The sequence below is a fragment of the Deinococcus apachensis DSM 19763 genome (genome assembly GCF_000381345.1).
Classification (GTDB): domain Bacteria; phylum Deinococcota; class Deinococci; order Deinococcales; family Deinococcaceae; genus Deinococcus; species Deinococcus apachensis.
In genome coordinates this window covers 218585-332051 of record NZ_KB906398.1, presented here as the reverse complement: position 1 = coordinate 332051, position 113467 = coordinate 218585, and the positions used below count along the sequence as shown (strand labels likewise).

Here is a 113467-nt window from a genome sequence, read left to right as displayed (position 1 = left end):
GATGTGGGACGAGGCTTCGGTCATGCCTGTGCCCCTAGCAGGACGGCTTCACCGGAGTTCAGCGTGGTGTCCTCCCGGCCCTCGGAGTGAAGCAGGACGTCCGTCGGGAGGGGGAAGGGGAGGTGCAGTGCTCCGGCGTCCACCGCCTCCTGCCCCACGTTCCAGAGCAGGGTGCGCTCGCCATCTGCCGTCTTGTGATGGACCCACAGCACGTTCCCCTCGTTCCCGGCCTGGAGGTTGCGGCGGCTGCGGTCGCGCAGCACCGGGTCCTCCCGGCGCAGCCTCAGCAACTCGCGGTACAGCGCCAGGGTGCGCCCGTGTTCCCCCGTCTCGCGCTCGGCCCAGTCGAGCCTGGCCGCCCGGAAGGTCGCCTCGTCCTGCGGGTCGAGCACCTCCTGGGTCGAGAAGGACTTGAAATAGCCGAACTCCTTCTTGCGCCCCTCGGTGACCGCCCGGCCCAGGTCGCCCGCGTGGTCGCTGAAGAAGGGGAAGAGGGCCGAAGCTGCCCACTCCTGCCCCTGGAACAGCAGCGGCGTCATCGGCAGCGTGAGGAGCAGCGCGGAGGCGCCCCGGAACGTCGTGGGGCTGACCCCGCCCGGATGGTGCAGCCGGTCCCCGCGGGGCCGGTTGCCGATCTGGTCGTGGTTCTGGATGCAGTAGACGAACGAAGGAGCTTCCAGCGCGTCGGCGGGTTTGCCGCGCGGGTGGTCGCCGAAGGGGGTGACCTGCCCCTCGTACACCCAGCCGCGGTTGATCACGTGGGCGAGCGCCGCCGCGCCCCCCTGGAAGGGCGAGAAGTACCCCTCGCGTTCCCCGGTCAGCGTGACGCGCACCTCGTGGTGAAAGTCGTCCGCCCACACCCCGTCGAGGTGGTCTTCCGTCATCAGCTCGGGCAGGTTGCGGTGATCCTCCGCGACGAGGAGGTGAGTGCCGCCGAGCGCGTGAACCTCATCCGCCAGTTCGCGCAGGATGTGCACCGGGCTGTCGTCGGAGATCACATTGGTGGCGTCCAGCCGCAGGCCGTCGAACCGGTAGTCGCGCAGCCACATCCGGGCATTTCCCGTGATCAGTCGGCGCATATGGGGCTCGGCGTAGTCCAGCCCGGCGCCCCAGGGGGTGTGGAAGCGGTCGGTGAAATACTGCGGGCTGTACACCCCCAGGTAGTTCCCGTCCGGCCCGAAGTGGTTGTACACCACGTCCAGAAAGACGGCGAGTCCCAGCCCGTGCGCGGCGTCCACGAACGTCATCAGGTCCTCGGGCCGCCCGTATTCGGCGTAGGGGGCGTACAGGGCCACCCCGTCGTACCCCCAGCCCCGCTTGCCGGGAAACGACGCGAGCGGCATCAGCTCGACGGCCGTGACCCCCAGCTCCACGAGTTCGGGCAGCTTCTCCAGAGCCGCGCGGTAGGTGCCCTCCGGGGTAAAGGTGCCCACGTGCAGCTCGTAGAACACACACTCGGAGAGGGGGAGGCCGCGCCACCCGGTGTTCTTCCACCCGTAGGCGTCCAGGTCCACAACCTCCGCGTCGCCGTGAACGCCGTCCGGCAGGAAGCGGGCGTAGGGGTCGGGCCAGGCCTGGCCGCCGAGTAGGAACTTATACCGGGCGCCGACACCCACGGGCAGGATCACCTCGAAGGTGCCCTCGCCGAGGGCTGACATGGGGTGGTCGGTGCCGTTGACACGCACACTCACCTCGCTCGCCGTGGTGGTCCAGACGCGAAAACGGGTGCCACTGCGATCCGGCAGGAGGTGGGCGCCCAGGCGGGTGGAGAGGGCGTCAGGGGCTGCGTCGGGGGTCAGAATGTACTTCGAAGGATTGGGCATGCAATGCTCCTTGCAAACCGAACCTCCTCAACCGGAGGGCGGCGAACGGATCAGCGTAGGGGGAGTGGGGCGGATGAGGGTGAGGACGAGTTCAAGGGACCTGAGAATCCGCTTCCAGTGGCACGAGAAGAGGGTGAAGGAAGCCACAACCCCCTTCACCCCCTGGCCCCACGCGTGGGCCGCCCCAGCAGGAGCTGACCTCAGTCGTGCGCGGGCTCGTGTTCGCTGTGGCGGGCGCAGCGGTACAGCTTGACACTGCGGCCCCGCAGGGTCGTCTCCTTCCCGGCTGGCACGATCTCCCGCGCGCCGTCGTCCGCCGTGTCCACCAGCAGCTCCCAGGTGCCGCAACTGTCCAGGTCGGGCAGCCGGAAGGGCAGGTCAACGTGCGAGGCCGAGAGCAGCAGCAGCAGGTCGTCGTCGCGCAGGGGGCGGCCCTCGGCGTCCACGTCGTCCAGCCCGTCGCCGTCGAGGAACATGCCCAGCGACTGGGTCTGGGGGTTGTTCCAGTCCTCGTCGCTCATCTCCTGGCCGTCGTAGCGCAGCCACACGATGTCGCGCACGTCCTCGCCGCGAATGGTGCGGCCCGAGAAGAACTTGCGGCGGTGCAGCGCGGGATGGGCCTTCCGCAGCCGGATCAGCCGCCGGGTAAACGACAGCAGATCGGCGTCGAGGTTCGCCCAGTCGTACCAGCTGATCTCGTTGTCCTGGCAGTAGGCGTTGTTGTTACCCTTCTGGGTGCGCCCGATCTCGTCGCCGCCCAGCAGCATCGGCGTGCCCTGCCCCAGCAGCAGCGTCGCCAGGAAATTGCGTTGCTGGCGGGCGCGCAGGGCGTTGATCTCGGGGTCGTCGGTCTCGCCCTCCACCCCGCAGTTCCAGGTCAGGTTGTGGTTGTGGCCGTCCTGGTTGCCCTCGCCGTTCGCCTCGTTGTGCTTCTGTTCATACGTGACCGAGTCGCGCAGGGTGAAGCCGTCGTGGGCGGTCACGAAGTTGATGGAGGCGTAGGGCTTGCGCCCGTCGTTCTGGTACAGGTCGGAGGACCCCGTCAGCCGGTAGCCGATCTCGGAGGCCAGGCCGCCCTTGCCCATCCAGAAGGCGCGCATGTCGTCCCGGTAGATGCCGTTCCACTCGGCCCAGTTCACCGGAAAGTTCCCGACCTGGTAGCCGCCCTCGCCCACGTCCCACGGCTCGGCGATCAGCTTGACGCGGGAAATCACCGGGTCCTGGTGGATGATCGTGAAGAAGCCCGAGAGCTGGTCCACCTCGTGCAGGCCGCGCGCCAGCGTCGAGGCGAGGTCGAAGCGGAAGCCGTCCACGTGCATCTCGGTGACCCAGTAGCGCAGCGAGTCCATGATGAGCTGGAGGGTCTGCGGGTGCCGGACGTTGAGGCTGTTCCCGGTCCCGGTGTAGTCGAAGTAGAAGCGCGGGTTGTCGGCCACCAGCCGGTAATAGGTGGGGTTGTCGATTCCCTTGAAGGACATCGTGGGTCCCAGGTGGTTCCCCTCCGCCGTGTGGTTGTACACCACGTCGAGGATGACCTCGATTCCGGCGTCGTGTAGGGCCCGTACCATGTTCTTGAACTCGGGCACCGCACCTGCCGGGTCCCCGCGCCGCGCCGCCGCCGAGTAGCGCACGTCGGGGGCGAAATAGTTCAGCGTCGAGTAGCCCCAGTAGTTCGTCAGCCCCTTGGCGAGCAGGAAGGGGTCGTCCACATGCTGGTGCACCGGCAGGAACTCGATGGCGGTGATCCCCAGTTGCTGGAGGTAGCGCAGGATGGGCTCGGTCGCGATGCCCGCGTAGGTCCCGCGCAGCGCCTCGGGCACGTCGGGGTGCGTCATCGTCAGCCCCTTGACGTGCGCCTCGTAGATCACCGACTGGTGAAAGGGAACGTTGGGCTTCTGATCGCCCACCCAGTTGAACACCGGGTCTATCACGATGCCCAGCGGGGCGCCGCGCTGCTCCCCCGTCTGCATCACAGTATCGTCGCCGCCAGGCACGTAGCCGAAGACGCCCGCCTCGAAGCGCTCGGTGCCGTCCAGCGCCTTGGCGTAGGGGTCCAGCAGCACCACGTTTGGGTTGAAGCGCAGGCCCTTTTCGGGCGCGTACTCGCCGTGGACCCGGTAGCCGTAACGCTGCCCGGGGCTGATGTTGGGCAGGTAGCCGTGCCACACGAAGGCGGTGTGCTCCGTGATGGGATAGCGGGTTTCATGCCCCTGCTCGTCGAACAGACACAGCTCAACGCCGGTCGCGTTCTCGGAATACAGGGCGAAGTTCGTGCCCTTGCCGTCCCAGGTTGCGCCCAGGGGATAGGAACGGCCCGGGCGTACATGAACCCTGGGGGACGGCGGGGTCCCTGGGGTGGGGGAAGTGTGGTCAGTGGTCGTCATGCGTTCTCCACGGGCTCTCGGCCCGATGTGTTCTGGAAATTCAACAAGCGCGGGAAGGCGGCGGCTCCCGGGTCAACCCGTGAAGTCGCCGCCCATCTCTGGAAACGTTACCAGATGCTTCTCATCACACACAGGAAATGTCTTACAGAGCGTCCCGCTTCCGGAATGTCTCAAGAGAGTTGCAAGGCCGAGCTGTTGTCAGAAGTCCAGGCGACCCCGCGGCCCGCCAAGCTGGGCCAGCCTCTCCGGCGTCCACAGCTCGTAAGCGTACATCGGGTACTGCCGTTTGAAGCGCCCCACCCGGTCCCACACCTCGCGCGACTCGAAGGGCACGACCAGGATCAGCCGGATCACCGAGTCTTCCGCGTCGTAGATGTAGAAGTCGAAGTGAAAGGCCTGCTCGTTGCCCTTATCCGTGAAGAGCGGGAAAGAGAAGGGCCGGTAGCGCCACGCCTTGTTCTTCTGAGTCAGGATGCGCGCGGCCACCCGCTTGAGGGCGGAATCGGGGAAGGTGATGGTCTCGCCGTCGCGGTCCCGGAACGTCGCGTCGGGGGGGGGCGCGTCGAGCTGCACCCGCTTGAGTTCCGGCAGGGGCTTTTTCTTCGCCACCTTGGGCGGGGCCTGCCGCGCGGGGCCGGGCTTGAAGGGGCGCTCAGGACTGCTGTCGCGCTCGCCGGGTTTGCGCCGGGCGGGGTTGGTGGCGCCTGTACGCGCTCCCGTGCGGCTCTCCTCCCGCCTCGGCCTGGACTCCGCTGGCCGTCCCTCCTCCCGTCCCGGGCTGCGCTCCCGCGCGGGCCGGGTGCTGTCCCGCGTGATCCCGCCGCGCCCCTGGGCCGTGTTGCGCTTGGGCGCGCGGCCTCTCGATCCTCTCTTCGGTCCGGTCATGGGGGAAGGATAGCGGTCAGCGGTCAGCTGTCAGCGGTCAGAAAGACAAAAGCCCCAGCGGGAAGCCGGGGCTGCCGGTGGCGGAGGGCTCCCTACTTCGCCAGGCCGCGCACCACACCCAGATTCACAAAACGGTTCAGGTCCGGCACGTCCCGCGCGAAGCCCGCCTCCTTGTTCAGCTCGGCGTACTCGGCCAGCGTCTTGAGGTTAATGTCCCAGGTGACCTTTGTGCGCGCGAGCGCCTTGAACAGTTCCGCCGCGTTGGGGCGCTTACCGGTAAACGCCTGAATCTGGTCCGCGATGGCCTTTTGCGCGCCCGCGTTGCTCTTCCCAATAAAGTTGATGGCAGCGAGGTGCCCGCGCAGCAGGTCCTTCACGGCTTCCGGGTTCTGAGCGGCGAACTTCGTGTTCACCACGAGGACGGTGGTGGTGTAGTTGCCGCCCTCCCAGATCGCCTTTTCATTGGCAATCAGCCGCGCGCCCTGCGTCTCCATCACGGCGCCCCAGGGCTCCTGCACCAGCGCGGCATCCACCTGCTTGGAAGCGAACGCGGCGGGCATGTTCGCGGGATCAATGGGCACGATGGTCACGGTGCCGCCCTCGTCGGTGGTCTTCAGCCCGTTTTCGTGCAGCAGGTGGCGCAGGCTGATGTCCTGGGTCGAGCCGCGCGTGGGCACGGCGACCTTCTTGCCGCTGAGGCCCTTCACGTTGCGAATCCCGCTGTCCTTGCGCCCGACCAGCACCGCCCCCGCGTTCGCCGCGCCCGCGTAGACCTGAATGGGCACGCCGCGCATGAAGGCGTTCATCGCCGGGCCGGGGCCGACGTACGCCGCGTCAATGGCGCCCGCCGCGAAGGCCTCGTTGACCTGCGAGCCGTTGGCGAACTCCTTGACGACGAGCTTGACGCCCCCCAGTTCCTTCTGGAACAGGCCGCGCTGAATGCCGACCAGCCCCGCTGCGTGCGTGATGTTGGGAAAGACACCGAGCCGAAGTTCTTTAACCTGCTGCGCGTCAGCCGCACCCATCAGGAGGGCCAGGGTGGTGAGGGAGAGGAAGGTCTGCTTCATAAAACAAAGCATAGCAGAGCAGTTGAGGAGTTTTGTCAACTAAGGCGGAATGGTGGCTCCAGTCGCCTCCCAGTTCGCCCTGCAGAGCCGTCATAGCGCTCTTTCCAGAGGCCCATAGCCCGTCTGGACTGGTCACGCGGCGGTCCTATGGCCCCTCCTACCGTGGGTCCAGAGCGGGCAGGAACGTGGAGGAGCCGGGATCGGCCCGGCGCTGCCCACTCGGCTGACCCATCTGGGCGGAAGGAAGGGAGACGGGGATGCACAACTGGAAGAGGCTGGCGCTGATGGTTCCTGTGGGATTGCTGCTGTTCGGGGGTGCGGTGCGGGCGGATACCGTGCCATCGGGGATGTATGGCGATTACAGCACGGAGCGGAACCGGACTGAGAGGCTTGGTTACCGCGAGATCTTCGATCCGGACGTCTATACCTTGGACGAGTGGGAGACGACGGCGGAGGACCTGAGCCTCTCAGGCGGCACCTACCGCTTCAGGCCATCTGCGACAGCGACCGTGAAGGCCTGGATATGGAGGTCCTGGACAGCACTGGGCGGGTGATCGGCTCGGATTACCTGTCCGACGCGGTGCCCATCGTGACCGTGACGGTTCCCCGCGGGGACTACCGGGTGCGCGTGAGCATGGAATCCTGCTCCTGGGACCCCTGCGGAACCGTGCTGATGTTCTTCAAGCGCAACTGAGCACTGTGGGCGGGGACCCTGGGAAGAGGGAACCAGGGTCCCCGCCCATCGTTCCTTCCCTCGCCCTCCTATTTGCCAACCCCGCGTACAATCTGCGGGTGACGGTCGCCGCCCCCAACCTCTCCAAACTCCTGCCGACCGCGCCGGTCGGGAATGTGCTGCTGCTGCCACAGGTGGCCCGTGCTGCGCTCTTCGCCGCCCACTCCGGCCCCGCCGTGCTCCTCACCACGCCCGACCGGGTCGGCGTTTACGCCTCCGCTGGCGTCCTCGGGTCGCCCGTTAGCGTGAACCCTGGCCTGCGCGACTGGGACGCCCGGCACGAGCATGTCGTTCTCGATGTCAATACGGCCCTTGACCTGTTCCCCGCCCAGCCCGAGGACCACGCCCTCAGCCTGCGCGTCGGCGCGAGCTACCCACGCGAGGAGTTGCTCAGCCGCCTGGAACGCCTGGGCTACGAGCGCGGCGAGGAACCCGGCTTCGAGCTGCGCGGCGACACCCTGGAACTGCGGCTGGAGCCGGGCGCGGGCGTGCCGCAGGACGGCGACTCCACCTGGATTCGCGCGGAGTTCTTCGGCGACGAGCTCGACACCCTGCGTCTTCTGGCCCCCGGCGACCTGGTCGGCGAGAAGATCAAAACCTTTACCCTGGAACCCACCGCCGACTACCTGACCGAAGTGAAGTGGGACGCCACCCGCCTCGACCTCCTGCCGGGCCGCGTGTTTCTCGACGCGCCGGAGTTCTACGCCTCGGCGCTGGGGCCGCTGGCCGACACCCTGTGGCCCCGGCTGCGGGAGCGGGAGGTCACGAGCTTTGGCCGCGCGCCCCTCGACCTGCCCGATTTCGACCTCGACCTCAAGGTGCTGCCCTTCTACCGCGCCCGCCTCTCCGACCTGGAGCGCGACGTGGACGAGTGGCGGGGGGCGGGTTACCGGGTCCTCATCCTCGTGCGGCATGACCGTACCGCAACCTATCTGGCCGACAAGCTGCTGGACACGCGCGAGGTGCCCTGGCTCAGCGTGCCGCGCCTGGAGGAGGGTCACCTCGGCTTCCTGCGGGCGGGCGGCGAGGGCGGTTTTGCCATTCCCGAACACCGCACCGTCGTCCTGACCGAGGACCTGATCTACGGCTTCCAGGGTGGCTCGGCCCTGCGCGGCAAGCGGCTGGGGGGCAAACCCGTCACGGACGCACTGGGGCTGCACGTCGGTGACTACCTCATCCACCCCGAGCACGGCATCGGCCAGTTTCAGGGGCTGGAGACCCGCACGGTCCTGGGCGTCACGCGCGACTACCTCAACCTCGAATACCGGGGCGGTGCCCGCCTGAGCGTGCCCATCGAGCAACTGCCCGTGCTGCGCCGCCACCCCGGCACGACGGACGACCCGCCGGTCCTGTCGAGCTTCGACAAGAAGGACTGGGCGAAGGCCAAGGAAAAGGCCCGCAAGAACGCTGAGGAAGTGGCGGCCAAACTCCTCGTGCAGTACGCCGCGCGGCAGGTCACGCCCGGCAACGCCTTCCCGCCGCAGCCCGAGTGGGACACGCAGGTCGAGCAGAACTTCGCGTTCGAGCTGACCGCCGACCAGAAGACCGCGCTGAAAGAGACTATGGCCGACCTGGAAAAGCCCAACCCCGCCGACCGCCTGATCTCCGGCGACGTGGGCTTCGGAAAGACCGAGGTGGCCCTGCGCGCCGCCCACCGCGTCGTCGGGCAAGGAAAACAGGTCGCCATGCTGGTGCCCACGACCCTCCTCGCCGAGCAGCACACCTCCACCTTCGTCGAGCGGTTCAAGAACCTGCCGGTGCGGGTGGAGGGCTTATCCCGCTTCACCGGGGACAAGCAGGCGAAGGCGATTCTGGCCGACCTCGCCCAGGGCAAGGTGGACATCATCATCGGGACGCACCGCCTCCTTTCGGGCGACATCGAGTTCAAGGACCTCGGCCTGATCATCGTGGACGAGGAGCACCGCTTCGGGGTGGGGCAGAAGGAGAAGCTGCGGGCGCTGCGCGGTCTGCCCCCCATCTCCAAGGACGGCAAGATCGAGATTCCCGAGGGCGTGAAGGCGGTCGATACCCTGGCCCTCTCCGCCACGCCCATTCCACGCACCCTCTACATGAGCATGGTCGGCCTGCGCGACATGAGTTCCATCCAGACGCCGCCCAAGGGCCGCAAGCCCATTCAGACGGTGCTGGCCCCCTTCGACCCCGTGACTGTGCGCGACGCGGTCCTCTCCGAGATCGAGCGCGGCGGCAAGGTCTTTTACATCCACGACCGCATCGCCTCCATAGGGGCGCGCAGCCTGTACCTGCGAAACCTGATCCCCGAGGCGCGCATCGGCGTGGCGCACGGCCGCATGAACGAGGAGGAGCTGGAGGAGATCATGCTCGGCTTCGCGGAGGGCGCCTTCGACGTGCTGCTCTCCACGACCATCGTCGAGACGGGGCTGGACATTCCCGAGGCGAACACCATCCTGATCGAGCGGGCGGACCGTTTGGGCCTGGCGCAGCTCTACCAGCTTCGCGGGCGGGTCGGTAGACGGCAGCAGACCGCCTACGCCTATCTCTTCTACCCGCCGCGCATGACCGAGAACGCACAGCGCCGCCTGTGGGCCATCGCCGACCTGCAAGACCTGGGCTCCGGCCACCTCCTCGCCGAGAAGGACATGGAGATTCGCGGCGTAGGCAACATCCTGGGCGAGGAGCAGCACGGGCACGTCCAGGCCGTCTCCATCGACGTGTACACCGAGATGCTCGCGCAGGCCGTCGCGAGGCTGAAAGGCGAGAAGATGGACACGCCCGCCAGCGTGTCCATCGACCTGCCCATCAACGCCCGCCTCACGCCCGAGTATTTCGACGGCAACGAGGAGGAGCGCATCGCCACCTACGGTCGGCTGTCGGACGCGCGCACGCTCCAGGCGGTCAGCCGGGTCGAGCGCGACCTTCGCAAGAAGTACGGCCCGCCCACGCCCGAGGTCCAGAATTTCATCGACCTCGCCAAGCTGCGTCTCACCGCCGTCGCTAAGCGCGTCCTGAGCATCGGCGAGACGATGACGCACCTCCAGGTGACGTTTGCCTACAAGGGGCTCGACTACGACGCGCCCGGCCTGAAACGCTTCCCCCACAAGACGGAAGTGACCACCTTCCCGCCCGCCGTACGGCTCGAAAAGCGCGGGCTGAGGCCGGACGACTACGCGCGGACGCTGATCGATCTGCTGGGGTACTTCGGGTGAGGGGAGGCGTTGGCGGGGTCTCCCCTTGGAGGGAGGCTTCTGTGGGCAACGCCCACCCAGTTTCGTGCGCTTGGGAGCACCCTTTTGATGGAAGCTGATTGAGGGGTTATCGTCGCGTGACGCTTGCCCCAAGAGGCTGTTTCCCAGCGCTCTCGCATTGGGGAACAACCAGACGGCCGCCGGGCGCAAACTCTGGTTCGAGTTCCTCCGCGCGCATCCGGTCAAGTTCCGGCGTCAGGGGCCGATTCGTAGCCACATTTTGAACTTCTACGTGCCTTCCCTGAAGCTGTGTATTGAACTGGACGGCCGCAGTCACGACGAGCAGGCTGTGGCTGAATCCGATGCTGAGCGGACGCGGCAGTTCGCGGCGTTAGGCGTGCAGGTGGTGCGGTTCAGCAATGCGGAAGGGTCTGGGCAATTCGGAGGCGTATGTGCGGCGATTGCGGCGCCGGGCCGGGGAGAAGCGCCTTTCTGAACTGGAAGTTTGCCCCCTTCCCGCCTCCCAGGCAGTAGAACAAGGGCACCGATGAGCGACGAACAGGAGAGGCAGGCGGCGGAGCAGGGCACCGAGGTGAAGGTCAAGGTCCGAACAGGCGAGAAGGACCGCCCCGAGGACGAGCAACCCCGGGACGAGGTTCGCGTCACCCATCACCGCATGACGGTCAATGGACGCGAACTCCACTACACCGTCACGGCGGGTACGCTGGTCCTGGCCGAGGAGAAGCACGCCAAGGAGGGCGAATCGGAGGGGTTCAAGCCCCGTGCCCGTGTCTTCTTCGTGGCCTACGCGCTCGACGGGGACCACGACCCCCGCTCCCGGCCCCTGACATTCAGCTTCAACGGCGGCCCGGGGAGCAGTTCCGTGTGGCTCCACCTGGGCCTCCTTGGACCCCGCCGCGTCGTGATGGGCGACGCTGGAGCCCTGACCGGCCCACCCTACGACCTCACCGACAACGAGTTCACGCTGCTGACCCACTCGGATCTGGTGTTTATCGACCCGGTCAGCACGGGGTACTCCCGCGTGACGGAAGGGGAGAAGCCCGGCGACTTCCACGGCTTTCAAAAGGACATCGAGTCGGTGGGCGACTTCATCCGGTTGTGGACCAGTCGGGCGGGGCGCTGGCTCAGCCCCAAGTTCCTGATCGGGGAGAGTTACGGCACGACCCGTGCAGCGGGCCTCAGTGGCTACCTCCAGGAACGGCACGGCCTGTTCCTGAATGGAATCATGCTCGTCAGCTCCATCCTGGACTTCTCGACGGTGGACTTCACGCCGGGGCATGACCTGCCGTACATAGTCCATCTGCCGACTGCAGCGGCAACCGCCTGGTATCACGGGAGGCTCGGGGGGGAGCGGTCCCTGGCGGAGGTGCTGCGCGAGGCGGAGGAATTCGCGGACGGCGAGTACGCCCGTGCCCTCCACGCCGGGCCCCGCCTGGGCGCCGAGGAACAGCAGCGGGTGGCCGGACGGTACGCCGAACTCACCGGTGTGAGCGTGGACTTCGTGCTGCGGAACGATCTGCGCGTGACCCTCGACCGCTTCCGCAAAGAGCTGTTGCGCGACCGGGACCGAACCGTGGGCCGCCTGGACAGCCGCTTCACCGGCATCGACCGGAACTCGGGTGGAGAGAGCTCCGAGTACGACCCCAGCATGAGTGCCATCTTCGGCCCGTACACCGCCGCCATGAACCACTACGTCCGGGTGGAACTCGGCTTCGAGTCCGACCTGCCCTACGAGATTCTGACGGGCCGGGTGCGCCCCTGGAGCTACAAGGAGTTCGAGAACAGGCACGTCCGGGTATCAGACACCCTTCGCAAGGCCATCCACCAGAACCCGCACCTGAAGGTGTATGTGGCCTCCGGCTACTTCGACTTCGCCACGCCGTACCACGCGACCCGGCACACCCTCGACCACCTGGGGCTTGACCCCAGCCTGCGCGGCAACGTCCGCGAGGCGTTCTACGAGGCGGGGCACATGATGTACGTCCACCTGCCCAGCCTGGAGCGGCAGCACGGGGATTTGGTGGCGTTTATGGAATGGGCGGACGGGCGAGGCTAAGCCTTATTGTCCGGGACTGCTCCAATCAGAAAGCCCCTCTCCACAGACAAGGAGAGGGGCTTTCTTCGTTCTGCTTTCCTTACACGCTAATCTCCGCGAACCGCGCGTTCTCTTGGATGAACCTTTTGCGCGGCGCCACTTCGTTCCCCATCAGGTTCTCGAAGACCTCGTTGGCGATGATCAGGTCCTCGACCCGCACCTGCTTCAACGCCCGCGTCTCGGGGTTCATGGTGGTGTCCCAGAGCTGGTCGGCGTTCATCTCGCCCAGCCCCTTGAAGCGCTGGATCTCGTACTTCTTGCCTTCCTTGTTCGCGCGGGCGACGTGCGTCTTGAGTTCTTCCTCGGTGTAGAGGTACGTGCCCCGCTTCTCGCGGCCCACCATGATGCGGTACAGCGGCGGCTGCGCGATGTAGAGGTAGCCCGCCTCGACGACTGGGCGCATGTAGCGGTAGAAGAACGTCAGCAGCAGCGTGGCGATGTGCCCGCCGTCCATGTCCGCGTCCGTCATGATGATGATCTTGTGGTAGCGGAGGTTCGAGAGGTCGAAGTGCATCCGGTCCCCGGTGCCCTCCACACCCGCGCCGATGGCCCCGATGAGCGCCCGGATCTCGGCGTTCTTCAGGATCTTGTTCAGCTCGGCCTTCTCGACGTTGAGAATCTTGCCGCGCAGGGGGAGGATCGCCTGGAAGCGGCGCTCCCGCCCACCCTTCGCCGAGCCACCGGCCGAGATGCCCTCCACGATGAAGAGTTCGGACTCGGCGGGGTCCTGGCTGGAGCAGTCGGCGAGCTTGCCGGGCAGGTCGTCGTTCTCCAGCGGGTTGGAGCGGCGCACGATATCGCGAGCCTTGCGCGCGGCCTCGCGGGCACGGGCGGCCTCGGCAGCCTTTTCCACGATGGTGCGGCCGATCTTGGGGTTCTCCTCCAGAAACTCCGCGAACTTCTCGCCCACGATGGCGTTGACGGCGGTCTGCGCCTCGGAGTTCAGCAGCTTGACCTTCGCCTGCGACTCGAACTGCGGGTCGCCCAGCTTGACCGACACGACGCAGTAGATGCCCTCCAGCAGGTCGTCGCCGCTGGGCACCGGGTTGCCGGACTTGATCAGGTTCTTGTCCTTGGCGTACTTGTTCAGGATGCGCGTGTAAGCGGTCTTGAAGCCGGTCAGCGGCGTGCCGCCGTCGCGCGTGCGGATCATGTTCGCGTACGTCAGGATGTTGTCGCTGGAGTATGTGTTCGCGTGGATGAACGCGACCTCGACCTCCACGTCCGCGTGGGTGCCGCGCATCACGATGGGCTGGTCGTACAGTAGCTTGCCATCGTCGAGGACGAGCGCGCGGGCGAAGTTTGCGATGCCGCCCTTCTCGTGGAAGATTTCCTCGCGGATCTCCCCGGCGTGCAGGTTGGTGCGCTCGTCGCGGACGACGATCTTCAGGCCGGTCAGGTAGGCGAGTTCCCGCAGGCGGCCCCGGATGCGGTCGTAGTTGAAGAGGTTCTCGAACTCGCTGAACACGGCCGGGTCGGGGTGGAAGGTGACCTTCGTGGCCCACTTCACGTCCTTCGGCGTCGGGCCAGCCACTTCCAGCGGCGTGGTCACCGCGCCCTTCTCGAAGCGGATGTGGTGCAGCTTGCCGCCCTTGTTGACCGTCACGTCCAGGTAGGTGGACAGCGCGTTCACCACGCTGGAGCCCACACCGTGCAGTCCGCCGGATACTTTGTAGGCGCCACCGCCGAACTTGCCGCCCGCGTGCAGCTCGGTGAAGATCACCTCGATGGCGGGGCGGTTCTCGCTCTTCATGATGTCGACGGGGATGCCGCGCCCGTTGTCGGTGACGGTGGCCGAACCGTCGGCGTGCATGATGACGTGGACCTCGGTGGCGAAGCCGCCCAGGCCCTCGTCGATGGCGTTGTCGATAATTTCGGTGAGGAGCTGGTGGTAGCCGTCCACGCCCGTGCCGCCCTGCACGTACATGCCGGGCCGCTTGCGAACCGCTTCCAGCCCCTTGAGGATCGAGATCGAGCTGGCGTCGTATTCGTGAGTCTGCGTCATGGTCCTCCTGCGGGGCACCGATGGGGGTGCCGATGGTCGTGATTTCGGAAAAATGGGCGCCACGCGCGCCTCCGAAGTCCCTCAAGTATACAGTCAAAGTTGAAACGGGTCAAATGGATTACGTAACAGACGTAATAAGGACCGGGAACTTGTCCTTTCCGCCCTTCCGGTGAAAAGCCGTCTGACACGCCTTCGGCTTTCCGGAGAAGGGGGTGCTGAGTTGGGGACGGCGGGTGGTCGGGCTCGACCTTCGGGTGGGGGGACGGCCGGTGCCCTTCACGGAGGCGCGCCGCGCGGGCAGAATGGGAGCCGAATGTGCCGCGCCGTCCTCCTGCTCGCCGCCCTGATCGTCAGCGGTCCGCCCACCCGCGCCCAGACCGGGGAGGCCGCGTCCGGCACGGCTCCCAGCGTCACCCTGCGGCGGCTGCCGGGTGCGCCCACCAGTCAGGCCTGCGTGGTTCCTGCCGGGCCGCTGCCCACCGCCACGCGCGCCGTGTTCATCCTGGACACCAGCGGCTCCATGCGCGGCATCGGGGACGGGCGGGCGAACATCTTCGGGCGCGTCAAGGCGGCGGTGAACGCCTACGTTCGTGCCCGCAACCCCGACCGGGTGGACCTGGTGACCTTTGACAGCGGGCCGCGCTTCAGCCAGAGTTATGCCCTGCCGGGAGACCGTGGGCGCTGGAACACGGACCTCGCCGCGCTGCGGGCGAATGGGCAGAACACCTACCTGTACCGCAGCGTGGCGCAGGCGCTCGCGCCGCTGGGGGGGGACCGGCGCTACGCCACGACCGTGTTCATCCTGACGGACGGCATCGACAACGACCCCGATCCTGCCTACACGGCCCGGCGGGCACTGGCCGCCTTCCGCACCCCCGGCCCGCTGGACACGCTGTATTACGTGGCGCTGGGCACCGGGATTCCTGCCGACGCCCGCGCCGCCCTGCGGGAGAATGCCGCCACGCAGGGGCTCACCGTGCCCGTCAGTCAGGTGCCGACCCTGGCATCCTTTGGAAACAGTCTCGCCACCGTCACCGACCCCGGGCGGGTGGGCGTTCCCTTTCCCGACGGCACGGCACTGACGTTGGGGGCGGGGGACGCGGCGGGGCAGGTCCGCCTGGTGGACGGGGTGGTGCGGGATGGGGCCGTGCGTCTGGGGGTGACTGGGCGCCTGCCGTCCGGCACCCCCGTCCTGCTGTGCGCCCCCCCCGCCACGCCGGGGGGGCACCCGCGCCGCGTGCTGCTGCGGCTGAACGTGGCCCCTGCCCCCCGCCTGACCTGGCTGAACCCCGGCGCCGACCGCACCCTGCGGGCGGGCGAGACCGTCACTCTCCGCTACCGCCTGGGGACCGATACGCCACCGGGAGGGCTGATCCTGCGGCTCCCGGCGGGCCTGCAGGGAACCCTATTGCGCCTTCCCGGCGAGCGCGAGGTCGGGGTGCGGCTGGAGAACACGGGCCTGACGGGGGGCCGCGCCGTCCAGCCGGTCCTGACGTTGGGGGACGGCCGCCGCCTGGCGTTGCCGGGGATCACGGGGGGTGTGGGCATCGGGACCGTCCCACTTCCCGCCGGGGAGGCCCGTTTCCGCCCCGACCCCCGTCTGCTGGCGGGGCTGGGCGGGCTGCTCGCACTCGGCCTGCTCGGGGCGCTCCTGCGGGGGTGGCGGCGTCGGCGTCCCCGGCCTATTCGCCGGGTGGTTCAGGCGGCGCCGGTCCCCACCGTCGAGGGCATCCGCTACAGCGAGGACCGCACCCTGGCGCTGGTGGGGGGAGACGGGCGGGTGACTGCAGTGCCCATGCCGCTGGGTGGCCCCTTTGATCTGGGACAGGTCGGGCGGGTGCCGCACCTCAGCGGCTTGAGGCTGGAACAGGACCGCGAGGGCCTGCGCGTGCGCCGCCTGCCCCCCGACCTGGAGGTGAGCCAGGGCGCCCGGTTGGTGCGCGAGGAGGACGTGGTGCGCCCCGGAACCCTGCTCGGTGTGGCCGTCGCCCGGCCCGCCCGCTCGCCCCACCCGCCGCTGGGCACCCTGGTCGGGTTGGGGTTGCCGCTGCGGTTGCGTGCCGAAGGGGTCACCCTCCACGTCACCGGCCCCTACGGCGACCACGCCCTTACCCTCAACCCGGGGATTACCGACCTGGGGGAAGCTTTCCGCGCCCCCACGCTGGACGGGCTGAAGGTCGCCCCCAGCGGCCCCCACGTCCTCCTCGCCGCCCTGCCCGAGGAGATCACCGTTCGCCGCGCCGCCGACGGGGCCGAGCTGCGTCCGGGAACGTACCTGCCGCCCGACGCACACCTCGGGCTGCCGGAAGGGGACTGAGGACGCGGAACCCGGCTCCTGCACGTTACGCTGACGCGCATGGACCTCCTGCGGCTCATCCACGGGTATCAGTTCGGCACAGCGCTCGCGCTGCTGTTTCCCACCCCCTACGCGCTCGCCACGCTGGTCCTGTTCCTGTGGAGCCTCGGCCCGGCCATCGGCAGGCAGGTTCGCACGGGCTTCCTCGTCTGGCTGCGCCTGACCTGGGCGCTCACGCTGATTCCCGTCGTGACGGGCATCATCCTGGCGGTGGGCGGCGCGAAGGTGCCCAGCGCCGTCAATGTCGGCGGCGGCCTGACCCGGTACGGGCTGCCCTACGACCCCAGCCGCGACTGGGAACACTGGATGTACTCGGCCCTCTGCCTGCTCAGCCTGTACGTGATCGAGGTGCTGGTGAAAGGCCGCCTGATCCGGCACCAGACCGGCCTGCGGTATCTGCCCGTCGCCACCCTGTTCCTGTACGGCTGCGCCTACATGGTCGGGCGCGTGGCCGTCTTTCCCGGCAGCACGCCGGGCACCTGAAGGCCGGGCCGGGGGGGCAGGCTCTATCCTCTCTCCCATGATCGACATCTCGCGCCAGCTCACGCCGGGGCACCCCAACTGGCCGGGTGACGCCCCCTTCCGGGTCGAGCCGGGTATGCGGATCGCCCAGGGCGACAGCGTGAATACGGGCGAACTCCACACGAGTACTCACACGGGCACCCATGTGGACGCCCCCTGGCACTACGACGACGCAGGACAGAAGCTGGAGGAGGTCGGCCTGGAGCCGTACCTGGGCCGCTGCCGGGTCGTGACGGTGCGGGCGGAGGAGGGGCTGGTCCGGCCCGGTGTGCTCGGGGACCTGCCCGGCGCCCTGCCGCCCCGGCTGCTGCTGCACACCGGAGAGCCCGCCCGCTGGGCCGATTTCCCGACCGACTTCGCCGCCCTCGACCCCGAATTGGTGCGGGAAGCTGCCCGCCGGGGAGTCCAACTCATCGGCACCGACAGCCCCAGCGTGGACCCGCTGACAAGCAAGACGCTGGACGCGCACCATGCTTGCCGGGAGACGGGCGTGCTGATCCTGGAGGGCCTGAACCTTGAAGGGGTGCCCGACGGCGAGTACGACCTCGTGTGTCTGCCGCTGCCGCTGGCCGGAGTGGACGGGGCCCCTGCCCGCGCGGTGCTCCTGCCTGCCGGAACCTTGCCGGGAGGTGGGGCATGAGGCGCGACCTCTTCGCCATGCCCCCCGGCATCTACCTGGACGGCAACAGCCTGGGCCTGATGCCACACGCCGCCCGGGAGGCCGTCCTGCGCCGTCTGACCGAGTGGGAGACGCTGGCCGTGAGCGGCTGGGACGCCTGGTTCGGCCTCGCCGAGTCGCTCTCGCCATCCGTCGCGCGGCTGGTCGGGGCGCTCCCACACGAGGTCATCGCCACGGGCAGCATCACCGCCAACCTGCACGCCCTCCTCGCCACGCTGTACCGGCCGCAGGGGGAGCGGCGCCACCTCGTCGCCACCTCGCTCGACTTTCCCTCCGACGTGTACGCGCTTCAGAGCTGGGCCGAGCGGCACGGGGCCGAGGTGCGCCTGATCCCCAGCCGTGACGGGCACTCTCTGCACGAGGAGGACATCCTCGCTGCGCTGACAGACGACGTCGCCGTGGCGCTGCTGCCCACCGTGCTGTACCGCTCGGGGCAACTCCTCGACGTGGAGGGGCTGACGCGGGAGGCGAGGAAACGGGGCGTCCTGATCGGGTGGGATGCGGCGCACAGTGTCGGAACTGTTCCGCACGACCTGCATGAGGTGGGCGCTGACTTCGCCGTCTGGTGCCACTACAAGTACGTGAACGCGGGTCCCGGCGCGCCCGGTGGCCTGTTCCTGCACGAGCGGCACCACGGCCTGCTGCCCGGCCTGCGCGGCTGGTGGGGCCACCACAAGGGCACCCAGTTCGAGATGGCGCACGCCTTCCGCCCGGCGTCTGGCGCTGGGGCGCACCAGCTCGGCACGCCGCCCATCCTCGCCCTCGCCGCGCTGGAGGGGGCGCTGACGGTCTTCGACACCGTGAGCATGGCGGAGGTGCGGGGCCGCAGCCTGGCCCTCACCGGGCACCTGATGACCCTGGTGGACGCCCACCTGCCCGAGCTGCGGGTCGTCACCCCGCGCGAGCCCGAGCGGCGCGGCGGCCACGTCGCCCTCGCGCACCCGGAGGCGCACGCCCTCAGCCTGGCCCTGCGTTCACGGGGGATCATCCCCGACTTCCGCCAGCCCGACATCCTGCGCCTGGCCCCCGTGGCCCTCTACAACACTGAGGCCGAGATGGAGGAGACGGTGCGGGTGCTGCGCGAGCTGCTGGACACCGCGGCGCACCGGGCGGTGGAGGCGGCGGGGCTGGTCACCTAGACCTGCCCCCGCCCCTCCCGCTGCCGCCGCACGAACGCCAGGAAGTCCTCCTGCCCCAGCGTGTTGACGACCCGCTCGGGTGTCAGTCCGGCCTTGCGGGCGATGGCTACGCCGTAACGGGTGTCGCTCAGCCCGCTCGGGACGTGCGCGTCGGTGTTGATGGCGAACGTTAGCCGTTCACGCCAGCGCAGGGCGTCGCGCCAGTCGAGGTCCAGTCGGTAGGCGTTGGCGTTGATCTCCACGACCGTGCCGCTCCGCTCGCAGGTGTCGAGCACCGCGTCGAGGTCGAGCGCGTAGCTCGGTCGGCGCAGCAGCAGGCGGCCCGTCGGGTGCCCCAGGATGGTGACCAGCGGGTGCGAGGCGGCCCGTACCAGCCGCTCGGTCTGCCGCTCGCGGTCCAGGGTAAAGAGGCTGTGGACGCTGGTCACCACGTAGTCGAGCCCCAGCAGTTCCTCGTCGGGGTAGTCGAGCGAGCCGTCCTCCAGAATGTCCACCTCGGCGCCTGCCAGGATGGGGAGGCCCGCGCGCTGGAGTTCGCGAATTTCGCGGATGTAGGCCCGCAAGCGCTCAATACTCAGGCCGTTGGCGTAGTGGGCAGCCCGGGAGTGATCGCCAGTCCCGAGGTAAGCATGCCCCAGCCGCATGGTTTCTTCCACCATCTCGGGGAGGGTGGCCGCCCCGTCGGACCAGACGGAGTGGGTGTGCAGCATCCCCCTCAGGTCGGCCACCGTGACGAGGTCTTCGGGGGCGGGCAGCGTCTCCCAGACCTCGTCATGCTCCGGCTCGCGGTACTCGGCGGGGCGCAGGGGGAGGCTCAGGGCGCGGGTCACGTCCTCCTCGGTGGGGGTGGGCAGGAGGGTGCCGTCCCGTTTCAACCCCCGCCCGCCGAGGTCGAAGCCCTGCGTTTTCGCCGCCTCCCGCAACTCCTCGCGGTACACGGTACTCCCGCCCATCATCAGGTCGAGGGCACCGCGGACCTCGGCGGGGGCGTAGGCGATCTCGACGGGTACGCCGTCCACCCGGCCGGAGAGCAGCGGCTTGGGGTCCACCGGGTTCAGGTCTTCCACCCGGCCCGCCAGCCGCGCCGTCACGTCCTCCGCCGTTCCCGTGACGGTCACGCGGGCGGCCCGCACCGTTTCCAGGCCGCGCCGGGCATCCCCGGCCACACGGGGCTCCAGCCCGTCCAGCCACGCGGCGAGCCCCTCCGACACGTCCAGCCCGGTGGAGAGGAACTGGCGTTCCTGGGCGCTCAGGGCAAACTCGACGGCCTCAAGAATGGTCCCTGCGCTCCTCGGCCCGAAGCCCTTCAGGGCCGCCACGCGCCCGTCCCTCGCACCCTCCCGCAGCGTCTCCAGTGAGTCGATCCCCGCGTCCCACAGGGCGCGAATCTTCTTCGGTCCCAGTCCGCGCACCCGGAAGAGGCCCAGCACGCCGGGCGGGACCTGGCTGGCGGCGTCCTCCAGCGGCTCGAAGGTGCCGGTGCGAGCGTAGACAGCGAGTTCGGCGGCGATACTTTTTCCGACCTTGGACACGCCCGCGAAGCCCGACTCGACGAGCAACCCCACGTCCGTATCCAGGGCCTCCAGACTGCGGGCTGCTCCCCGGTAGGCGTTGGCGCGGAAGGCCTCCTGGCCCAGCAGGTCGAGGAGGTCAGCGGTAGTCTTCAGGACACCGCTCAGGGCCTTGCGGGTCACTTCAGCCATGCCGAATCCTCCCCGCGTAAGTGACCACCCGGGCGCCCAGATCGTGAAGCTCCTTCAGCGCCTCGGTGAAGTGGAAGCCGACCTCCTCCGGGCGGTGCGCGTCGCTGCCCAGCACGAAGGGAATGCCCCGCTCGGCGGCGGCGCGGGTGAGGTCGGGAGCGGGGTAAGCCTCGGCGACGGGTTTGCGCCAGCCCGCCGTGTTGAAGTCGAGGCTGAGCCCATTCTCGGCCACCACATCGAGGGCGTGCAGCGCGGCGTAGCCCTCCGTGTCCCGGTGCCCGAATTTCTTGGGCAGGTCGAGGTGGCCGATGCTGTCGAAAAGGCCCGTTCGGGCCGCCCCCTCCACCAGCGCGTAGTAGTCATGGTACAACCCGCCCAGGTCGCGTCCATCGTACTCGGCGGCAAACTCCGGGTTGTCGAAGCCCCAGGCGCCAAGGTAGTGGACGCTCCCGATCACGTAGTCCCATTCGTGGCTGTTCAGCACCCGCTCCACGAAGCGCTCGGTGCCGGGGTGGAAGTCGGCCTCCAGGCCCAGCTGGACCGTGAGGCGCCCGGCGTACTCGGCCTGCACCCCCCGCACGGTGTCCACGTACTCCCCGAGCTGATCCAGACGCATCCGCCACGGCGCGTCGTACCACGCGGGCATGGGCATGTGGTCGGTAAAGCACAGGCCCGCGAGGCCCGCGTCCAGCGCCGCCTGCGCGTACTCGCGCGGGTGCCCGGTCGCGTGTCCGCACAGCGGCGTGTGCAGGTGGGAGTCGAACAGCGGTGGGGTCATGGAGGACAGGGTACGCGAGGGCCTGGGCGAGTGCCGTCACCCACCCGCATACTGGCCCCATGCCCCGCCCTCCTTCGAGGCCATGCGCCCGGGTCTGCTGACCGTCCCCCTGGGGCTCCTCGCCCTGCACCTCGCCTTGATGCTGGGGCTGGAGCGCCGCCTGGCGTGGGGTGAGCGCCTGGCGAGCTACCCGGCGGCGCTGGCGGGCGTGCTCAATCCCGAGGTTCTCACCCAGGTGCTTCCCCTGGCCGGGTTGACCGCCGCGTACCTGGCGGGCGGGCTGGCGCTGGCCTGGGGCCTCGCCGCGCTGCTCTCCCGCGCGCCGCGCCCGCTGCTGTGGCTGCTCGAAAGCCTGCCGCCCTACCTGCTGCTCGTGGGCGGGGTGGGCGCCGGGCTGGCGCTTACGCTGGCGCGAGGCTGGAATTTCCCGCTGGAGGTGTGGTCCCCCGTCATGCTCGCCCTGATCGCCGCCTCTCTTGCCCTGCCGCTCGCGGCCCGCTCGGCGCTCCTCACCCGGCAGGCGCGGGAGGAGGCCCTGGCCGCCGACCATACCCGCGTGGCCCGCGCGACTGGGTTGCCCGAGCGCACCGTGCGTCGACGGGCGGCCCGCCTGGCCCTGCCCGAGCGCGCCGCCGGGCTGGCGGGGGACGCGCTGGGCCTCACGCTCTCGCTGGCGATCATCGAGGGGTTGCTCCAGTTTCCGGGTGTGGGCAACGAGGCGTATCTGGCGTGGCAGGGAACACTTGCTCCACTGATCGGGCCTGGGGCCGAGGCCCCGCTGGCGGACGCGGCCTTCCGCCTCCAGATCACCTCCGCGTCGTTGCTGCTGCTGCTGGGGCTGGGGCTGTTCGCCGCCGCGGGGCTGCACGCCCTAGCCCGCCGCCTCGACCCGCGCCCCCGGGCAGGCGAGGCGGCCCGGTGAGGTGGCTGCTGCTGCCCCTCCTCCTGCTGGCCTTCCTCTCGCCCCGCCAGGAGTGCCCCACCCGCGTGATCGTCGAGGTGCCCGCCCGCGTGGCCGGGGAGGCGCCCAGCCCCCAGGTGCCGCCCCTGCGGGTCGGCAATTCCGCCGCGCCGCTGGGCACCGACCGGGCGGGCCGCGACGCCCGCTGCCTGCTCTCGCGCGGCCTGGCCCGCTCGCTGACATTGGCCCTGACCGTCCTCGCGCTGGGCGTCCTGCCCGGCCTCGTGCTGGGGCTGTGGCTGGGATGGCGGGGCCGCCTCATGGCCCTGCCCGGCGAGGTGATCGTGCTCCTGGCGCTCGTGCTGCTGCTGGGCCGCGACTCGTTCCGCCTGGTGCTGGCCCTCGGCGTGATGGCGGTGACGGCCCGCCTCATCGCGGTGAGGGTGGACGCGGTGCTGCGCGAACCCTTTGTGGAAGGGGCGCTCGCCCTGGGCGGCGGAACGGGGCACCTGCTGCGCCGCCACGTCCTGCCTCACCTCCTGCCGGGACTGCCCGTTGTGGTGGCGACGGTACTCAGCGCGGTGTTCGTGTGGCTGATGGAACTCGGCGCGCTGGGCTTCTACGACCGGGGCACAGTCATCATCGCCTTCACCGACAGTCTCGACCTCGTGCAGGACGTGCAGGCTTTTCCGCTGGGGGCCGATTTGGGCCAGCTCATCAGCTTCTTCCGCTGGTCGTGGCTGGACACGCCCGAACAGCTCGTCTGGCCGGTGCTGCTCCTTGTCGTCCTGACGGCGGCCCTCAAAGACCTGGCGCGTCGGGGCTGGGCGCGGCGCAGATTGCGCCTTCCCCGAGTCCCACAGGAGTGACCTTCTGCATCTTTTTTCAAATGCTGCGTATACTCATGCCCTATGACGAAGGCGGCCCGCCCTCCTAAAAAGCCCAGGAAGTCGGCGGTAGAGCCGGACTGGCTGCATGCCCAGTCCCTCCCGCTCACGAATAATCCTGCGCTCCTGACTTCCGATACCCTGCCAGCCCCAGCGCTGGCGGGACGTGACTTCCTCAGCAACCTCGACATGACCCCGGCCGAATTGCGGACGGTGCTGGACACGGCCCATTCCATGCGGCGGGGCGAGTGGCGGGGGGTCAAGCCTCTGACGGGCCTCAGCCTGGCGCTGGTGTTCGAGAAGGCGTCCCTGCGCACCCGCACCACGTTCGACGTGGGGATGTACCAGCTCGGCGGGCACGCGATCACCCTCTCCAACACCGAGATCGGTCTGGGCACCCGCGAGCGCATCAGCGACGTGGCCCGCAACCTCGAACGCTGGGTGGACGGGGTGATGGGCCGGGTCTACCTCCAGCAGACGCTGCATGAACTCGCCAACCACGCGGGCATCCCCGTCATCAACGGTCTGAGCGACATGCTGCACCCCGCGCAACTCCTGGCCGACTACCAGACCATCGAGCAGGAATTCGGCCCGGACCTGCGCGGGCGGCGGGTCGTGTACATCGGCGACGGCAACAACCTCGCCAACAGCCACATTCACATGGGCATCCTGACGGGGACGGACGTGACGGTCGTCACCCCGGTCGGGTACGAGCCCAACGCGGGCGTGCTGATGGACGCGGTGAAGGCGGGCACCCAGATCACCCTCACCCACGACCTCGCCGCCGTCGAGGGCGCTGACGTGCTGTACACCGACGTCTGGATCAGCATGGGCCAGGAGGCCGAGGCCGACATCCGCCGCCGTGCCTTCCGGGGCTATCAGGTCACCCCCGCCATGCTGGAGACCATCGCCCCGCACGGCATCTTCCTGCACTGCCTGCCCGCCCACTACGGCGAGGAGACGGTGCCCGAGGCGACCGAACACCCCAAGTCGCGCGTCTTCGACCAGGCCGAGAACCGCCTGCACGCGCAAAAGGCGCTGCTGTATCACCTGATGGGAGAGATGCGGCCGCGGTGGTGAGAGACTGGAGAGCAGGAGCTTCTGTTCCCAGCAGCGTGCATCTAGATCAACCAGGCAGACCACAGATATGACCAATCCTAGAATCTTTATCGACGGTGAGGCCGGAACCACCGGCCTGCAAATCCGCGCCCGCCTGGAAGGCCGGGACGACCTCGAACTCCTGAGCATCGATCCCGCCCGCCGCAAGGACCCGGGGGCTCGGTACGAGCTGCTCAACGCTGCCGACGTGGCTGTGCTGTGCCTCCACGACGACGTGGCGCGGGAGGCCGTGGCGATGATCGAGAGCCCCCGGACGCGCGTGCTGGACGCGAGCAGTGCCCACCGCACCGCCGATGGTTGGGCCTACGGCTTCCCCGAACTCACACTGTGCAGCCGGGATGAAATTCGCGCCGCCCGCTTTGTTAGTAATCCCGGCTGCTACGCGACCGGGGCGATTGCCCTCCTGCGCCCCCTGACGGATGCGGGGCTGCTGCCACACGACTTTCCCGTCAGCGTGCAGGGTTTTTCCGGCTACTCGGGCGGGGGCCGCGCCCTGGTGGACGCGAACGAGGGCCGGGGCGAGCATCCGATGGCGGGACCGTTCAAGAGCTACGCGCTCTCGCTCGCCCACAAGCATCAGCCAGAGATGGCGCGGCATGGCGGGCTGAATGACCCGCCGCTGTTCACCCCCCACGTCGGTGGCTGGCGACAGGGAATGTTGGTGCAGATTCCGCTCCACCTCGGGCCGCTGGGGGTGGGGGCGGAAGAGCTGCACGCCGCCCTGACCACCCATTACGACGGGGAACGCTTCGTGCGCGTGATGCCCTTCGAGGGGGGCAGGCCCGCCGACCCCATCCTCGATCCCCAGACGTTGAACGGCACGAACGAGCTGGAACTCTTCGTGTACGCGAGCCCGGGCGGCGAGCACGCCCTCCTCGTCTCGCGCCTCGACAACCTGGGCAAGGGGGCGAGTGGGGCCGCCGTGCAGAACCTCGACGTGATGCTGGGGCTGGAGGGAGCGCGGCACGACTACCGGGTGCCGGAAGGGGTGTAGGAGCCCGGATGGTGGGTCGTCGATTTAGATAAAGGGCGGTCAGGATGACGAACCCCCCTCCCCCTTGAGGGGGGAGGCTGGGAGGGGGTGAGCGGGCATGACCCCCGAGCGGCGGGAAGTTTGGGCAGGCCACCTGGCGGGGGCTGAAGCGGGTCACACGCCCCTCGCTCCAGCCCTCTCGCTGCCGTGTTTTCTCAGTCTGGAAAGGGGCTGCCTACAGGGAGTCTCGCCTCTCCCTCACTCCTCCAACCCCTGCGCCGTCACCTGAATCTCCCCGTACACGTCCGCCTGCTCCACCCGGAACGTCCCCTCCTTCACGCCTTCGAGGAGCGCGGCGAAGTAGGTCGTGCGCTCGCCCCAGTCCTGGGCCGGGATGCCCCGGAAGGTGAAGGTCCGCAGGCGGCTCCCAAAGGCGCGCAGGGCGTGGAGTGCGTCGGCGAGGGTCAGGCGTTCGCGGGCGAGCAGGGGCACCTCGACCTGCCGGACGGCATTCCGCGCGGCCCGGACGAGTTTGGCAAGGCTCCCCTGCGGGGTGCTTTTGCGTTCGCGGCGGGGCAGGTCGACGGGGACCGGGCGGCCCGGAATCAACCCCTCACGCTCGCGGCGGCGGGCGGCAAGGAAGTCCACCAGCGTCCCCAGTTCGGCCAGCGCCTCCACGCCCTCCACCACGTCGCCCAACAGGTCGTCGCCGAAATCGTCGGGGCCGGGCTCGTCCGCCTCCGGCTGTGGCAGCAGCAGCCGGGCCTTCAGGGCGATCACGTTCGCCAGGGCGGGCAGGGCCTCGGGGTGCGCGTCGAAAGCCCCACTTCCGGTCAGCGCCTCGGCCCAGGCCAGCACCTCCCGTGTCAGGGCGAGCAGGGGCACTTCGGCGGGCAGCACGCGCCCCATCCTCAACGCGGAGGCGAGGTCGGCCAGCGTCCCCTCGAAAGCGGGTAGCCTCACCGTGAAGCCCTGAGCCGGAACGGTGGGAGGAGGCGTGGCCAGAACGGTCAAGCGCCCCTTCCACGACCCACAGCCCACACCGCCATCAGAGTTTCAGGAACCCCACCCGCTCCCGCGCCTCCTCCATCACCGGCACGGCGATCTGGCGGGCCTCCTTCGCGCCCTCGACCAGCACGTCGCGCACCCGGTCGGGGTCGGCCCGCAACTCGGCGGCCCGCTCCTGAATGGGCGTCAGCTCCCGCGTGATGCCCTGCATCAGCATCTTCTTGCAGTCCACGCAGCCAATCCCGGCGGTGCGGCAGCCCTCGTACACGAGTTCGATGGTCGGCAGATCGGAAAAGAGCTTGTGGTAGTCCCCGATCAGGCACTTGTCGGGATCGCCGGGGTCCGAGCGGCGCACGCGGGCGGGGTCGGTGGGCGCGGGCCGCAGTTTCTGCCAGATGGAATCGAGCGGTTCCAGGATACCGATGGTGTTCCCCTTGCTCTTGCTCATTTTGCCCTGGCCGTCCACCCCGGGAATCCGCAGCGCATCCTTCGCCAGCACGGCCTTCGGTTCCGGGAACATCTCGCCGAAGGAGTGGTTGAACTTGCGGGCGATCTCGCGCGTCAGCTCGATGTGCTGCACCTGATCCTCGCCGACCGGCACGGTGTCCGCCTTGTACAGCAGGATGTCGGCGGCCTGGAGGACCGGGTACATCAGCAGGCCCGCCGGGGTGCTCTCCAGCTTCTGCGCCTTGTCCTTGTACTGGGTCATGCGCTCCAGCTCGCCCACCGGGGTGATCAGCGTGAAGAGCCAGCCCAGCTCGGTGTGCTCGGGCACGTGCGACTGGGCGAAGAAGATGACCTTCTCGGGGTCGAGCCCGGCCGCCATGTTCGCCACGGCCATCTCCACTGTTCGGGCGGCGAGGAGCCTGGGCTCATAGGCGTTCGGATTGGTCGGCGCGTGGAGGTCCACCACGCAGTAGATGGAGTTCTTCCCGTACTCCTCGCCCAGCCTCACGTAGTTCTTCATCGCCCCGAAGTAATTCCCGATGTGCGGATCGCCCGTCGGCTGGATTCCTGAAAACACGCGCGGCATACGCGGGAGATTCTAGCGGGCGGGGATGGACTGGGCGCTATGCGGGATAACGGAACCGACGTTTGCATGGGCAAGGGTAGGGCGGTGCGTTGCTCCGTCCTGTGACAGGGCTGGCCGCGCTTAACCCCTCAGTCCGCTTCGCTGACCGCTTTCCTCTCGAAGGAGCCAAGTCCACCCCTTGCCCGCCAGGAACCCGGGGATGGGCCACCCTGGGCCTGGTCCTGTCAGACCGAGCGGCGCGAAGCGTCCCCCAGGTGCTGAGGGTAAGCCCTTCACTTCGCTCAGGATGACACTTCGCCGTGGGCTCCTCGCCAGGCCCCGGAGCCCAAACGGAAGAAGCGACCCCGAAAGGCCGCTTCTGGAGAGATGGAAGAGAATCAGGGGTTGCTGGCGTTGCCGGAAGTCGTGCCCCCCGACGCCGCGTTGCCACTGTCAGTGGAACCATTAGAGCTGCCCGGGGTGGACCCGCTCGCGGAGGAGCCTGCCGAGGTGTTCCCCGTGCCCTGGTCCGTGCTGCCCTGGGCCTTGCCCGCCCCGGGTGTGGCCGGGGTCTGCGCCGCCGGAGTCTTGGGCTCGGCCGCCGCCACCCGCTTCTGCTGGGCAGCGAGCACCTTCTGGAGGTTGTTGACGGGTTTGAGCGCCAGGGCCTGCGAGGTCAGGTAGGCCTGCCCGGCCTCCTGCTTCTTCTGGGCGAGCACCTGGTCGCGGATCTGGTCACGCACCTGGGCGAGGGGCTGCACGGCGGCGCGCTTGAGGTCGGTTACGTAGGCGACGACGTAGCGGTTGCCGACCTTCACCACGTCGCTCAGGCTGCCCTCGCCCGCCGAACGCAGGGTCTTGGCGGTGAAGACGGCGGCCTCCAGCTCGGTGCCCAGGGTGCCGGGGGCCTCCGCGGTGCCGGGTGAGACCTGGCCGCGCTCGCTGACCGTGCCGCCCGCCTTGCTCGCGGCGGTGATGAAGCTGCCCTGCCCGTTCCAGCCCTGCCGGAAGGCAAGGGCCTTCGCGCGGTCTGCAAAGCTGGCCTCGTTGACGGTGGCGCTGGCCGGGGTCTCGAACTGGGTGCGGTTCTCGGCGTAGAACTTCTGGATGTCCGCGTCGGTGACCTTCACGTCCCGCGCCCCGTAGGCGGCGAGCCCGGCGGCGAGTTCCTGGCGGGTGCCCGCCAGCGGAATGTTCTTCCGCTGCACGATGAGGGGCGCGGCGTAGCCCTGAATCAGGCTCTCGACGACCTGCGGCTTGAGAATGCCGTTGACGAGCTGCCCCGCCTGATCCGCCGGAACCTGCCCGAGCAGGCTGGCGAACTGCTGGTTTTGCACGACCTGCGCCACCACGTCCGAGTACGGGATCTTCTGCCCGCCCACCGAGGCGACCGTCGGGTTCTCGGTCTTCCAGTTGGGGTCCAGCACCTCAATCTGGACGTTCTTTTCCAGGCCGTCTAGCCAGCGCTCGACCACGGTGTTCTTCTTCTGGTCATTCACGGCGCTCACAGCGTCCGCCTTGGCCTCCTCGAAGGGCTTGACGGCGGGCGGCAGGTACTTCTCAACCTTCACGATGTAGAACTTGCCGCCGCTGGCAATCACGTCGGTCACGCCACCGTTCTTGAGCGCGAAGGCGGCGGTGCCCACCTCGCTGGGAAGCGCGACCTGCGCGACCGGGCGGGGGCTGCCGTTCTCGATGGGCCCCAGGGCGCCGCCCCGGTCCTTGAACTCGCTGCTGTTCTGGCTGGCGAGCCCCGCGAAGTCGGCCCCACTCTTGACCTGCGCCAGGAGTTGCTGCGCCTTCGCCTTGTCGTTCACCACGATCTCGCGGCCCACGATGCGGGCGTCGGACTGGAAGCTCTGGGGGTTGAGCTGGTAGTACAGCCGGGCCTCAGCGTCCGTCGCCGGGGCCGCCGTCTTCTGGATTTCCTCGACCTTGCGCTGCACCGCGAGCTGGTCACGGGTCTGCTGGCGGAAGGCGGCGTCCGTGAGGCCCACCCCTTGCAGGGCGTCCGTCCAGGCCTTGTTGTCGGTGAGGTTGTTCGCCTCGCGGACCTTCTGCACCTCGGCGTTCACGTCCGAGCGGCTCACGTCGATGTCCTTCGCGCCCTGGGTCAGCACGGCCTGCCGGACCTTCTGGGCCACGATGTAGGTCTTGAAGTCGTCGGCCAGGATGCCGGACTCGGCGCTGCCCAGCACGGGGTTGCTGCGGCGCACGGCCTCCAGTTCCTCGGCGGTGACGGTCTGGCCGTTCACCTTCAGGGCGGGCGTGCCCTGCTGGCGGTTCCCGAACAGCGAACCGACGTTGGGGGTGAGCTGGTAGGCCATGCCGACCACCAGCAGCAGTGCGAGAACGCCCAGCAGGACGTTCACGACCTTTTTTCTTCTCACTTGATCTCCTCCCGGGTGCGTGCTACATTCCCTGAGCCCTGCGCTCGTAGCTCAGGTGGATAGAGCGTTGGCCTCCGGAGCCAAAGGCCACAGGTTCGAGTCCTGTCGAGCGCGCCACAGCAGGTCAAAATGCCACCCGCCCGGGTGGTGTTTTGCTTTGGGGTCCCTTCCCGTAGGAAGAGGCCGTGGGGCCAAGGTTCCGAAGACGCACGCGGGCGATTCTAGCACGCTCCCTCAAGACCACATGAAGCCGGAAAAGACGTCCTGGGCGTCGTTTCCCGGCCCCCTCTCATGTGACCGCGCTGAGGCTCAGCCCGCGACCTCCCGCACCGACTGTCCCCCGGGCCGCTGCCCCCAAAGGAGGGCAAGGGCAGCGAGGACCAGGACCGCACCTGTACCGAAGGTGGGCGTGGGACCCAGGCGCGAGTAGAGCTGACCGCCACTGAGGGGGCCGACCACCTGGGCGAGCGAGCTGAATGCCTGAGCCCCGCCCTGCACGCGGCCCTGCGAGTCCTGGGGGGCCGCGATGGAGACGAGCGCCCCTAGCGAGGCGCTGAAGATGCCCTCGCCTATGGCGAAGATCGCCACGCTGAGGTACAGCAAAGTGGCGATAGGGAAGACGGGCAGCAGGGCCAGGCCGGTCATGCCCACCACGCCCATGCCCAGCCCCAGCCGCGCCACGCCGCGCTCGCCCAGATGCCGCAGCAGGTGCGGCAGCACAAATCCCTGCGCCACGATGTCGCAGCAGCCCACGATGATGAAGGCGGTGCTGGTCTGCGCGGGCCCCCAGCCCAGCGTGTCGCGGGTGAGCAGCGCCAGCGCGATCTGCATCAGCGAGAAGGGGAGCAGGAACAGGACGCTCACCGACACCAGCCGCCGCACCGCCGGGTACGCCAGCGCGCCCGAGAGCTGCCGCAGCGGGTTGAGGTGCGCGGCGTCAAAATGCCGCTGGCGCCTCTCGGGCCTCAGGCTTTCCGGCAGCACGAAGGCACCCCACAGCAGGTTCAGCAGGGCCACCCCCGCCGCCAGGAACATGGGCGCGCCGAGGCCCAGGTGCGAAGTGAGGCCCCCAATGGCCGGGCCGATGATGAAGCCCGCCCCGACCGTCGCGCCGATCTGCCCGAAGACCTTGCCGCGCTCCTCCTCGGGGGTGGTGTCGGCCACGTAGCCGAAGATGGCGCTCAGGCCCCCGGCGCACAGCCCGTCGATCATGCGGCCCAGAAAGAGCATCCAGAGGCTGCCGCCGATCCCGAAGATCAGGTACCCGATGCCGGAGCCCAGCAGGCTGAGCATCAGCACGGGTCGCCGCCCGTAGGCATCGCTCAGCGCTCCCAGCACCGGTGAGGCGAAAAAGGAACACAGCGCGTAAGCCGCGCCCAGCAGGCCGATGGTGGCCGCCTGGCGGGAGACGTCCGGCACCTGCGCCGCCACGATGTACGGCAGGACCGGAAAGACCAGCCCGATCCCGACGGCGAACAGGAAGGCCGTGACGAGCATGAACAGCAGCGGCGTGCGGGGCGAAACGGGGGAGGGGAAGGTCTCGTTCATGCGCCCACGCTAGGCGGCTGGGGGCGGACGGGTCTTGAACAAACGCGACACGGACCGCTAGGAGGCCAGGGTGGACGAGGACCCACTGGCGGCCCCCGCCTCTGGACGCAGTTCCAGCTCGGACAGAGCTGGACCCAGGGCGTACGAGGACACGCGGCCGGGCGCGCGGAGCCGGGCTTCCAGTTCGGTCTGCGGCACGGGGCCGCGCACGCGCAGACGGCTGAACCCGGCGAACGCTCCCGGCGTCATGTGCGACAGCGCCCGGAACTCGCGGGTGAGGTGCGCCTGGTCCGAGAAACCCAGCTCGTAGGCGAGTGGGGCGAGCGGTGTGTCCGGCCGGAGCCACAGCCGATTGTGTACCTCCTCGAAGCGGATCAGTCGGGCGAGCGTCTTGGCGGGCACGCCCACCTCCTCCCGGAAGGCGCGCTCCAGTTGCCGGGGGCTGAGGCCCTGTTCCTCGGCCAGCGTCCCGATTCGTGCGGTGCCCAGCGAGCCGTAGAGCTGGGCGGCGGCCCGCACGCCCGCCCCCGCCTCGCGGGCCCGTTCCGCCAGCAGCCCCAGCAGCCAGGCCTCCAGACACGCCCGCGCCGCCTCCCACTCGCCCAGGGTCAGCAGCGCGCAGATCTCGCGGGCAGCCCCGCCGTAGCCGGGCAGCAGGTCCAGCGACGCTGTCCCGATGGCCCAGCCGAACAGTTGCCGGGCGCCCCAGGGGTACAGCTCCACCCCCAGCGCGTGGGTCGGGCCGCGCGAGACGACCCGCAGCGGCTCCAGGGTCATGCCGAAGAGGGACGCGGCGGGCATCCGCTCCAGCTCGCCCGTGACCGGTGAGCCGTGCCAGGAGTCGCCCGCGTAGAAGGTCAGGCGCACCGAGCGCTCGGGCAGGAAGCGGTGTTCCTCCTCGCCCGGCCCGTGGTTTTCCTCGACCTGCCAGTACAGCCGCACGCAGTCCCGCAAGTGGGGATCGGGAAGGAACTCCCGGTAGGCCATAGGGGGCAGCATGCCACGCCCCGCATTCGGGCGGTATCCGTGAAATGGCGGGGCGGGCGAAACAGATGTGGTACACCGGGGCCATGGACCTCCTCTCCCTTCTGGAACGTCTGCCCGGCAGCTACGCCGGACCCACCCAGCCTGAGCCCGGCCCCTACGGCCTGATCGGTGTGGGGGAGGGGGCCCTCGCCGCCCACCTCGCCGCCACGCTCGTGCCCTTCACCCGGACCCGGGGCGGCACCCAATTCGTCGTGTCGAGCGCCGACGCGGGGGACGCCGCCCGCGACTACGCCGACCTCGCCGAGGTGTCGGGCGCCGCCGCGCGCCGGGTGAGCACCGGGGGCAGCCCCGACGACGTGGACGTACTCGTGCCCGGCGGGGTGGTGACGACCTACCACTCTGCGCAGTACCTCGCGCACGCCACGGGGCATGCCGATCAGGCGGAGGACGCCGAACTCCTGCTCTCCAACCTGCGCGACCGCTGCGCCCCGCACGTGGAGGAGGGCAACCCGGCCCGCGACCTCGCCTGGACGCTGTGGGGCCGCACGCCGCTTCTGCTCGCAGCGCCCGAGGCCGACGCGCTCCCGCACGCCTGGCAGTCGCTCCTCGCGCGGGCCAGCAAGACGCTCGCCGTGCCCGTCCTGGGTGATCCCCTGATCCTGGCGACCGGGGCCTTCGAGGCGCAGCACGAGAAGGGGGACGCCAAGGTCGCCTTGCTGCTGGGTGACCCCGACCCCGCGCTAGACGTGGCTCGCGAGGTGCTGGAATCACGGGTGGACGAGGTGCTGCACGTCCCCTACCCGGAAGGGGTCAGCCCCGACCAGGTCGGCGGGTACGCCGCGCAACTCGCCCTGTGGTACTTCGGCGCCTGGGTGGCCGCCTACCTCGCCGAGCGTTACGGGGTGGACGCCGCCGACCCGCCCATGCTCGCCCGTGCGCAAGCCGTCCTGGCGGGCGAGGGGGACCCTGCCACTCTTTCGGCCCCCCACGACGCCGAGGACGTGCGCCGCACCAACCTCGTCCGCGACTGGCGCGAGGACGACGAGGGTGGAGAGGATTACGACGAGGACCTAGACGAGGACGAGGGGGACGGCGAGGAGGATTGAGCCGGGAACCCCGGTTCAAGGGACAAGCGGGGTGGGCGCGGGAAGCCCGCCCCGCCGCCCGAACACCCCTGCGGCGTCTACCCGCGCCCTGCCTCCCGGGTCTCCGGCCGCACGCTGAGCTGGAGGGCGAAGCCCGGCAGGAACTTCTGGATGTACGAGAGAAGCGCGGAGATAAAGATCACCACGCCGCACATCTCCATCGTCTCCTCAATGATGACGCTCCACACGGGAATCACGCCGGTCGTGATGTGGCGCGAGTTGGAGTCGGCCTCCAGGAGTTCCATCCCTAGGGCGCCCCCGATGTAGACGGCGCCCGCCAGGAGAAAGAGGCGCCGGGTCGGGGCGGGCAGGTGGAGCAGAAACCGGATGGACCCCAGCAGCAAGGCCAGCGCCGCCAGCCCGTAGGGCACCACCCATAGGTAGAGAAGGGCGCCACTCGTGTGATGCAGCCGACTCAGGGGAGCACTGATGTTGTCGTGGATGCTGACGAGTTCGTCGAGGGAGAGATAGAGAAACGCGGCCGACAGCACGCTCCAGTGCAGCGAGAACGGCCCGCCCGATCGCCGCCTCTCCAAGGCGATGGCGCCCAGCAGGAGGCCGCTGAGCAGCAGCAGGCCGCCGGAGAACGTGGCCGGGAGATTGGCCTCACCACCCAGGCCGAACATTATGGTCAGCCAGTCCCGTCCTACAAAGTCCGGAAAGCGCAGCGTCACCAGCCGGGTCAGCACATTGATGACGACCAGAACCGCTGTGATCCAGGTCAGGAGCCGGATGATCCGGCGAGGAGGCAGGGCAAACGGTTGAACGCCTGCGGGGGACGGGTGGGTGGCGTTTCTGGTGACTGGAACCACACTTCTCACTTCGGCTTGACCTGGTGCGGACATGCTGTGCCCCCTCTTCGGGTAGGTCAACTCCTGCCCGGGTCGAACTTCGGGCCGGGCAGGGTTGTCGAGCGCGGAATGTTCGAGTCACGGCAAGACGCAGCTTGCCCAGGGACTCCTGTCCAGGCACCAGCAGGGTCAGAGGGAGAGCGGGAGTTGTTGCGGGAATGCCTGACCAAAGCCTGACATCAGGGGCGTTAATAGAAAGTAAATGAGATTTCGGCCATGAATTCTGAGGTAGAGGACGCCGCTTCCACCTCAGGGCCGCCGACCACGGTCTTGCCACAGAACCCTTCCCAGCAGCCACTACCCGGGGTGGAAAGAGGATGGCGCCCCCGCTGAAACCAGGTCAGAACAGTCGGGTGGCGGTCTTCACAATCTCGTGAGGGCACGCCGGGTCACTCTTCTCAATGGCGTTCCCCTCAGTCGTCGGCTGCCACGAGTTCCAATGGCTGCGCGGCAGGAGCGTGTTCCAGCCCCAGCAGGTGCCGCACCGCCGCGTTCCAGCCCTCGTCGTCGAGTATGCGGTACAGGTGCGCCCACTGCCAGCGGCGGTAGGCGTCCACAGCGGCCTCCAGCCCGGCCTCGCGGCTCCCTTGCAGGGGGTTGGGGGGCGGCGCGCTGAGGTGGTGGCGCGAGAGGCTGCCCTCCAGCTCCGCCAGCGTTTTCGGCCCCAGGGCGAAGGCGACCCGGCCCTGCGCCAGCCAGCGGGCCAGGTCATCCTCGGGAGGCAGCGCATACAGGATGAGTTCGCCGCCGGGGTGGGGGGTGCCGGGGGAGACCAGCGTCAGGCCGGGCACCTGATCGCCCAGGTATGCGGCGACCGGGCCGTCGGCATAGGCACTCGCCCCGGCGCGCAGGTGGCTCATCGCCTCCCTGGGGTCCAGGCGGGGCAGGGGTGGGGCGCCTTCCAGCGGGCTGTCCAGCCCCAGCCGGGCGGGGACGCGCAGGGCCTGCCCGTGCAGCTCCAACCGGGTGCGCCCCTGCCACTCGCTGCTGACCAGGTGGGCCGCGAGGTCCCGCTCGCCGGGCGCCGCGTCCCGTTCGCCGTGCTTGATGCCGCGCAACTTCCCGACCTGGAATTGCAGGCTGTCGCCGCGTTTCCCGACGAGCCGTGTCCCGGTCAGCGGCTCGCGCACGTGCCACAGTGGCGGCGCGTGCCCCGTGCCGAAGGGCTCGAAGTCCGCCGCCTGGGTGACGAGGTCGGGGGTGGCCCCCAGGGTCGGGAGCGGCGCGTCCAGGCGCCACACGGGCACCGGGCGGGGAAACTGCCGGACATAGGCGTGCAGCCGCTCGCGCAGGGCAGGGATGTTGCCCTCCTCGACCGCGAAGCCCGCCGCGCCCGGGTGCCCGCCGTAGCGTTTGAGCAGGTCGTGGCTATAGCGCAACCCCTCCACAGCGCTGATGCCAGGGGTGCTGCGGACCGATCCCTTGCCCTGCGCGACGATGTACACCGGCTTGTGAAAGGTCTCGACCAGCTTGCTCGCCACGATACCCATCACGCCCGCGTGCCAGCCCTCCTTGGTCACCACGATGGCGGGGTCGGAGGGGTCGGCCAGCCCCAGCGCCTCCTCGAACATGCGGTCTTGTAGCACCCGGCGATCCTGGTTGCGCGACTCCAGGTAAGTCGCCAGGGTGCGGGCCTCGTGCAGGCTGTCGGTCGTGAGGAGTTGCAGCGCTACGTCGGCCTCGCCCAGCCGCCCGGCCGCGTTCACCAGCGGCGCGAGCAGAAAGGCCACGTCCCGCGCGGAGGGCCGCCCCACCCGCTTGGCGCTCAGCAGGGCCTGAATTCCGGGAAGGGGGGACTCCGCCAGTGCCGCCAACCCCGCCCGCACGAGCGCCCGGTTCTCGCCGATCAGCGGCGCGACGTCCGCGACTGTGCCCACCGTCGCCAGGGCGGCCAGCTCACGTGGCTCGGGTAATCCCAGCTCCTCCCGCACGGCCCACAACAGGTGGTAGGCGACACCCGCGCCAGTGAGGTTGTGCAGCTCCGGGTCGTAGCCCGCCGTCCGGTGGGGGTGAACGACCAGGCCGTCCGGGTAGTCCGGGCCGGGCGCGTGGTGGTCGGTCACGATCACTTCCGTGCCACGGGCGAGGAGGGACCGCACCTCCTCCAGGTTGGTCACCCCGCAGTCCACCGTCACGAGCAGGTCGCAGGCGGCGGCGTGTTCCTCCACCCGGTCAGGGTGGATGCCGTACCCCTCGTTCAGCCGGTGGGGGATGAACCCGTGAATGTCCGCGCCGATCTCACGCAAGCCCAGGACCAGGATGGCCGTGGCGGTCACCCCGTCGGCGTCATAGTCGCCGTGGACGCGGATGCGTTTTCCCGCCCGAATCGCCCCCACGATCCGCCGCGCCGCCTCCCGCAGCGCCGGGTTGGGCGTGAGAACCAGCGGCGGGTCGAGGAGGGCCGGGGTCAGGCCACGCCCGTGCAGCACCTGGGCGAGCGGCGGCGAGACGCGCCACGTCCGCATGCTCTTCAGCAGCGCCTCACGACTGGCGGGCGGGGCGAGGAGCCAGCGCGCGTCGGGCAGCTCGGGCTGGGGCCGCCTCATGCGCTGACCGGGGACGGGGGAGTGGTGGGTTCGGGCGCTGGGGACACGCTCCCCAGCCGGGCCTGGAGGGTGGCGGTCAGGCGGCTTTCGAGGGCCACGCGCTCGCGGGCCTCCCGGCGGCGGCGCCAGCGGGCCTGCCACAGCGGCGGCAGCAGCAGCAGCGCCGCGTACAGGGCGCCCAGAACGGCGAAGAGCGCGACCGCCGTGCCCACCGGAAGCAGCAGCTCGCCCCGCCCCAGCGGCAGGGGCAGCCTCACCGGGACCGGGTTTTCCAGCGCGACCAGCAGCAGGTACGCGCCCAGTACGAGCAGCAGCACCACCTGAACGAACCCCACGAGTCGCATGGGGGCAGTCTAGCGCCCTCCAGGCGCGTCTGCCAAAGAAAAATGGCCCCACCAGGGGGCCTTCCGGAGCGGAACTGGATTTAGAAGTAGAACTTCAGACCGGCCTTGATCGCGGGCACGAAGCCGCGGGCCGCCGGGTCGGTGCTGTTCTGGAGGGCGCCCGCGCCCTTGTTGCTGAGGTAGTACTTGCCGTCCACCTCGGCGAACGCGGCGAGGGAGTTGGTGATCTGGAAGTCGGCGCCGATCACGCCCTTCACGAAGGTGTCGGTCGTGTTGGTGTTGCCGGTGGCGCGGCTGGTGCTGCTCGTCAGACCCAGGCCCACCCCGACGTAGGGCTGGATGTTGCTGCCGGTGTTGAGGTTGTAGGTGGCGGCCACATCGGCCGAGAGCGCGTTGAAGGCGGGCTTGTAGTCGGCCGAGACGCGGGCGCCGAACGGCCCGATGATCTGGGTGCTGCCCACCATGCCGCCGAAGCTGGTGCAGAAGTTCACCTGGCGGCCGCCCGCGTTGGGGATGAAGCAGGTGCCGCTGCTCGCGCTGACGCTCACCCCGGCGAACAGGTTGCCGCGCGTGGCTCCGTCGGTCGCGGGCGTGGTGTCGCCGATCACGACGGTGGTGCCGGTGTCGGGGGTCGTGGTGGTCGTCCCGGTCGCCGTGGTGTCGGTCGTCGTGGTCGTGCCCGTGGTGGTATCGGTGGTCGTGGTGCCTGTCGTCGTCGTGCCGGTCGTCGTGGTCCCGGTGGCCGCACGCTGCTCCAGGGCCGCGATGCGGGCCTCCAGCGCGCTGGTGTCGGCGGCGGGACCGGCCGGACCCGCGGGGATGTTCCGGACGGCAGCTTCCAGCGCGTCGATGCGGGCGGTCAGGGCCGCCGTGTCAGTGCCCGCCGTCGCCGTGCCAGTCCCGGTACCCAGGGCGGCGATGCGGGTCTCCAGCGCGGTGATGCGGGCCTGCTGCTCGGCGCTCAGGCGCTCCAGGTCAGTCACGCGGGTGCTGATGGCGGCCAGCTCGGTGCTGACCTCCTGCATGCCGCGCGTGATCGTCGCCAGATCGCTCTGGCTGAGGCTGCCGCTGCTCAGGGTGCCCGCCTGAAGGAGACGGTAGAAGATCAGGGCGGCCTCGTAGCGGGTCAGGTTCTGGTTGCCGCGGAAGGTACCGTCGGGGAAGCCCTGAATCAGGCCGCGCTGCGTGATCAGGTCCACGGCGTCCTTGGCCCAGTGCCCGGCGGGCACGTCGCTGAAGGTCGGGACCTGGGTCGTGGTCGCCGCGCTCGTCGTCGCGGGGGCCGTAGTCGCGGGCGTGGTCTGCGCCGGAGCGGTGGTCGCCGGGGTCTGGGTGGTCTGAGTCGTGGTGTCGGTGGACGTCTGCGCGCTGGCGACGCCGAGGCTCAGGGCCAGGGTTGAGGCGATCATCAGGGACTTGTGCATAGGTTCTCCTTTGTCTCGCACGGGTACGGCGGGCCGCCCCCGGTGCATGGGCATACCGTAGGCAGCCCAAGTGAGTGGCCTGTGAAACGTAACACGAGAACGTTCGCAGGACCAACCGATTTTCCCCCAACCTGACGACCTCTGCTTGAAAATAGGAGGAAAATGAAAGAAGTTACCCGGATTATGAGTGGGCCTAATTCCCTCCATAAAGCTGTTTTTTCGCCCCAGGTGAGAACCCTCTTGAACGGTTCAGCCTTCCTCTTCATGAGGAATCCCTCATGGGGGCTCAGAAGCGCGACCGTGATGAGCGGTGGCTATGTGAAGAACCGCACCGAAAATACCCTGTGGAAAGCGGTCGGTATGGCTTTGGACGAGCGGACGGATGGATTTAAGATTTCTTCATCCGCCGGGCCCAGGTGAGGGGCCACTCCTGAAGTGCCCGTCCAGCGGCGAAAACGGCCCCTCTATACTCGCCCCCATGAGTCAGATTCACGTCCGCGCGCAGCCGGGAGACGTCGCCGAGTACGTCCTGCTGCCCGGCGATCCCAACCGGGCCCGGCACATCGCCGGGACGTACCTGGAGGGCGCCACGCTCTACACCGAGCACCGGCAGTTGCTGGGCTTCACGGGCACGTACCGGGGGGTACGGGTCAGCGTGCAGACGACCGGGATGGGCTGCCCGAGTGCCGCCATCGTGACGGAGGAACTCGCCCGGCTGGGGGCCAGGACCCTGATTCGCGTCGGCACGCTGGGGGGCGCCACGCCGGACGTGCATCCCGCCGACCTCGTGATTGCCACCGCCGCCGTTCCGGGGGACGGCACGACCCGGCAACTGCTGGGCGGGGCCCCCTACGCCCCCGCCGCGAGCTTCGAGGTGGTCGAGGCCGCGGTTCAGGCCGCCCGTGCCGCAGGTGTGGCTCACCACGTCGGCCTGGTCATGACCGAGGACGCCTTCTACGCCAGCACGCCCGAACATGCCCGGCTGTGGGCCTCGCGCGGGGTGCTGGGCTTCGAGATGGAGGCGAGCGCAATCTTCCTGGTCGCGGTGCAGCATGGCATCCGGGCGGGCTGCCTGACGACCTGTAGCAACGACATCGGCGACCCCCAGCTCGTTCCCGACGATGTGCTGGCGGGGGGCGTGGACCGGATGGTCCGGGTGGCGCTCGACGCCATCGTGACGCTCGCCGGGGAACGGGGAGGAGCCTGAACCCCCCCGCTACTGCGTTCCGCCTCCCTCTTCCTCCCGCCGCCGCGTGTCAGGATTGAACCCATGACGATGCTCGACGAGATCGAATTCCGCAACCTGCAACTCGACCAGCACGGTCCCCTGGCGGTGCTCACCGTCAACCGCCCGGGGGCGCTGAACGCCCTGAACGCGGACACCCTGAGCGAGATTTCCCAGGCCCTGGAGGCCGTGATCGAGAACCCCGAGGTCGGGGCGCTCATCATCACCGGGGGTGGGGACCGGGCCTTTGTCGCGGGGGCGGATATCAGCGAGCTGGCGCAGCTCGGGGACGTGTACGCCGGGCGCGAACTCGCGCTCGCCGGGCAGGACGTGATGCACACTGTCTCCACCCTGCCGATTCCGGTGATCGCCGCCGTGAACGGCTTCGCGCTCGGCGGTGGCCTGGAACTCGCGCTCGCCTGCGACGTGCGGGTGGCCTCGCCGCGCACCAAACTCGGGCTGCCGGAGGTCACGCTGGGCCTGATTCCCGGCTTCGGGGGCACCCAGCGTCTCGCGCGGCTGATCGGGGCGGGCCGGGCGCTCGACCTGATGCTCACCGCCCGCCAGGTGCCCGCCGAGGAGGCGCTCGGCATGGGTCTGGTCAATTACGTCGCCGACGACCCCCTCGCCAAGGCGCGCGAGGTGGCCGAGCAGATGATGAGGAACGCGCCCATCGCCCTCTCGCTGGTGAAGGAGGCGGTGCGACGCGGCCTGGACACCACGCTGGAGGCCGGGCTGGAGGTCGAGGCGGACCTCTTCGGCCTGACGGTGGCGACGAAGGATTTCCGCGAGGGGACCGCGGCCTTCCTTGCCAAGCGCCGCCCGGAGTTCCAGGGTGAGTGAGCAGGGGCGCGGGGAGGAGATGACGGGCATGGCCGAGGAACCCAAGTTCACCCTGAGTGTCGCCGACGGCAACGTGCAGGACGTGGAGGGCCGCCGTCCCGAGGCGGAGCCGGTGGACGTGCCTGGCGTGGCCCCCGCCTCCCGCCGGGTGGTGGAGTTCACCACGCCGCGCGCCAAGCTGATCGAGGAGGCGCACCGGGCCATCCACATGGATCTCGCCGACTACCCCCGGGCGCGGGCCGCGTACGAGGCGCTGCGCGGGGACCCCGAGGCGCTGGCGCATTGGGACATGGCGAACTACGTGACCATGCGGAAGCTCGGGTACAACGACCACGGCCGCGTCCACGCCTTCATCACGGGCGCGGCGAGCATGGCGATCACCGAGCTGCTGCTGGAGGCCGGGGTGCGCCCCGACATCATGGAGAGCGGCGTGGGCGACGCCGACGACGTATTCCTGGCCGTGATCCTGGGCACCATGCTGCACGACATCGGCAACCAGATTCACCGGGTGGGGCATGAGGGGCACGGGGTCACGCTGGCGCTGCCCATCCTCGACCGGATCATGGGGCCGATCTACCCCGACCCCTTCAAGCGCACCAAGGTCCGGGCCTTCATCCTGGGGGCCATCGACTCCCACGACCTCAACCCCCCGCCGCTCACGCTGGAGGGCGGCATCACGGCGGTCGCGGACGGCACGGACATCACCAAGGGGCGGGGGCGCAAGGCCTTCGCGCTGGGCAGCGTCGACATTCACTCCATCAGCGCGCTCGCGGTGGACCAAGTGGTGATCGAGCGCGGGCGCGACCGGCCCGTCCTCATCAACGTGACCATGAACAACTCCGGCGGCATCTTCCAGGTCGAGGAGGTGCTGGCCCCCAAGGTGATCCGCACGCCCATGAGCCGCTACGTGGAGCTGCGCGCGACCACCCGCCCGGAGGGCGACGAGCAGATCCTCTCGCGGGTGCGGCTGGACGGCGACCACTTCGTGATGGACCTGGAGAGCGGCGAGCGCGTCGCCGTGGAGGTGCAGGACACCCAGAAGCAACTCGCCGAGGCCGTCGTGGAGAACCTGGGCCTGGGTGCCGAGCGGCGGTAGGTCCCCGTAGTCCCCTGGCTCAACTGTGCCCTGCCTTCACCCACCGTCCCCCCGCGTTCTCTAGACTCGGGGGGATGAAGGTCTGGGGAATTGGTCTGTCGGCCGCCGTGCTTCTGGGCGGCGCTCTTGCGGTGGGGGTCGCCGCCCAGGACAACGGGCGCCTCGCCCCCGGTCTGCGGGTGGCGGGGGTGAACGTGGGCGGCCTGACTCGGGGGGAGGCCCTGGCCGCCGTCACGGGTCACGCCCCGGCCCCCCGCCCGGTGACGGTCGTGGCGGGCGGGCAGTCGTGGACCGCCCCCGCCGACACGCTGGGCTGGCACGCCGACCCGGAGGCGAGCGTGAACGCGGCCGTGCGCGCGACTGCCGAGCGTACTCTGCTCCAGCGCGCCGAGGGTCTGCTTGGCTGGGCCGAGGAGCGGGACCTTCCCCTGGTTGAGCGGGTGAATGTGGGCACGACGCTCACCGCCCTGAAGACCCTGACCCGGGACGTGCAGGCCGAGCCCCGGGATGCGGCCGTCGTCTTCGACAAGACCCTCAAGGCGTACACCGTCCGCCCGGACTCCCCCGGCCGCCGCCCCAACGCTGCCGCCGCCGCCAATGCATTCGCCGCGAATCCGGCCCTGACCACCCTGACCGTACCCGTGACTGAGTGGCGACCCGCCCGCACCGCTGAATCCCTCCGGCCCCAGGTCGAGCAGGGCAACCGGCTGATGCGGCCCCTGACGGTGAAGCTCGCGGGCACCGGGCGCACCGGGACCCTCACGCCCCTCCAGGTCGCCAACCTGTACTGGGTACGTCCGGAGGGGATCGTGCCCGACGACAAGACCCTCCAGACCGCGTTCCAGAAGCTGACCGCCGCCGTGGACCGGCCCGCGCGCAATGCCCGCTACGCCGTTCAGGGGGGCAAGTTCGTGCGGGTGAAGGAACAGGCCGGGCGCGTGACCGACCGGGCGGCGGCCTTCGCCGCGTTCCGCAAGGCGGTGTTCAATCCCGCCGCCGATACGGTCGTCTTTCCGGCCAAGGTTAGCCAGCCCGCCCTGACGGTGGCAGCGCTCCCCGACCCCAACAAACTGGAACTTATCACCACCGGCACGAGCACCTATTACCACAGCAGCCCCGAGCGGCGCACGAACGTGGCGAACGCCGCCGCCAAGATCAGCGGCATGGTCGTGCCCGCGGGCGAGACCTTCAGCTTCCTGGGGGCGCTGGGCGGGATCACCCCGGACAACGGCTTTGTCGGCGGCCTGATCATCAGCGGCGGGCGCACAGTGGACGGACTTGGCGGCGGCGTGTGCCAGGTATCCACGACCACCTTCCGGGCGCTGTACCAGGCGGGGCTCCCGGTCGTCGAGCGCAACCAGCACTCCTACCGGGTGGGCTACTACGAGCCGCAGGTCGGCTTCGAGGCCGCGGTGTACGACCCCGGCCTGGACCTGAAGATGAAGAACGACACCGGGGCGCCCATCCTGATCAAGACGGTCAACAACGACGCCCGCAGCACCCTCAAGGTTGAGGTCTGGGGCGTCAAGCCCGCTCGCCGCGTCACCGTCAGCCCCGCCGTGATCCTCTCGCGCACGCCGCACCCGCCCGCCGAGTATGTGGTGAACCCGGGCCTCCGTGCCGGGGCGGTGCGGCAGGTGGACTGGGCGCAGGACGGCTACGACCTCTACATCACCCGCACGATCAAGGATGCCGGCGGCGTCCGCACCGACAAGGTCAGCACGACCTACAAGCCCTGGCGCGCCGTGTATGAGGTCGGTCCGCGCGGCTGAGAAGGCCGTCAGCCCCGCTCAGCTCCCCGTCAGGCCCGGCCCGTACAACGGAGGCGTATGCGGAGCCTTCCTCCCCTGGCCGTGCTGACCGCCCTCGCCCTCGCCGGGGGGGCGGCGGCCCAGTCCCCCACCCTCATGGGGACAACCTGGACATTGACTAAGCTGACGGAGGCGGGAAACCCCGTCGCGCCCGGTTCGGCCGCGCCACGTCCCGCCCTGCGCCTGGACGGCAACACGGCCTCGGGAAGTACGGGCTGCAACACGTACCGGGCAAGTTACGTCGCGCGGGGCGGGGTGTTGCGCTTCGGGCCGCTCGCTACCACACGCCGCGCCTGCCCCGACCGTCTGGACGGGTTAGAGGAGCGCTTCCTCAACCTGATGGGCCGGGTGACCCGCTTCCAGCTCGGCGGCGGCGCTCTCACCCTCTTCGCCGGGAGCCGTGACCGGCTGGTGTTCACGGCGGAACAGACCTCTTCTCCCCAACAGCCGGAGGCGAGCGTGAACCTGGACGGCACCTGGACCCTGATCGGCGGCACGGCCCTGCGGGTGGTTCCGGGCGGGGTGCCCAGCCTGACCTTCGCGGGGGACCGGGTGAGCGGTACGGGGGGGTGTAATCGCCTGACTGGTTCCTTCCAGCTGGAGGGAAAAGCGCTGACTCTCGGCCCGCTCGCTTCCACCCGGATGGCCTGCTCGCCCGAGGTAAATGCACAGGAGACGGCGTTCCTCGCATTCCTGGGGAGGCCGCTCACCGCCTCCCGGCAGGCCGTGACGCTGACCCTGACGAGCGCCGATAGGCAGACGCTGGTGTTCCGGCGGGGTGGAGTGCAGGGCGGCGCGGGACTGATCGAAGGTGGGGTGGGGGTGGCCCGGTCCCAGACCTCAGGCGCCGACGGCAGCTATGCGCTCGCCGCAGTGGACGGCCAACCTGCTCCGCGCACTTCCCGTCCGATCACGCTGACGTTGGAGGGCGGCCGTATCGGTGGGAATGACGGGTGCAACAGCTTTGGCGGGGGGTACCGCCTGGAGGATGGGCACCTGGTCCTGACCGGTCCCCTCGTCAGTACGCGGATGGCCTGTCCCAACTCGGCGGGCGAGGTGAACTTTCCGGGTGTGCTGAGGAACCGGCCCACCCTGACTGTGACGCCCGAGGGCCTGACCCTTGCGGCGGGTGGGACGAGGCTGGAGTTTAACCGGGTCTCTGCCACGGGCAAGCCATAGAGCGGTGTCGGGGTCAAGACGGAGGGGGCCAAGCATCTTGATACGGTTTGCCCCACCCCCCCTGCCCCCACCGGGGGCAGGGGGGAGTTTTCTGCTGCGCTCGGCTAGGGGCTCGCCCGTCGGGCCCGTGGTCGCCTTCCTCCGCCCGTAAGGTTTGATCTTGCTGTGTGCCAAGTCGCGGGCCACCGTCTCGCTGCGCGAGCAAGGCGGGGTGAAGGCCGTGCGAGAGCAAGTCACGTGCAGGGATCGGCCATTCACAAGAGACGGTTTTCAAAAGCAGGAGCTTTGGCGCTTTTCGCTCCTCCCCCCTTGTGGGGGAGGCTGGGTGGGGGGTGGCAGGCAACGCCTGCCCTCAGCATGCGCCGCACCCCTGAACGCGACCTACCACTCCGGCTATTCCTGAAAGATAATCTCCGCCGTCTGTTCTGGGTGCCGACGAAGAGAACGCGCAGCGGGCCTCATGGCCGCTCAGGGTGCCCGTCCTTCCAGAAGCCACTGCGCCTCGTCCTCGCCCATGTTGCCTGGGGCGTTTGCCCGTGCCCAGGACGCCGCAGCCTCTACGTCGTACGCGGTGCGGCGGAACTCGGCGGCCCAGTTCCCGTTCCGGCGGGTCAGGAGCACCCAGCGGGCAAGCGGCAGGCCGTCCTTCTGGCGGCTGACTGGCCCGGCGTTCACGACCGTTACCCCGTTCACCACGGCCAGCATCTCGTGGTGGGTGTGCCCGACGACGCACATGCGGCCACCGGCCTCATAGGTGAAGTCGCCTAGCCTCTCCCGTAGTTCCCCAAAGTGCGCGGGCCGGGTGTGTTCTCCCTCCCCGGTGAGCAGCAGGTCCTCCCAGGGGCTGCGGGGGCTGCCGTGGGTCACACGCACCTCCCCGTCCGCCGTGTCCACGAAAATGGGCAGCGCGGCGAGCGCTCCGGGCACGCCCGCCGGGAGCTGGGCGAGCAGCCACGACCGCATCCTCTCCTTGCCCGGCCGCATCCCCGCCACCCGCTCGTCGGTATTGCCGCGAACGGTCACCGGGGCTCGCTCGGCCTGGAGCGCCCAGGCCCCCTCCGGGTCGGCGGCACCCCAGACGCTGTCTCCCAAATTGAGCACCCCGTCCGGTGCAGTCTGGCGGATGTCCTCCAACACGGCCTCCAGCGCGAAGCGGTTGCCGTGAACGTCCCCGAAGATGGCGAGTCTCATCCTGTCCTCCTCACCGGGGGCGGCGCAGGGCGGCGAAGATCAGGCCGAACAGCAGGCAGGTCAGCACCACCGCGAAGAGGGAGGCGTTCGCGTTGAAATCTGGCCGCAGCGCGTCGCCCGTGAACTTGTAGACGGCATAGGGGGCCAGCCAGCCCAGCGCGTAGAGCCCGGCGCGGCGGGGGTAGGCCCGGGTGGCCGCCGCCTCCGGGAACATGCGGGCGGGCACCAGCATGGCGGGGATCAGGAGGAGCTGCGTCAGCCAGAACCACAGGGGCAATCGCCCGAAGCCGTATTCCACCCCGGCGAAGACCACGTTCAGGGCGGCGATCAGCAGGCCCGTCACGACCAGCGAGCGAAGGAGGAGCGGATTCACCCCGGCATGTTCGCACAGGTGGTGGGGAGGGCCGTCTCTTTCCCCGTGAAGTTCGCCCCAGACTTGCCGGGTCGCATTGCCGCGCGGGTGGCGGTTGGGCCATCCTCCGTCAGACGGTGGTTTTCGGGAGAGCGGGCCCGGGCCGCGCCAGTCGCCCGAGGCCGGGTTCGGCGAAGCCCTGCCCGTCCCACACCGTGCGGCCGCGGACCAGGGTGCGGCGAATCTCGCCCCGCCAGACTCGACCCGCGTAGGGGCTAAGTTTGTGGCGGTCATACAGGTTTTCCCGCGTGAGGAGGGGAGAGCGGCCCGGGTCCACCAGCGTCAGGTCCGCGTCGAACCCGGGCGCGAGGTCGCCCTTCCCGGGGAGGTGCAGTACGCGGGCGGGGGCGGTCCCCAGCACCTCCGCCACACGCGGGAGGGGGAGGTCATGCACCTCGGCCCCCGTGAGCAGCGCGGCCAGAGTACTCTGCACACCCGCGATGCCGCCCCAGACCTCGAAGAAGTCCGCCCGGTCCTTGAGGTCCGCCGGGCTGGGCGAGTGGTCGGAGCCGACGGTGTCCACCCGGCCCTCCCGCAGCGCGGTCCACAGCGCCCCCAGGTCTGCCCCGGCACGTAGCGGCGGCGCGCATTTCAGTGTGGCCCCGACGCGCTCCACATCCTCCTCGGTGAAGGTGAGGTAGTGAGGGCAGGTCTCCACGGTGACCCGGGTGCCCCGCGCCCGCCAGGCCACCGCCTCGGCCACGCCCGCCCCGCTGCTGACGTGAACGATGTGGAGCCGGGCGCCCGCCCCATGCGCGAGGGCGCAGGCCCGGGTGATGGCCTCGACCTCCGCCGCGACCGGGCGGCTGTCCAGATAGGCGCGGATGTCGGTTCGCCCGGCGGAGCGCAATGCCGCCGCGAGCCGGGCCGTCAGCTCGTCCGACTCGGCGTGGACGGCCACGGGCAGGTCGAGGGCTGCCGCCGCGCGCAGGCCCGCCTCCAGGGTCCCGTCGTCCACCGAGCTGAAGTCGGCGATGCCCGAGTGGCTCATAAAGGCCTTGAAGCCCACGGCCCCGGCCTGGGCCAGGTCGGGGAGGTGGTCCACCATCCCCGGCACCAGCCCGCCCCACAGCGCGAAATCGGTCACCGACTTTGCTTCGGCCAGCGCGCGTTTCTCCTCGAACGCCGCGCGGGTCACCGTGGGCGGCGTGCTGTTCAGGGGCATGTCGACGAAGAGGGTGCCCCCACCCGCCGCGAGCGCCCGGCTGCCCGTCGCCAGGCCCTCCCAGTCGGTGCGGCCGGGCTCGTTGAAATGCACGTGGGCGTCGATTACGCCGGGAAAGACGTGCAGGCCCCGGGCGTCCAGCTCCCCCCGGGCGCCCTGGGTGATCTCGGGCGCGACCTCCACGACCTGTCCCCCGGCCACACCTATGTCCGCCCGCCCCACTCCCCGCGCCGTGACAAGCGTTCCCCCGCGCACGATCAAGTCCAGTTCCGGCCCCATGCCTGAGGATAAGGGCGGGAATGCGGCATCATGGCCCCGTGCCTGACCCCGCCTCCCGACATCCCGACCCCCTGCACGGCGTCACCCTGGAACAGATCGTGGTGCGGCTGGCTGACCGCTACGGCTGGGAGGGCCTGGCGCGGCGCATACCCATCCGCTGCTTTCAGCATGAGCCCAGTGTGCCTTCCAGCCTCAAGTTCCTGCGGAAAACACCCTGGGCGCGGGCTAAGGTGGAGGCGCTGTACGTGACCCTCGTGCGGGACGAGCGGGAGACGTGAAGACGGCCCCAGTCAGCGGTGCATCACCACGTTGACCACCGTGCCGCCCGGGTCGCGCACGAAGAAGCGCCGAACGCCCCAGGGCTCGTCCCGCAGGGGATAGACCACCTCGACGCCCTGCCGCCGCATCTCGGCGTGGGCGGCGTCCACGTCGTCCACCTCCACGCTGACATTCGGGTGGAGGCCGGAGGGCTCGCGGGAGATCACGCTGACCTGGGCGGCCGGATCAGTGGGCGAGGCGAACGTCACGATCCAGCCGAGGTCCATCACGACGCAGTAGCCGAGCGTCTCGCCGTAGAAGCGGCGGCTCTGGGAAAGGTCGCGGCTCGGGACGTTGGGCACCGTGCGGAGGACACGCATGGCCCACTGTGCCGGAGCCGTCACCCTAACGGCCCAGCACGAGCCACAGGGCCAGCAGGCCCGCCAGCAGCACGGGTGGCGTGAGGACCAGCCCGGCGCGAAGGTACTCGCCCCAGGTCACGTGCAGGCCGCGCCCGCGCAGCACATGCAACCACAGCAGCGTGGCGAGGCTGCCGATGGGTGTGAGCTTCGGGCCGATGTCCGCGCCCACGACTGCACCGAACAGCAGGGCGTCCCGCGCGGCGCCCGTCACGCCGCTCTCGCGCAGGCCCAGGAGGGCGGTCAGCAGGGCGGGGAGGTTGTTCAGGCCCGCGCTCAGGCCCGCCACGCTCAGCCCCGACGCCAGCACGCCGGGGAGCGTTCCCCCCTCCGCCCGCGCCGCCAGCCAAGCCCCATAGGTCCCCGTGATCCCCGCGTCCCGCAGGCCGGAGACGACGGTGTACATGGCGAGGCTGAACAGCACCACGTTCCAGGGCGCCGAGCGCAGCACCGCGCGGCTGCGGACGTTCCCGCTCCGCGCCGCGACAAGCCACACTGCGCCCGCCGCCAATCCCACCACCGCCGACAGGGGCACGCGCAACTCCTCGGCGAGAAATGCTCCCACCAGCAGCAGCGGGGTCACCGCCCAACCCGCCCGGAACACGCCCCAGGAGAGCACGGCACTCGCCGGGTCCGGCAGGGCCGCCGGATCGTAACGCCGGGGCAACGTGCGCCCATAGACGGCGAGCAGCACGGCCAGGCACGTGAGCACCACCGCCAGGTCCACCGGCACCATCACCCGCGCGTACTCGCCGAAGCCCAGCCGGAAGGCGTCCGCGGCAATGATGTTCGTGAGGTTGCTGATCGTCAGGGGCAGGCTGGCCGCGTCCACCACGAAGCCCACCGCCAGCGCGAAGGCGAGCGTCGCCGGCCGGGGGAGCGAGAGCAGCCCCGCGAGTTCCAGCACGATGGGCGTGAGGATCAGCACGCCGCCGTCGTTGGCGAAGACGGCGGTCACCCCGGCGCTGAAGACCACCAGCAGGATGAGGAGCCGCCGCCCGCTCCCGCCCCCCCAGCGGGCGACATGCAGCGCGGCCCAGCGGAAAAAGCCCGCCGCGTCGAGCAGCAGGCTGAGGGTGATCAGGCCGACCAGCGTCAGCGTCGCGTTCCAGGTCGCCCCCCACAGCGCGGGTAACTCGGAGGGGTGGACGGCGCCCGTCAGCAGCGTGAGGGCCGCGCCCAGGGTCGCCGCCCGCGCCGGACCCAGCCCCAGGGGTCGCCAGATCACCAGCGCCACGGTGAGCAGGACGAGCAGGACGGCGAGCAAGGACGCTCCTACCGCTTGCCCAGCAGGTACGCCCTGGGATGGTGGCCGCCGCTGTACACCTGGAACAGTTCGCGGGCGTGCCAGCGGTCCTGCTCGCGCAGGAGGCGCTCGAACAGTTTGATCTCGTGTGTCAGGACGACCAGGCGGCCCTGACGGCTGCACAATCGGTGCATCTCCGTCAGGAAGGCGGGGTACAAGGCCGCGTTGCCCCCGTGAGTACCCACCGCGTCCCCCCACGGCAGGTCGGAGACGATCAGGTCAAAGGAGCGGGGGGGCAGGCCGGTCTCCAGGGCGTCCACCTGGGCGACCTCCACCTCGCGCCCCGCCGCCCGCAGGTTGGCCCGGGCGCACTCGACGGCCTGAGGGCTTGTGTCCACCCCCACCATCGCGTCGTAGGGACCCAGCAGCGCCCGCTCGACGAGGAGGGTGCCGCTGCCGCTCATCGGGTTGAAGATGCGGTCCTCGTCGCGCTGACCGGCGAGCTTGTGCAGGGCATAGGCGATGGTGGCGTTCAGGCCGCCGCCCATGTTGCACACCCGCCACGGGCGCGCCGAGAGGGGCCGGGGCGTGAGGCGCGCGAGGACCTCCCAGCCGGGGCCGTCCTCCTGCGGGCGCAGCCGGACCAGGAGTTCGCCCTCCTCGGGGTCATGGGGAAGGTTCAGGGCGGTCTGGAGTTCCTCCGCGATCCGCGTCATCACGCTCGACTCGCGGCCCGCCGCCGCCAGCCGGAAGGAGCGGTGGCCCCCGAAGCGCACCACCTCTTCCAGGAATGCCGTCAGCTCGCCGAGCTGCTGATGCCCCAGCAGGCCGCGCGGGCGGGGCACGTCCCAGGCCCTCACCCGGTAGACGGCGACTGCTCCCCGCAGCCGGGTCAGGCGCCCGGGCTCGCCGGGATACCAGAAGCGCAGGCCCCGGAGGTCGCGCGCCAGCGGCACCATCCGCAGTTCCCCCTCGGCAACTGCCTCCAGACCGGGCAGCGCCTCCAGCACGTACTCATGGGCGGGCTGGCGGGCGCGGTGGTCGCCCTGGGACTTTCTGGGGGTGGAGGGCGCGGTTCTGGGGCGGGGCATAGCAGGGCAGTATAGCGGCGGGCCGCCGAATGGGGGGCGGTGATAGAATCGCGCGTTTCCTATGACCCGCCCCCCCCTTCCCCCGGTGTCCGGCCCGCGCCCGCTCGGCTCCGAAGCCCCGCGCGTGCGTAAACCCCTGCTGTCGCGGGTCAGCCCGCCGCAACTGATCGCCCTGACGTTCGCCCTGGGCATCCTGCTGGGCGCGGGGCTGCTGTGGCTGCCCGTCGCCCACGGCGAGGGCCGCTCCGTGAATTTCCTGCAAGCGCTGTTTACAGCGACGAGCGCCCTGTGCGTGACCGGGTTGAACGTGATCGACCCCAGCCGCGACTTCAACCGGCTGGGCCAGGTCATCATCATGCTGCTCGTCCAGGTGGGGGGGCTGGGGATCATCACCTTCGGCACGGTCTTCGCGCTCGTCACCCGGCGGCGGGTGAACTACAGCGAGCGCATCCGGCTGGCCCAGCAGGTGAGCGCCTTCAGCGCGGGCGACGTGGTCCCCCTGATCCGCAACATCTTCCTGTACACCTTTGTCATCGAATTCGTGGGTGCGGTTCTCCTCGCCTTCCGCTTCGTGCCGCTGGAGGGGTGGGGGAGGGGGCTCTTCTACGCGGTCTTCCACTCGGTCAGCGCCTTCAACAACGCGGGGTTTGCGCTGTACAGCGACAACCTCGTGCGCTTCGTGGGAGACCCTCTGGTCAGCCTGGTGATCGCCTTCCTGATCATCCTGGGCGGCATGGGCTTTCTGGTGCAGCTCAACGTGGTCGCGCACCTGCTGAATCCCCGCCGCAGCCGGATGCTCGTTCACTCCAAGCTGGTGCTCACCATGATGGTCGCGCTCCTGGTGATCGGGACGCTCATGTACCTGGGGCTGGAGTGGAGCAACCCGAGGACACTGGCGCCGCTTCCTTTCGGGGACAAGCTGCTGGCGAGCTTCTTCCAAGGGGTGGTCCCGCGCACGGCGGGCTTCAACACCCAGGACTACGGCGCGATGCGCCTGGGCACCATCTTCATCACCATCATCCTGATGTTCATCGGGGCGAATCCCGGCTCGACGGGCGGCGGGATCAAGACGAGCACCTTCTACGTGATGATGGCCTCGGCCTGGAGCATGGTGCGGGGCCACCGCGACACGACGCTGTTCGCCCGGCGGATAGATCAGGAGACGGTGCTGCGGGCGATGGTGGTGGGCCTGCTGAGCATCGGCCTGGTGAACACCATGTTTATCCTGCTGCTGGTGACGAACAGCCGCAACGACATCTCCTTCGCGCAGCTCTTCTTCGAGGCGGTGAGCGCCTTTGCCACGGTGGGCCTCAGCATGAACGCCACGCCCCTGCTGAACACCGACCAGCAGCTCGTGCTGATCCTGCTGATGTACCTGGGGCGCATCGGGCCGCTCACCTTCGCCGTGGCCTTTAATTCCCGCGGGCAGGGTGACCCGGTGCGCTACCCCGCCGAAAAGGACATCCTGATAGGGTAAACCATGCCGCCCACGCCTCCCCCACTCGCCCGGCCACGGCGCGGCCTGGCGGCCCGGCTCCAGCCGCCGCAACTGATCGCGCTGGTGTACCTGCTGGGCATCGGGCTGGCAACGGCGCTGCTGCACCTGCCCGGCGTGACCGTGCCCGGCGCGGGGCTGGGGAGCATCGACCGTCTGTTTACCGCCACCAGCGCCATCTGCATCACTGGCCTGGTCGTGGCGGATACCGGGGAGGCCTTCACCCGCTTCGGGCAGGTGCTGATCATCTTGCTGGCACAGGTGGGCGGGCTGGGCATCCTGACCTTTGGGACGCTGTTCGCCTTCCTGAGCGGGCGGCGGGTCAACTTCACCGAGCGGCAGCATCTGGCGCAGCAGGTGAGCGCGCTCGACGTGGGCGGCGTGCTGCCGCTGATCCGCATCATCTTCCTGTACACCCTCGTCGCCGAGGGCGCCGGGGCGGCGTTGCTCGCCCTGCGCTTCGTGCCACAGTTCGGGCTGGGGGAGGGCCTGTATCAGGCCGTCTTTCATTCCATCAGCGCGTACAACAACGCGGGGTTCAGCGTGGTGCCCGGCGGGATGGGGCAGTACGCGCAGGACCCGCTGGTCAGCCTGACGCTGTGCGGACTGATCATCCTGGGCGGCCTGGGTTTCCTGGTGCAACTGAACGTGCTGCTGCACTTCCTCGGCCCCCGCCGCCATCGCCTGACCGTCTACAGCAAGCTCACGCTGCTGACCACCGGGCTGCTGCTCCTGATCGGCGCGGCGCTGATCCTGGCACTGGAATGGGACAATCCCGCGACGCTGGGGACGCTGCGCGCACCCGGCAAACTGCTCGCCGCCTTCTTCCAGGGCGTCACGCCGCGCTCGGCGGGCCTCGCCACGGTGGACATCAACGGGATGACGAGTGCCAGCCTCTTCCTGCTGATCGCCCTGATGTTCATCGGCGCCAACAGCGGCTCGACGGGCGGCGGCATCAAGACCAGCACCTTCGCCATCCTGGTTGGCAGCGCGTGGAACATGGTGCGCGGTCGGGGTGAGCTGATCGCCTTCGGGCGGCGGGTGGAGCCGGAGAACGTGGTGCGGGCCGGGACCGTTACTACCCTGTACGCCCTGCTCGTGGCCTCATCCTTCTTCGCGCTGCTCGCCACCAACCCCAAACTCGGCTTCACGCACCTGCTGTTCGAGACGGTCAGTGCGGCGGCCACCGTCGGCCTCAGCCTGAACATTACTCCCCTGGTCAACGATCCCGGCCTGGTCATCCTGACCGTGCTGATGTACCTGGGGCGCATCGGCCCCGTCACCTTTGCGGTCGCCTTCAGTCTGCGAAGCCAGCAGAGCCGGAGCGTGAAGTACCCGCCGGAGCGGAACATTCTGGTGGGGTGATGGGGGGAGCGTTCGGGAGTCGTACGGTTGCGTCCCAGGCCGTTACCGAATCGGGAAAGCGCCCATTTGACCCCTCCTTTCCCGGCCACCATCCTTTTCCTGCCCGCCCCCACCCGGGTTGAACAGCGGTTGGAACTGTTCAACAGAATTCGTATCTGTCGTCAGTTTTCAGCCTGCCGTTGAGGGCGGACCGCTGACCACTCTCCCCCGCGCTACCCTGCCCTTCGGAATGAGGACCGCCTGAATGAAGACCAAGCAATGCCTGGTGATCGGCCTGGGCCGCTTCGGCACCGCCGTCGCCACCACCCTGTACGAGATGGGCCATGAGGTCGTCGCCATCGACCAGAACGAGGAGAATGTCGAGCGGGTAATGAACCTCGTCACCCACGCCGCCGTCGCGGACGCCAGCGACGAGCGGGCACTGCGGAGTATCGGCGCCGCCGACTTCGACGTGGTCGTCGTCGCCATCGGCACGGACGTGCAGGCGAACATCCTCGCCACCATGAACGCCAAGAGCCTGGGCGCGCCGTACGTGGTCACCAAGGCCATCGACGAGATGGCGCGGCGCGTGCTGGAGCGAATCGGCGCCGACCTGGTGATCCGGCCCGAGCACGACATGGGCGTGCGGCTCGCGCGGCAGATCGCCACGCCGAACATCGTGGACACGCTCGACCTGGGCGGAGACTACGCCATCGTCGAGATCGAGGCGAACGAGCGGCTGCGGGGCACCCTGCGCGACCTGAACCTGACGGGGCGCTTCGGGGTGCAGGTGATCGCCGTCAGCCGGGCCGGGAAGGTGGAGGTCACCCCCCGCGCCGAGGATGAGGTGCGCCCGCACGACAAGCTGGTGGTGATCGGGACGGGGCACAGCCTGGACGAGCTCCGGCGGTATCTGGGGGAGTGAGGGGGCAGTGGAGGGTTGGGGCGCTGGGGAGGCCACCCACTGACCGCCCATATACGTTGGAGGTGCAAGAGGGAGAATTCCGTCTCAGCCCTGCTCTTCTTGCTCCTCCCCCCTGCGGGGGAGGCTGGGACTCGCAGAGCCGCTGGCGGAGGGGGGTGACGAGCGCCGCTCGTCCTCGTGTGGAAGGCAGAAACTTCTCCCACCCCACTTCCTATTCCGTATCGAGCGTCTTCGGCCAGGCTGCATCAGTCCCGACTTCTCTCCTCAGAAGAGAGGAGCATAACAACGTCCCAGAGCGGCTGACCCTCCAGCAGCTTTCCTGGCCCGGAAACCCCCTCCGTTGCCCCCTTGCTCGCCCGGCCCTCACGTCCCGCCTCTACCCTGCCGGAGTGATGCGCCGCGCTGCCCTCCTCCCCGCCCTGCTGCTCGCCGCCTGCGCGGGCGCGCAAACCCTCGTGCCCCTGGATTCGCGCCCGGCGACCCGGGTGCTGCCCGCCCTGATCGCGGGCGTCGGCGGGAAGGCGGTGCAGGTGCCCGGCGCTGGCCTCCTGGGAAATGCCCAGCGCGGGGCGGACCCGGCGGCGCTGGCAGCCTGGTTGAACGCCCAGCCAACCGACGGGCCGCTCGTCGTGGCGCTCGACGCCTTTGCCTACGGCGGGCTGGTGCAGTCGCGGACGAGCCCGCTGAGCGTGGAGGAAGCCTTGAGTCGCCTCCAGCCCGTGCGTGACTGGCAGGCCCGGACGGAGCAGCCCGTCTATGCCTTCATCACCCTGCCGCGCGAGCCGGACGCGACGAACCGGGAACGCAACCTGGCGGTGGTGCGCGGGATGATCGGCTGGGCGCGGGACGGCGTGTTCAGGGAGTTGCACGTGACCTGGGACGACGCCCTGCCCGGCAGCCCCGCCCCGGCCGAGGGAGCCGAGTTGGCAAAGGATGCCCCCGCCAACGTGCGCGTCTACCCCGGCGCCGACGAGGTGCTGGCGATGCTGGCCGCCCGGGCGCTTGCTCCCGCCGAGAAGACGGTGCGGGTGGAGTACAGCGACCCGGTGAAGGCGCAGGGAGTCATCCGGTACGAGGGCATTCCCCTCACCGGGAGCGCCGTCAATCACGCGCGGGCCAGCGGCTTCCGGGTGGTGGACTCGGGTGCCGCCGACCTGACGCTGTTCGTGTACAACGGCGGAGACGCGCGGCAGGCGGCGGTGCGGGTCAGCGCCCTTCTGCGGCGCGGCCCGGTCGCGGTGGCTGACGTGGCGCAGGTGAACCTGGGCAACTCCCGGTTGTGGACCGACCTCGCCACGTTGCGCCAGCACGCCAATCTCCGCTCGCTGGCGGCCTGGGGCACGCCGGGCAACAACCTGGGCACGGCGCTCGCCCATGCCCGGCTGACGCTGGAGGGGGCCGACCCCATCCGGCAGGACGCCCTGCTGGCCCGCGAGTACGCCAACGACGTGATCTACAGCGGCGAGGTGCGCGCGGCCCTCCGCAAGGCTATCCCCGAGGCGGAGCTGAACACGTCCGCCGGGCAGGCCAAGCTGCTCGAACTCGCCCGCGATTACTTCCCCCTGCGCGTCGGCCTGACCTACACGCTGGACGACGCGACGCTCCCGTGGGGCCGCTCCTTCGAGTGGGACTTCGACCTGAAGGGGAAGTGAGACGGGTTCCAGCCGCACCACCAGGCCTTCTACCTGAAGCGCTGGACAAATGAAGATGTGCCCCCTGAGCACGGCGAAGGGGCTTTCCCTCGTGCCCGGGAACGCTTCGCGTCACTCAACAGGTGGGGTTCATTCGCCCAATGCTGTGGACCCCCGGCAGGCGACGGGAGACACTGAGGTGTGATCGAACTCGCCCAGTTCTTTGCCCTGTCTCCAGAGGGCTGGACAGTCCTCGCTCTGCTTGTCGGCGGTTTGCTGTTCTTGGGCCTGACCTACCTTGTGCCGCGCCGTTTCTGGAGCTGATTGCTCCTGATCGGCTGCCCGCTCTTCACCTTCGGTCCTGTTGCCGTCCCCCTACTCCTGAACCGGATGTGAGATGGGCGTCCCCGGGCGTTTCTCCACGCTGAGCAGCAGCGCCGCCCCGATCACCAGTCCCGCGCCGAGCAGCGCGGTGGGGGAGAGGCGCTCGCCGAACAGCAGGGCGGCTAGACCCGCCGCGACGATCGGCTCCAGGCTGGCGATCACGCTCGCGCGGGTGGCGGGCAGGTGCCTCAGGCCCGCGCTGTAGGCGAGGTAGGCGAGGTAGGTGCTGAAGACGGCGATGACGGCCAGGCTGCCCCACGCGCCCGTCGTCTTAGGGCCGAACTCCACGAAGGGCAGCAGCCCCAGCGCCCCCACCGGCAGGGCGATCGCCAGCAGTGCCGTGGGCGAGTAGCGGGTGAAGAATGCCTTGCCGTACAGGTAGTACAGGCTGTACGTGAACCCGGCGGTCAGGCCCCAGCCCAGCGCCGCGCCTGTCACGTTCACGCCCTGCCCACCGCCCAGGCTGATCAGGCCGATGCCCGCCAGTGTTCCGGCAACAGCGGCAATTTCCCGCGCCCCCAGCCGCTCGCGCAGCACGGCCCAGCCGAACAACGCCACGAAGGCCGGGGCGGTGTACAGCAGCACGCTGGCGAGGCTGGCCCCGCCCGCCCGGACCGCGAGCTGGTACGAGCCGTAGAACACGCTGACGCCCAGAACGCCGAAGCCCACCGTCACCAGCAGGTCCCGCCCCCGGGGAAAGGCTGCGCGGGTGACGAGGGCGTGCAGGGCGTAGAGCCCCCCCGCCAGCACCGCCCGCCAGAAGGCGACCTCCAGCGGCGATACGCCCGCCGACTGGGCGTTCTTGCCCAGGATGCCCAGCAGGCCCCACAGCACGGCGGCGGTCAGGATCAGGAGGGGTGCGGGGACCCTCACGTGCGCCGCCACAGCTGCAGGGTCGCCAGGCTCACCAGCAGCAGCCCCACGCCGCCGACCGCCGCCAGGATGAGGGGTCGGGTGTCGCGCGTCTCCCCCACGGCGGGGAGGGTGCCCCCGGTGAAGGGCGCCGGGTCCCCCGAGGGCAGCAGCACGTCCACCGGCACGGGGGCGTCCGCCCGGCCCGCCTGGAGCACGGTGGGGCCGGGCGTGGCCCCCGGGCGCAGCACGCCGTCGGGCGTGAGCGGGGAATACACGCTGCTCGTGACCCAGTAGGCGTAGTCACCGGGGGGAATGGCCGCGTCGATCACGAGGTCGGTCCCCTCCACCCGCACGGTCGGCGCGGGGAGTGCGGTGAGGGAGGCGGGACCCTCCCCGTTCTCCGACACGCGCTCCAGCGTGCTCCCGAAACCCGTCACGCGCAGGTGGTAGGTCCAGCCCCCGCCCGCCGCGCTCAGTCGCAGGTTATCCAGCGTACGCTGCCCACCTACAGGTCCCCCCACGAAGACGTCGGTCACGTTCGCCGAGAAGCCCGAGGGGGCGTTCCAGGGGTTCTCGATCCGGCCCAGGCTCACCCGGAAGCGCATCCCCGACCCCTGCGGCCCCGCCTGAAAGCGGCGCAGGTCCAGGGCGTCTGCGCCCACGGCGGGCCGGGTGGGAAGGATATATCCGCCGTCTCCCCGCGCGTCCCCGGCAGGATCGGCAAGCGTCAGGAGCGCGGCGGCCAGGAGCGTCAGCACGCGCGCCAGCATAGAGCAACGGCCTAAGGGTTGGAGTCTTCCTGACTGGGCGGAGGAACCAGGTGTTTCGGGGCGTTCAGGCCGCGCTCCGCATCTGGGCGATCATCGCCAGCAGGGCCTGCGCCAGCGCGGCCGGGTCGTGGCGGGCGGTCGGCCCCGCTTGCAGGAGGGGAGCGGTCCGCACCCGGCCCCGCAAGTCACTGCTCGCGCCCTTCAGGTCGAGGATCTGCGCCCCCTCGGCGGCGTAGCGGGCCTGCACGTCGGGGGGAATGGGGGTGCTGTTGGTCAGGACCCAGTTCGGCGCCCGCCCCAGGTGCGCGGTGATCGCGCTCACGTGGTCCTCCAGGCTCAGGCTGGTGGTCTCGCCGGGTTCGGTCATCAGGCTGGCGACGTACACGACGGGCGTGCCCGACTCGCGCACCGCCCGGGCAATGTCGGGCACCAGCAGCGCCGGGAGGATCGAGGTAAAGAGGCTCCCCGGCCCCAGCACGATGAGTTCCGCCCCCCGGATCGCCTCCAGCACGGCGGGCAGGGCGGGGAGGTCGGGGGGTTCCAGCCGCACATCGGTCACCCGCGCCTCGCCCACCTGCCGCGCCAACCCGCTCTCGCCGCGCACTTCGCGCCCGTCGGAGAGCCGGGTGACCAGGGTGGCCGGGCGGGTCGTGGCCGGAAACACCTGCCCGCGCACCCGCAGCACCTCGTGGATGTCGCGCATCGCCCCCTGAAGCCCGCCCTGTTCCTCGCTGAGCGTGGCGAGAAGCAGGTTCCCGAAGGTGTGCCCCTCCAGCCCCTCCCCACGGCCGAAGCGGTGGAGCAGCAGCCGGGCGAGAACCGGGCTGTCTGAGAGTGCCGCGTAGCAGTCGGTGAGGTCGCCGGGCGCGATCATGTCCAGCGACTGCCGCAGCCGTCCGCTGGACCCACCGTCGTCCGCCACAGTCACGATCGCGGTGATGTTACCCGTGTGGGCCTTGAGCCCGCTGAGCAGGTTCGACAACCCGGTGCCGCCCCCGACCGCCACGATGCGCGGTCCCCGCGAGAGGGTGCGTTTGGAGTAGATCACGTCGAGCGCATTCTCCGGCGCCGTCCCCGTCGAGCGCAGCATGGAGCGGTTGAGCATCACGATGGAGAGAAAAGCCCCCCCCAGCGCGAGCGCCATCACGGCCATGCCGACCCCGTACAGCGGCATGATGTTGGGCTCGGTCAGCGCATTGAGCCACAGAATCCAGCGGGTGGCGATGAAGTGCAGCGGCCCCGTCCAGGTGAAGTGCAGGAAGCCCACCGCCCCGATCAGGGTGCAGAGGACGAACAGCACCAGCCAGCGCTTGACCCCCATGCCGGGCGTCATCCACATCCGCGCCCGGCGGCCCCCCGCCCGCACGGCCTCCACCCTCCCCCGCGGCAACTCGTTCATGGGCTCTCTCCCAGGTGCATGTCGCGGTGCCCCACCACCTCCGCATCCAGGTCCACCAGGTCCCGTGCCAGCCGCTCGGCGACCGCTACCGAGCGGTGCTGTCCGCCCGTGCACCCCACCGCCACGGTATACCCCCGGCGCCCCGACGCCCGCGCCCGCTCCGCCGCCGTCCGCACGAAGTCCCGGATCTCGCCGTAGAACTGTTCGGAATCCTCGTCCTGAAACACGTAGTTCGCCACGTCGGGCTCCAGACCTGTCCGGGGGCGCAACTCGGGGACCCAGTGGGGGTTGGGCAACGAGCGCACGTCGAGCGTCAGGTCCGCGTCGCGCGGCGGCGTGTGCTTGAACCCGAAGCTCAGCAACCGCAGGCTGAAGTCCTGTTCCAGCCGGAAGGTCTGCAAGACCCGCCCGGCCAGTTCGGCGGCGGTCAGCCGGGTCGTGTCGATCACCGTGTCCGCGATGGCGCGCAGGGGGGCAAGCAACTCGCGTTCGCGCGCAAAATCCACCATCAACGTCTCGCCCAGGGGATGCACCCGGCGCGTCAGGTTGTAGCGCTGGAGCAGCACCTCCGAGGTCGCCTCCAGGAACAGCACGTGCAGGTCCTCGCGGCGGCGTGAGAGCCGCTGGTAGCTGTCCTCCAGCGCGCCCAGAAAGTCCCGCGTGCGCGCGTCCGTGCTGACCGCCACCCGCGTCAGCCCCCGCGCCGCCCCCAGGTCGTGCATTGCCCCCCACAGCTCGGGCGGCAGGTTGTCGGTGATGAAAAAGCCCGCGTCCTCCAGTGTGCGGAGCGCGGTGCTCTTTCCACTTCCCGACAGGCCCGAGACGATCACGAACGGCATGGGGGCAGTGTAGCGAAGGGGGAGGCGGGGGAGGCATAACGCTCGGGACGGTGCCAAGGAACCGCTTTTTGTGAGCCGAACGAGGCGCACAAAGGGCAAAGAATTACGTCTGGAACAGCAAAAAAGCTCCTCCCCTTGAAGGGGGAGGTTGGGACTCGCAGAGCTGCTTGCAGAGGAGGTGAACAGGCATGCCCCGCGGCGGGGCTGGAATGGGTGACAGGGCGTCTTGATGCCGTTCGAGCTGGTCACACGCCCCCTCACCCCGGCCCCCTCCCATGAGGCGAGAGGGAGAATGATGTGCATCACCCCGCGCGTTCGGAGTGAGGAACCCGGCGCGACATGAGGTGGTCCCGGGGGATATACCCTTCCCGCCTACCGCACCTTCGTCCCGCTCGGCAGGTCCAGCCCCGTCCCCACCAGGTCGAGATTTCCCGCCTCATCCTCGGCGGCGAGGATCATGCCCTGCGACTCGATGCCGCGCAATTTCGCAGGCTTGAGGTTGGCGACCAGGATGACCTTGCGGCCCACCAGGTCCTCCGGCGTGAACCACTTGCGGATGCCGCTGACCACCGTGCGCGTCTCGTCGCCCAGCCGCACGGTGAGCTTGAGCAGCTTGTCGGCCTTTTCGACCGCCTCGGCGGCGACGACCTCCGCGATTCGCAGGTCCACCCGGGCGAAGTCGTCGATGGAGATGACGGGCTGCGTCTCGGCGGGGGTGTCGGTGGGCTGGGGGGCGGCCTGCGGCGTCTGGGTCATGGGCTTCTTCTCTTTCTTGAGGGCGGGGGTGTGACGGGCATTGCTCTCAGCGGCGCTCGTCGCGGGCTGAGGCGCCTCGGCTTTCGGCAGTTCCGGCTTGGGGAAGAGGATCGGGCCGCCCACCACCCGCGTTCCGGCGGGCGTGAGGCCCCAGTTCCCCGTCAGGGCGTACGACTGTCCCCCCAGGCCGAGCTGCTTGCGGAGTTCGCGCGCCTTGCCGGGAATGATGGCCTCCAGGGCGACGCTGGCGACGCGCAAGCCTTCGGCCGCCGTGTAGAGCACTGTGTCCAGTCGCCGCGCCGTCTCCGGCGACTTGGCGAGGTTCCAGGGCGCACTCTCCGCGATGTAGCGGTTGAGGTCGCGCACGAAGTTCATCGCCGTCTCGACCGCCATGTTCACCTTCAGGTCGCGGGCCAGGCCCAGCACCTCGCCGGGGAGGGCGAGTGCGGCCGCCTCGATCTCGTGCTCACGCTCGGTGAGTTCCAGTGCCTGCGGAATGATGCCGTCCCGGTACTTCTGAATCATGCTGACGGTGCGCGAGAGGAGGTTGCCCAGATCGTTGGCGAGGTCGGAATTCAGCCGCGAGACCAGAATGCCCTCGCCGTAAGGGCTGTCCGCGCTGAGGGTCGCCTCGCGCAGCAGCGTGTAGCGGATGGCGTCCACCGGGTACTCGGCGACCAGCTTTTCCGGGTCGATGGCGTTGCCGAGCGACTTGCCCATCTTGCGCCCGTCCTCGGCGAGGATGTGGCTGTGGACCACCAGCTTGCGGTAGAGGGGCAGCCCCGCCGCTCTCAGCATGGTCGGCCAGAAGACCGCGTGCGGCTTGAGGATGTCCTTGCCGATGACGTGCCACGCCTTGCCGATGGTCTCCTCGCCCATGCCCAGGCTGACGGGCGCGGAGACATAGTTCAGCAGCGCGTCGAACCAGACGTAGGTCACGTGGTCGGGGTCCCACGGCAGTTCGATGCCCCACGGCACCCGCGACTTCGGGCGGCTGATGGAGAGGTCCCCGATGGGCTCGCGCAGCATCTCCAGCACCTCGTTGCGATAACCTGCGGGCTGGATGAAGTCGGGGTTGGACTGGATGTGTTCCAGCAGCCAGTCCTGGTACTTCTCCATTTTGAAGAAGTAGTTCGCCTCGCGCCGCAGCTCGGGCGGGTCCTTGTCGCCGGGGTAGCGCCGCACGCCGTCCGGCCCCGCCACGAGTTCCTTTTCCGTCACATACCGCTCGGCGCCGACCGAGTACAGGCCCTCGTACTCCGCGAAGTAGATGTCGCCCGCATCGTACACACGCTGGAGGATGTCCTGCACGTAGCGCTTGTGGCGGCCCTCGGTGGTGCGGATGAAGTCGTCGTAGCTGATCTCCAGGCGGTCCCACAGCCCTTTGAAAGCCCGCTGGCTCAGGTCGTCCACGAACGTCTGTGGCGTCTGCCCGGCCTTGGCGGCGGCCTTGGCGATCTTCTCGCCGTGCTCGTCGGTGCCCGTCACGAAGGTCACGTCGTACCCGGCGAGGCGGTGGTAGCGGGCCAGGGCGTCGGTCAGGATCTTCTCGTAGACGTGCCCGATATGCGGCGCACCGTTGGCGTAGTCAATCGCGGTCGTGATGAAAAAGGTTCTGTCCCCGGTTTCAGGCTGTCTCGTCATGCTCGGCCCCCCGCCCGGCGATCACCTCCTGATGAGAGAAGGGGCCGGGCAACCGCTCAAAGATACGGAAAAAAAGAAACGAAAACGCGGGGCGTCCCTTCTCCGGCACCGCCCCGCGAACCCCAGATGCGTCAGGAGCGCGGGGGCATTCGCATCATCACGGTGAAAGTGATGGTCATGGACCCAGTGTAACGGTTGGACAAGGCTCCTGCATCTGGAACCTGGCGTATGGCGGGAGTACGGTGAGGGGACAGGAAAAGAGACGGAATCCATGACGCAGGGCCACACGAGGGGCCGCCCGTCACCGACCGTCCCACCCGCCGAGTAAGGAGGGGGCAGCATGACCAGCTCGCCGACCCGTGACCTTCCCGACCAGAAACTGCCGTCCCAGACTTCCCCCGCCGAGGAGGTGCCGACCCAGGGCCTCGCCCCCGGCCTGCCGCCGACCTGGGCGAGCAGCGACAAGGACTTCGTGACGACCGCGCTGGGCGGCGCCTCCCGGCTGTGGGTCACCGGGGGCCACGGGGCACTGAACGAGGTGTACTGGCCCTCCACCGGGCAGCCGCAGATCCGCGACCTGACCTTCTACCTCATCGGCGAGTCGGGCTGGGTGGACCTGGCGCGGGCGCGGCGGTACGTGTTCTCCATGCCCAAGCCGTACCTTCCCCTTCCCACCATCATCCACCGGGGCGAGGACTACGAGCTGGCGCTGGAGGTGCTGCCCGACCCCACCCGCGACGTGCTGCTGATCCGCTACGCCCTGAGTGGTCCCTACCGCCTGGCGCTGGTGCTGGCCCCCCACCTCACCTCCACCGGGCACGGCAACGTGGCCTGGGTGGAGGGGCAACGGCTGCTGGCGGTGAGCGGAGACCGGGCGCTCGCGCTGCTGGCGGGCGGGCCGATGACGCACCTCAGCGCGGGGTACGTCGGCTTTTCCGACGGCTGGCAGGACCTCCACGCGCACGGGCGACTGACCTGGGCGTACGAGCGGGCGGAGAACGGCAACGTGGCCCTCTCCGCCGAACTCGTGGAGCCCTCCGGGCTGCTGGCGCTCGGTTTCGCGGAGAGCGCGCAGGGCGCTCAGGGGCTCGCCCGCGCGAGTCTCGCCGAGGGGGACGAACCCGCCCGCCGCGCCTTCCTCCACGCCTGGGAGGACTGGGGAAGTGCCCTGAAGCTGGGCGGTTCCAGCCCGGAACTGGAGGCGGAGGCGGTGCTGAGCGCGACCGTCCTCAAGATTCACGAGGACCGCACCTATCCGGGCGCCCTCGTCGCCAGCCTGAGCATCCCATGGGGGAACTACACCGACACGCTGGGCGGCTACCACCTCGTCTGGCCGCGCGACGCCACGCTGGCGGCCTTCGCCCTGGTCGCCTGTCATCAGCGCGAAGACGCCCGGCGGGTGCTGGCGGGCTTCATCGCCAACCAGCAGCCCGACGGCCACTGGTTCCAGAACTACTATCCTGACGGTCAACCCTTCTGGCACGGCATCCAGCTCGACGAGACGGCCTTCCCGGTCCTGCTGGCCGCGGGGCTGCGCGAGGAGGGCGAGCCGGAACTGGAGGGCACCCGCGACATGGTGCGCCGGGCGCTCGCCTTCGTGGCCCGCACCGGCCCCACCAGCGACCAGGACCGCTGGGAGGAGAACCCCGGCGTGAACCCCTTCACCCTGGCGGTCGCCATCGCCGCGCTCGTGGCGGGGGCGGGGTGGCTGGAGGAGGACGAGCGCCACTACGCCCTGGGGCTGGCGGACGACTGGAACGAGCGGCTGGAGAGCTTCTGCTACGTGACCGATACGCCGCTGAGCCGCAAGTTGGGGGTGGAGGGCTACTACGTGCGGCTCGCCCCCCCGACCCGCGACGGTGCCCTGACCGGAGAGGTGATGCTGCAAAACCGCGAGGGGAAAACGGTCGAGGCATCCGCCCTCGTCAGCCTCGACTTCTCGTACCTGCCGCGGCTGGGGCTGCGTTCCGCGCACGACCCGCGCATCCGGGACACCGTGCGGGTGGTCGATCACCTGTTGGCCGAGGAGACCCCCACCGGAACCTTCTACCACCGCTACAACGACGACGGGTACGGCGAACACGACGACGGTTCGCCCTACGACGGGCACGGGTGCGGGCGGCTGTGGCCCCTGCTCACCGGCGAGCGCGGCCACCTCGCCCTCCAGATGGGGGAGGACCCGGCCCCGTACCTGGACGCCCTGTTGCGTTGCTCCAGCCCGGGCGGCCTGCTGCCCGAGCAGGTCTGGAATGGCCCGCCGCTCCCCGAGTGTGGCCTCTTCCCGGGCCGTCCCAACGGGAGCGCGATGCCCCTGCTGTGGGCGCACGCCGAGTTCCTGAAGCTGCTGCAGGCCTCCCAGACGGGCCGCCCCGCCGAACTCCTGCGCGAGGTGGAGGAACGTTACGCCGAGCCCCTTCCCGCCGAGGTCCGGCACTGGCGCCCCGCCGCGCCCGTTCCGCAACTCGAACCCGGCCTGCTGCTGCTGATCGAGGACGCGCGGCCCTTCACCCTCCACTCCGGCTTCGACGGCTGGAAGGACGTGCGGGAGCGGGCCGCATTGCCCCTGCCCTTCGGCCTGTGGGGGGTGAGCTTCAGCCCCGCCGAGCTGGAGGGCCACCACCTGCTCAACTTCACCCGGCGGGGGGAGGCGGGGTGGGAGGGGCAGGACCACGTGATCCGGCTGGGGCAGGACACGCCCCGCACCTCTCTCACGGCGCGGAGTGGGGGATAGGCGCCCCTCCCCCCGGGCTGCGCCCCCTAGAATCCCGGTGTGATTGCCTACCTGAGTGGCGTCGTGCGCGAGGTGCGCGAGGCGAGCGCCGTGATCGTCGCTGGGGGCGTGGGGTACGAGGTCTTCTGCCCCGCCTCCACCCTGGGGAAACTCACCCCGGGCCAGCCCGCCGAACTCAACACCCGCTTCGTGGTGCGCGAGGACGCCCAACTGCTGTTCGGCTTCAGTGACGCCGACAGCCTGCGCCTCTTCGACCTGCTGACGGGCGTGAGCGGCGTCGGGCCGAAGCTGGGCCTGGCCCTGCTCTCGGCCATGCCCGTCAGTGCCATCGCCCAGGGCCTGATCACGGGTGACGTGAAGCTGCTCTCCAGCGTCTCCGGTGTGGGGAAAAAGACGGCCGAACGGCTGGTCCTGGAACTCCAGAACAAGGTTCCCGAACACCTTGCGGCGCCGACCACGGGGGCCAGGGCCGCCCCGGTGAACAGCACGGCGGGCCGGGACGCCATTGAGGCCCTGCTCGCCCTCGGCTTCCGGGAGGGGCAGGTGCGGGGCGTGGTGGCCGAACTGCTCGCCGCCGACCCCGCCCAGAGCGCCGACGCGCTGATCCGCCGGGGTTTGGGGAAGCTCCGCTAGATGACGCACGGCCAGCCCGACAGCCTCACTATCGAGGACGGAGCCCCGCGGGAAGAGGCCTCCCCCGGCACGTCCCCCACCGACGAGCAGCGGGTCACCTGGCTGGAGCTGTTCTTCGACCTGATCTTCGTGGTGGCCTTCGACCAGCTCGCCAAGCGGCTGGGGGACACGCCCAGCGGGGCGAACGTCGGCATCTTCCTGCTGCTGTTCACGGCGGTGTGGTGGGCCTGGGCGGGCAACACGACGTTTGCCGCCCGCTACGGCAACGACCGGCGGGTGTACCGCTGGGGCAGCCTGCTGCAACTCGTGACGCTGGGCATCATCGCGCTGACCGAGCGCGGCGACCTCGACCAGACGGGCCAGGCCTTCGCTCTCGCCTACGGGGCCAACCGCCTCATCCTGGTCGGGATGTACCTCGTCACCCTGCGGCGCGACCCCGACACCGCCGTCTTCGCCCGGCCCACCGCGGCGGGGTACGGGCTGGGGGCGCTGCTCTGGCTGGGGAGCGCGCTGCTGGGGGGAACGGCGCAACTCGTCACGTGGTGCGTGGCCCTCGCGGTGGACCTGCTCACGCCGCTGGTGATCCGCGAGCGCCAGGGGGCCGCCCTGCCGCACCAGGAGCACCTGCCCGAACGCGTCGGTCTCCTCCAGATCATCGCGCTGGGTGGGGTCGTCAACGAGGTCGTCACGGGGGGTCGGCAGCGGGACCTGACGTGGGATTCGCTGGGGGCCGCCCTGTTCGCCATTGTCGCGGCGGTCGCGCTGTGGCGGCTGTACTTCGACCAGGCCCGTGCCCTGCCCGTGGCCCTCGCCCACCGGGTGGGCCGCGTAGGCGCATTCCTCGCCTGGCTGTACGGCCACCTGCCCTTCACGGTCAGCGTGGTGATGCTCGGCGTGGGGTTGGGGCACGGCATCGGGGACACCGAACCCGACCACGACGCCGTGAACCGCGCCCTCGTGGCCTGGCCGCTGACCGGGGCGCTCCTCACCCTGGCCCTGCTGCGCTGGAATGCCCGGCGCCTCACCGCGCACCGCACCCGGTTCGACCGCAGCCTACTGGCCCTGTCTCTCGGGGCTATGGCCGCCGGGGGTCTCGCCTTCAGCGGGCTGGGCACCCTCGCGCTGCATGCCGCCGTCGCCGCCATGACCCTGGCCCTCGCCCTGATCGTCGCCACCGACCCCCTGACCCGGCGCCTGGGGCAGATCGAGGAGCGGCTGGGCGCGTCGGGGTCGCCGATCTGAAGCTGAGACGGCCCCGGAACGCCCCTCAGGCAGAGGAGGGTTGGACGTTCCCCGGGGCCTCTTTCCCCTGCTCCGTCGGCCCGGCGGCGACACCCAGCCACGTTCCCTGACGGACGAGCAGAATCTGGCCCTCGGGACGGCGCAGGACCAGCAGGTCCCCCAGGACGGCGGGGGGGTGTCCACTCTGGACGGCCAGCAGGTTCCCCCGGTGGTCGAGGCGCAGGGTGAGGGTGCGGCCCAGGGCACGCAGGGCCAGCGGTTCGTCGCCCAGGTCCACGCTGACGAACCGCCCGTCCCCCGGCACCTCCACCCGGGTCAGGGATTGCGGCTCGGGCAGGTCCTCGGGGATGAAGGCGGCGGCGTGCAGCCGTTCGTGCAGGCGCCGGGCGCGTTCGGCGCTCAGGCCCAGGACGGCGGCACTCGCCCGCAGCGCGGCGTCCGCCCCAGCGGGGGTGAGGCGCGAGAGGCGGGCGGTGAGCCCCTCGGCCCCCTTGCGCGTGAGGGCGAGCAGGGTCCCTTCGGGCGCCTCGAAGTAGCGCGCCGCACTCCCGGGACCCAGGGAGGCGGCCTTCACCGCCCCGTCCCGCAGGAACTGCACGGCCGCGCGGGCCAGCCGCAGGTTCGCGTGGTATTCGGTGGGGTCGAGCAGCAGCGCCACGACCCGCACCTGCGCCGCCAGCCGCCCCAGCGCCGCAGCGGAGCGGGGCTCGGCCCGGAGGAGCAGGTAGGCCCCGCTCAGGGCGCCGTGCAGGGTCAGGTTCGGCGTCGTCAGCGTGAGGAGCCGCTCGGCGGGGGAGCGGTCCGGGCGAAGCAGGGCGACCTGACCGTCCACCTGGAGCTGCCAGTTCGGCCCGACCGGCTGCCAGCGCAGGTCCAGCCCCCGCCAGCGCGCCGCCTGCCCCCCGGCGAGGTGGATGACGAGTTCGGCCGCCCCATCGTCCGGTTCGGGCAACGCGGCCTCGGCGTGCGCGGCATACAGGATGCTGCGGCCCGGCAGCGTCCCCAGGCCGGGACCCGGCGCGTCCGCCAACACCTCGTCGAGCCCCTGCTGGAGACGTCGGGCCGCCTCCCGGATCGCGGGCCGCTCGCGGGGGTCGCGGGCCTGCGGGAAGGAGGCGCGCAGGGCGTCCATCAGCGCGGCCCGGGCTCCCGGCGCCAGCGGCTCGCGCTCGGCCGCCTCCAGCCGCGCGGCGAACACGTCCTCGTCGGGGTGGCGGGGAAAGGGGGCCTCGTGGACGGCGGAGAGGGCGGCGCGCAGGCGTGATCGGCCCCCCGGAGAGAGCAGCCCATCCGCCAGGGTCAGCATCAGGTCGCGCGTCACCTCCGGCTGGTGCAGGGAGACCAGCGGATCGTGCGCGGCGGGCACCGCCAGCTCCTGGGCGACGCCGCGCGCCTCCCGGCCAGCGTTCTCGACCACGGCGTACAGCGTGCGGAGCATCGGACGTTCCGGCTTGGCCTGAAGGGCCCGGCCCAGGTGCAGCAGCCGCGTCCGCAGCCCAGCGTACCAGGCCAGTTGCCGCAGCTCCTCCCAGGCGTGGGCCTCGGCCGCGCCGCTGGTCACCGGGGGGGTCCAGGTGGGGTGGACGTCCTCCGCGGCGGGCGGGCGGGGCGCGGGGGGCCGGGCGGGAGTCGCCTCCACCAGACCACCCCCCCGCAGGTGGGCACGGTACTGCCGCTCGCTCGCCAGCAGGCGGTGATAGAGGGCCGGTTCCAGGGGCGCCGCGAGCAGCACCTCGCGCAGCTCGGCCAGGGACCGGCGGCCTCCCCGCGGCACGCGGCTCCCCAGCGCGTCCGCGACCTTGTACTCGTACAGCTCCACGAGTTCGGCCCAGTAGGTCATGCGGGCTCCGGGAATGGCCATGGGCGGGTACGGGAACTGCCCGGCCGCAGGGGGAAGGATGAGGGACGTTCCGGCGCTCTCCCGGGGGGTCCTTCATTTCGCGGAAGCCGTCGCACCCGGTCAGTATAGGCACCCCGCCCCCTCCTCCCGCCCCCGCTTTTCTCACGTCGGGGGCCGGTGTAAGGCGCCCGACAGGGGGGCCAGGTATAACAGAGGGGCATGCCTGCCCGCCCCGCCCCGCCCCGGTTCCGCCTGCCCCTCCCCGGCGGGGGCCGACCGTGACCGCCTTCCCGAACCTGCTCCTGAACGCGCTGCTCCTCGCGGGCCTGTTCGTGGTGGGGCTGCTGCTCACCGTGCGCGCGGGCGAGCGGACCCTGCGGCTCGCCGTGACGCTGCTCGCGCTGGGGCTCGCGGTGCCCCTCGCCGTGCTGGCCGTGCAGAGCGGAAGCCTGGGCCGCGCGCAGGGCGTGCTGGTGGTGGCGGCCGTGCTGCTGGGGAGCGCGCCTTTCACGCTGGGGGCGCTCCCGCTGCCGGGCACGGGCCGCTCGGTGCGGGTGGGCCGTGCCGGTCCCCCGCCGCCGCGCCCCACCTCGGCCGGGTCCACGGTGCCCGACCTGCACTTCCAGGACTACGAGGTGCTGGGCCGCGTGGGGGTCGGGGGGATGGGCAGCGTGTACCGGGCGCGGCGTAAAAGCGACGGGCGGACCGTGGCCCTCAAGGTGCCGCAGGAGAAGTACCTTGCCGACGCCAAGTTCGTCCGGCGCTTCTACCGTGAGGCGGAGGTGCTGCGGAGATTCAGCCACCCCAACATCGTGCGGGTGTACGACTACCGTATGGAGGATCCCGAGCACTACATCGCCATGGAGTTCCTCGACGGCGAGAGCCTGGAAGCGCTGCTGGAGGCCCGCTCCCTGGAATTTACCGAGAGCACCCAGCTCCTGCGGGCGCTCTCCGACGCGCTGCGGCACATCCACATGCAGAACGTGGTCCACCGCGACATCAAGCCCGCCAACGTCATGGTGATGAAGGGGGCCTTTGTCGACGGCAGGCTGCGCGAGGGCGGCGTCAAGCTGATGGACTTCGGCATCGCGGTGGGCAAGGTGCTCACCCGGCTGACCATGACGGGCGCGCGGGTGGGCACGCCGATCTACATGGCCCCCGAGCAGGCCAAGGGCCACCGGGTGGACGCCCGCAGCGACGTGTATTCCCTGGGCCTCCTCGCCTACGAGATGGTGACTGGCCAGACCGCCTTCAAGGGGAGCTACGAGGCGGTCGTCCACCAGCAGGTCTTCGAGACGCCCAAGCCGCCCAAGCAGGTGCGGCTGGAGGTGCCCGGCAAGCTCAGCGACCTGATCCTGCACATGATCGAGAAAGACCCCGCGGGCCGCCCTACCCTGGACGAGGTGATTGCCCGGCTGGACGCCGGGGTCCTGGGCGACGACGTGTTCACCGACCCCGTCGCCCTGGCGATGAGCGTGGGCGAGAAGCGCGGCGCCCTGCGGCTGCTCGACCTGGGCGGCAAGCTGCGTCTGAGCCTGCGCGACCTCTCCGCCGCCGAGGGCGGCCTGCCCAGCCCCCCGAACGCCCTCGCCTCGGACGCGGACGGCAACCTGTACCTGACCCTGCTGGAGTTCCGCCAGGGCCGCGCCGGGGCGCTCGTCCGCAAGCTCGGGCCGGACGGCCGGGAACTCGCCGCGTTCGGCGGCTACGGCCTGGGCGAGGGCGACCTGCTGCAACCCGTCGGGGTCGCCGTGTCGCGCGGTCACGTCTATGTCCTCGACGCCGAGGCGCATCACGTCGTCGTGTATGACGCGGCGGGCCGCTTCGTCCGTCGTTTCGGGGGGCGCGGGCCGGGCCAGGGCCGCTTCGAGGGGCCGCGCGCCATCGTCGCCGCCCCGAACGGCGAGATCTACGTCCTCGACAGCGGCAACCGCGAGGTGCAGCGCTTTTCCGCCCAGGGCGAGTACCTCAGCCGCTACGCCTTCCGGGTGGACCGGGGCGGCGACGCGCTGCGCGACCTGGAGGGCTTGGCGGTGGACCTGTTCGGCGCCGTCTACATCGTGGACGGGGTGGCCCGCAAGGTCCGCAAGATCGAGGCGGACGGCACGCCGGGCTCGACCTTCGCCCTGGAGACGCTGGTGGGCGAGCCGGAAGGGGCGCCGTGGCTACTCCAGGTCAGCGCCGAGGGGCAGGTCTACGCAGTGCGGCAGGGCGGCCAGGTGCTGCGGACGTACAGCGCCGCCGGGGACCTCCTCGCCTCGCGCGACATGTACGCTCCCGTCCAGGCGATGACGCTGGTGGCCCGCCCCGTCCCGGTGGGGGTGTAGCCCTTGTCCCGCCTGCCCACCCTGACCCTCTACACCCGCGCGGGCTGCCACCTGTGCGAGCAGGCGGAGGAGGGGCTGCGGGCGCTGGACTACCGCTACGAGGCGGTGGACGTGGATGGTGACTTGGCCCTGAAAGCCCGCTACGGCGACGACGTGCCGGTGCTCGCGCTGGGCGAGCGAGTGCTGCTCAAGGGCGTGCTGGGCAAGGGGCGCCTGAGCGCCCTCAAGCTGCAACTCCTGCGCGAGGCCGGAGCAGGACGAGGCTGACCTTCCTCGCCCCCACCCGGGCGCTATGGTGTGATCATGAGTTGGCTAGAGCGCCTGCGGGACGGGCTGAGCAGGACCCGCAAGCAGATCAATGACACGGCCGGGAATCTCGGCCAGGACCTGCGGAACACCCTCACGAACCGCCTCGACTCCATCGAGGACCTGGAGTACGCCCTGATCGCCGCCGACGTGGGCCGCGCCGCCACCGAGGAAATCCTGGAGGACGTGCGGGCGAGCAACAAGCCCAACCTCCAGGAAGCCCTGATGGAGGCCCTCACCCTGCAACTGGAGCCCGACGCCCGCCGCGCGCAGTTCCGCAAGCTGGGCTTCACCCCCGACGCGCGCCGGGCTGTGGTGGATCCCCGGGGCCACGTCGTCATGGTGATCGGCGTGAACGGGGTGGGGAAGACCACGACCATTGCCAAGCTGGGCCAGTACTACATGGAGCGGGGCCGCAGCGTGATGTTTGCCGCCGGGGACACCTTCCGCGCGGCGGCGGGCGCGCAGCTCGGCGTGTGGGGCGAGCGCCTGGGCGTACCCGTCGTGCAGGGGCCGGAGGGGGGCGACCCCGCCGCCGTCGCCTTCGACGCCGCCACCGCCCGTGCTTCCCGCGGCACCGACCTGCTCTTCGTGGACACCGCCGGGCGCCTCCATACCAAGCACAACCTGATGGAGGAGCTGAAAAAGGTCCGCCGCGTGATCGACAAGGCCGATCCCGGTGAGCCCACCGAGGTATGGCTGGTCCTCGACGCCGTCACTGGGCAAAACGGCCTCGCCCAGGCCAAGAAGTTCCACGAGGCCACCCCCCTGACCGGCGTGATCGTTACCAAACTCGACGGCACGGCCAAGGGCGGCATCCTGGTGCCCATCGTCCGCGAACTCGGCGTGCCCATCAAGTTCATCGGGGTGGGTGAGCGCGCCGACGACCTGCAACCCTTCGACAGCCAGGAATTCGTGCGGGCGCTGTTCGACGTGGAGATTCCGAAGGCCTGAGCAGCGGCGGGGAAGATGTTTTCTCCCTCTCCCCCGTGGGAGAGGGCTGGGGTGAGGGCGCGCGAGCAGCGCAAGATGGATTGCCTCATCTGCTGACCGCACTGGGGTCGTGCCGTTCACTCCCTCCCAGCCTCCCTCCAAGGGGAGAAGTTTTTGCTTTGCCGGTGGGCTTGTTCCGTTGCGGTGAGGGCAGACGAAAAGGGCAGTCCTCCCACTGGACTCCCCCTTCTCGTTCTGCCTTTTACCCCCCCAGGTACGCGTGCAGCACCCGCTCGTCATTCACCAGCCGCGCGCTGTCCCCCTGCAAGGTAAGTTGCCCCGCCTCCAGCACATAGGTCCGGTGGCTGGACTGCATGGCGAGGCGGGCGTTTTGCTCGACCAGCAGAATGGTCACGCCCTGCTCGTTGAGCTCGCGGATGATGGTGAAGATTTCCCGGACGATGATGGGCGCGAGGCCGAGGGAGGGCTCGTCGAGGAGCAGCAGGCGGGGGCGGCTCATCAGGGCGCGGGCGATGGCGAGCATCTGCTGTTCGCCGCCAGATAAGGTGCCCGCGAGCTGGTGGCGGCGCTCTCCGAGGCGGGGGAAGCGTTCGTACATCCGGGTGAGGTCGTCCCGGACCTCCGCGGCGCTGCGCCGGGTGTAGGCCCCCAACTCCAGGTTGTCCTGCACGCTCTGCCGCGCCAGCACCTGCCGTCCCTCGGGGCTCTGGGCGATGCCGAGCCGCACGGCCTCATCGGGCGCCACACGGGTGATGTCCCGTCCGGCGAGGAGAATGCGACCCTCACGAGGACGCACCAGCCGCGAAACGGCCCGCAGCGTCGTCGTCTTGCCCGCGCCGTTCGCGCCGATCAGGGTGACGACCTCGCCCTCCTCCACGGTCAAGGTCAGGCCGCGCACCGCCTGGATGGCGCCGTAGTTCACGCTTAGGTTCTCGATCTCCAGCAGCGCCATTATTCGCCCCCCAGGTAGGCCTCAATCACCCTCGGGTCGCGCTGGACCGTCGCCGGGTCGCCCACCGCGATGAGTTGCCCGAAATTCAGCACCGCCACCCTGTCGCACAGGTTCATCACCAGCGGGACGTGGTGTTCGATGACCAGCACGGTGAGGTCGAAGCGGTCCCGCACCTGGCGGATAAACGCCGTGAGCCCGCCCTTCTCGGCGGTATTCATGCCCGCCGCCGGTTCATCGAGGAGCAGTACGCGCGGCTCGGTCGCCAGGGCGCGGGCGATCTCCAGCCGCCGCTGGTCGCCGTAGCTGAAATTTCCGGCGCTCTCCCCGGCCCGGTCCGCCAGCCCCACAAGGTCGAGCAGCGCCCAGGCGCGTTCCTCCACCCGCCGCTCCTCCGCCCGGGCGGTGCCGAAGACGCCCGCCCACAGCCCCGCCCCCGTGCGGACGTGCTGCGCGATCTTCACGTTTTCCAGCGCGGAGAGGGCGCGGAACAGCCGGATATTCTGGAAGGTGCGGCTCATCCCGAGGGCAGCGATGCGGTGCGGGGCGAGGCCGGTCACCGCCTGCCCCCGGTAGCTCAGCGTCCCGCTGCTGGGCGGCGTCAGGCCCGTCATCAGGTTGAAGAGCGTCGTTTTCCCCGCCCCGTTCGGCCCGATCAGCCCGAAGATCTCACCCTCCCGCACGTCGAAGCTCACGTCGTTCACCGCAACCAGGCCGCCGAAGCGCCGGGTCAGACCGCGCGCCTCCAGCACGGTCGTCCGCTCGGTCGTCATGGCGGTCACGAGGTTCCCCCCTTCACCTCGGCCACGGAGGGCGGACGTTGAGGAGGAGGCGTGCGCCGCAGCCGCTGGAGCGCCCCCACGATCCCCTGCGGCAGATAGAGGCTCGCCACCACCAGCACGAGACCGTTGATGACCAGTCTCCAATCGGCCAGGAAGCGCAGGAGTTCGGGAACGGCCGTCAGCAGCGCCCCGCCCACCACCGGTCCCCAGAGGTTCCGCGAGCCGCCGATGAGCACGAAGGCCAGGATGGCGATGGAGGCATCGAAAGTTCCCTGCTTGGCGTTCCAGGTATTCAGGAAGGGCGCGCTCATCGCCCCCACGATTCCGGCCAGGACCGCGCCGATCACGAAGGCGAGGACCTTGTAACGAGTCGGCGGCACGCCCATCGCGTCGGCGGCGAGTTCGTCCTCGCGGATAGCGCGCAGGGCACGCCCGACCCGCGACCGCTCCAGTTGCCGGGCGAACAGCAGCGTGAGGACCAGCAGCGGCCCGAACAGCCAGATGTACTGCCAGCGGTCCTGAAAGCCGAACGCCTGCGGAATCCCGAAGATGCCAATGGCCCCGCCGGTAATAGCGAGGTTCAGGCTCACGACCCGCAGGATTTCCACGAACGCGATGGTGGCGAGCGCGAGGTAAATGCCGCGGAGGCGCAGGGCGGGCACACCGACGATGACCCCAAGAACGCCGCAGATCAACGCTGCCGCCAGCCACGTCAGCGGGAACATGCCGTTTCCCAGGGAGTCGCGCAGCCCGGAAAAGGCCGGACCCGTCAGCAGGATCGCCGCGACATACCCGCCCACCGCGTAGAACCCCGGACTTGCCAGGCTGAGTTGCCCCGCCTGGAGCGGGAAGTACAGGCTCAGGCCCAGCAGCCCCGCCTGCACCATCGTGACGATCAGGAAGCCGTACTGGCTCAGAAACTCGCCCACATCACACCTTCTGAATCTGGGCGCGGCCCAGCAGCCCCTGAGGCCGCACGAGGAGAATGACGAACAGCAGCGCGAAGGCGACGGCGTCCTTGTAGGCGCTGTACTGCGAGGGTACGAAAGCTTCGGCGAGTCCGATCACCAGACCGCCGACCACCGCCCCCGGAATGCTGCCCAGGCCGCCGAGGACGATGACGGCCAGCCCCTTGAGCCCATACGTCACGCCGAAGTAAGGCCCCGCCACGCCGAACGCCGTGCCCACCAGCGTCCCCGCCAGTCCGCCCAGAAACCCCGACAGGAAGAAGGTGATCAGGATAAAGCGGTCCACACTGATGCCCAGCAGGCTCGCCGTTCCCGGATTCTCCGCCACCGCCCGCAGCGCCTTGCCCACCTTCGTCCGCCCGATCACGTAGCCCAGCACGGCGAGCATCACCAGGCTGACCGCGAAGATGATGACCTGCACAGTGCGGATGATGACAACCCGCTCGCCCACATGGAAGCTCAGCGCCGGTTGCACCTGCCCGTACGCGTCCGAGGGGAAGTTGTAGATCTCCGCCCCCACCAGGAGCTGAATCAGGTTCACGATCACGAGCGCCACACCCAGGCTGCTCACCAGCGCGAGCAGGGGATCGGCCCCGCGTGCCCGCATTGGACGGAAGGCGAGGCGTTCGATCAGTACGGCGACCAGCCCCGCGAGCACCGCCCCAATTAACGTCGCCAGCGCAAACACCCAGGGATTCCCCGAGAGCGGCGATCCGTTCGGGAAGAGGTTGATGCCTTTCAGGAGCCCGTTGTTCTCGAACTGCCCGACCACCAGCGTGTACGTGAAGTACGCGCCCAGAGTAAAGACTGCCCCGTGAGCGAAGTTGATGATGCCCAGGATGGAAAAGACGAGCGTGTACCCCAGCGCGAAGATCGCGTACACGCTCCCGATGGCGAGGCCGTTGAGCAGGTTCTGAATAATTTGACTGACTTCCATGTGCGCTCCAGGAGGCTTTCAAACTTCAGCCGCCAGCGATCAGCTCTGGTTCTGCTGATGGCTGGCGGCTGACCGCTGACCGCTTACTTCAGGTACACGAACGAGCCGTTCTTGGCGTCCTTCATCTTGATCTGGGCGACGTAGAACTCCTTTTGGAGGATCTCGCCTTCTTTGTCAAAACGCAGCTCGCCCAGCGGCGTGTTGTATTTCCCGGCCAGGATCTGCCTGTTCAGCTCCACCCGCAGGTCGTCCAGGTCCCACTGCGAGAGCTTCTTGCGGCGGTCGATGGCCCGCAGCGCATCCGTCATGACCTGCACGCCCGCGTAGGCCTGGGCGGCGAACTGCGGCGGGTCCTTCTTGTACTGGGCGCGGTATTCCTTCACGAAAAGCTGGTTGGCGGCGCTGGCCTGTGCGGGGCTGTACGCCTGCGCGATGATCACCCCGTCGCAGTATTTCTGGCAGACCGGGAAGATGTTGGAGGTGTTCAGGCCATTGCCCCCGATGATCAGGCCCTTGTACCCGAGTTGCCGGAGCTGCTTGACGAGGTTCCCGCCGTCCGCCGCGAGGCCGGAGATGATCACGAGGTCGGCGTCCGAGTTGAGCACCGAGGTGACCTGGGTGGTGAAGTCGGTGTCGGTCGTCTGGAACTTCTGCACCGTCACCACGTCCAGCCCCTGCGCCTTGGCCGTCTCCTGGAAGGTGCCCGTCTCAGAGGTCGAGAAGGCGTCATTCTGCGCGTACAGCACGGCGACCTTCTTGATCTTGGAGTCGAGCTTGAGCGCCTGCTTGACGGCGTTGGGCGCGACGACCGCAACCGGCGCCGACACGCGCGCGATGAAGTTCCCGATCTGCGGGATGCCCTTGGCGGTGTTGCTCGGCCCCAGCACGGGCACCTTCGCCCGCTCCGCGATGGGGTCAGCGGCGAACGCCTGCTGCGAGAGGGTCGGCCCCACGATCCCCACCACAGCCGACTTGGTGATCAGGTTCTGGAAGGCGTTGATGGCGCTGTTCTCGTCGCCCGCGGCGTCCTGGAAGATCAGCTTGATGGGCGTGCCGTTGATCCCGCCACGGGCGTTGATGAACTTCTCGGCAAGCCGCGCGCCGATCACCTGCTCCTGCCCCAGCAGGGCGGTGTTGCTCGTCTGGGCGAGCGCCACACCGATGGGAATGGGCGTCTGCACTTTCTGCGCCTGGGCGGAAGTGATCAAACCGAGGGCCACGGTCAAAGCAATGCGTTTCATGGATGCTCCTCTGCTGAGCGGCAGGGCCGCTCGTGAGACTGGATTGAAGGTCCGTTCACTATCCGGTGGGGCCGGGGGGAAGTCAAGCGGGAATCCACCCAAAAAAGCACCGGGGTGACCCAGTGCTTCCTCGACTCCTCGTTTTGCCCTGCCCTGTGGGCCGTGCTTACTTCAGCAGATTGCGGCTGATCACCACGCGCTGAATCTCGTTTGTGCCCTCGTAAATCTGGTTGAGCTTCACGTCGCGCAGCAGCTTCTCGACCGGGTACTCGCCCACATAGCCGTAGCCGCCGTGAACCTGAATCGCCTCGTTCGCCGCGTCGAAGGCCATCTCCGAGCAGTACGCCTTGGCAATCGCGCTCTCGTAGCTGTGCGTCTGGCCGCGGTCCACCAGCCAGGCGGCCTTCATATACATCAGGCGGCCCGTCTCGATTCCCATCGCCATCTCGGCGAGCTTGAACTGGATCGCCTGGAAGTTGGAGATGGGCTTGCCGAACGCCTCGCGCTCCTTGGCGTATTTCACGCTCTCGTCCAGAGCGCGGCGGGCGATGCCGACCGATCCGGCGGCAACCGGAATGCGGGTCTTGTCCAGTGTCTTCATGGCGATCTTGAAGCCGTCGCCCAGCCCGCCGAGCTGATTTTCCTTTGGCACCCGCACGTTCTCGAACACGAGTTCCGAGGTCAGAGAGGCCCGCTGGCCCATCTTGTGCTTGATCTTGTTGTACGAGAAGCCCGGCGCGTCCTTGGGCACCACGAGCGCGACCGTCGCCCTATGCCCGCCCTGACGGTCGGTGGTGGCGAAGACCACCGTGATATCCGCCACGCCACCGTTGCTGATCCACATCTTCGTGCCGTTGATGACCCACTCTTCGCCGTCAAGGACAGCGGTGGTGTGCATGGCGGCGGCGTCCGAGCCGTTGTTCGGTTCCGACAGTGCAAACGCGGCGAGGCTGGGCTTTTCCGTCAGCGGACCCAGGAAGCGCTTCTGCTGCTCCTCGGTGCCGCCCACCAGGATCGGCGTGATGCCCAGCTCGGAGGCCATCAGGATCGTGTAGATGCCCATGCAGCCGTAGCCGATCTCCTCGCCGATCAGGCACTCGTCGAGCATGCCCAGGCCCAGGCCGCCCGCGTGTTCGGGGACGCTGGCGTTGAGCAGGCCGACCTCGAAGGCCTTTTCCACCACCTGCCAGGGCAGTTCCTCCTTCTGGTCGTACTCGGCGGCGATGGGGATGATCTCGCGGCGGGTGAAGTCGCGGGCGAGTTGCTGAAGCTGCTTCTGCTCGTCGGTGAGGGTGAAGTCGATCATGGGAACACTCCTGGGGTGGGGCTGGCCGCGGACAGTTTCCCGGCCGGAAACAATCAGGTCTCTGGACTCGGTTCAATTTAACATGGGCGAGAGGCTGCCCCCGCCGCTGTTCCTCCCTCCGGGACGCCCTCGGCGGCAGAGCCTGGCACTACCCTGGACCCATGCCCGACGACCGCCTCACGTTGCGCCCGGTCCAGCCCACCGACTCGGCGGCCCTGGCGCGCGTGGCCTACGAGACGGCGTTTTTCGGGGAGAGTGCCGAGCGTTTCTTTCCGTGCCGCCCGCTGTTCGCGGCGCTGTGGGTGGCGCCGTACCTCCGACCCGGAGCGGGTGGCGTGGGTTTTGTCGCGCTGTGGGGGGAGGAGGTCGTGGGGTACATCCTGGGCAGCGTGGACCCGGGCCGGTACACCCTCGCCATTGCCGCGCAGGTTCCGGGGCTCTTTCGGCAGTTGCTTCGGGGGCAGTTGCCGGGAGCGTGGCCGTCGCTGACCTACCTGCTGCGCTCGGTGCGCTACGGGGTGCCGCATCCCCCCGCCGACCGCTATCCGGCCCACCTCCACCTCAACCTGCTCGCGTCCGCGCGGGGGCTGGGAGCGGGCGGGGCGCTCCTCGACGCCTTTCTGGCCGAGCTGCGCGCCCGGCGGGTTCCCGGTGTCCAGCTCTCGACCACCCGCCGCAACGTCGCTGCCGTCGGGCTCTACACCCGGCGCGGCTTCCGGGAGTGGGCGGCGCGGCGCACGCCTCTCTGGACCCCCTGGACCGGGCAGCCGGAAGAACAGCTCACGATGGCCCTCGACCTTGGTGGGGCAACGGCATGACGCCCGACTTCCCCGGACGGCTCATGCTCCTCGACCGCACGCCACCGCCCTGGGGCTGATGCTTGTGGAGGGAGCGGAGGTGTCGGGCGTCCCCGGCTTCCCACTCCAGACAGCGGCGCCCCGTCCCCCCGGGCGCGGGGCCTATCATTCGGGGATGAGCCAGCGAACGCCCCCGCGCACCGGCACACCGAGGGTCTTCTACGGCTGGGTCGTGGTGGGCGTCACCGTCCTGGCCCTGCTGCTGGCGGCCGGGGCACGCAGCGCGCCGGGGGTGTTCCTGGTGCCGATGCAGGAGGCGCTCGGCCTGAGCCGCGGCACCCTCTCGCTCTCGGTCAGCCTGGGGCTGCTCGTCTTCGGGTTGGCCGCCCCGCTGTCCGGCCGCCTGATGGACCGCTACGGGCCGCGCCGGGTCGCCACCGCTGGCCTCGCCCTCGTCGCCCTCAGCTTCGCCCTGAGCACGCTCGCGCACTCGGCCCTGAGCCTGCACCTGACCTGGGGCCTGCTGAGTGGCCTGGGTACCGGCCTGGTCGGCAGCGTCCTGGGTGCGACGGTGGCGACCCGCTGGTTCGTGCGGCAACGTGGTCTCGTCACGGGGCTCTTCGGCGCGGCGACCAGCGCCGGGCAACTGCTGTTCATCCCCTTGCTGACAGGCTGGGCCGGGGCGCGTGGCTGGACGGGCGGCGCCCTGCTGATCGCGGTGGCGGCGGCCCTGCTGGTCCCCCTGGTGTGGTGGTGGCTGCGCGACAGCCCAGCGCAAGTGGGGCTCAGGCCGGACGGTGATGCGCCCACGCCGGACGCGCCCGTGACCGCCGCGCCCCAGCCCGACCACCTCGCCATGCGGCGGGCGGTACGGCACCGCGATTTCTGGTTGCTGGCGATCACCTTCTTCGTCTGCGGGGCGACGAGCAACGGCATCATCGGTACCCACTTCATCGCGTACTGCGGCGACCTGGGGCTCACGCCGGGCTTCGCGGCGGGGATGCTCGCCGTGATGGGCGTCTTCAACTTTGTCGGGACGCTCGCCAGCGGGTACTTCACCGACCGCACAGACCCACGCTTTCTGCTGGGGCTGTACTACGCCTTCCGGGGGATCAGCCTGGCGCTGCTGCCGTTCGTGCCGCCCGGCTACAGCCTGACGCTGTTCGCGGTGCTGTTCGGTCTCGACTACATCGCCACGGTGCCGCCCACCATCGCGCTGACGGCGGACACCTTCGGGCGGGCCAACGTGGGCACGGTCTACGGCTGGATTTTCTGCTCGCATCAGGTGGGGGCCGCACTCGCCTCCTGGCTGGGCGGGCTCAGCCGCGACGCGCTGGGCAGCTACAGCGCGGCCATGATCGCGGCGGCCATCCTGGCGGGGGCGGCGGCGGTGCTGGCGCTGGGGGTCACGGCACCTGCCCGGCGGGCTCAGCCCACGTCGTAGGGCCAGGCTGCGGCTCGCCGGGATAAGGAGCGCCCATGCACCTCACCTCACCGCCCGGTCCCGGTCTCGCCCCCCTCGTTCACAGCCTCACGGCGGGCCAGCACGGGGTGTCCCCGCCCAGGCACCTGTGGCCTGATCCCCATGTCGAACTCGTGTTCAGCACTGCTCCGCTGGAGTTTGGCACTTTTGCGGGGAGGACCTGGCGTGCGGGTGCGGTCTCTACCCCGGGCCTCCAGTGGCGGCCCCTGACCTGCCATGTGGGTGTGGGAAATACACTCCGCGTTCGGCTGTACCCGTGGACCCCGCCCGCCCTGTATGCCGAGATGCTGGCGGGCTCGGCAGGCGGCGCGGCCCCCGAGGTCGTGGACCGGCTGCGGGCGAGTGACCTTCAAGGGGCGGTGGAGGCGGCGGAGTTCTGGCTCCACCGCCGAGCAGACAGCTTTCCTGGTCCCGGCCCGCTGCAACGGGCAGTCCGTCACCTCTATGGGGCGCCCCTGGCGTTCCACCTCCCCGAGTTGGAGGACCTCGCGGGATGTTCGGCCCGCGAACTCCAGCGCCGGAGCCGGGAGGAACTGGGGATGACCCTCAAGGGGTTCCAGCGCCTCGCCCGCTTCCGGGCGGCGGTGGCGGCGCTCGCCCGGCCCCCCGTCCCGCCGCTCGCCGAACTCGCCCTGAACCTCGGATACGCCGACCAGGCCCATTTCGCCCGGGAGGTCAGGGCATTTGCCGGGCTGTCCCCCACACGCCTCGCGCGGCACCTCGGGGCCTGACGGTCGTTTTTGTGCAAGACGGGCGGGGCGGCGCCGTGGCACCCTTCCCCCATGACCACGACTTCTGCGGCGAGGCTCAGCAACGTCAACCTGCTTGTGCAGGACGTGGCGAGGGCGCGAGACTTCTACGAACGGGCCTTCGGCCTGGTGATGGACGCCCGCCGCTCGGCGCCGCCCCACATGCTGATCCTGGACGCCCCGGGCTGCACCCTGAGCCTCAAGGCCGAGGAGACCGAGGACCCCGCTAAGCGCGAGGGTCCGGGATCGGTCGAACTGGGCTTCGAGACGGAGGACCTGGAGGCCATCCACGCTGCCCTGACCGAACTCGGGGTCTTCGTCACGCCCATCCGGGAGCAGGGCTTTGGCCGGACCTTCGATGCCCGCGACCCCGACGGCCACCATCTGGTCGTCTACACGCTCAGCGCGGAGAACCGCTAGCGCCTGTCCCTACAGCACGTCCTCGGCGCTTCCCCGCTTCCTGAGGTTGTTCTGCGTCTTGCGCCAGCGCAACGCCCTCACGATGGCGGGGGCAGCGGCGTTCAGGTTCAGGTCATAGGCGGGATACCACACGCGCTGCTCGCTGAACTTCAGCTTCATCTTGAAGACGCCGTAGGAGTGCTTTTCCTCGTCCAGCCTGCGCGGAATGCCCCAGAAGTCGAAGAGGGTGTAGCCCCGCCGCTTGGCGTCGAGCATGGCGTTCCAGTAGAAGGCGTCGGGGGCCTTGGCGTCCTTATAGGGCGTGCCGTCCGCGTGGGTGCGGTCGTCGCGCACGCTGCCACCGAAGAGGTAGTACGTGCCCGTGCCCATCGCCAGGAAAAAGCCCCCGGCGAGCGCCTTCCCCTCGTACCGCGAGAGGACGATGTACGCCTCGCCGCCGTGGGCCCCCCCCTCGTGCAGCATCGTCTCGTAGTAGGCGCGGGGAAAGGCGCCGAGCTGGGCGCGCTCGTTCGTCGCGGTGAAGATCTCCCAGAAGGCCTCGAAGTCGTCGTCCCGACCCGCCACCACGCCCAGCTTCTGCGCGGCGCGCACGTTGCGGCGGGCCATGGAGTGCAGGCCTGAAAACAGCTCCTCCTCCGGCCGGGTGAGGTCGGCAAGGATCGTGTGCTCGGGCTGCTCGCTCTCGGCCCGGCGGAAGGGGCCGTACTCGCCTGGAACGGGCACGCCCTCAATGGCGGGGATGGGGGAGGGGGGTTCGATCTTCAGCAGGGCATCTGTTGGCCGGGCAACCTGCCGCACCGCCTCGGCCACCGCCGGGAGCAGGTCGAGCGATTCCAGCGCCGGGCCGCGCGGGGCGTACAGGGTGGAAAAGCCCGGCACCAGCCGCTTGCGAAGGAGTTGCAGCGCCCCGACCGTCTGCCCGCCCCGCTGAATCAGGAACCGCATGGGCACCTGACCCAGCACGCGCCTCGCCTCGCCGTAGCCCCAGCCCTGGAGGGCGCTGGTGATCGGGAGCGAACGCACCGCGTCGTCGTACGCGCGGGAATCGGTGGTGGGCACGAGGGTCAGGCGCATCGGGGGGGATTGTAGCAGGGGTGGGAGAGGCTGCCGGGGCGAGTCGGCCTGCCCGGCGCGACGTTCACCCGTCTCTCAGCCGACAGTTCACCCGGCGTCCTGGACGCTACAGTGGGCGAATGAAACAGAGCCTTCTGACGCTCGCGCTTCTCCTTGGCGGCGCCGCCCTCGCCCAGACCACGCCCGCCCCCGCCCCCACGGCGCCTGCTCAGACAGCTCCGGCCCAGCCCGCCCCGGCGCAAACCGCTCCGGCACAGACGACTCCTGCCCCGGCAGCTCCGGCCACCACCCCGGCCCCCGCCAACGCTCAGGCCGTCGTGGCCCGGGTGGGCGACGAGAGCTACACCCTGGCGGACTACGAGCGGGCCTTCCGCATCGCGGTGGCGCGGGTGCTGAACTCGCAGGGGGTGCCCTACACGCCCGACATGCTCGCCGAATTCGCCGACGCCCGCGCGGACTACCTAACCCAGTACGCCCGCGACCGCGCCGTGTATCAGCTCGCCCGCCGCAGCACTCAGGTGCCCGCGACGCAGGTCGACGCGCAGCTTGCCGATGCCCACAAGGGCTTTTCCAGCGATGCGGAGTTCGCCCAGGCCCTTCAGGCGACCGGGTACGAGAACGAGGCCGACCTGCGCGCCGACCTGGAGCGCCAGGCGGTCGTGCAGGCGTACCTGGACAACGTCAAGAAGCGGTTCACCTTCGGCGACGCCCTCGTGCAGAGCTTTTACAACCTGAACCGGGCCTCCTTCAATCGCCCGGCCCAGGCCTGCGTGAAGCACATCCTCGTCAAGACCCAGGCTGAGGGCCAGACGGTGCTGCGCGACGTGCAGGGCGGGGCGGACTTCGCCAAGATCGCCCAGGAGAAGAGCCAGGACCCCGGCAGCGCCCAGGAGGGCGGCGACCTGGGCTGCATTGCTCCCGGCGACACGGTCGAGGCCTTCGACAAGGCGGCCTTCGGTGGTCCCCTGAACCAGCCGCAACTCGTGCAGACCGAGTACGGCTGGCACGTGCTGGTCGTGACCCAGCGCAACGAGGCGGGGCTGACCCCCATCACGGAAGCTGCCCCCCTGATCCGCGAGCAGCTCGCCCGCGACGCCGCCCAGAAGTACCTCGACGCGCAGGTCGCCCGCCTGAGTGTGACCACGAACAAGGCCCTGGTGGCGGCCCCGGCGAGCAAGTAAACAGGCCGGAAGAGGATAACCGGACATGGGAACAGGGGGAGTGGCGAGTGGGCCGCTCCCCCCTCCTATTGGCCCGGCCTACGCTCCCCGCCTCGCCTGGCGCAGGCCCACGAGCAGGGCCGCCGAGCCGAGCGGCACGAGCGAACGGGTCTGCCCGCCCAGCAGGCCCGCCCCCAGGCTCCCCACCGCGACCCAGCGCGCCAGCCTCACCCGGTCGCCGGGGACAGGCAGGGGCGCGCGGTCGCACCGGCTGCGCACCGCTTCCGGCGCGGTCAGGGCACCCGCCAGGCCCAGGGCAGCGAGGACCAGCACGTCCGCCGCGAGGCTCCGCCCGCGCCCCTCCCGCCGCCGGGGCAGCAGGCCCGCAGCCCCCACGATCCTCGCCGCCCCGGTCGTCGCCCGAAAGGGGTCCGCCCGCGAGGCCGAGAGCGCCAGGGCCGCTCCCGGGACGAGGGCGCTCACCTGCTCCCCTCGCCGGGCCGCCAGGCCAGCCTGTCCCGCGAGGGCGACCAGATCGGGAAGCGTGGGCCGCTGCCCCACGGTCGCCGCCAGGACACGCAGGCCGCTCAGTACCGCGAACCCCGCCAGCGGGTCGGGCGGCCTGTCGGTCAGGGCGACGAGGGCCGCGACCGGCAGCGCCGCGTTCGCCGTTTCGGGGTGGTCGGGGTCGAGTTCCCGTGCCGTGGCCCAGGCCAGGAAGGCGGCCTCGCCCACCTCCAACGCCTCCCACCAGGACCGGCCCAGGAGCCGGGCGGCGAGCGTGCCCACCACAAATCCCCCCGCGGCGAAGCGGTTCGACGGCACCGAGGGCACCAGCGGGCGGCCCAGCGCTGAGGCGGTGGGGGAGGAGCGCGTCATGGTGTTCCTCTTCCCCCTCACAGCAGCGGGCGCGGACGCCGGGCGGTCAGGACAGCGCCGACTAGCACCAGGGCCGCGGCGAGGGCCACCCCGATCACCACCGCCGTCACGTCCGGCCGGGCGACGTACACGCCATAAAAAGCCCACAGCAGCACCGCCGCGAAGGCGTAGTCCCGGAAGCGCGCCAGGAAGAACACCCCGATCAGCGCGGCGATCACGACCAGAAGCGCTGACCACGCCGGGCCGCCCAGCCCCAGCAGCCCCGCCGTCACTCCCCGGCTGACCAGGAACGCGGTGATGTTAGCGATGGTCGCCACGCTGATCCAGCCCAGGTAGAGGCTGACTGGCAGGCCCAGCGTCAGCGGCTCGGCCCCGAGGAGCCTTATCCCGCGAATCCGCAGGTACAACTCGATCAGGCTCGCCAGCAGCGCCAGCATGATGACCACACTGACGCCGTGGTTCAGGCTCTGGAAGGCGAGTAACCAGCAGACATTCAGGACGTTCGCCAGCAGGAAGGGCCAGGCCAGGCGGTCGTACCGCGGCCCACGTTGATTGGGCAGTGCCTGGTAGACCGCGAACACCAGCAGCCCCAGGAAGATCGGCCCCCACACCGCGAAGGTCAGCCCGGCGGGCGTGAAGGCGTTGGGGAGGCTGTCACTCACCTCCTTGTTGCTGTTGCCGAACAGTGGCAGCGCGTTGCTGAGGTAGTTCATCACCAGCGTCACGGCGGTGGCGACGAGCAGGATGATCTGGCGGCGAATTCCAGTCATGCCCCAGTGTGACCCTCTGCCGTGCGCGCGGCTGTCGGAAGGGTGACCGTCTGCCGGAGCTTCAGGTCGTGTAGTCCGCGTTGATGCTCACGTACTCGGCGCTCAGGTCGCAGCCCCAGGCCTCGCCCGACGCGACGCCCACGCCCAGGTCAATCTCGAACACAACCTCCTGGGCCCGCATGCTCTGGCTCACCGCCGCGTCGTCGTAGGGGAGGGGCCTGCCCGCGAAGACTGGGTGGCCCTGCACAGTTACGGTCATCCGCTCCAGGTCCACCGCCGCGCCGCTGCGCCCGACCGCCATGATGACCCGGCCCCAGTTGGGGTCGTTGCCGTGGACGGCACTCTTTAGGAGGGGGCTGACGCAGCAGGTACGGGCGGCGGTCAGGGCCTCGGCCTCCGTCCGCGCGCCGTTCACCCGCACGGTCAGCAGCTTGGTGGCCCCCTCGCCGTCCGCCGCGATCATCCGGGCGAGGTCGCGCATCACGCCTTCAAGAGCCGTCAGGAACTCGGCGGGGTCCACGTCGCCCGCCCGCCCGTTCGCCAGCACCACGGCCATGTCGTTCGTGCTCGTGTCCCCGTCCACCGTAACCGCATTGAAGGTCCGGTTCACGATGGTGGGAAAGGCCGCACGCAGCACCTCCCCGTCCACCTGCGCGTCGGTGAAGGCGAAGGCGAACATGGTCGCCATGTCCGGGTGGATCATGCCGCTGCCCTTGGCCGTGCCCACGATGCGGGCGCCGGTGCTGAGGGTCACCTCGGCGAGCTTGGGCCGCGTGTCAGTCGTCATGATCGCCGCGGCAAAGGGGGCGGCGCCCGTGCCCAGCTCCTCCGGCAGATGCTCCACGCCGCTCAGCACCCGGTCCATCGGCAGCGGGTGCCCGATGATGCCCGTACTGGCCGTCAGCACCGCGTCGGCGTCCATGTTCAGCACGCTACCCAGCGCGTCGGCCATGTCCACGTTGTCGCGCAGCCCCCGCGCCCCGGTCGCCGCGTTGGCATTCCCGGCATTCACCAGGAGCGCCCGCACCGCTCCGCCCTCCCGGTACAGCTCGCGGTTGCGGGTCACGCAGGCCGCCGCCGTGGTGCTGCGGGTGCCCGCGTAGGCCCAGGTGCAGTCAGCGTCACTCACCACGCACGAGAGGTCCGTCCTGCCGCTGGGCTTGATGCCCGCACTCATCGCCGCCGCCTGGAACCCCTGGGGTAAGGCGGGACTCGGCTGGTTCATTCCCATCTCCATCATGGACGCATGGTAGCGGGTGAGGAGGAAGAGTTCGGGCCCTTCTCGCCCTGCCGTTTCGGGGAATGTCGACCGTGTTTCGGCTGAGGGCTCCCTCGGCGTTCCGTCCGGCATCTGGTCCTCAGGGTGGCCAATTTGCTCACGGTGAGAGCGAACGGTCCCGCTCTGTGAAGGTTTTCTAAATGCAAATAAATTCACAAAAGGGCACGATGCCCTTAACCCACCTTTTATTACTCAGTAGCTCTGGAGCGACCTCTCACTGTGGGTTCCGGGGAGAACACCATGAAACAGCGTAACTCCGGCCGCCTGTGGCTGGGCGGCAGCCTGACCCTGTTGCTCGTCGCCTGCACTCAACCCCAGATGCAGGCCCCTGATCCCTACGCGAACGGCGCCGATTACCCGTGGGAATACACTGCCCCGGCCGGAAAGCTCTCCACGCTCAGCCTCACGCCCGGGGAGAACAACCTCTACTTCGAACCGATCCTCGCCGCTAGGAACGGCTGGGGCCCCATCGAGATTGACCGCTCCAATGGCGAGCAACGGCCCGGGGATGGCCGTCCCCTCACCCTGGGTGGCAAGACCTATGCGCGGGGCTTCGGCACCCACGCGGCCAGTGAGCTGCGCTACAACCTGAAGGGGACCGGCGCCGTGTGCACCCGTTTTACCGCCGACATCGGGGTGGACGATGAGGTGGGCAACCGCGGCAGCGTCGTCTTCCAGGTGTACCTGGACGGGGTAAAAGCCTACGACAGCGGGGTGATGACGGGAGCAAGCGCTACCAAGCACGTGGCGGTCGACCTGAAGGGGCAGCAGGAGCTGCGCCTGGTCGTCACGGACGCGGGCAACGGCAAGAACTACGACCACGCCGACTGGGCCATCCCCAGGGTCTACTGTGAGGCGCCCAGAACACCCAACATCACGCTGGCTCCGGACAGTCTGTCGATCTTCCACAAGCACAGCGCCACGGTCAAGGCGACCTTCCGCAACCTCTACGGGCCGGTGAACCTGCGCCTTGAGGTTCAACCCGGCCGCACGACGGGGCTGGAATTGTGGACGACCTCCGTGGACCTCCCCAACAGCGGGGAGACTCCCGTGACCCGGGACATCGTGATCGCCGCGCCAGAGCTGCCGAACATCCAGGACGGGGACGATCCCCTCACAGCCACGTATTTCCTGGTCGCCAGCGTGGACGGCCGTGACGTCGCCAGCACACCCCTGACCATCACAGAGAAGCTGCTCCAGATCCAGTCCTCCCTGGAGCCCGCCACGTTAAGTGGCCGCCCCGGGGAGACGCGGCGCCTCACCCTGACTGTCAAAGTCACCCCGCCGTTGGACGGCCCTTTCCCCATTGACCTCAATTGCGCTCCCAATGTCAGCTGTGACGAAACCTCCTTCACGCTGACTCCAGTCGGCTCAGCCTCGGGAGACGGCGGGACGATGCGCCGGGATTTCAATTTCACGTTAAACCCGGACCTCCCTGAAGGAGTCGACAGTCTCCAGCAGGATTTCTATGTGTTCGTCGATGACTTCCAGGGGTACAGAACTCCGTTCTACGGCCAAGCCAGGAGCGTCACCTGGAATGTCGTGCGCTGAAGCGGGCTGAGGAACGGGAGGGTCGGGGGAAGTGGTAGCCCCGACCCTCCCGGCCTGGAGCGGCATACCGCCCGCCGCTTCCCCGCACACTCCTCACCGGGTGTTCATGGCCCGTCAGGGGCCGGGCGGGTAGGGTGAGAGCGATGAAGAATGTTCTGCTCTCCCTCCTGGCGGCGGGCCTGCTGTCGGGTGCCGCCCTGGCCGCCCCCATCAAGCTCCAGACCATTCCCGTGACCCTGGAACCCAGTGCCCGGTTGCTCACGCTGAACGACGCGGGCATCGCCAAGGCCTTCCCGTCGGCGGCGGGCCGCCCGGACGCGGTCTTCCTGACCGAGGACCGCCGGGTCAGCGTGGCCTTCGAGTGGCGCGACGCGCGGCTGACCCCCGCCCAGGTGCCCGATCTGGTGACGCAGTTCCCGGCGGTGATCCGCGCGCAGGTTCCCAACATCAAGACGCTGAGGGCGAACGCCGTGCAGATCGGGGGTCAGCCCTGGGCGCAGTTCGTGTTCACCACACCGGGCCAGGGCGACGACCTGCGCCGCGAACTGTTGATGACGAGCGCCCAGGGCCGCCTGCTGGTGGTCACCATCGTCGGAAACGTGAAGGACTACAGCCGCAACGAGGCGCTGATCCGCAACATGACGAACAGCGTGCGCGTGGGCTGAGGACAGGCGAGGAGCGGGAGGCCGGAGGACTTTTCCCCTCCGGCCTTCTCCAGTTCGTCGCCCGGGGAATGTAACCTGTAATAGGTCTGTTTGACCGGCGCCGCTACAATGGACCGCGTGCAGGAATTCCCTGAGACGCAAGCTATCGCTCGGCGGCGCGTGCTGACGCGGCGCGGTGGCGTGCAGAGCGAGGCGGGCGAGTGGCGCGGCCGTCCGGTGTTCGTGAAAACCCTGCTGACGGACGACCCCGAGGCCGCCCTGCGGTTCGACCACGAGGGGCGGATCGCGGGCAGCCTGACCCACCCGTTGATCGTGCCGCTGCTGGCCCGCAGCCCCAATCAACTGATCTTCCCGTTCGTGGAGGGCGGCACCCTGCGGGAACGGGTGGAGCGGGGTCCCCTGCCTCTCGCCGAGGCGCTGGAGGTGACCTGCGGTGTACTGGAGGCGGCCGAATACCTGCACGCGCAGGGCGTCACGCATCACGACCTGAAACCCGAGAACGTGCTGCTGGCAAACGGCCAGGGACGCGGACAATGTGTGCGGCTGATCGATTTCGGCATGAGCCACTCGCGGGCGCTGCCCTTGGACGTGCATGACGGCACCCGAATGGGCACCCCGCACTTCATGGCCCCCGAGCAGTTTCGCGGCGTGCGCGGCAACCCCCGCAGCGACCTGTACTCGGCGGCCGTGCTGCTCTTCGACTGTCTGTGCGGCTTCCCCCCCTACGAGGACGCCCTGGGCTGGCTCGTCGGGTTGCATGCCGAGTGCGCCCCGCTCCCCGGCCCGAGTGTCCTGCACCCCATCCTGCGCGCGGCCCTGAGCCGTGACCCGGCGGGCCGCCCCGACAGCGCGGCGCAGATGTGCGCGGCCCTGCGGGAGGTGGCGCGGGACCTGGAGTGCCGTTGCCCCTGATCGCCTTCAGCGGCAACCGCTTCCTGGCCGAGGAGGCATTGCGCGAGACCCTCGCCGCGCGGGGGCTGAACGTGCGCGACCTGCCCCGGCTGGGGGGCGAGGACGTGACCGCCGAGACGGTCGCGCCCCTCCTCGCCCCCAGCCTCTTCGGGGACGGCGGAGTCATCGTGGACCTCGCCGGGGTGAAGCCCGACAAGGCATTCCTCGACCTGCTTGCGTCGGCCCCGGTCACGGTCGCGGTCCTCGACGAGACGCCCCCGGCCACCCGTGTAAAGCTCTACGAGGCGCGCGGCGAACACCATTCATCCCCTGCCCCCCAGAAGACGGGCGATGTGGCCGGGTGGGTCGCGCAACGGGCGCGAAAAACGGGGCTCAAGCTCGACCGCGACGCCGCTCTCTACCTCGCGGAGGTGTTCGGCCCCGATCTGACGGGGATCGCGGGGGAGCTGAACAAGCTCGAACTGCTCGATCCGCCGCTCACTACCGACCTGGTGCGGCGGGTGGTGGGCCGTGAGCCTCCCGGCGACTCCTTCGCCATGCTGGGGGCGGCGACCACCGGGAAGCCCGGCGAGGCCGTCACCCAACTGCGCCGACTGCTGGCGAGCGGCGAGGACCCCTTCAAGCTGATGGGGGCGGTCGTGTGGCAGTACAGCCTGGTCGCCCGCTGCGTGGCCCTGACCCAGGAGGAGGGCCGCGTGACCGAGGCGGTGGCCGCCCAGCGCCTGGGCGTCAAGCCCTACCCCGCGAAAAAGGCCCTGGAGGTCGCCCGCCGCCTGAACGAGGCGAAGATTCGCGCGCACCTGAGCCGCATCCTCGACGCCGACCTCGCCATGAAGCGGGGGCTGGACCCGGGCGCGACGCTCGAACGCCTGATCGTGCAGCTCAGCGTGTAGGGCAAAGTTCCTTTCCGTACGGTCAGGGACCTCGGCTAGGATGGGGGGCATGGCGACCCTCTACACAGTTCTCCTCACCCTGCACAACCTCACCCGCTGGCTGGTGCTGCTGGCGGGGGTGTGGGCGCTGCTGCGGGCCTTTCGTGGCGTGGGGGGCGCGCAGGCCTTTACGCCCACCGACCAACGCGCCGTCACGCTGTTCATGAGCAGCCTGCACCTTCAGGTCGTGCTGGGCCTGCTGCTCTTCGGCTTCCTGGGTTCGCAGGGGGCGCGGGCCTTCGCGGAGGGCCGCCCCAGCTTTCAGTGGGAACACGTGGGGTTGGGCCTCGTCGCCGCCGTCCTCGCCACCCTGGGTAACCGGTTCACCAAGCGCGCGGGCGGCAACCAGGCGAAATTCCGCGCGGCGAGCCTCTGGACCGTCCTCAGCCTGCTCGCCGTGCTGCTGGCGATTCCGTGGTGGCGTCCGCTGCTGCGGCTGTTCTCGTAAACGGTCAGTCATCAGCAGCAGAAGAAAGGGACGCCCCCGCTCATGTTGGGGCGCCTCTCTTACTGATCGCTGACGGCTGACCGCTTCATCTCTTTCATCTCTGCGGCTCAATGATCACCTTCCCGGTCGTCTTGCGGTCCAGAATGTCCTGAAAGGCGCGGGCACTCTCGGCGAGGGGATAGGTGGGGCCGACCTGGGGCGTGACCCGGCCGCTGCCGACGAGGGCGGTGAGGGCCTGGGCCGCCTCGCGCGTCGCCTCGGCGTCCGGCATCAGCGAGGTCAGCCACAGGCCCGTCACGGTCAGGTTGCGCTTCATCAGCTCGACGGGGCGCAGGGTCGCCTGCTCGCGGCTGGCATTCCCGATCACGATAAGGCGGCCCCGGTTCGCGGCCATGTCCAGGCTCTCCTGAAAGCGCTTGCCGCCCACGACCTCCAGGATCAGCGGCACACCCTTCCCGCCCGCCGCCTCGCGCACCTTCTGGACCCGGTCGGGGTCGTCCTGAAGCAGCGTCACGTCGGCGCCGAGGTTCCGGGCGATCCCCAGCTTCTCCTCGGTGCTCGCCATGGCGACGACGTTCATGCCAAGCGCCTTGGCGAGCTGGATGGAGGCCGTGCCGAGCGCGCCCGCCGCGGCCTGGACCAGCACCCACTCGCCTTCTTTGCCGTGCCCCAGCGTCTTCAGGCCGTGGTAGGCGGTGTAGTACGACACGGGAAAGGCGGCGGCCTGCGCGGCGCTGAAGCTTGCGGGTACCGGGATCAGCGCGGCGGCGGGGGAGAGGGCGTACTGGGCCAGGCCCCCGCGTCCCCCCAGGCTGGCGACCCGCTGGCCGACCTGCACCCCCGTCACACCCTCGCCGAGCGCGTCCACGGTTCCCGCGAACTCCATGCCCGGCGTGTAGGGAAAGCGCGTCCGCGTCAGGTACTCGCCCGCCACCGTGAGCACGTCCGCGAAGTTGATGCCCACCGCCTCCACCCGCAGCCGGACCTCGTCAGGGCCGGGCTGGGGCACGGGGAGGTCGCGCAGTTCCATGACTTCGGGAGGCCCGAGGCGCTCGACGACGACGGCTCTCATGGTGTCGCTCATAGGGGGAGCATACCCGACTGTTTCCCGGAAAGTGAACGCGCACGTACACCCTGAACGCGCACGTATTTGACCCGGCCCGCTTCCCGTGGAAGCATGGGGCGCACGTCACCAGAACGCCGGTCTGTCTCGTGAGGGGAGACCCCCACCTGGCCGCCCGCCGCTCTGGCCGGACCGGGCCGTCCCTGCGCCCCGTCCACCCACACCCGTTTCCAGGAGGCAGCCTTCATGAGCATCGTCGACCAGACCCGCGAGGGGGACGTTCTCGTCCTTACCATCAACAACCCGCCCGTCAACGCCTTCTCGCCCGGGGTCCCCGAGGGCCTGCACGCGGGCCTGGACGCCGCCGAGGGGGACGAGGGGGTGAAGGCCGTTGTCATCATCGGCGGGGGGCGCACCTTCATCGCCGGGGCGGACATCAAGACCTTCGACCTGCCCCGTGAGCAGGCCCCCGACCTGCGCGGGTTCATTCAGCGGTTGGACAGCTTTTCCAAGCCCACGGTCGCGGCGATTCATGGCACGGCGCTTGGGGGTGGGCTGGAGGTCGCGCTCGCCTGCACCTACCGAGTGGCGACCCGGGACGCCCAGATGGGACTGCCGGAGGTCAAGCTGGGCGTCCTTCCCGGTGCGGGCGGCACTCAGCGGCTGCCCCGCGTGGTCGGCGTGGTGAAGGCGCTGGAGATGATGCTCTCCGGGAACCCCATCAAGGCGACCGAGGCGAAGCAGCTCGGCCTGGTGGACGAGATCGTGGAGGGCGACCTGCGCGAAGGGGCGATTGCCTTCGCCCGGGCCCACGCCGACGCCCGGCCCCTGCCGCGTGTCAGCGAGCGCACCGTGGGGGCCGACCCCGCCGTCTTCGCCGCCGCCCGCGAGGGCATCAAGAAGACGCACCGCGGCCAGCTCTCGCCCGGCTTCATCATCGACCTCGCCGAGATGGCCGCCACCCGCCCCTTCGCCGAGGGCTGGGAGGCCGAGGCCCGGCTCTTCATGCAGGCCAAGGACTCGCCCCAGTCGCGCGGCCTGCGCCACATCTTCTTCGCCGAGCGCGAGGCGGGGAAAATTCCCGGTCTGGCAAAGGACACGCCGACCACCGAGATCAAGTCCGCCGGGATCATCGGCGCGGGCACGATGGGCGGCGGCATAGCGATGAACTTCCTGAATGTCGGGATTCCCGTCACCATCGTGGAGACCAGCCAGGAGGCCCTCGACCGCGGCCTCTCCGTCATCCGCCGCAACTACGAGAACACGGCGAAAAAGGGCCGCCTGACGATGGAGGATGTGGAGAAGCGCATGTCGCTCCTCACGCCCAGCCTGAACATGGAGGACCTCGCTGACGCCGACATCATCATCGAGGCCGTGTTCGAGAACATGGACGTGAAGAAGGACATCTTCACCAAGCTTGACGCCATCGCCAAGCCGGGTGCGATCCTCGCCACCAACACTTCCACGCTGGATGTGAACGAGATCGCCTCCGTCACCGGTCGGCCCGAGCAGGTGATCGGCCTGCACTTCTTCAGCCCGGCGAACGTGATGAAGCTGCTGGAGATCGTGCGGGCGGACAAGACCAGTGACTCCGTCCTCGCCACGAGCATGGCCCTTGCCAGGCGCATCAAGAAGGTGGGCGTGGTGGTTGGTGTGTGCGACGGCTTTGTCGGCAACCGCATGATTCACCGCTACGGCGACGAGGCCCGCAAGCTGGTGGAGGAGGGCGCCCGCCCCGAGGACGCCGACGCCGCGATGAACGCGCTGGGCCTGCCCATGGGTCCCTTTCAGATGAGCGACATGGCGGGCCTGGACGTGGGCTATCTCATCCGCCAGCATCAGGCGAAGGTGCGCGGGGCGCCGAAGCCCGACGGCTGGCTCGACCGCATTGTGGAACTGGGCCGCAAGGGTCAGAAGACCGGCGCGGGCGTCTACGACTACGACGAGAACCGCAGGCCGAAGCCGAACGCCGAGATCGGCAGGCTCATCGAGGACTACCGCACCGAGAAGGGGATCCAGTCCCGCCAGCTCGGGCAGGAAGAGGTCACGGGCCGCCTCGTCTACTCCCTGGTCAACGAGGGCGCCCAGATTCTCGATGAGGGCATCGCCCAGCGGGCGGGCGACATCGACGTGATCTATATCTACGGCTACGGCTTCCCCGCCTACCGCGGCGGCCCGATGCAGTACGCCGACGAGGTTGGCTTGAAAAACGTCGTCGCCGATCTGGAGAAGTACGGTCAGACGCCCGCACCGCTGCTCAGGCGGCTCGCGGACGAGGGCAAGACGTTCGCGCAGTACGACCGGGAGAGGGCGGGAGCCTGAGCGCATGACCGTCCAGGTGCGCCTGCTGGGTGAAGGGGAAGCGGGGGTGCTGCGAAACGTCGCCCCCGGGGTCTTCGACGATGATCTCCGGCCTGACTCGCTGGCCGCCTTCTTCTCGGACCCCCGGCACCACCTGGCCGTCGCGCTGGACGGCGAAACTGTGGTCGGTATGGCCGCCGCCATCCATTACGTTCACCCGGACAAGGCGCCCGAGCTGTACATCAACGAGGTCGGTGTGGCGGACACTTACCAGGGGCAGGGCCTGGGCCGCCGGATGCTCGACGCCCTGCTCGCGCACGCCCGCATGCTGGGCTGCGTGGCCGCCTGGGTCCTCACCGAGGAGGACAACACTGCCGCCCGCCGCCTGTATGCCTCCGCCGGGGGCGAGGAACAATCCGGCGTCGTGATGTGTCTCTTCGAACTTTAAGGAGTAATCGAATGCCCGAAGCTGTCATCGTCTCCACCGCCCGCACCCCCATCGGCAAGGCCTACCGGGGCTACCTGAACGACACCCACGGCTCCGACATGGGCGCGCATGTCGTTACCCACGCCCTGCAACGCGCTGGAGTTGATCCCTCCGAGGTCGAGGACGTGATCATGGGCGCAGGGAATCCCGAGGGCGCGACCGGCTCGAACATCGCCCGGCAGATCGCGCTGCGGGCCGGAATGCCCGTCACCGTTTCCGGCGTGACCGTCAACCGCTTCTGCTCCAGCGGGCTGAACACCATCGCGCTCGCGGCGAACCACATCATGGCCGGACAGGGCGAGATCATCGTGGCGGGGGGGCTGGAAAGCATCAGCCTCACGCAGAACGAGCACGCCAACAAGTACCGCCTGAAGGGCGAGTGGCTGGTGGAGCACAAGCCCGCGATCTACATGCCCATGCTGGAGACGGCGGAGGTCGTGGGTGCCCGCTACAAGATCAGCCGCCAGGCGCAGGACGAGTACGCCTATTCCTCGCAGATGAGAACGGCAGCGGCGCAGCAGAACGGCCTCCTCGACCAGGAGATCGTGCCCTTCACGGCCATCATGAAGGTGCAGAACAAGGAAACCGGCGAGATCAGCACCCGTGAGGTCACCCTGACGAAGGACGAGGGCAACCGCCCCGACACCACGCTGGAGGGTCTGGCCAAGCTCAAGCCCGTCATTGAGGGTGGTTGCGTGACGGCGGGCAACGCCTCGCAGCTCAGCGACGGCGCCTCGGCCTGCGTGGTGATGAGTGACGAAGTGGCGCGTGACCGTGGCCTGGAACCGCTCGGCATCTTCCGGGGCTTCGCTGTGGCGGGCTGCGAGCCGGACGAGATGGGCATCGGCCCGGTGTTCGCCGTCCCCAAGCTCCTCAAGCGGCACGGATTGAAGATTGACGATATCGGCCTGTGGGAGTTGAACGAGGCTTTCGCGGTGCAGGGCATCTACTGCCGTGACACACTGGGCATCGACCCCGAGATTTACAACGTGGACGGTGGCTCCATCTCGGTGGGCCACCCCTATGGCATGAGCGGCTCGCGCCTGACCGGGCACGCGTTGATTGAGGGCAAGCGCCGGGGCCTGAAGTACGTCGTCGTGACCATGTGTGTGGGCGGCGGCATGGGGGCGGCGGGGCTGTTCGAGATTATCTGAGGAACACCGGGCGTTGAAGGCCAGCCGCCCCGACCTCACGACGGGTCGGGGCGGTTCTGTGTGTCACTCATAATAGTTCAACGTTAAGCGATTAAGATGGAGGTATGACAACCGTACCCTTCGTCCCGCATGGCCTGCACCACGTCACCGCCGTGACAGCGAACGCGCAGGCGAACCTCGACTTCTACACGGGCGTTCTCGGTCTGCGCCTGGTCAAGAAGACGGTGAACCAGGACGACGTGACGGCCTATCACCTCTTCTTTGCCGATGGGGCGGGGAGTCCGGGAAGCGACCTGACCTTTTTCGAATGGTCCGTGCCGCCCGAGGTGCCCGGCAACAATTCCATCACCCGGACGGGGCTGAGGGTGCCGCCCGGAAGCCTGGAGTGGTGGGCGGCGCACCTGCGGGGGCACGGGCTGGAGGTTGTACCGGTGACCCGCGCGGGCCGTCCCCACCTCGATTTCGCTGACCCGGAGGGCCAGCGCCTCAGCCTGGTCGAGGGCGGACCGAAGGGTGTGGCGTGGGAGGGCAGCCCCATTCCCGCCGAACGTCAGATTCTCGGCCTCGGCCTCGCCGAGCTCACCCTGCCCGGCCTGTTCCCGACCGAGCGGGTACTGACGAGGGTTTACGGCCTGCAACCAGCGGGGACGTACCCGGACCCGGAGAGGCCCGAGCGGACGGTCCATGTCTACGCGATGGGGGAGGGCGGCCCCCACGCCGAACTGCACCTGCGGCTCGATCCCGCCCTGCCCCCGGCCCGGCCCGGTGCGGGCGGCGTCCACCACCTCGCCCTGCGGGTGCGGGACGACGAGTACCACGCCTGGAACGAGCGGCTGAGCGGTCTGGGCCTCCGCACGAGCGGCGAGGTGGACCGCCACTGGTTCCACTCCATTTACTACCGCGAGCCGCAGGGCATCCTGATCGAACTCGCCACCGACGGCCCCGGCTTCGCGGTGGACGAGGACCCGGCACACCTGGGCGAGACACTGGTGCTGGCACCCTTCCTCGAACCCCAGCGGGCGAGGATCGAGGCGGGGTTGAAACCTTTGACGGTCAAGGCCGGGGCGGCGGCCGGGCGCTAAGCTGGTTCCCCACAGGGCAAGCCCAAGGTCGGGTTTTGGCAGGGCTGGCCGCGGTCAACCCCTCAGTCCGCTTCGCGGACAGCTCTCCTGGGAGGGGAGCCCCCATTCCGCCCTTGACCTGCCAGGAACCTGAGGCTCTGCCACCCCTGCGACTTTGCGCTTGCCCTGATTCCCCCACGCAATCTCTACCCTCCCTTTCGCCTTTCCGTTAAGCTGCGCCCACATGCCCCGTGCCAAACTCACGTTTCTGGCAGGCGTGCTGGCCGCGCTGCCCTTCCTGAGCGCTCAGGCGCAGTCTCCCGCCGAGGCGAAACTGCTCGCGGGGCTCAACCAGGCCCGGGCACAGGGAGTGTCCTGCCCCGCCGTGGGCCGCCGCCCGGTGTCCGCGCCGCTCCTCGCCAGCCCAGCCCACGCCCTCGCCGCCCGGACTCAGGCCGGGTATATGGGCAGCAGCGGGCGCATTACCCACACCGGGACGGGAGGCAGCACACCCCGCGTCCGGGCGGCGAGCACGGGCGTCACGGCGGTGAGCGTTACCGAAATCATCTACCTGGGCTCGGGCGTGAATCCCCAGACGGCGGTACGTTGGTGGCTGCATTCGCCGGTCCACTGCGCGATCCTGACTGATCCCCGCTACACCCACGCCGGGGCGAGCGTGGTGCAGGGCTCACGTGGCACCGCCTACGTGGTCGTGCTGAGCAGCCGCCCGCGCTGAGAGAGGGACCCTGGGCCCGGCTGGGACGCGCGTGAGGGCAGGGCCACGGCACCGTTTCGCCACCTCACCCGCGCGTCACGTGGCGGGAGGAGCATCAGGACATGACAGACCTTTCCGCGGCCACTTCTCCTCCCCCCACCCTGGCCGCGGACGCTCCCGTCAGTGCCCGCCGGACGGCCCGCCTCACCGCGCTCGATGCCTGGCGGGGGCTGACCGTGCTGCTGATGCTGCTCGTGAACAACGTGGCACTGGGAAGCTACACGCCCGCGCAACTTGTCCACGCTCCCTTTGGCGGGATGACGCTGACCGACCTGGTGTTTCCCTGGTTCCTGTTCTGCGCGGGGGCGGCGCTGCCCTTCTCGCTCGCCGCGATGACCCGGGCGGGCGTGACGGGCTGGGCGTGGGTGCGGCGGTTGCTGGAGCGGGCCGCCCTGCTGTACCTGGTCGGCGCCTTCCTCACGAGCGTGACTCTGGGCGCCTTCTACCTGGGGCTGGGCGTGCTGCAACTCATCGCGCTCGCCACGCTGTGTGCGGCGCTGCTGGGCGGGCTGCGCGGACGCTGGCAGGCGCTGATCGCCGCCGGGCTACTCCTGGGGTACGGCGCCTTCCTGGCCTACGGGCGGCACCCGGCTGGTGTGGGCATCATCTCGGAGACGGCCAATCCCGTGCAGGCGGTGAACCAGACGCTGCTCGCCCCCTGGGGCCTGCGCGGGCTGCTCTCGGTGATTCCCACGACGGCACTCGTGCTGCTGGGGAGTCTGGCGGCCCGGCCCCTGCAAGCCCGTGATCCCCGGGCGCCGGGAAGGCTCCTCGCGCTGGGTCTGGTCCTCAGTGTCCTGGGCTACAGCTGGGCCCTGAGCGGGCATCTGCCCTTCGCCAAGGCGCTGTGGACGCCGCCGTACATCCTGTACAGCGCCGGGCTGGCGACGCTGGGCATCCTCGCCTTCTTCCTGCTCGCGGACGCGGGGCGGGTGGCCTGGGGCGCGCGTCTGCTCGCGCCGCTGACCATTCCGGGCCGCAACGCGCTGGCCGCCTACGTGCTGCCCATCCTGTTCAAGGTCTGGGTCCTCCAGGGCCTGACCGTCACCTGGGCGGGAGAGCCCCAGCCGATGGGCGCGGCGCTCCTGACCCTGGCCCGCACCCATCTGGGGGCACTGGCGGGCGGCTGGACGTACACGCTGGGGTATATCCTCGCCGCGTGGCTGGGCCTGGCCTGGATGGCGCGGCGCGGCTTGATCTGGAAACTCTGAGCGGGGGAGGCGCTGTGCCCCACCTGGGGTCACATCCGGCCCCCCCGCAGGACACCCCACCGGGAAGCGGAGACGCCCTGTCGGCTTCCCCCTGGCAACCTCTGCTCGCTATCCGGCCCTTCTCGCCCGTCCTTCCCCGCTTGCCCTTCCGAGGTTCCCATGCGCCCACCACTCGCCCTGACTGCCCTCAGCCTCCTCGCCCTCGCCTCCGGCACCCTCGCCGCCCCCGCGCCCGCCTCGCTGACCTACGGCGGCCCCAATCTCCGGGCGCTGGCCGCCGACTCCTACCGCCTCGCCGGGCTGAGCGGGTCCTTCGAGACCTGGCTGGCGGATGCCTACAGCCGGGCCGGGGTGCCGCTCGGGAAGGGAGGCACGTCCCTGACCGCCGCGCTCGACGCCCGCCGGGCACAGCTCGCCGCGGCGCGGGGGGCGGAGCGTGACCGTCTGGCGCGTGACACGGCGGCCTGGGCGCACCGCTTCATCAAGAAGGCCGTGCCGAAGTTCAGCCTGGAGCGCGGCTTCGAGTTCGCCAGCCTGGTGAAGACCGGCGAGCGGCAGTGCCTGCTTCAAAGCACGGTGATTGCGGGATTGCTGCAACGCGCCGGACTGAACGCCGGGCTGGTGATGGTCTGGAAGAGCCAGAGTGGCCAGGAGAGCAACCTGGGCCACGTGACGAGCGTCCTGCGGCTGCCCTCGGGCACCGGTGACATCCAGGTGGACGCGAGCGAGCCCGAGCCCTTCGCCCGGCACCAAGGGGTCCTCGCCTGGGCGGACGGGGGTTACCGCTTCCTGTCGCCCCGTTTCAGTGGCGACGTGATGACCGGCTACGCCCGCGCCGACGGCAAGGGAAGCGTGGGGGCGTCCGCACTCACTTTCCTCGACCTGTCCTACCTGCGCTCGCAGTTCAACTATTACCGCGGCGAGCGGGCTCCCGGGGGCTTCCTGGGTACCGGCACCGGGAAGGCCACTCCGGCAGGATTGAAGGTGAGCGAGGCCTTCCTGCGCACCGCCCTGCGCGACAACCCGAACAATGCCCTCGCGGCGGGGGTACTGGGCAGCGTGCAGCGCAAGCTGGGGGATGAGGACGCCGCACGCGCCCAGTACCTCGCGGCGGGCCGACTGTACGCGGGGCAGGGCCACCTTCCCGCCAGCATGGCCGCCAATCTCGCCTGGGTGAAGGCGGGCACGACCAGCCTGAGCGGCACGTCCGGTGTACGTTGAGGCCGTGAAGCGCCGGTTGCTCCTGCTGGTGCCCGCCCTGCTCCTCGCCGCCCACGCACGGACACTCCCTCCCCACACCTCTCGCCCCCTGAGCCCGCAGACGATTCCGGCCCTGCCCGGACAGGTGCAGCCCGTTGCGCCGGGCACCCGCCCCGCGCCCTCCATCCCCACCCTGACGCTGACCCCGCCCGTGCCGCAGGTGGACCGGGTGGAGGTGCTGGGCAACGGCTTTATCGAGGTCGCGCACGCCGTCCTGCTCGTCACCCCGGCGGAGCAGGGGGGAGTGCGGTCGCTGGCGGCCCAGGTCACGCGCCGGATGTTCGCGGCCCGTCCCGGTCTGGCGGAGGTCGACCTCAGTGTGTACGACCGGGGGAGCTACGCGGGCTTCGGCGGGCCGCTGCCGCTCATGACGGCGAGCGTGCCCCGGGGGCGGCTGAACGACTTCCTGAATTGGACCGCCACGGGCGCCTTTTACGAGCGGGTCTGGGTCAATGCCGGGAACCTGCCCGCCTACCGGGCGCCGGACCGGATACGCGAGGTGGGACCCACCCTACAGCCCTCGCCGACCCCGGGGAGCCCGGTTGCCCAGAATCGCGCCTCGATCCGCATCACCACTGCCCAGGTGGTCGGGGGGCTGCACGGCGGCCTGCTGTATCGGGGCAAGCGGGGCACGGCGCCCGTGGCGGCCCTCACCTTCGACGACGCGCCGCACCCGCTGTACGAGCCGCTGCTGCTCGATTTGCTGCGGCGCAGCGGTGTGCGGGCCACCTTCTTCGTGATCGGGCGCAACGCGCAGGCCTACCCGTATTTCGTGCGCGATATGGTGGCCGGGGGACATGAGGTCGGCAACCACACCTATCACCACGTCCGGCTGCCGCCCCTGCCCCTCGCCGACGCCTTTCAGGAGATGCGGCTGGCAAGCGAGACCATCCGCGCGCTCACCGGCCAGCCCGTGCGCTATTTCCGCCCCCCCGGCGGCGAGTACACCCCCGAGACCCTGCGCGCCGCCGAGAGCCTGGGCCTCACCACCGTCTTCTGGACCGACGACCCGGGCGACTTCACCAACCCCGGCGACGCGACGCTCGAAAGCCGCCTCAAGCGCGGGCTACGTCCCGGCGGCATCGTGCTGCTGCACGACAATGCCCCCGAGATGCTCGACGTGCTGCGCGGCTTCCTGCGGGTGGCCCGCCAGGAGGACGTGAGGCTGACCACGGTGGGCGGGCTGCAGAAGTAGGCGGGCTGGTATGGCCTGCAGCACTTGACGCAAACCTTGTCATACTGAGCGAAGCGAAGCGTCCCTGGGCGTGGTGTGGGGGTCCTTCGCCTCGCTCAGGGTGACAGGCCTTCTTTCGTCCGGTGCCCTACAGCCCCAGCAAGGCCCCCACCACCGCTGCCCCCAGCACGACCACGGCGCTGTTCACCCGCGTGCGCCACAGCAGCAGGAAGGCGACCCCCGCGAGCAGCGCGGCGGGCCATGAGTTGACCGAGGTGCGCGCCAGCACCAGCGCCCCCGCCAGAATCACCCCACCCCCGAAGGGCAGCAGGGCATTGCGAAAGGCGACCACCCAGGGGTGGGTGCTGTGCCGCTGCCAGATCAGAACGGCGGTGGCGCTGACCAGGGCGGTCGGGCCGTAAAAGCCCAGCGTGGCGGTGAGCGCTCCCGGAAGTCCCGCCGCCGCGTACCCGTAGTGCGTGACCGCCAGCATGTTCGGTCCCGGCATGAGTTGTCCCAGCGCGAATCCATTCGCCAGCGTCCGCGCGTCGATCCAGCTGTGGTGGAGGACCAGCACCCGCTCCAGCTCCGCCACGTTGGTGCCGCCGAAGCTGATCAGCCCCAGCCGGACGAAGGCCAGGAAGAATTCCCACAGGTCAGTCACGGCTTCCTCCCCGGACGGTGGATCAGCAGTCCGGCCCCCAGCCCTACGATCAGGACGGGCAGCAGGTCCAGCCGCAGCATCCCCAGCGCGAGGAAGACCAGGACGGTGACCACCGGCCCGCCCCGCACCCCCCACCCCACCCGCACGACGGGCAACGCGGCGGTGAGCAACACGGCCAGGGCGGCGCAAGCGGCCCCTTTCAACGCGCTTTGCAGCAGGGGAGGGAGACCCCCCGGCTGCCCCAGCGTCACCACGCTCACGGCCAGCATGGCGAGCAGGCCAGGCGTGAGCACTCCCAGAACGGAGGCAACGGCTCCCATCCGCCCCGCCAGCCGTGCCCCCACCATCGCCGCCAGATTCACCGCGTTCGGCCCCGGCGTCAGTTGCGCGAGGGTGAACGTCTCCGCAAACGCCTCGTCGGTCATCCAGCCACGCGAGAGCAGGGCGCGGCGGGTGTGGGCGGGCAGTCCGCCGCCAATCCCGGACAGGGCCACCCCGACGAACAGGCGGGCCAGGGTCAGCGGCGTGGGCGCAGGTTGGGTGGAGGTCGTCGGCTCATCCTCCGGGGGCAGGGCGGCTCCGGCCTGGGTCATACCTGGAGCCTAATCCCGTGCCTGAAGTGGTATCCGGTGACTGCCCGGGGAACAGCCGGGCACGGAAAGCACGGAATGAACCGCCAGAGCGTCCCTCTCCTAAACCGTTCTGCCCGCCCCTTGACCTTTACGTCATCTGGCGTATTCGGATTTCTCAATTTCAGCTTTGACGTACCCTGAGACCAGCTATGACCACATCCACCCCGGACGCCAGCGTACGCGTCCGCGACCTTCGCAAGAGTTACGCCGTCCACGAGAAGGAGCCGGGCTTCCTGGGCAGCCTGCGGTCCTTCGTGAAGCGCAAGAGCCGCGAGGTCGAGGCCGTCAAGGGCGTGTCCTTTGACCTCGCGCCCGGGGAGGTCGTGGGATTTCTGGGGCCGAACGGGGCGGGGAAGACGACCACCCTCAAGATGCTCTCGGGCCTGCTGCACCCCTCGGGCGGCGAGGCGCGGGTGGCGGGCTTCGAGCCCCGGCGCCGCGAGGCCGCCTTCCTGAAGCGGATCACGCTCGTGATGGGGCAGAAGCAGCAGCTCATCTGGGACCTCCCCGCCCTCGACTCCTTCCTCGTCAACCAGGCGATCTACGAGATTCCCGACGCGCAGTACCGCGCCACGATGGCCGAGTTCACCGAGGTGCTGGGTCTGGAAGGCATCCTGAAAAAGCAGGTCCGCAAACTCAGCCTAGGCGAGCGGATGAAGTGCGAACTCGCCGCCGCGCTGCTCCACCGCCCACAGGTGCTGTTCCTCGACGAGCCGACCATCGGCCTGGACGTGAACATGCAGGAGAGCGTGCGCGCCTTTATCCGCGACTACAACGAGCGCCACGGGGCCACCGTGATCCTGACGAGCCACTACATGGCCGACGTGACCGCCCTCGCCCGCCGCATCCTGGTGATCGACGCCGGTCAACTCGTCTTCGACGGCGACCTCGCCCGCCTCGCCGAGCGGGGCAGCGGGGGCAAGACGGTGCGGCTGCAACTGCGGCACCCTGTCACCTCGGCACGACTCGCCAGTTACGGCAGCGACGTGCGGGTGGACGGCCTGAGCGCCGAACTCACCGTTCCCCGCGCGGAGGTGAGTGTGCGCGCCGCCCGGCTTCTTGCCGACCTCGACGTGGCCGACCTGACGGTGGAGGACCCGCCCATCGAGCAGGTGATGGGGGAGCTGTTCGGGCGGAAGGAGGCGGAGCGTGTCTAGGTCCGGGATAAGGTTTCCTGTCTTTTCCCGCCCTCGCCGGAGGCGCCCATGACTTCCCTCTGGCGCAAGGCCCGCGTCCTCTTCGTCACCCGGTTCGCGGAGATGACGGAGTACCGGGCCGAGGTCATCATCTGGATGCTGTCGGGCACCCTGTCCCTGGTCATGATGTTGGTGTGGATGTCGCAGGCGGCGGCGGCGCCGGGTGGGGAGATCCGGGGCTACAATCCCTCCGAGTTCGCCACGTACTTCCTCTCGACCTGGGCGGTCGGTCAGCTCATGGTCGTGTGGGTCGCCTGGGAACTCGACATGGAGATCCGGCAGGGGCTCCTCTCGCCCAAGCTGCTGCGCCCGATGGACCCCATGTGGCTGCATTACGCCTCGCACGCCGCCGAGCGGGTGGTGCGCTTTCCCGCGCTGCTGGCGCTCGTCGCGCTGTTCGCCTGGGTGGCGGGCGCCCGCTTTTCCACCGATCCCGCCGCGTACCTGGCGGCCTTCGGGCTCGCCCTGCTGGGCTTCAGCGCCCGCTTCCTGTGGGAATACACCGTCGGTTTGCTCGCCTTCTGGACCGAGTCGAGCACCTCTTTTCAGGAAGTCGTGTGGCTCGTGTACGCCGCGCTAGGCGGCATGTTCGCGCCGCTCGCCTTCTACCCCGAGTGGGTACAAAGGGTCGCCGTCTGGACGCCCTTCCCGTACATGCTGGGCCTCCCCGCGCAACTGCTGGCGGGCAAGGCCGACCTCGCCGATGCGGGCCGCGGTGCCCTCGTGCTGAGCGGGTGGCTGGTCGTCTTCTGGCTCCTGCGCCTGATTGTGTGGCGGATGGGGCTGCGGAAGTATGGGGCGGTGGGGGCGTGAGGGGGAGGCAGACAAGGATGGCCCCCCCGACCGCCTCTCGCTGCTGGAGGTGCCCATGACCCGCTACCTCCGCCTCGTGCGCCTTTTCACGGGGGCCACGCTCGCCGCGCAACTGGAATACCGGGCGAACTTTCTGGGCGCTATCCTCGCCAGCCTGGCCGAGTCCGGGGTCGCCCTCCTCGGGATCGCGGTGCTGTTCGGGCAGCCGGGCACCACCGAGGTGGGGGGCTGGTCCTTCCACCAGGCGCTGCTCGTCGTGGGCCTCTTCACGCTGACCGAGGGCTTTATCAGCGTGTTCATCCAGCCCAACATGAGCAAGATCGCCGAGGCCGTCCGCACCGGCAGCATGGACTTTACGCTCCTCAAGCCCATCGACGCCCAGTTCAACATCAGCACGCGCAACCTCAACGTGCTGCGCGTGACCGACCTGCTCATCGGGGCGGGGCTGACGATCTACGCCGCCTCGCACCTGAGCGTCACGCCGGGCGGCGTGCTGGCCGCCGCGCTGCTCTATGTCTGCGCGCTCGTCATCGTGTACTGCATCTGGCTGGCGCTCTCCACAACCGCCTTCTGGTTCGTAAAGACGCAGAACGCCTCCGAACTGTTCAACGGCGTGTTCGGCGCGGCCCGCTTCCCGGTCACGGCCTTTCCGGTGCCCGTGCGCGCCTTCCTGACCTTCGTCGTGCCCGTCGCCTTTATCACGACCGTGCCCGCGCAGGCCCTGACGGGCAGTCTCTCGCCCGGGCTGGTGGTCGCCTCGCCGCTGGTGGCGGCCGCACTGTTCACCCTCACGCGCCTCTTCTGGCTGCGGGCAGTGGGAAGCTACACGAGCGCGAGCAGTTGAGGTTGGGCGAGGGGTGAGCCACGTCACAGGTAGACGCTTCCCGGCTGGAGTGGCCTGGCGCCGGAGGCTATGCCGTCCGGCAGGACATATCGGCCCGCCGCATGACCTGGGAGGTCGAGGTCTTTCGCTGGGACATTCAGGAAGGAAGGGATGCCCAGCCGGGACGTGTGCGGTTTGAAGGACTGGAGGAGGTCGAAGCATTGCACGACCTGTCGGGTGGGTTTGGAATGGGTGAAGTCGACTGGGAGGTCTTGAGGAGCGAATTTCGCCGTTTCAACGGGAGGATACGCCGGGTGTTCATGCTGACGCTTCCGCAGCTTCGGAACGCGCTCGGCGGCCCTGATATGCCGAGCTTGTCGTGACACGCCGCGAGGCCTGGTTTATCTCATCCGCTGAGGAGTCCTGACTTCTTACCCCCTCCCTCCACCCCCAACGGGACCTTTAGGCTTGACCGCCGCGTGACGGGGGGCGTGGTACGCTGCTGGACAAGTTGACCGGCCTGATTGCTCGCCCGTTCCCTTTCCCGCTCCTGGGCGGCGGGGGTGCGGGCGCGCCACTTGCCCTCAACAACCCAGAACGCTGTCGGGGCTGCCGTGAGGTGGCCCCGCGTGCTTTTCGGAGGTTTGCCTTGACGCTCAACGAACAGTTCCAGACGCTCCCCAAGCTCCTGAAGGTCCGCGAGGTCGCCGACTTCACCGGCACCCACGAACGGACTGTCCGCCGCTGGATTCGGGACGGCCGCCTCGGCGCGGTCGAACACCCCAGCGGCCTGCGGGTGCCCCGGCGCTCGCTGTGGCGCTTCCTGGGACTGGACTACGGCCTGAGCGCCTGAGGGGGGAGCCAAGCTCGCGGCCCGGTATGCTGGCCCCATGTGGGCTTCTTCTGGGGGCTATGACGAGCGTACCTGGACGGCCCAGCCCTGGAGCTGTCCGTGACATTGGCCGATGTGCGGGCGGCGATGGACCGGGGAGACGATCCGGCCGCCCTCGCCACCCTGCGTGCGCTGACCCCCGCCCCTGACGAACGCGAGGAGGCCGCCGCCCTGGCGCTGCATCTGGGGCAACCCAGCCTCGCCGTTCGGTGGTCTGAGGACCCGCTCCTGCTCGCCGCCGCTCAACTCCGGCTGGGAGAGGCGGCGGTGGCCCTGGTCTCCCTGCAAGATCAGCCAGATACCGCCCGGCCTGCCCTTTTGCGGGCTCGTGCCGCGTGGCAGGGCTCTGGGGACGCCGCCACCCTGGCCTGGCACGCCCGAACACTCGCCCGGTCCGAAGGGGACGCCGGGGCACTCGTGGCCGCCGTGACCCTGCTCGGGGAACTCCTGTTGCCGTCTGACCCCCGCGCGGCGCTGCGGACGCTGGCCGAGGGCCTCAAGGTCGCCGAACTCACCGGGCAGGAGGCCGACGCGCACCTGATGGCGGTCCTGGCGCATACCCAGGCCGCGCTGGGCAGTGCGGACAAGGCGGGCCGCACGGGGGCCAAGGCGCTGGGCCGCAGCCTGCCGCGCAGCCCCGCCCGCGTCGCCGCCCTGCTCGCCCTGGGCCGCGGGGAGGAAGCCCGGGCGGAGGCGGCAGCGGGAGAGCTGGCCGAGATCTGGTGGCGGGGGCTCTCGTCCCCGGCTCAGGGGGATGCGGGCAGGGTTTCCCCGCAGCGTTTGCAGTAGCGGGCGTCCGGGTCGTGCCGGTCGAGCCCGCAGCGGGGGCAGGTGCGCTGCTGCTGCCGTCGGTCCTGCGCGCGGGCCAGGTTGACCGTCACGATACCGGTGGGAACGGCCAGGATGCCGTAGCCCAGGATCATGGCGAGCGAGGCCAGCCCCTTGCCCAGCGGCGTTTTCGGCGCGATGTCCCCGTAGCCCACGGTCGTCAGGGTCACGATGGCCCAGTAGATGCTCGTCGGGATGCTGGTGTAGCCGTGCTCCGGCCCCTCGATCAGGTACATCAGCGCGCCGATGACCGTGACGAGCGAGAGGACGACCACCAGGAAGACCGTGATCTTGGCGGCGCTGGCGCGAATCGCCTCCGTCAGCACGTTCGCCTCGCTGAGGTAGCGGGCGAGCTTAAGGATGCGGAAAATCCTCAGTATCCGCAGCACGCGGATGATCAGGAGGGTCTCGGCCCCCGGCAGGAGCAGGGCCAGGTACCCCGGCAGGATGGACAGCAGGTCCACGACCCCGAAGAAGCTGCGGGCGTAGTGCGAGGCGTGCCGGGCCGAGATCAGCCGCAGCACGTACTCCGTGGTGAACAGCAGCGTGAGAATCCACTCCGCGCGGTTGAGCACGCTCCCGTACCTCGCCTGGATGGGGCGGACGCTGTCCAGCATCACGACCAGGATGCTGCCCAGGATGAGCACGATCAGCACGAGGTCAAAGACCCGCCCCGCCGGGGTGTCGTTGTTGAAGATGACGTTGCCGAGGGTGACCCGCCAGGGCGCCCGCCGGTCGCTGAGGGTCCTCATGCCGGGAGTCTATCCGTCCCCGTGGCTGCTGGGCCTTCCTGATGCGGAACGTTTGGAACGTTTGGCGCGGAGGAGCTGGCCGTCACCGCAGGCCGCTCGCCGCCCACCGCTCTTGAAACGGTACGTAGGATGGCGGGCCGATGAACCCGCGCGGGCCGGGATTGCCGTCCACGTACACGCTCTCGTACGTCCAGACGTTGCGCTCCTGCGCGAGCGCGTAAAAGGCTGCGCCGTCTCCCACGCCCGGGGGGCGAGGCGGGTCTGCTCCCAGTCGATCAGGGCGGCGGGCCGCAAGCCCCGGAAGAACACGTTGCCCTCGTGGTAGTCGCCGTGCAGGAAACGACGTGGGAAAGCCGGGGAGTGGCCGGTCAGGGGGCAAGCGTGTAGATAGGCCAGCCGCTGCCGCGTCCGGGTCAGCGCCCAGCCGTCCACCTCGTCCGGGGACGGAAGGGCGAGGATGGCCGCCTCGATGCGCTCCGTGTGCGGGGGAAGGGGTGCGGGCGTGGGAACACCCGCCCGGACCGCCACCCCAATCGCCGCATGTTCCCGCTCCACCCTCGCGCGGCCCGGGCTGCGGTACACCCGCAGGTGGAACTCGCCCGCCCCGGTGACCATCCGGAAGGCGCCGTTGATGCTCCCGCCGCTCAGGGGCCAAACAGCCCGCACCTCCCCCACGGCCCACGCGCCCGCAATCTCCTGCGGCCTCACCCCGGCACGACCTCCAGCCGCCTCAGCCCGCGAATCACGAAGCCGCCCACGTACTCCGGGTCGGCGCCCGGGTCCTCCAGCCGCAACCCGGGAAAGGTCCGCACAAGTGCCCGCAGGCTCAGCGCCAGTTCCAGCCGGGCGAGCGGCGCCCCCAGACAGTAGTGGGTGCCCAGGCCGAAGGTCAGGTGAGGGTTGGGATCACGGGTGAGCATCAGCCGGTCAGGGTCCCCGAAGCGGCGCGGGTCGCGGTTGCCGCTGGCGTACAGCAGGCCGATCTTCTCGCCGGGATGCAACTCCTCGCCGTGCAGGGTCAGGTCGTCCAGCACGTACCGCTCGAAAAGGGGCAGGGGCGTGTCGAAGCGCAGCAATTCTTCCACCGCCGTGCGGAACAGGGGCAGGCTGTCCTCCCGGGGCGCGGCCTCCACCAGCCGCTTCCACTGCTCCCGCTCGCGCAGCAGGGCCAGGACGCCCGCCGTCAGCCCGTTGACGGAGGCCTCGTGCCCGGCGTTCAGGAGCAGGATGCAGGTGTCGATGAGTTCGCGCTCGCTCAGGCGGTCGCCCTCCTGCTCGGCCTGGACGAGCGCGGTGATGAGGTCGTCCTGCGGTTCCGAGCGTCGCCTCCGGGCAAGGTCGCGCAATAGGGCGCTGAAGTCGAGGACCGCCCGCTCGGCCTCGTCCTGCTCCTGAGGCGTGTACGTCGGCTCGTACAGCCGCACGATGGCCGCCGACCAGGGTCGGAGCATCGCCCGTTCCTCCGGTGGCACCCCGAGCAGTTCCGCAATTACCGTGACGGGCAGCGGCTCGGCGTAATCCGTGACCAGATCGAAGCCGTCACCAAGCCCGGCCAGTTGCGCCGCCAGGATCGCCTCGATGCGTCCGGAGAGGCCCTCCACCCGCCGGGGCGTAAAGGCCAGCCCGACGAGCGAGCGCAGCCGTGTATGTTTGGGCGGCTCGGAGTCGAGGAGGTGGTTGCCGTTGAAGGCGTCGAAGTTCGCCTGGCGGGGGTCGGGCGGCGGCCAGCCCAGCTCGTCGCGCGTGTAGCGGTGCAGCACGCTGCGCCCGAAACGGCGGTCACGGAGCAGGGCCGCGATGTCCTCATACCGCGTCAGGAAGACCCTCCCCAGCGCCGGGTCACGGAAGGCGGCCGTTTCCCCGCGCAGCCGGGCGAGCAGGGGATACGGGTCCCGCACGAAGGCCGGGTCGCCCAGGGGCAACGTGAACTCGGGCATGGGCATGGGCACAGGCTACGGCACTCGTCCTTGAACCTCGAAAACTTTGGGGCAAACGTACGGTCTGGCGGCGGGGCTCTGCCAGAATGCCCGGCGATGCTGCGCTCGCTGCTGTGGCTGCCCGGAGGCGCCCTGATTCTGGCCGTGCTGCTGGACCTGCTGGCGAGCTCCATGCAGACTGGTGAGGGCCGCATCCTGCGGCTCGTTCAGCGCCCGCTGTACAAGGCGATCAGCGGGCTGGCACGGTGGACGGGCCGCCGGGGCCTGCTGGCCTGGTCAGGCGGCGTCCTGGTGGTGGGCACCATCGGGGTCTGGACCCTGCTGACGTGGCTGGGCTGGACCCTGGTGTTCTGGTCGGGAAAGGGGGCGCTCGTCGGCACCACGACCGAGACGCCCGCCGATCTCTGGGACGTGCTGTACTTCGTGGGCTACACCCTGGCGACGCTGGGCCTGGGTGACCTCAAGCCGCTGGGCAACGGTTGGCGGCTGCTGACAGACCTGGCGGCGCTCAACGGCTTTTTCCTGATCACCTTCGCCATCTCGTTCGTCGTGCCGGTCGCCCAGGCGCAGGGCGAGCGGCGCACCCTCGCCCTGTGGCTGCACCGGCTGGGGGGCAACGCGCAGGACCTGGTGATCCGGGCGTGGCACGACCACCCGGGCGGCCTCCAGGGGCTGGTGGGGGACGTGGCGACCACCCTGAACACCCTCGACGCCCAGTTCAAGAACAGCCCCGCCCTGCACCGTTTTCACGACCGCCGTGCCGACGAGTCCCTCGAACTCGCCCTCCCCGCCCTCGACGAGGCGCTGAGCCTGATCGAGCACGCGCTCGACGTGACGCCCCCCCGGGGGCTGCGGCTGGTGCGCGACTCGATCTCCAGCCTGCTGGGCAGCTACCGCCAGGTGCACCCCCGGTTGCGCGTGGACCCGCCGCCACTCCCCGACCTCACCCCGCTGCGCGACGCGGGGCTGCCGCTGCACCCCGACGCCGAGGTGCGTGGGCGCTTCCTGGACCTGGGCGAGCGCCGCCGCGTCCTGCGCGCCATGACCGAGCAGGGCGGCTTCACCTGGTCGGACGTGGAGGTCAGTTCAGCCGAGGTGCCTGGCCCCTCCCTCTCCCTGGAAGAGGAGCTGGGGCTCAGCGAGCCGACCAGCCGGGTCCGCTGAGCCCCGGTTCACACGAACTGCTGCTCCTCCAGCCGGGCAAGGTCGCGGGACGGCCCCGCTTGCCCCTCCTCGTTCCCCGGCTCGTCGAGGGTGAGGACCGCTGGGGACCCGGGCAGCGGCGAGGCGGGCAGCGAGAGGTCCTCGGCGGCGGGCAGGTGGCGGGCGCTGAGTTCGGCGAAGGACTGGATGAGCGCCCGGTACTGGCCCACGAACTGCGTGTATTCCGTGCGGACCGCGCTGAGGCGGGCGGTGAGTTCGGCGTACCGCTCGTTGAAGGCCCGCTCCAGGTACACGGTGCGCTCGGCGTGCGCCCGGTCGCGCTCCAGGGTGAGGGTGTGGTGCTCACGCTCCAGGTCGGCGAAGCGGCCCCGGAAGGCCGCCTCCACCTCCGCCATGCGGGCCTGGTGGCCAGCCTCCAGCTCGGCGAGGCGTGCGGCCGAGTCGCGGTCGATGGCCTCGCGCTGAGTCTGCGCCTGCTCGATCATCAGCTCGCACTGGCGGGTGGCGTTCTCGCGCAGGTCGTGCCCGATGCGCTCGGCGGCCACGACGGCGCGGCGAATCTCGTCCTCCGCCTGGCGCCGCTCGTCGAGTTCGCGCTCCAGTTCCTCGACCCGGCCGCGCAGGGCCTGGCGCTCGTGCAGCAGGGCCTCGACCTCGTTCGCCACCTGACCCAGGAAGATGCGGACCGCGGCGCGGTCGTACCCACCCGGCCTTCTGGGAAAGGTGCGGTGGCTGATGTCCAGGGGCGTGAGGGGTTCGCTGCTCAGAAGTTCACTGGAAAGCTGGTTCATAGAAAAAGACTCCTTCCGACGCGCACCAGGGTCGCGCCCGCGCGCACGGCATCCGCGTAGTCGCCGCTCATGCCCATGCTGAGTTCCGGGAGGCCGAGGTCGTGGGCCTGGGCGGCGGTGTCCGCGAACACCCGCCGGGCCGCCGCCTCGTCCCCCTCGGGGGCCATCACCATCAGGCCCCGCACGTTCAGTCCGGTCTGCACCACCCCAGCGTAGACGGCGGAAAGCTCATCCGGGTGAATGCCGTGCTTCTGCGCCTCCCCGTTGTGCCGTTGCAGCAGCACGTCCGGGGCGCGGCCCCACCCCTCCGCCGCGCGGGCCAGCGCCTCGGCCTGCCGCACGTCCTCCAGCGCGTGGATCAGCGAGACCGGCCGCATGTACTTGACCTTGTTCAGTTGCAGCGGCCCG

At 69.7% G+C, this 113467-nt stretch carries 103 protein-coding genes and 1 tRNA gene (2 of these 104 cut by a window edge); 57 read left to right on the top strand and 47 right to left on the bottom strand.

Annotated features, from left to right (window positions below; genetic code table 11):
- From treY to F784_RS0101690, 5 genes are all read right to left on the bottom strand, one after another.
- Positions 1-24: the start of a malto-oligosyltrehalose synthase gene (gene treY, locus F784_RS0101710; protein ID WP_019584960.1), read on the bottom strand. 2826 nt of this gene lie to the left of the window's left edge; the window shows 24 of its 2850 coding nt (coding positions 1-24); the start codon lies at positions 22-24; its stop codon lies off the left edge, out of view.
- Positions 21-1823, bottom strand: coding sequence for a malto-oligosyltrehalose trehalohydrolase (gene treZ, locus F784_RS0101705; RefSeq protein ID WP_019584959.1), 1803 nt, complete (start codon positions 1821-1823; stop codon positions 21-23). Before treZ ends, treY begins: the two co-directional genes overlap by 4 nt.
- A 200-nt stretch (positions 1824-2023) precedes the next feature.
- A complete protein-coding gene (glgX, locus tag F784_RS0101700; RefSeq protein ID WP_019584958.1) occupies positions 2024-4207 on the bottom strand; it encodes a glycogen debranching protein GlgX in 2184 nt (727 codons plus the stop codon).
- A 198-nt stretch (positions 4208-4405) separates the two neighbouring features.
- A complete protein-coding gene (locus F784_RS0101695; protein ID WP_019584957.1) occupies positions 4406-5092 on the bottom strand; it encodes a hypothetical protein in 687 nt (228 codons plus the stop codon).
- A 92-nt stretch (positions 5093-5184) separates the two neighbouring features.
- Positions 5185-6159, bottom strand: a complete 975-nt coding sequence (locus F784_RS0101690; protein WP_019584956.1) for an ABC transporter substrate-binding protein — start codon at positions 6157-6159, stop codon at positions 5185-5187.
- A 257-nt stretch (positions 6160-6416) separates the two neighbouring features.
- Between F784_RS0101690 and F784_RS0101685 the strand changes: the two genes are divergently transcribed.
- From F784_RS0101685 to F784_RS0101670, 5 genes are all read left to right on the top strand, one after another.
- On the top strand, positions 6417-6713 hold the full coding sequence (locus F784_RS0101685) for a hypothetical protein (protein WP_019584955.1): 297 nt from the start codon (positions 6417-6419) through the stop codon (positions 6711-6713).
- A complete protein-coding gene (locus F784_RS25835) occupies positions 6683-6853 on the top strand; it encodes a hypothetical protein (RefSeq protein WP_019584954.1) in 171 nt (56 codons plus the stop codon). The genes F784_RS0101685 and F784_RS25835 overlap by 31 nt, the downstream gene beginning before the upstream one ends.
- A gap of 98 nt (positions 6854-6951) precedes the next feature.
- Positions 6952-10077, top strand: a complete 3126-nt coding sequence (locus tag F784_RS0101675; RefSeq protein ID WP_019584953.1) for a DEAD/DEAH box helicase — start codon at positions 6952-6954, stop codon at positions 10075-10077.
- A gap of 157 nt (positions 10078-10234) precedes the next feature.
- Positions 10235-10552: an endonuclease domain-containing protein gene (locus F784_RS25065; protein ID WP_169405627.1), complete on the top strand. Its 318-nt coding sequence runs from the start codon at positions 10235-10237 to the stop codon at positions 10550-10552.
- 51 nt (positions 10553-10603) lie between these two features.
- Positions 10604-12133 (top strand): S10 family peptidase, encoded by a 1530-nt coding sequence (locus tag F784_RS0101670; protein ID WP_019584952.1) that lies wholly within the window; start codon positions 10604-10606, stop codon positions 12131-12133.
- A gap of 79 nt (positions 12134-12212) precedes the next feature.
- On the opposite strand, the gene F784_RS0101665 is transcribed toward F784_RS0101670, so the two are convergent.
- Positions 12213-14177 (bottom strand): DNA topoisomerase subunit B, encoded by a 1965-nt coding sequence (locus tag F784_RS0101665; RefSeq protein WP_019584951.1) that lies wholly within the window; start codon positions 14175-14177, stop codon positions 12213-12215.
- 313 nt (positions 14178-14490) lie between these two features.
- On the opposite strand from F784_RS0101665, the gene F784_RS0101660 reads away from it, so the two are divergent.
- The 4 genes from F784_RS0101660 to kynU are packed head-to-tail and all read left to right on the top strand — an operon-like array spanning position 14491 to position 18873.
- Complete coding sequence (locus tag F784_RS0101660; RefSeq protein WP_019584950.1) at positions 14491-16494, top strand: vWA domain-containing protein; 2004 nt, start codon at positions 14491-14493, stop codon at positions 16492-16494.
- Between the two features lie 39 nt (positions 16495-16533).
- The gene (locus tag F784_RS0101655) at positions 16534-17016 is read left to right on the top strand and encodes a hypothetical protein (protein ID WP_019584949.1); all 483 of its coding nucleotides are present in this window, start codon (positions 16534-16536) and stop codon (positions 17014-17016) included.
- A gap of 37 nt (positions 17017-17053) precedes the next feature.
- Positions 17054-17695 carry a cyclase family protein gene (locus F784_RS0101650; RefSeq protein ID WP_019584948.1) on the top strand — a complete coding sequence of 214 codons (642 nt, stop codon included), beginning with the start codon at positions 17054-17056 and terminating at the stop codon, positions 17693-17695.
- The gene (gene kynU, locus F784_RS0101645; protein WP_019584947.1) at positions 17692-18873 is read left to right on the top strand and encodes a kynureninase; all 1182 of its coding nucleotides are present in this window, start codon (positions 17692-17694) and stop codon (positions 18871-18873) included. Before F784_RS0101650 ends, kynU begins: the two co-directional genes overlap by 4 nt.
- Here kynU and F784_RS0101640 read toward each other — a convergent pair.
- Positions 18870-20576 carry a DNA polymerase/3'-5' exonuclease PolX gene (locus F784_RS0101640; protein WP_019584946.1) on the bottom strand — a complete coding sequence of 569 codons (1707 nt, stop codon included), beginning with the start codon at positions 20574-20576 and terminating at the stop codon, positions 18870-18872. The genes kynU and F784_RS0101640 overlap by 4 nt on opposite strands.
- Positions 20569-21354, bottom strand: a complete 786-nt coding sequence (locus F784_RS0101635) for a histidinol-phosphatase HisJ (protein ID WP_019584945.1) — start codon at positions 21352-21354, stop codon at positions 20569-20571. Before F784_RS0101635 ends, F784_RS0101640 begins: the two co-directional genes overlap by 8 nt.
- Between F784_RS0101635 and F784_RS25830 the strand changes: the two genes are divergently transcribed.
- From F784_RS25830 to argC, 4 genes are all read left to right on the top strand, one after another.
- Positions 21353-22276: an ABC transporter permease family protein gene (locus F784_RS25830; protein ID WP_019584944.1), complete on the top strand. Its 924-nt coding sequence runs from the start codon at positions 21353-21355 to the stop codon at positions 22274-22276. The genes F784_RS0101635 and F784_RS25830 overlap by 2 nt on opposite strands.
- Positions 22273-23124: a hypothetical protein gene (locus F784_RS25825; protein WP_019584943.1), complete on the top strand. Its 852-nt coding sequence runs from the start codon at positions 22273-22275 to the stop codon at positions 23122-23124. Before F784_RS25830 ends, F784_RS25825 begins: the two co-directional genes overlap by 4 nt.
- A gap of 207 nt (positions 23125-23331) precedes the next feature.
- Positions 23332-24222 (top strand): ornithine carbamoyltransferase, encoded by an 891-nt coding sequence (gene argF, locus F784_RS0101620; RefSeq protein ID WP_019584942.1) that lies wholly within the window; start codon positions 23332-23334, stop codon positions 24220-24222.
- A 67-nt stretch (positions 24223-24289) separates the two neighbouring features.
- The gene (argC, locus tag F784_RS0101615; protein WP_019584941.1) at positions 24290-25255 is read left to right on the top strand and encodes an N-acetyl-gamma-glutamyl-phosphate reductase; all 966 of its coding nucleotides are present in this window, start codon (positions 24290-24292) and stop codon (positions 25253-25255) included.
- A 237-nt stretch (positions 25256-25492) separates the two neighbouring features.
- Here argC and F784_RS0101610 read toward each other — a convergent pair whose 3' ends face one another.
- From F784_RS0101610 to F784_RS22140, 3 genes are all read right to left on the bottom strand, one after another.
- Positions 25493-26248 carry a segregation and condensation protein A gene (locus tag F784_RS0101610; protein ID WP_019584940.1) on the bottom strand — a complete coding sequence of 252 codons (756 nt, stop codon included), beginning with the start codon at positions 26246-26248 and terminating at the stop codon, positions 25493-25495.
- A 34-nt stretch (positions 26249-26282) separates the two neighbouring features.
- Positions 26283-27275, bottom strand: a complete 993-nt coding sequence (trpS, locus tag F784_RS0101605; protein ID WP_019584939.1) for a tryptophan--tRNA ligase — start codon at positions 27273-27275, stop codon at positions 26283-26285.
- 377 nt (positions 27276-27652) lie between these two features.
- Positions 27653-29644 carry a peptidylprolyl isomerase gene (locus F784_RS22140; RefSeq protein WP_040382229.1) on the bottom strand — a complete coding sequence of 664 codons (1992 nt, stop codon included), beginning with the start codon at positions 29642-29644 and terminating at the stop codon, positions 27653-27655.
- A 40-nt stretch (positions 29645-29684) separates the two neighbouring features.
- On the opposite strand from F784_RS22140, the gene F784_RS0101595 reads away from it, so the two are divergent.
- Positions 29685-29761: transfer RNA gene (locus F784_RS0101595), tRNA-Arg, on the top strand.
- A gap of 192 nt (positions 29762-29953) precedes the next feature.
- Here F784_RS0101595 and F784_RS0101590 read toward each other — a convergent pair.
- A complete protein-coding gene (locus F784_RS0101590; RefSeq protein WP_019584937.1) occupies positions 29954-31192 on the bottom strand; it encodes a tetracycline resistance MFS efflux pump in 1239 nt (412 codons plus the stop codon).
- 57 nt (positions 31193-31249) lie between these two features.
- A complete protein-coding gene (locus tag F784_RS0101585; protein ID WP_245557735.1) occupies positions 31250-32191 on the bottom strand; it encodes an AraC family transcriptional regulator in 942 nt (313 codons plus the stop codon).
- A gap of 71 nt (positions 32192-32262) precedes the next feature.
- On the opposite strand from F784_RS0101585, the gene F784_RS0101580 reads away from it, so the two are divergent.
- Positions 32263-33285 (top strand): SIS domain-containing protein, encoded by a 1023-nt coding sequence (locus F784_RS0101580; RefSeq protein ID WP_040382295.1) that lies wholly within the window; start codon positions 32263-32265, stop codon positions 33283-33285.
- Between the two features lie 77 nt (positions 33286-33362).
- Here the strand turns inward: F784_RS0101580 and F784_RS0101575 are convergent, their stop codons facing one another.
- The 4 genes from F784_RS0101575 to F784_RS0101560 form a co-directional block, all read right to left on the bottom strand.
- Entirely contained in the window at positions 33363-34169 is an 807-nt protein-coding gene (locus tag F784_RS0101575; protein WP_157464931.1) for a hypothetical protein, read from the bottom strand.
- Between the two features lie 419 nt (positions 34170-34588).
- A complete protein-coding gene (locus tag F784_RS0101570) occupies positions 34589-36721 on the bottom strand; it encodes a single-stranded-DNA-specific exonuclease RecJ (protein WP_019584933.1) in 2133 nt (710 codons plus the stop codon).
- The gene (locus tag F784_RS0101565) at positions 36718-37065 is read right to left on the bottom strand and encodes a lipopolysaccharide assembly protein LapA domain-containing protein (protein WP_019584932.1); all 348 of its coding nucleotides are present in this window, start codon (positions 37063-37065) and stop codon (positions 36718-36720) included. The genes F784_RS0101570 and F784_RS0101565 overlap by 4 nt, the downstream gene beginning before the upstream one ends.
- 80 nt (positions 37066-37145) lie before the next feature.
- Positions 37146-38489, bottom strand: coding sequence for an S-layer homology domain-containing protein (locus tag F784_RS0101560; protein ID WP_019584931.1), 1344 nt, complete (start codon positions 38487-38489; stop codon positions 37146-37148).
- A 478-nt stretch (positions 38490-38967) separates the two neighbouring features.
- Here F784_RS0101560 and F784_RS0101555 point away from each other — a divergent pair, with 478 nt between their 5' ends.
- The 5 genes from F784_RS0101555 (at position 38968) to F784_RS0101535 (ending at position 44643) form a co-directional block, all read left to right on the top strand.
- A complete protein-coding gene (locus F784_RS0101555; RefSeq protein ID WP_019584930.1) occupies positions 38968-39696 on the top strand; it encodes a phosphorylase family protein in 729 nt (242 codons plus the stop codon).
- 63 nt (positions 39697-39759) lie between these two features.
- Complete coding sequence (locus F784_RS0101550) at positions 39760-40557, top strand: enoyl-CoA hydratase/isomerase family protein (RefSeq protein WP_019584929.1); 798 nt, start codon at positions 39760-39762, stop codon at positions 40555-40557.
- 19 nt (positions 40558-40576) lie between these two features.
- On the top strand, positions 40577-41653 hold the full coding sequence (locus F784_RS0101545) for a phosphohydrolase (RefSeq protein ID WP_026332178.1): 1077 nt from the start codon (positions 40577-40579) through the stop codon (positions 41651-41653).
- A gap of 74 nt (positions 41654-41727) precedes the next feature.
- Complete coding sequence (locus F784_RS0101540; protein ID WP_019584927.1) at positions 41728-43425, top strand: VanW family protein; 1698 nt, start codon at positions 41728-41730, stop codon at positions 43423-43425.
- A gap of 57 nt (positions 43426-43482) precedes the next feature.
- On the top strand, positions 43483-44643 hold the full coding sequence (locus F784_RS0101535; protein WP_019584926.1) for an META domain-containing protein: 1161 nt from the start codon (positions 43483-43485) through the stop codon (positions 44641-44643).
- 468 nt (positions 44644-45111) lie between these two features.
- Here F784_RS0101535 and F784_RS0101530 read toward each other — a convergent pair whose 3' ends face one another.
- The 3 genes from F784_RS0101530 to allB all read right to left on the bottom strand — a co-directional run bounded on the left by F784_RS0101530 (position 45112) and on the right by allB (position 47690).
- Positions 45112-45834 (bottom strand): metallophosphoesterase family protein, encoded by a 723-nt coding sequence (locus F784_RS0101530; RefSeq protein WP_019584925.1) that lies wholly within the window; start codon positions 45832-45834, stop codon positions 45112-45114.
- 10 nt (positions 45835-45844) lie between these two features.
- Complete coding sequence (locus tag F784_RS0101525; RefSeq protein WP_019584924.1) at positions 45845-46207, bottom strand: hypothetical protein; 363 nt, start codon at positions 46205-46207, stop codon at positions 45845-45847.
- 109 nt (positions 46208-46316) lie between these two features.
- Positions 46317-47690, bottom strand: coding sequence for an allantoinase AllB (gene allB, locus F784_RS0101520; RefSeq protein ID WP_019584923.1), 1374 nt, complete (start codon positions 47688-47690; stop codon positions 46317-46319).
- A 38-nt stretch (positions 47691-47728) separates the two neighbouring features.
- On the opposite strand from allB, the gene F784_RS0101515 reads away from it, so the two are divergent.
- Positions 47729-47968 (top strand): VF530 family protein, encoded by a 240-nt coding sequence (locus tag F784_RS0101515; RefSeq protein ID WP_026332177.1) that lies wholly within the window; start codon positions 47729-47731, stop codon positions 47966-47968.
- Positions 47969-47980: 12 nt separating this feature from the next.
- Here the strand turns inward: F784_RS0101515 and F784_RS0101510 are convergent, their stop codons facing one another.
- The 3 genes from F784_RS0101510 to F784_RS0101500 are packed head-to-tail and all read right to left on the bottom strand — an operon-like array spanning position 47981 to position 50704.
- Complete coding sequence (locus F784_RS0101510; RefSeq protein ID WP_019584921.1) at positions 47981-48328, bottom strand: VOC family protein; 348 nt, start codon at positions 48326-48328, stop codon at positions 47981-47983.
- A 25-nt stretch (positions 48329-48353) separates the two neighbouring features.
- On the bottom strand, positions 48354-49634 hold the full coding sequence (gene arsB, locus F784_RS0101505) for an arsenical efflux pump membrane protein ArsB (protein ID WP_019584920.1): 1281 nt from the start codon (positions 49632-49634) through the stop codon (positions 48354-48356).
- An 8-nt stretch (positions 49635-49642) separates the two neighbouring features.
- Positions 49643-50704 (bottom strand): methyltransferase domain-containing protein, encoded by a 1062-nt coding sequence (locus F784_RS0101500; protein WP_019584919.1) that lies wholly within the window; start codon positions 50702-50704, stop codon positions 49643-49645.
- 61 nt (positions 50705-50765) lie between these two features.
- On the opposite strand from F784_RS0101500, the gene F784_RS0101495 reads away from it, so the two are divergent.
- The 5 genes from F784_RS0101495 to F784_RS27465 all read left to right on the top strand — a co-directional run bounded on the left by F784_RS0101495 (position 50766) and on the right by F784_RS27465 (position 56423).
- On the top strand, positions 50766-52181 hold the full coding sequence (locus tag F784_RS0101495; protein WP_019584918.1) for a TrkH family potassium uptake protein: 1416 nt from the start codon (positions 50766-50768) through the stop codon (positions 52179-52181).
- A gap of 3 nt (positions 52182-52184) precedes the next feature.
- Positions 52185-53564, top strand: coding sequence for a TrkH family potassium uptake protein (locus F784_RS0101490; RefSeq protein WP_019584917.1), 1380 nt, complete (start codon positions 52185-52187; stop codon positions 53562-53564).
- 244 nt (positions 53565-53808) lie between these two features.
- Complete coding sequence (locus F784_RS0101485) at positions 53809-54468, top strand: potassium channel family protein (protein ID WP_019584916.1); 660 nt, start codon at positions 53809-53811, stop codon at positions 54466-54468.
- Between the two features lie 392 nt (positions 54469-54860).
- The gene (locus F784_RS0101480; protein ID WP_019584915.1) at positions 54861-56120 is read left to right on the top strand and encodes a DUF4127 family protein; all 1260 of its coding nucleotides are present in this window, start codon (positions 54861-54863) and stop codon (positions 56118-56120) included.
- Between the two features lie 180 nt (positions 56121-56300).
- On the top strand, positions 56301-56423 hold the full coding sequence (locus F784_RS27465) for a hypothetical protein (protein WP_019584914.1): 123 nt from the start codon (positions 56301-56303) through the stop codon (positions 56421-56423).
- Between the two features lie 51 nt (positions 56424-56474).
- Here the strand turns inward: F784_RS27465 and F784_RS0101470 are convergent, their stop codons facing one another.
- From F784_RS0101470 to metG, 5 genes are all read right to left on the bottom strand, one after another.
- Positions 56475-57356 carry a DMT family transporter gene (locus F784_RS0101470; protein ID WP_040382293.1) on the bottom strand — a complete coding sequence of 294 codons (882 nt, stop codon included), beginning with the start codon at positions 57354-57356 and terminating at the stop codon, positions 56475-56477.
- On the bottom strand, positions 57353-58096 hold the full coding sequence (locus F784_RS0101465) for a glucodextranase DOMON-like domain-containing protein (RefSeq protein ID WP_245557734.1): 744 nt from the start codon (positions 58094-58096) through the stop codon (positions 57353-57355). The genes F784_RS0101470 and F784_RS0101465 overlap by 4 nt, the downstream gene beginning before the upstream one ends.
- A 76-nt stretch (positions 58097-58172) precedes the next feature.
- Positions 58173-59507: a gluconeogenesis factor YvcK family protein gene (locus F784_RS0101460; RefSeq protein WP_019584911.1), complete on the bottom strand. Its 1335-nt coding sequence runs from the start codon at positions 59505-59507 to the stop codon at positions 58173-58175.
- A complete protein-coding gene (gene rapZ / locus F784_RS0101455) occupies positions 59504-60346 on the bottom strand; it encodes an RNase adapter RapZ (protein WP_019584910.1) in 843 nt (280 codons plus the stop codon). Before rapZ ends, F784_RS0101460 begins: the two co-directional genes overlap by 4 nt.
- A gap of 372 nt (positions 60347-60718) precedes the next feature.
- A complete protein-coding gene (gene metG / locus F784_RS0101450) occupies positions 60719-62746 on the bottom strand; it encodes a methionine--tRNA ligase (RefSeq protein ID WP_019584909.1) in 2028 nt (675 codons plus the stop codon).
- 340 nt (positions 62747-63086) lie between these two features.
- Here metG and F784_RS0101445 point away from each other — a divergent pair, with 340 nt between their 5' ends.
- The 3 genes from F784_RS0101445 to F784_RS0101435 are packed head-to-tail and all read left to right on the top strand — an operon-like array spanning position 63087 to position 67352.
- Positions 63087-65477: a glycoside hydrolase family 15 protein gene (locus tag F784_RS0101445; protein ID WP_019584908.1), complete on the top strand. Its 2391-nt coding sequence runs from the start codon at positions 63087-63089 to the stop codon at positions 65475-65477.
- A 39-nt stretch (positions 65478-65516) separates the two neighbouring features.
- Positions 65517-66110: a Holliday junction branch migration protein RuvA gene (ruvA, locus tag F784_RS0101440; RefSeq protein ID WP_019584907.1), complete on the top strand. Its 594-nt coding sequence runs from the start codon at positions 65517-65519 to the stop codon at positions 66108-66110.
- Positions 66111-67352, top strand: a complete 1242-nt coding sequence (locus tag F784_RS0101435; RefSeq protein ID WP_019584906.1) for a low temperature requirement protein A — start codon at positions 66111-66113, stop codon at positions 67350-67352. It abuts the gene before it with no gap.
- A 25-nt stretch (positions 67353-67377) separates the two neighbouring features.
- On the opposite strand, the gene F784_RS0101430 is transcribed toward F784_RS0101435, so the two are convergent.
- On the bottom strand, positions 67378-69192 hold the full coding sequence (locus F784_RS0101430; RefSeq protein WP_019584905.1) for a hypothetical protein: 1815 nt from the start codon (positions 69190-69192) through the stop codon (positions 67378-67380).
- 278 nt (positions 69193-69470) lie between these two features.
- On the opposite strand from F784_RS0101430, the gene F784_RS0101425 reads away from it, so the two are divergent.
- The 3 genes from F784_RS0101425 to ftsY are packed head-to-tail and all read left to right on the top strand — an operon-like array spanning position 69471 to position 72779.
- A complete protein-coding gene (locus F784_RS0101425; RefSeq protein WP_019584904.1) occupies positions 69471-71519 on the top strand; it encodes a protein kinase domain-containing protein in 2049 nt (682 codons plus the stop codon).
- A 3-nt stretch (positions 71520-71522) separates the two neighbouring features.
- Entirely contained in the window at positions 71523-71786 is a 264-nt protein-coding gene (locus F784_RS0101420; RefSeq protein ID WP_019584903.1) for a glutaredoxin family protein, read from the top strand.
- A 36-nt stretch (positions 71787-71822) separates the two neighbouring features.
- Positions 71823-72779: a signal recognition particle-docking protein FtsY gene (gene ftsY / locus F784_RS0101415; RefSeq protein WP_019584902.1), complete on the top strand. Its 957-nt coding sequence runs from the start codon at positions 71823-71825 to the stop codon at positions 72777-72779.
- A gap of 241 nt (positions 72780-73020) precedes the next feature.
- On the opposite strand, the gene F784_RS0101410 is transcribed toward ftsY, so the two are convergent.
- From F784_RS0101410 to F784_RS0101385, 6 genes are all read right to left on the bottom strand, one after another.
- A complete protein-coding gene (locus F784_RS0101410; RefSeq protein WP_019584901.1) occupies positions 73021-73731 on the bottom strand; it encodes an ABC transporter ATP-binding protein in 711 nt (236 codons plus the stop codon).
- Positions 73731-74501, bottom strand: coding sequence for an ABC transporter ATP-binding protein (locus F784_RS0101405; protein WP_026332174.1), 771 nt, complete (start codon positions 74499-74501; stop codon positions 73731-73733). The genes F784_RS0101410 and F784_RS0101405 overlap by 1 nt, the downstream gene beginning before the upstream one ends.
- A 5-nt stretch (positions 74502-74506) precedes the next feature.
- The gene (locus F784_RS0101400) at positions 74507-75439 is read right to left on the bottom strand and encodes a branched-chain amino acid ABC transporter permease (protein WP_019584899.1); all 933 of its coding nucleotides are present in this window, start codon (positions 75437-75439) and stop codon (positions 74507-74509) included.
- Position 75440: 1 nt separating this feature from the next.
- A complete protein-coding gene (locus F784_RS0101395) occupies positions 75441-76415 on the bottom strand; it encodes a branched-chain amino acid ABC transporter permease (RefSeq protein WP_019584898.1) in 975 nt (324 codons plus the stop codon).
- Positions 76416-76498: 83 nt separating this feature from the next.
- Positions 76499-77656: an ABC transporter substrate-binding protein gene (locus tag F784_RS0101390; RefSeq protein WP_019584897.1), complete on the bottom strand. Its 1158-nt coding sequence runs from the start codon at positions 77654-77656 to the stop codon at positions 76499-76501.
- 166 nt (positions 77657-77822) lie between these two features.
- Positions 77823-78962, bottom strand: a complete 1140-nt coding sequence (locus F784_RS0101385; RefSeq protein WP_019584896.1) for an acyl-CoA dehydrogenase family protein — start codon at positions 78960-78962, stop codon at positions 77823-77825.
- 161 nt (positions 78963-79123) lie between these two features.
- On the opposite strand from F784_RS0101385, the gene F784_RS0101380 reads away from it, so the two are divergent.
- The 4 genes from F784_RS0101380 to F784_RS22130 all read left to right on the top strand — a co-directional run bounded on the left by F784_RS0101380 (position 79124) and on the right by F784_RS22130 (position 82411).
- Positions 79124-79780 (top strand): GNAT family N-acetyltransferase, encoded by a 657-nt coding sequence (locus F784_RS0101380; protein WP_019584895.1) that lies wholly within the window; start codon positions 79124-79126, stop codon positions 79778-79780.
- Between the two features lie 154 nt (positions 79781-79934).
- Entirely contained in the window at positions 79935-81203 is a 1269-nt protein-coding gene (locus F784_RS0101375; protein WP_040382290.1) for an MFS transporter, read from the top strand.
- A gap of 35 nt (positions 81204-81238) precedes the next feature.
- Positions 81239-81973 carry an AraC family transcriptional regulator gene (locus tag F784_RS24355; protein ID WP_019584893.1) on the top strand — a complete coding sequence of 245 codons (735 nt, stop codon included), beginning with the start codon at positions 81239-81241 and terminating at the stop codon, positions 81971-81973.
- 51 nt (positions 81974-82024) lie between these two features.
- Positions 82025-82411, top strand: a complete 387-nt coding sequence (locus tag F784_RS22130; RefSeq protein WP_019584892.1) for a VOC family protein — start codon at positions 82025-82027, stop codon at positions 82409-82411.
- Positions 82412-82420: 9 nt separating this feature from the next.
- Here the strand turns inward: F784_RS22130 and F784_RS0101360 are convergent, their stop codons facing one another.
- Complete coding sequence (locus F784_RS0101360; protein ID WP_019584891.1) at positions 82421-83485, bottom strand: lipid II:glycine glycyltransferase FemX; 1065 nt, start codon at positions 83483-83485, stop codon at positions 82421-82423.
- 119 nt (positions 83486-83604) lie between these two features.
- Here F784_RS0101360 and F784_RS0101355 point away from each other — a divergent pair, with 119 nt between their 5' ends.
- Positions 83605-84666 (top strand): peptidylprolyl isomerase, encoded by a 1062-nt coding sequence (locus F784_RS0101355; RefSeq protein WP_019584890.1) that lies wholly within the window; start codon positions 83605-83607, stop codon positions 84664-84666.
- 78 nt (positions 84667-84744) lie between these two features.
- Here F784_RS0101355 and F784_RS0101350 read toward each other — a convergent pair whose 3' ends face one another.
- The 3 genes from F784_RS0101350 to argJ form a co-directional block, all read right to left on the bottom strand.
- Positions 84745-85524 carry a hypothetical protein gene (locus tag F784_RS0101350; RefSeq protein ID WP_019584889.1) on the bottom strand — a complete coding sequence of 260 codons (780 nt, stop codon included), beginning with the start codon at positions 85522-85524 and terminating at the stop codon, positions 84745-84747.
- A 17-nt stretch (positions 85525-85541) separates the two neighbouring features.
- Positions 85542-86294: a tryptophan-rich sensory protein gene (locus F784_RS0101345; protein ID WP_019584888.1), complete on the bottom strand. Its 753-nt coding sequence runs from the start codon at positions 86292-86294 to the stop codon at positions 85542-85544.
- Positions 86295-86355: 61 nt separating this feature from the next.
- The gene (gene argJ, locus F784_RS0101340) at positions 86356-87534 is read right to left on the bottom strand and encodes a bifunctional glutamate N-acetyltransferase/amino-acid acetyltransferase ArgJ (RefSeq protein WP_425387097.1); all 1179 of its coding nucleotides are present in this window, start codon (positions 87532-87534) and stop codon (positions 86356-86358) included.
- Between the two features lie 279 nt (positions 87535-87813).
- Between argJ and F784_RS24350 the strand changes: the two genes are divergently transcribed.
- The 5 genes from F784_RS24350 to F784_RS0101315 all read left to right on the top strand — a co-directional run bounded on the left by F784_RS24350 (position 87814) and on the right by F784_RS0101315 (position 92081).
- Positions 87814-89124: an NPCBM/NEW2 domain-containing protein gene (locus F784_RS24350; RefSeq protein ID WP_019584886.1), complete on the top strand. Its 1311-nt coding sequence runs from the start codon at positions 87814-87816 to the stop codon at positions 89122-89124.
- Between the two features lie 143 nt (positions 89125-89267).
- Entirely contained in the window at positions 89268-89789 is a 522-nt protein-coding gene (locus tag F784_RS0101330) for a hypothetical protein (RefSeq protein WP_019584885.1), read from the top strand.
- Positions 89790-89897: 108 nt separating this feature from the next.
- Positions 89898-90701 carry a serine/threonine-protein kinase gene (locus F784_RS0101325; RefSeq protein WP_019584884.1) on the top strand — a complete coding sequence of 268 codons (804 nt, stop codon included), beginning with the start codon at positions 89898-89900 and terminating at the stop codon, positions 90699-90701.
- On the top strand, positions 90692-91594 hold the full coding sequence (gene holA, locus F784_RS0101320) for a DNA polymerase III subunit delta (protein WP_019584883.1): 903 nt from the start codon (positions 90692-90694) through the stop codon (positions 91592-91594). Before F784_RS0101325 ends, holA begins: the two co-directional genes overlap by 10 nt.
- A 49-nt stretch (positions 91595-91643) precedes the next feature.
- Entirely contained in the window at positions 91644-92081 is a 438-nt protein-coding gene (locus tag F784_RS0101315) for a hypothetical protein (protein ID WP_019584882.1), read from the top strand.
- Positions 92082-92175: 94 nt separating this feature from the next.
- Here F784_RS0101315 and F784_RS0101310 read toward each other — a convergent pair whose 3' ends face one another.
- Positions 92176-93165 carry an NADPH:quinone oxidoreductase family protein gene (locus tag F784_RS0101310; protein WP_019584881.1) on the bottom strand — a complete coding sequence of 330 codons (990 nt, stop codon included), beginning with the start codon at positions 93163-93165 and terminating at the stop codon, positions 92176-92178.
- 225 nt (positions 93166-93390) lie between these two features.
- Between F784_RS0101310 and F784_RS0101305 the strand changes: the two genes are divergently transcribed.
- From F784_RS0101305 to F784_RS0101270, 8 genes are all read left to right on the top strand, one after another.
- Entirely contained in the window at positions 93391-95466 is a 2076-nt protein-coding gene (locus F784_RS0101305) for a 3-hydroxyacyl-CoA dehydrogenase NAD-binding domain-containing protein (protein WP_019584880.1), read from the top strand.
- A 4-nt stretch (positions 95467-95470) separates the two neighbouring features.
- The gene (locus tag F784_RS0101300) at positions 95471-95893 is read left to right on the top strand and encodes a GNAT family N-acetyltransferase (protein ID WP_019584879.1); all 423 of its coding nucleotides are present in this window, start codon (positions 95471-95473) and stop codon (positions 95891-95893) included.
- Between the two features lie 11 nt (positions 95894-95904).
- Positions 95905-97086, top strand: coding sequence for an acetyl-CoA C-acyltransferase (locus tag F784_RS0101295; protein ID WP_019584878.1), 1182 nt, complete (start codon positions 95905-95907; stop codon positions 97084-97086).
- Positions 97087-97190: 104 nt separating this feature from the next.
- Complete coding sequence (locus F784_RS0101290; RefSeq protein ID WP_019584877.1) at positions 97191-98168, top strand: ring-cleaving dioxygenase; 978 nt, start codon at positions 97191-97193, stop codon at positions 98166-98168.
- A gap of 223 nt (positions 98169-98391) precedes the next feature.
- Positions 98392-98883 (top strand): CAP domain-containing protein, encoded by a 492-nt coding sequence (locus F784_RS0101285; RefSeq protein ID WP_019584876.1) that lies wholly within the window; start codon positions 98392-98394, stop codon positions 98881-98883.
- 101 nt (positions 98884-98984) lie between these two features.
- On the top strand, positions 98985-100133 hold the full coding sequence (locus F784_RS0101280; protein WP_019584875.1) for a heparan-alpha-glucosaminide N-acetyltransferase domain-containing protein: 1149 nt from the start codon (positions 98985-98987) through the stop codon (positions 100131-100133).
- Between the two features lie 159 nt (positions 100134-100292).
- Positions 100293-101354: a hypothetical protein gene (locus F784_RS22120; RefSeq protein WP_019584874.1), complete on the top strand. Its 1062-nt coding sequence runs from the start codon at positions 100293-100295 to the stop codon at positions 101352-101354.
- Positions 101355-101358: 4 nt separating this feature from the next.
- A complete protein-coding gene (locus F784_RS0101270; RefSeq protein ID WP_245557733.1) occupies positions 101359-102588 on the top strand; it encodes a polysaccharide deacetylase family protein in 1230 nt (409 codons plus the stop codon).
- A 127-nt stretch (positions 102589-102715) separates the two neighbouring features.
- Here the strand turns inward: F784_RS0101270 and F784_RS0101265 are convergent, their stop codons facing one another.
- Entirely contained in the window at positions 102716-103231 is a 516-nt protein-coding gene (locus F784_RS0101265) for a chromate transporter (RefSeq protein ID WP_019584872.1), read from the bottom strand.
- A complete protein-coding gene (locus tag F784_RS0101260; protein WP_019584871.1) occupies positions 103228-103824 on the bottom strand; it encodes a chromate transporter in 597 nt (198 codons plus the stop codon). Before F784_RS0101260 ends, F784_RS0101265 begins: the two co-directional genes overlap by 4 nt.
- Before the next feature lie 188 nt (positions 103825-104012).
- On the opposite strand from F784_RS0101260, the gene F784_RS0101255 reads away from it, so the two are divergent.
- From F784_RS0101255 to F784_RS0101230, 6 genes are all read left to right on the top strand, one after another.
- On the top strand, positions 104013-105020 hold the full coding sequence (locus F784_RS0101255; protein WP_019584870.1) for an ABC transporter ATP-binding protein: 1008 nt from the start codon (positions 104013-104015) through the stop codon (positions 105018-105020).
- Between the two features lie 48 nt (positions 105021-105068).
- Complete coding sequence (locus tag F784_RS0101250) at positions 105069-105872, top strand: ABC transporter permease (RefSeq protein WP_019584869.1); 804 nt, start codon at positions 105069-105071, stop codon at positions 105870-105872.
- Positions 105873-105927: 55 nt separating this feature from the next.
- A complete protein-coding gene (locus F784_RS0101245) occupies positions 105928-106716 on the top strand; it encodes an ABC transporter permease (RefSeq protein ID WP_026332173.1) in 789 nt (262 codons plus the stop codon).
- A gap of 101 nt (positions 106717-106817) precedes the next feature.
- On the top strand, positions 106818-107078 hold the full coding sequence (locus F784_RS0101240) for a hypothetical protein (RefSeq protein ID WP_019584867.1): 261 nt from the start codon (positions 106818-106820) through the stop codon (positions 107076-107078).
- A 266-nt stretch (positions 107079-107344) separates the two neighbouring features.
- Complete coding sequence (locus F784_RS0101235; RefSeq protein ID WP_019584866.1) at positions 107345-107548, top strand: helix-turn-helix domain-containing protein; 204 nt, start codon at positions 107345-107347, stop codon at positions 107546-107548.
- A gap of 99 nt (positions 107549-107647) precedes the next feature.
- Positions 107648-108376, top strand: a complete 729-nt coding sequence (locus F784_RS0101230; protein WP_245557732.1) for a hypothetical protein — start codon at positions 107648-107650, stop codon at positions 108374-108376.
- Here the strand turns inward: F784_RS0101230 and F784_RS0101225 are convergent.
- From F784_RS0101225 to F784_RS0101215, 3 genes are read right to left on the bottom strand one after another with little or no spacing between them, the layout of a single operon-like run.
- Positions 108334-109167 (bottom strand): ion transporter, encoded by an 834-nt coding sequence (locus F784_RS0101225; protein WP_019584864.1) that lies wholly within the window; start codon positions 109165-109167, stop codon positions 108334-108336. The genes F784_RS0101230 and F784_RS0101225 overlap by 43 nt on opposite strands.
- A gap of 9 nt (positions 109168-109176) precedes the next feature.
- Entirely contained in the window at positions 109177-109875 is a 699-nt protein-coding gene (locus tag F784_RS0101220) for a phosphotransferase (protein ID WP_019584863.1), read from the bottom strand.
- Positions 109872-111110 (bottom strand): cytochrome P450, encoded by a 1239-nt coding sequence (locus F784_RS0101215; protein ID WP_019584862.1) that lies wholly within the window; start codon positions 111108-111110, stop codon positions 109872-109874. Before F784_RS0101215 ends, F784_RS0101220 begins: the two co-directional genes overlap by 4 nt.
- A gap of 90 nt (positions 111111-111200) precedes the next feature.
- Here F784_RS0101215 and F784_RS0101210 point away from each other — a divergent pair, with 90 nt between their 5' ends.
- The gene (locus F784_RS0101210) at positions 111201-112268 is read left to right on the top strand and encodes a potassium channel family protein (RefSeq protein WP_019584861.1); all 1068 of its coding nucleotides are present in this window, start codon (positions 111201-111203) and stop codon (positions 112266-112268) included.
- Between the two features lie 8 nt (positions 112269-112276).
- Here F784_RS0101210 and F784_RS0101205 read toward each other — a convergent pair whose 3' ends face one another.
- Both F784_RS0101205 and F784_RS0101200 read right to left on the bottom strand, forming a co-directional pair.
- Complete coding sequence (locus F784_RS0101205; protein ID WP_019584860.1) at positions 112277-113059, bottom strand: DivIVA domain-containing protein; 783 nt, start codon at positions 113057-113059, stop codon at positions 112277-112279.
- Positions 113056-113467, bottom strand: the 3' portion of a protein-coding gene (locus F784_RS0101200; RefSeq protein ID WP_019584859.1) for a YggS family pyridoxal phosphate enzyme. The gene runs 233 nt beyond the window's last position; 412 of the gene's 645 nt are visible here — the last part of the coding sequence; the start codon falls outside the window, past its right edge — the gene reads right to left on this strand; it ends in the stop codon at positions 113056-113058. The genes F784_RS0101205 and F784_RS0101200 overlap by 4 nt, the downstream gene beginning before the upstream one ends.

Excerpts from the sequence above, each read along its gene's own strand:
- treZ (WP_019584959.1), bottom strand. The coding sequence starts at position 1,823 with ATGCCCAATCCTTCGAAGTACATTCTGACCCCCGACGCAGCCCCTGAC.
- glgX (WP_019584958.1), bottom strand. The coding sequence starts at position 4,207 with ATGACGACCACTGACCACACTTCCCCCACCCCAGGGACCCCGCCGTCC.
- F784_RS0101695 (WP_019584957.1), bottom strand. The coding sequence starts at position 5,092 with ATGACCGGACCGAAGAGAGGATCGAGAGGCCGCGCGCCCAAGCGCAAC.
- F784_RS0101690 (WP_019584956.1), bottom strand. The coding sequence starts at position 6,159 with ATGAAGCAGACCTTCCTCTCCCTCACCACCCTGGCCCTCCTGATGGGT.
- F784_RS0101685 (WP_019584955.1), top strand. The coding sequence starts at position 6,417 with ATGCACAACTGGAAGAGGCTGGCGCTGATGGTTCCTGTGGGATTGCTG.
- F784_RS25835 (WP_019584954.1), top strand. The coding sequence starts at position 6,683 with ATGGAGGTCCTGGACAGCACTGGGCGGGTGATCGGCTCGGATTACCTG.
- F784_RS0101670 (WP_019584952.1), top strand. The coding sequence starts at position 10,604 with ATGAGCGACGAACAGGAGAGGCAGGCGGCGGAGCAGGGCACCGAGGTG.
- F784_RS0101665 (WP_019584951.1), bottom strand. The coding sequence starts at position 14,177 with ATGACGCAGACTCACGAATACGACGCCAGCTCGATCTCGATCCTCAAG.
- F784_RS0101660 (WP_019584950.1), top strand. The coding sequence starts at position 14,491 with ATGTGCCGCGCCGTCCTCCTGCTCGCCGCCCTGATCGTCAGCGGTCCG.
- F784_RS0101655 (WP_019584949.1), top strand. The coding sequence starts at position 16,534 with ATGGACCTCCTGCGGCTCATCCACGGGTATCAGTTCGGCACAGCGCTC.
- F784_RS0101650 (WP_019584948.1), top strand. The coding sequence starts at position 17,054 with ATGATCGACATCTCGCGCCAGCTCACGCCGGGGCACCCCAACTGGCCG.
- kynU (WP_019584947.1), top strand. The coding sequence starts at position 17,692 with ATGAGGCGCGACCTCTTCGCCATGCCCCCCGGCATCTACCTGGACGGC.
- F784_RS0101640 (WP_019584946.1), bottom strand. The coding sequence starts at position 20,576 with ATGGCTGAAGTGACCCGCAAGGCCCTGAGCGGTGTCCTGAAGACTACC.
- F784_RS25830 (WP_019584944.1), top strand. The coding sequence starts at position 21,353 with ATGGAGGACAGGGTACGCGAGGGCCTGGGCGAGTGCCGTCACCCACCC.
- F784_RS0101635 (WP_019584945.1), bottom strand. The coding sequence starts at position 21,354 with ATGACCCCACCGCTGTTCGACTCCCACCTGCACACGCCGCTGTGCGGA.
- argF (WP_019584942.1), top strand. The coding sequence starts at position 23,332 with ATGACCCCGGCCGAATTGCGGACGGTGCTGGACACGGCCCATTCCATG.
- argC (WP_019584941.1), top strand. The coding sequence starts at position 24,290 with ATGACCAATCCTAGAATCTTTATCGACGGTGAGGCCGGAACCACCGGC.
- trpS (WP_019584939.1), bottom strand. The coding sequence starts at position 27,275 with ATGCCGCGCGTGTTTTCAGGAATCCAGCCGACGGGCGATCCGCACATC.
- F784_RS0101590 (WP_019584937.1), bottom strand. The coding sequence starts at position 31,192 with ATGAACGAGACCTTCCCCTCCCCCGTTTCGCCCCGCACGCCGCTGCTG.
- F784_RS0101585 (WP_245557735.1), bottom strand. The coding sequence starts at position 32,191 with ATGCTGCCCCCTATGGCCTACCGGGAGTTCCTTCCCGATCCCCACTTG.
- F784_RS0101580 (WP_040382295.1), top strand. The coding sequence starts at position 32,263 with ATGGACCTCCTCTCCCTTCTGGAACGTCTGCCCGGCAGCTACGCCGGA.
- F784_RS0101575 (WP_157464931.1), bottom strand. The coding sequence starts at position 34,169 with ATGTCCGCACCAGGTCAAGCCGAAGTGAGAAGTGTGGTTCCAGTCACC.
- F784_RS0101570 (WP_019584933.1), bottom strand. The coding sequence starts at position 36,721 with ATGAGGCGGCCCCAGCCCGAGCTGCCCGACGCGCGCTGGCTCCTCGCC.
- F784_RS0101565 (WP_019584932.1), bottom strand. The coding sequence starts at position 37,065 with ATGCGACTCGTGGGGTTCGTTCAGGTGGTGCTGCTGCTCGTACTGGGC.
- F784_RS0101560 (WP_019584931.1), bottom strand. The coding sequence starts at position 38,489 with ATGCACAAGTCCCTGATGATCGCCTCAACCCTGGCCCTGAGCCTCGGC.
- F784_RS0101555 (WP_019584930.1), top strand. The coding sequence starts at position 38,968 with ATGAGTCAGATTCACGTCCGCGCGCAGCCGGGAGACGTCGCCGAGTAC.
- F784_RS0101550 (WP_019584929.1), top strand. The coding sequence starts at position 39,760 with ATGACGATGCTCGACGAGATCGAATTCCGCAACCTGCAACTCGACCAG.
- F784_RS0101545 (WP_026332178.1), top strand. The coding sequence starts at position 40,577 with ATGACGGGCATGGCCGAGGAACCCAAGTTCACCCTGAGTGTCGCCGAC.
- F784_RS0101540 (WP_019584927.1), top strand. The coding sequence starts at position 41,728 with ATGAAGGTCTGGGGAATTGGTCTGTCGGCCGCCGTGCTTCTGGGCGGC.
- F784_RS0101535 (WP_019584926.1), top strand. The coding sequence starts at position 43,483 with ATGCGGAGCCTTCCTCCCCTGGCCGTGCTGACCGCCCTCGCCCTCGCC.
- F784_RS0101530 (WP_019584925.1), bottom strand. The coding sequence starts at position 45,834 with ATGAGACTCGCCATCTTCGGGGACGTTCACGGCAACCGCTTCGCGCTG.
- allB (WP_019584923.1), bottom strand. The coding sequence starts at position 47,690 with ATGGGGCCGGAACTGGACTTGATCGTGCGCGGGGGAACGCTTGTCACG.
- F784_RS0101510 (WP_019584921.1), bottom strand. The coding sequence starts at position 48,328 with ATGCGTGTCCTCCGCACGGTGCCCAACGTCCCGAGCCGCGACCTTTCC.
- F784_RS0101500 (WP_019584919.1), bottom strand. The coding sequence starts at position 50,704 with ATGCCCCGCCCCAGAACCGCGCCCTCCACCCCCAGAAAGTCCCAGGGC.
- F784_RS0101495 (WP_019584918.1), top strand. The coding sequence starts at position 50,766 with ATGACCCGCCCCCCCCTTCCCCCGGTGTCCGGCCCGCGCCCGCTCGGC.
- F784_RS0101490 (WP_019584917.1), top strand. The coding sequence starts at position 52,185 with ATGCCGCCCACGCCTCCCCCACTCGCCCGGCCACGGCGCGGCCTGGCG.
- F784_RS0101485 (WP_019584916.1), top strand. The coding sequence starts at position 53,809 with ATGAAGACCAAGCAATGCCTGGTGATCGGCCTGGGCCGCTTCGGCACC.
- F784_RS0101480 (WP_019584915.1), top strand. The coding sequence starts at position 54,861 with ATGCGCCGCGCTGCCCTCCTCCCCGCCCTGCTGCTCGCCGCCTGCGCG.
- F784_RS0101460 (WP_019584911.1), bottom strand. The coding sequence starts at position 59,507 with ATGAACGAGTTGCCGCGGGGGAGGGTGGAGGCCGTGCGGGCGGGGGGC.
- rapZ (WP_019584910.1), bottom strand. The coding sequence starts at position 60,346 with ATGCCGTTCGTGATCGTCTCGGGCCTGTCGGGAAGTGGAAAGAGCACC.
- metG (WP_019584909.1), bottom strand. The coding sequence starts at position 62,746 with ATGACGAGACAGCCTGAAACCGGGGACAGAACCTTTTTCATCACGACC.
- F784_RS0101445 (WP_019584908.1), top strand. The coding sequence starts at position 63,087 with ATGACCAGCTCGCCGACCCGTGACCTTCCCGACCAGAAACTGCCGTCC.
- F784_RS0101435 (WP_019584906.1), top strand. The coding sequence starts at position 66,111 with ATGACGCACGGCCAGCCCGACAGCCTCACTATCGAGGACGGAGCCCCG.
- F784_RS0101430 (WP_019584905.1), bottom strand. The coding sequence starts at position 69,192 with ATGACCTACTGGGCCGAACTCGTGGAGCTGTACGAGTACAAGGTCGCG.
- ftsY (WP_019584902.1), top strand. The coding sequence starts at position 71,823 with ATGAGTTGGCTAGAGCGCCTGCGGGACGGGCTGAGCAGGACCCGCAAG.
- F784_RS0101410 (WP_019584901.1), bottom strand. The coding sequence starts at position 73,731 with ATGGCGCTGCTGGAGATCGAGAACCTAAGCGTGAACTACGGCGCCATC.
- F784_RS0101405 (WP_026332174.1), bottom strand. The coding sequence starts at position 74,501 with ATGACGACCGAGCGGACGACCGTGCTGGAGGCGCGCGGTCTGACCCGG.
- F784_RS0101395 (WP_019584898.1), bottom strand. The coding sequence starts at position 76,415 with ATGGAAGTCAGTCAAATTATTCAGAACCTGCTCAACGGCCTCGCCATC.
- F784_RS0101390 (WP_019584897.1), bottom strand. The coding sequence starts at position 77,656 with ATGAAACGCATTGCTTTGACCGTGGCCCTCGGTTTGATCACTTCCGCC.
- F784_RS0101385 (WP_019584896.1), bottom strand. The coding sequence starts at position 78,962 with ATGATCGACTTCACCCTCACCGACGAGCAGAAGCAGCTTCAGCAACTC.
- F784_RS0101380 (WP_019584895.1), top strand. The coding sequence starts at position 79,124 with ATGCCCGACGACCGCCTCACGTTGCGCCCGGTCCAGCCCACCGACTCG.
- F784_RS0101375 (WP_040382290.1), top strand. The coding sequence starts at position 79,935 with ATGAGCCAGCGAACGCCCCCGCGCACCGGCACACCGAGGGTCTTCTAC.
- F784_RS24355 (WP_019584893.1), top strand. The coding sequence starts at position 81,239 with ATGCACCTCACCTCACCGCCCGGTCCCGGTCTCGCCCCCCTCGTTCAC.
- F784_RS22130 (WP_019584892.1), top strand. The coding sequence starts at position 82,025 with ATGACCACGACTTCTGCGGCGAGGCTCAGCAACGTCAACCTGCTTGTG.
- F784_RS0101360 (WP_019584891.1), bottom strand. The coding sequence starts at position 83,485 with ATGCGCCTGACCCTCGTGCCCACCACCGATTCCCGCGCGTACGACGAC.
- F784_RS0101355 (WP_019584890.1), top strand. The coding sequence starts at position 83,605 with ATGAAACAGAGCCTTCTGACGCTCGCGCTTCTCCTTGGCGGCGCCGCC.
- F784_RS0101350 (WP_019584889.1), bottom strand. The coding sequence starts at position 85,524 with ATGACGCGCTCCTCCCCCACCGCCTCAGCGCTGGGCCGCCCGCTGGTG.
- F784_RS0101345 (WP_019584888.1), bottom strand. The coding sequence starts at position 86,294 with ATGACTGGAATTCGCCGCCAGATCATCCTGCTCGTCGCCACCGCCGTG.
- argJ (WP_425387097.1), bottom strand. The coding sequence starts at position 87,534 with ATGATGGAGATGGGAATGAACCAGCCGAGTCCCGCCTTACCCCAGGGG.
- F784_RS24350 (WP_019584886.1), top strand. The coding sequence starts at position 87,814 with ATGAAACAGCGTAACTCCGGCCGCCTGTGGCTGGGCGGCAGCCTGACC.
- F784_RS0101330 (WP_019584885.1), top strand. The coding sequence starts at position 89,268 with ATGAAGAATGTTCTGCTCTCCCTCCTGGCGGCGGGCCTGCTGTCGGGT.
- F784_RS0101325 (WP_019584884.1), top strand. The coding sequence starts at position 89,898 with ATGGACCGCGTGCAGGAATTCCCTGAGACGCAAGCTATCGCTCGGCGG.
- F784_RS0101315 (WP_019584882.1), top strand. The coding sequence starts at position 91,644 with ATGGCGACCCTCTACACAGTTCTCCTCACCCTGCACAACCTCACCCGC.
- F784_RS0101310 (WP_019584881.1), bottom strand. The coding sequence starts at position 93,165 with ATGAGCGACACCATGAGAGCCGTCGTCGTCGAGCGCCTCGGGCCTCCC.
- F784_RS0101305 (WP_019584880.1), top strand. The coding sequence starts at position 93,391 with ATGAGCATCGTCGACCAGACCCGCGAGGGGGACGTTCTCGTCCTTACC.
- F784_RS0101300 (WP_019584879.1), top strand. The coding sequence starts at position 95,471 with ATGACCGTCCAGGTGCGCCTGCTGGGTGAAGGGGAAGCGGGGGTGCTG.
- F784_RS0101295 (WP_019584878.1), top strand. The coding sequence starts at position 95,905 with ATGCCCGAAGCTGTCATCGTCTCCACCGCCCGCACCCCCATCGGCAAG.
- F784_RS0101290 (WP_019584877.1), top strand. The coding sequence starts at position 97,191 with ATGACAACCGTACCCTTCGTCCCGCATGGCCTGCACCACGTCACCGCC.
- F784_RS0101285 (WP_019584876.1), top strand. The coding sequence starts at position 98,392 with ATGCCCCGTGCCAAACTCACGTTTCTGGCAGGCGTGCTGGCCGCGCTG.
- F784_RS0101280 (WP_019584875.1), top strand. The coding sequence starts at position 98,985 with ATGACAGACCTTTCCGCGGCCACTTCTCCTCCCCCCACCCTGGCCGCG.
- F784_RS22120 (WP_019584874.1), top strand. The coding sequence starts at position 100,293 with ATGCGCCCACCACTCGCCCTGACTGCCCTCAGCCTCCTCGCCCTCGCC.
- F784_RS0101260 (WP_019584871.1), bottom strand. The coding sequence starts at position 103,824 with ATGACCCAGGCCGGAGCCGCCCTGCCCCCGGAGGATGAGCCGACGACC.
- F784_RS0101255 (WP_019584870.1), top strand. The coding sequence starts at position 104,013 with ATGACCACATCCACCCCGGACGCCAGCGTACGCGTCCGCGACCTTCGC.
- F784_RS0101250 (WP_019584869.1), top strand. The coding sequence starts at position 105,069 with ATGACTTCCCTCTGGCGCAAGGCCCGCGTCCTCTTCGTCACCCGGTTC.
- F784_RS0101245 (WP_026332173.1), top strand. The coding sequence starts at position 105,928 with ATGACCCGCTACCTCCGCCTCGTGCGCCTTTTCACGGGGGCCACGCTC.
- F784_RS0101240 (WP_019584867.1), top strand. The coding sequence starts at position 106,818 with ATGACCTGGGAGGTCGAGGTCTTTCGCTGGGACATTCAGGAAGGAAGG.
- F784_RS0101225 (WP_019584864.1), bottom strand. The coding sequence starts at position 109,167 with ATGAGGACCCTCAGCGACCGGCGGGCGCCCTGGCGGGTCACCCTCGGC.
- F784_RS0101215 (WP_019584862.1), bottom strand. The coding sequence starts at position 111,110 with ATGCCCATGCCCGAGTTCACGTTGCCCCTGGGCGACCCGGCCTTCGTG.
- F784_RS0101210 (WP_019584861.1), top strand. The coding sequence starts at position 111,201 with ATGCTGCGCTCGCTGCTGTGGCTGCCCGGAGGCGCCCTGATTCTGGCC.
- F784_RS0101205 (WP_019584860.1), bottom strand. The coding sequence starts at position 113,059 with ATGAACCAGCTTTCCAGTGAACTTCTGAGCAGCGAACCCCTCACGCCC.